This is a genomic window from Subtercola sp. YIM 133946, assembly GCF_036553535.1.
In the GTDB taxonomy this organism is placed as follows: domain Bacteria; phylum Actinomycetota; class Actinomycetes; order Actinomycetales; family Microbacteriaceae; genus Subtercola.
Genome location: NZ_JAZHPE010000008.1, coordinates 56,709 through 152,845, shown reverse-complemented (window position 1 = coordinate 152,845; position 96,137 = coordinate 56,709). Strand labels below are relative to the sequence as shown.

Sequence of the window (96,137 nt, the reverse complement as noted above, 5' to 3'; positions counted from 1 at the left end):
TGAGGCTCTGATTGAATAGGTCGGCGTGCAGCGCCGATTGAGTAGGGCGCAGCCCGTATCGAACTCGCCCGAGCACCCAGCCCAGCGCCGATTGAGTAGGGCGCAGCCCGTATCGAAATCGCCCGAGCACCCAGCCGTCAGGCGAGGTGTTCGCCGAAGAACGCCTCGATGCGCTGCCAGGCGTCTGCCGCCGCCTCGGGGTTCGGGCCGGCGCCCAGGATGACCGCGGTGAGCGGCCTGATGGCGCGGGGGCCGGTCGGGGCGTCGTTCAAGAACGAGTGGCCCGCCCGCGCGTACTGCTTCACGTCGTGCGCAACGCCCTGGCGGGTGAGCTCTGCGGCCAGCTTCGCGGCGGCACCCCGCTGCGTGAGGTCGCGGGCGCCGTAGCTCGCCACGATGGGGCACGGATCGCTCAGCACCTTCTGCAGGTCGCGCGGCGGCGGCCCGTAGTTCACGCTCGCGGCATCGAAGCCGCGGCCCGAGGCCGCGACGAGGGCGAATGCCCCGCCCATGCAGAAGCCCAGGATGCCGATCTTTCCGGTGCAGTCGTCGCGCGCAGCGAGGTAGGCCCGGGCCGCCTCCACGTCGTGCCACGCCCGCCCCTCGCCGCTCGTGATGGCCTGGAACGTGGCCCGCACACAGTGCCGCAGGCCCCCATCGACGAAGAGGTCGGGCATCAGAACGAGATAACCCGCGCCGGCCAGCCGGTCGACCTGACGCCGCATGACATCGGTCATGCCGAACGCCTCGAACACCATGACCACCGCGGGCCAGGGGCCCTCGCCCTCGGGCACGGCCAGCACCCCGTAGAGGCCGGGGCTCATGCCGGGCAGGGCGGCGCCGCTCAGATCGACGTCGGTGACGGTGGTGGCGCTCATGCGTTACTCCCTCGTTCTGCTGTCGATCCTAGGCCGCAGCCGGCGTGTGGCGTGGCCGGTGACGGGCGGCGCGGCCGGCGGCGGCCGGTGGGGCGGTGACGGGCGGAGCGGCTGGCGGCGGCCGGCGAGGCGGTCACGGCCGGCGCGGCCGCGGGCGATCAGAGCGCGCGCAGCTTCTCCAGCAGCGGCTCGGCCACCGTGTCGAGAAACTCCTGCTGTCGTGCGTCGCCCACCTGCACGATGGCCACGTCGGTGAATCCCGCCTCGAGAAACGGCTTCACGCTCTCGGCCAGCTCGTCGAGGTCGGGCCCGCAGGCGATCGACTCGGCCACGTCGTCGGGCCGTACGAACTGGCTGGCGCCGGCGAAACCCGCGGGTGTCGGCAGGTCAGCGTTGACCGCCCAGCCGCCGGCGAACCAGCGGAACTGGTCGTGCGCCATCTCGATCGCCGACTGCTTGTCGGGGCCCCAGCAGATCGGAATCTGGCCGATCGACCGCGTCTCGGCCACCGGCTTGCGCACCGCGGCGGTCTCGCCACCGGCCACGCCCGAGTTGGCCACGGCGGCGGTGCGCTCGTCGGCGTCGCCCGAGCCGCTGCCGCCCGCCGAGTCGAGCGCCTCGTCGCGCGCCGCCTGCCAGGCCGACACGAGGTCGCCGTCGGGTTCGGTGGCGATGAGGTGGTCGCCGAGCGGGGCGAACCGGGCGATCGACTTGTCGCCCGAGACGGCGAGCCCGAGCGGCACTCCCTCGTCGGGCAGATCCCAGATGCGGGCCGAGTCGACGCGGAAGTACTCGCCCTCCCAGGTGACCAGCTCGCCGGTGTGCAGCGCCCGGATGATCTGCACCGCTTCTTCGAACATGTCCTGCCGGGCATCCACCATCGGCCAGCCCTCCCCCACAACGTGCTCGTTGAGGTTCTCGCCGGCGCCCAGCCCGAGAATGAAGCGCCCGTCGGCCAGCAGCTGCAGCGTGGCGGCCTTCTGGGCGACGACCGCCGGGTGGTACCGGATGCTCGGGCACGTCACATAGGTTGCGAGCTCCACCCGCGTGGTGGCCTGCGCTACCGCACCCAGTAGGGTCCAGGCATAGGGGGCGTGCCCCTGGCTGGTGAGCCAGGGCGAGTAGTGGTCGCTCGACACCTCGAAGTCGAAGCCGATGTTCTCGGCGGCGACGGCGTACTTCACGAGGTCTGTGGGGCCGCTCTGCTCGGTCATGAGGGTGTAGCCGAATCGAGTCACGAGGTTCTCCTGTGCTGGGGGTGCGGGTCACGCTTCGTACCCGTCAACGATCCCGCCGCCGCCCGATCGTGGTCAACCCGGCCGGGTGGCGGTTGCGCTCGTGCGGGGGCTCGGCTATGGGTGCGGTGGGCGGCGCTGCGAGGCGGTGCCGCACAAGCAGTGCGGCGAGGTCGCGAGGCAATCCGATCGCCGCGTTAATTCCGAATGAAGAGTGCGCGGGCGAAACGGTCGGCGCATCCTGCCCCCAGCCAAGCTCGGTAGACTCGAGGGCGTACAGAGCTGGGCACGACCATTGGGTGGTTTGAACTGAAGATCTTGAGCTACAACCTTCGCCGGCACGCGGCCACGGCCGAACTCGACAGGTTGGTTGAGCGATACCCCGTCGACGCCCTCACTCTGCAGGAGGGCGACGGTGTGCGCATGCCCACCGAGATCGGCGGCCTGAAACTGGCGAGCGCCACGTACAAGAGCGAGCTCGGCCTGGCCATCTACTACAACCCCGAGCGGTTTGCGGCCCACGATTCGCACGCCTTCGAGCTGCGCCGGGCCGTGCACGACCGCATGCTGCTGCCGGGCATCGAGCGCCTGCTCACCACGCACCTCGTCGACGTCGAGACGGGGCAGGATGTTCAGCTCGCCTCCTTCCACGCGTCGCCGCTCTCGGCCACGAACCTGCTGCGCCGCCGCCAGATCAGGGCCGCGCTCACCCACCTCGACACCCTCAGCCCCGATTCGCCCACCCTGATGGCGGGCGACTTCAACTATCCGGTGCTGCGCAACAAGCTCATCCGGCAGGTCGAGAAGGCCGGATATTCGCTGTCGCTCAGCGACGGGCCGACCTACTTCTATACGAAGTCGATCGCGTATCACTTCGACTTCCTCACCTCAAAGGGTCTCGACGTTCAACTCGTCGAGACGCTCCCGCAGGGGCTCAGCGACCACCGCCCCATCATGGTCACGGCCGAGATTCTCAAACGCGCCAAACTCGACACACCCGCGGTCTCGACCGACACGGCCCCGACCGACTCGGTCTTCAACGAGGTCGACTAGAGGCGCGGCCGGCGAGGTCGTACGCGGCGGTTTCGATGCGGCGCTGGGCGCCTACTCAACCAGCGGATTCAGGCGCACACGCGGGTTTCGATACGGCGCTGCGCGCCTACTCAACCAGCAGCCTCAGGCGCACACGCGGGTTTCGATACGGCGCTGCGCGCCTACTCAACCAACGGCCGCAGACGCACACGCGGGTTTCGATACGGCGCTGCGCGCCTACTCAACCAGCGGCCTCAGGCGCACACGCGGGTTTCGATACGGCGCTGGGCGCCTACTCAACCGGCGGAGGAACGTCCGCTGGTCGAGTAGCCGCCGGCGGCGGCGTATCGAGACCTCCGCCGTCAGTCCCGGCGCAGGATCTTGCCGGGGTTGAGGTTCTTGCCGGGGTCGACGGCGGTGAACATGCCCTGGATGAGGTCGGCGCCCGCGACCGAGATGTCTTGCTCTGTCCACTGCGAGTGCTCGACGCCCACGCTGTGGTGGTGCGACAGCGTCGCGCCCGAGTCGATGAACGCCTGCTGGATGGCCGACTTCACCACGTCGTACTGCGCCAGCGGGTCGACCCCGTCGTGCGTGAACGCGAACGTGAAGTAGAGGCACGCGCCGGAGTGCATCGAGTGCGACAGATGGCACATGATCCAGCCGTCGACGCCGATCTCGCCGTAGGCCTTGTTGGCCGCGGCGAAGACGTTGTCGTACAGCGGCTTGAGCTTCGACCACGGCGCGGCGGTCTCAGAGACGTCGGCCGCGGCACCGCGGTCGAGCAGGAAGTCGCGCAGGTAGGGCGTGTCGAACTTCTTCTGGTCGTACAGCGCACCCGGGCCCTTGCCCAGCGTGATCGCGCCGTGCTTCTTCAGGATGTCGCCGACGACCGACTTCTGGTGCGACACGTTCGCCGCTGAACCCTCGTAGCCGATGAACGACAGGCAGACCTCGTCGAGGTTCCAGCCGCGCTTCTGCAGGAACGCGAAGAGGGCCTTCTGCACCTGGCCGCTGATGCCGTGCGATGCCTTCGACGTCGAGAAGGAAAAGGCGGTCTCCCGGGCATCCGACACCCGCGTGATGGAGGGGGCGGCGTCGCTCTTGTTGATGTCGTGCATGGCGGCGAGGCCCGAATCCCAGTCGCGGAACAGGTAGCCGATGACCTCGCGCCGGGCCGGCAGCCTGTGCACCTGAACGGTGGCTTCGGTGATGACGCCGAGTCGCCCCTCGCTGCCGAGGATGGCTTCCCGCACGCTGGGCCCGTTGGCCGACGACGGAATCGGGCGCACGACGAGCACTTTGCCCGGCTGCACGACCCGCAGGCCCTTCGTGATCTCGGCGATGTCGCCGTACTTGTCGCTCTGCATGCCCGACGAGCGGGTGGCGATCCAGCCACCGAGCGTCGAGTAGGTGAAGCTGTCGGGCTGGTGACCCATGGTCCAGCCGCGCGCGTTCAGCTGCTCTTCCATGTCGGGGCCGAGCACGCCGGCCTGGATGACCGCGAGGCCCGAGTACTCGTCGATGTCGAGCACCCGCGACATGCGCCCCATGTCGAGCGAGATGACCGGGCGCGTCTCGGTGGGCATCGGCTCGAGCGAGCCGACGATGTTGCTGCCGCCGCCGAACGGGATGATCACGGCGTCGCTCGCGACCGCGAGGTCGACGATGCGCTGCACTGCGCTCTCATCGGCCGGATAGACCACCACGTCGGGAATGCGGGGCAGGATGCTCGCCCGCAACCTGATCAGGTCGCGGATGCTCTTGCCGTACGTGTGCACCACACGCTCTTCGTCGTCTTTTGTGGCGTACTCCGGCCCGACGATCGTCGTCAGGCCGTCGAACAGCTCATCGGGAGCCTGGCTGGCGGGCACGTCGAGCTCGTCGAACGAGATCGGCGGTACCGGCTCCTTCCACACATCGATGCCGACGGCATTCACAACGAACGGCGCGAACCCCGGCTTGTCTTCGTGGTGAAAACCCACACCCTCGACGCCCCAGCCCCACCATTTCATGTGCTTGACGTCGGTCATGCGGCTCCTTTTTCATTTGTGTCTGTGTCGGCGCCGGCACTGCCGACGCTCGGGTGATCGTGCACGTTGGTGCCGGCATCCGCCGCCTGCAGCGCCTTCTGCGTCAGGTGCAGTTCACGCACGGTCTTCTCGATGCGCTGGTTGAACTGCTCGACGGTCTCGCCTTCGCCGGCGACCAGGGGTTCGCCGAACGCCACGTAGACCGGCGGCCGGCCGGGAACGGGCCAGTTGCGGCCCCGCGGCATGGCCTCGGTGGCACCCACGAGCGCCATCGGGATGCACGGGATGCCCGCCTTGATGCAGAGCGCCGCGGCGCCGGCCTTGAACGGCGCGATGGTGCCGTCTTTCGAACGGGTGCCCTCGGGGAAGACCAGCAGCGGAACGCCGCGCTTCAGCAGCTTGCCGGTGAAGCCGTTCGACTTCGCATTAGCACTGCGGTCGACGGGGAAGGCGTTGAAAAACAGGGCGGTGAGGCCCTTGCGCCACCACACGTCGAAGAAGTAGTCGGCGGCGGCGGCCGCGGCGAGGTAGCGCGACAGGCGGCTGGGCATCGAGCCGAGGATGAGCGGGGCGTCGAGGTGACTGGAGTGGTTGGCCACCACGATGTAGGCCCCGCGAACCGGCTTCACCTTCTCGCGGCCGGTGATGTTCACATGCACCAGAGACCAGATGACGGGCTTCAGAATCAGGCGTTGTGCAACGAACCGGGCACCAGCCTGTGCCTTCGAGGTGTAACGATTGCCGAACTCCACCTGCCCAGCGTACTCAATCGACGCTGGGAACCGAAACGGCGCCGAAAAGCGCGCCCGCGGCGGTGACGGTACTATTTACGTCAGTGGGCCCGGCTCGATGAAATGCGCCCGGAGATGGCGCGGATGGTGCTGCGGGGCAGGTGCCGCGCGAACAGCATCAAGAACTTGAAACGAGCAGAAGGGATCGAGATGACCTTGCCCTTGGCGACGTCGGAGAGGCACTCGGCGACGAGTTCGTCGACGTCGATCCACAGGAATCCGGGAATCGACGACTCACGTATGCCTGCACGTTCATGGAACTCGGTGTGCACCCAGCCCGGGCAGAGGGCCGTGACCTGCACGCCGCTGCCCGCCAATTCGACCGCGAGGCCCTCGGTGTACGACGTCACCCACGCCTTGATTGCGGAGTAGCTGCCCATCGTGATGTACCCGGCAGTGCTCGAGATGTTGATGATCGTGCCCGTACCCCGAGACCGCATGCTGCGCCCGGCCGCGGCACCGAGCATGAGCACCGCGCGACCCATCACGTTCAGCGCCAGCTCGTGCGGTGTGGTGTCTTCGGCGAGCAGTGGCGTATGTATGCCGAAACCGGCATTGTTCACCAGAACGTCGATGGGGGCGTCGGCTCGGCCCAGGATGTCGGCGACCCGAACCACGTCGTCACGGTTCGCCAGGTCGGCCGAGACGGTCTCGACCTCGACGCCGAAGGCGTGGCGCAGGGAGGCGGCCGTCTCGTCGAGCCGGGCCTGGTCGCGGGCCACCAGCACGAGGTTGTCACCCCGCTCAGCGAACGTGCGAGCGAACGCAGCACCGATGCCCGAGGTGCCACCTGTAACAAGAGCCGTAACCATGGCAACCAAGATACGTCACCGCAGCGAACGACTACTGTGCAACAGGAGAAATCCCGGCGCAGACCGCGGTTCCACCGTTTCGACCGGCCTGGGAGGCCCCCGATGACCAACCCGAACAGCATCTCCGGTGTGCAGGGCGCGAGCGCCGCCGCCGACGGCGACTTCGACATCCGCGCCTACACCCGCACGGCTGCCGGCAGCCACGCCGACAGTCTTCCGCTCGAGGCGTTCGCCGAGCATCCACTCGCCGCCACCACGCTGCGGGCCATCGCCTACCTGCGCGACCTCGAGCGGTTCACCATGCACCACATGCGCGACGTGCTCGTCACGCCCTCGCACAAAGACGCCAGGCTCACCGCCTTTCTCGCCACCTGGGCGTACGAGAAGTTCTGGATCGCCGACGCGTTCGACCGCATTCTGGCGGCACACAGTTCGTTCGTGCCGGCGAAGAACCGCGCCCGGCTGAAGGTCGTGCGGTTCGCGCGCGAGTTCGTCGATCGGGTATCGCCGATCTTCACCGCCGTGCGCGCGAACCTCATCGGCGAAGACTTCATCTCGATCCACGTCACCCGCGGCTTCATCGACGAGCTGGTCAGCCGCGCCACGTACAGTCAGATCGTGCAGAAGGATTCGAACGCCGCGCTGGCCGAGATCCTCGGCGGCTTCCAGCAGCTGCGCGACCGTCATCTGCAGTTCTTCGAAGGCGAAACCCTGCGGCGACTGGAAGAATCGAGTTCGGCCCGCAGGCTCACCCGGTCGTCGCTCAGGCGCGCGTGGAGCCCGACCGGAACCACAGAGCAACCGACCCAGGAGACCCGTTTCATGATGACCTACCTGTTCAGCGATGCCGCTGGGCGAGCCGACGTCACGGCCGTAGACCGGGTCGTCGACTCGCTGCCCGGCCAGCGCGGCCTCGCTGTCATGAGCAAGGCCGCCCGGCGCTACGGCGTGAAGGTCACCGCGTGAGCCCGCGCACCGCCTCCAGCGACACGGCCCGCTCGGCCTTCTCGCCCCTCGAGGGCCAGCACATCATGCTCACCGGGGCCACCGGCTTCGTGGGCCAGGCCATTCTCGAGAAGCTGCTCGCCGACTACCCCTCCACCCGCGTCACGCTGCTGATCAGGCCGAAGGGTTCGCTCACCGGCCAGGCCCGGCTGAAGAGCCTGCTGCGCAAACCGGTCTTCTCGAAGTGGCGCGAACGCGTCGGCCAGGAGGAGGTCGACCGGGCCGCCGCCGAACGCATCACGGTGGTCGAGTCGACGATGGGCGACGTAGCGAGCCTGCCGTCAGACCTCGACGTGCTCATCCACAGCGCATCGACCGTCTCCTTCGACCCGCCCATCGACGAGGCCTTCAAGACCAACGTCGGCGGTGCCGTCGGCCTCTACGAGGCGCTGCTGCGTACCGGCTCAGACCCGCACGTGGTGCACGTGTCGACCGCGTACGTCGGCGGAATCCGCAAGGGCACCACGGTCGAGGCGTCGCTGAAGCACAGCGTCGACTGGCGGGTCGAGATGGCCGCGGCGGTCGCGGCACGCGCCCAGGTCGAGGCCTCCTCGCGGCGACCAGAGATCCTGCGCAAACTCATTGCCGAGGCGCGCACGCTGGTCGGCAAGGTCGGCCCGCAGGCCGTCGCGGCCGCGGCAGAAGAACGGCGCAACGAATGGGTGACCGCCCGCCTCGTCGACTACGGCCGGGTGCGCGCGCAGAGCCTCGGCTGGGCCGACGTCTACGCCCTCACCAAGTCGATGAGCGAACGTGTCGCCGAAGAGCTCTGGGCCGGCAACGGCCACCGCCTCTCTGTGGTGCGACCCGCCATCATCGAAAGCGCCCTGCGGCACCCCTACCCCGGCTGGATCGACGGCTTCAAGGTCGCCGACCCGCTGATCATCGCGTACGGCCGCGGCCTGCTGCCCGAGTTTCCCGGGCTGCCCGACAGCGTTCTCGACATCATCCCCGTCGACATCGTCGTCAACGCCACCCTCGCCGTGGCCGCCAACCCGGCCCCGCGCGACGAGCCCAAGTACTTCCACCTCTCCTCGGGCGGCCGCAACCCACTGACCTTCCGCGACATCTACGAGAACGTGCTCACCTACTTCAGGGCGAACCCGATTCCGGATGACCAGCGGGGCCACATCCGCGCACCGCTCTGGGCCTTCCCGGGCGCCCGCGCCATCGCCCGCAGCCTCAAGTTCGGCGAACGCACCAACGCGTACGCCCAGCGCGCCCTGCTGCGGCTGCCGTCGGGCAAGACGACCCGCAGCTGGCAGCGGCAGGTCTCGGCGCGCCAGACCGACCTCGAGATGCTGCGCGCGTACTCCGACCTGTACCAGAACTACACGCAGACCGAGATCATCTACGACGACAGCAAGACGGCCGAGCTGAACGACTCGCTGCCGACCGAGCAGCTGGAGAAGTTCGGCTTCGATGCCACCGACATCGACTGGGACCACTACCTGCAGCAGGTGCACTTTCCCGCGATCACCACTCTCATGCGCACGTTCAGCTCGCGCCCGCGGGCGAAGGCGCAGAAGGAGAAACCCCTGCCGCAGATCGAGAACGTGGCGGCGTTCTTCGACCTCGAGGGCACCGTTCTCGCCACGAACATCATCGAGCAGTACCTCTGGGTGCGGCTGGCGAGCGTCGACCGGTCGAAGTGGCCCGCCGAGCTGACCAACCTGTTCGGCTCGCTGCCCCGCTACATCGCGGCCGACCGTCGCGACCGCGGCGAATTCCTGCGCACGTTCCTGCGGCGCTACGAGGGTGTCGACGAGGCCGCCCTGCGGTCGCTCATCCACGACTCCATCGGCGACGTGCTGCTGCAGCGCGTTCGCCCCGAGGCCGTGCGCCAGATTCGCAAGCACCGCGAGGCCGGGCACCGCACCGTTCTCGTCACCGGCGCCATCGACGTGTTCACCGAGCCGTTCACCTCGCTCTTCGACGAGGTCGTGGCGAGCACCATGCATTCGAAAGACGGCGTGTGGACGGGCTACCTCTCGAAGCCGCCGCTGGTCGACGAGGCCAGGGCCGCGTGGCTGCGGCTTTACGCCGAGCGTGGGGGCATCGACCTGTCGAAGTCGTACGCCTACGGCGACAGTCACGCCGACCGCGCCTGGCTCGAGCTGGTGGGCAACCCGCAGGCGGTGAACCCCGACGCGGCGCTGTACCAGCACGCCACGGTGAAGCACTGGCGCATCCACCAGTGGAACGACCAGGCGCGCTCCAGGCTCGACACGATCAACGAACTGGTGCGCGGCGACATGGCGAGCACCACCCACGCCCCCGTTCCCGCCTCCGCAGCCCCAGCCGCCCTGCCGGCTCCCGCCGCCCCCGCCGCCCCGCAGGCTCCCGCCGCCCTGCCAGCCACGAAAGAGACAGACCATGAGTAGACCAGGCTTCGTTCTGAGCGTCGACGCGCAGACCCCGCCCCTCGTCGTATTCCAGGGCGAGAAGGTGCTGCTCGAGCGGCTGCCGGGCGGCTCGAGCGTGCTGTATCCGCCTGACGCCCTGCCGGGCATCCACCAGCTCGACGCCGAGATCTCGCACGCGCTGGCCCATCCGGTCGACAGCGAGCCCCTCGCGGCCCTGCTGCACCGTGACAGTCGCGTGACCATCGTCTTCGACGACCTCTCGCAGCCGATCACCTCTCGAACGGCTCCGGATGTTCGGCAGCGCGTCATCGAACGAGTGCTCGAACTGGCGGCAGCCGCCGGGGTCGACGACGTCGAGCTGATCGCCGCGACCGGGCTGCGCCGCCGCCTCACGCCCTACGACCTGCAGCGTGTGCTCGGCGAGCGCGTCTTCGCCTCGTTCTTTCCCGAGAGACTGCACAGCCACGACGCCGAAGACGGCGACCTGGTCTCGGTGGGCACCGCGCCAGACGGCACCCCCATCGAGATCAACGCCCGCGTGGTGTCGAGCGACCTGGTCGTCTCGGTGCGCCTCGCGACCGCCGTCGCCAACGAGGGTGCCGCGGCCGTGGCCACCAAGCTCGCGAGCGCTCGCACCGCCCGCGCCCTCACCTCGCCGCTCGTCACCGCGGCCGGCATGGGGCTCGGCACCGGAGCCGGCACCACGGCGTTCGACGGCCTCGTCGACACGATCGGTGACTCGGCGACCGTCTTCACGATCGACGTCACGCTGACGCCCGAGCCCACCGGGCCGGCCACCGCGTTCCTCAGCAAGCGCGAGCGCGAGTGGAGCATCGGCGACCGCGTGCTGTCGGCCGGAATCCAGGCGGCCACGAAGATCCTGCCCTCCCGCGCCAGGGTGGGCCTGTCGCAGGTGTCGGGCGTCGGCTACGGCGTCACGTCGGTTCTGGCGGGCAAGCCCAGCTCTGTGCATCCGCTCACCGAGACCTTCCTCGCCCAGCAGCAGGTCGGCCAGGTCGACGCGCCAGCCGATGTCGCCATCTTCGGCATTCCGAACCCGGCCGGCGTCGGCACCGCGCTGAACCCCGTGACCGCGGCCAGCCTCGGTCTCGGCCAGATCTTCAACGGGTCGACCGCCGAGCCCGTGGTGCGCGCCGGCGGAACCGCGATCTTCTACCACCCGCTGACACCGTGGTTCCACCCGCTCTACCACCCGGCCTACGTCGACTTCTTCGCCGACGCGCTCAGCGTGACGAGCGACCCGCGGGTGCTGTCGAGCGACTTCGAAGACCGGTTCGCGACCGACCCGTGGTACCGCCACCTCTACCAGACGAGTTACGCGCACCACGCACTGCATCCGTTCCACGCCTGGTATTCGGCGGCGCCGGCCATCGAGCACCTCGGCGAGGTCATCTTCGTCGGCGGCAACCTCGAGTCGACGAGGCGGCTCGGCTTCAAGGCCGCCAGCACGCTCAACGACGCGCTCGAGATGGCCTCCGACACCGTGGGCCTCGACCCCTCGATCACCTATGTGCACGGCGCACCGGTGAGCATCTCCGAGGTCAGCTGATGGCTGCGCCGACGCGGGCGGCCGTTCGACTGCTGGTGAACCCGGTGGTACGCGGGCGGGAGTACCTGGCCGAGCTGCCCGGTCCGTTCGTCTTCGTGGCGAACCATCCGAGCGAGTTGGATGCCCCGCTGGTGTCGCAGGTGCTATCGGGGCTGGTGCCGCGACTGGTCAGCGTGAGCGCGGCGCCTGCCACGGGCATCCGGGAGCGCGCGGAACGTTCGCTCGGGCTGAGGTCGGCGAGCACCCTGCGGGCGTTGCTGGAGCGCGGGGTGAGCGTTCTGCTCTTTCCCGAGAACCGGCGGGCCGACGACGGGTCGCTGCAGCCGTTCAATCTGGGGGCCGCCCAGCTGGGAATCCGGGCCGGCGTGCCGATCGTGCCCGTGACCATCGTCGGCAGCTACCGGGCGCTGCCGCCCTGGCGCCGGCTGCCCGAACCGTCGCGACCGCGGGTCGATGTGATCTTCGGGCGACCAATCCAGGTGACCTCCGGCTCCGAACCACGTGGACTGAACGAACAGATCGTCACCGCGATCACGCTCGGGCTGGCCGAGGCGAGACAGGGCTGGTACGGAGCGCTGAGGGCGGAGGCCGACGGAACGCTCGGCGACGCCGGAGCCACCGTGGCCGATGGCGTCGATGCGGCACGGTGGCGGCGGGTCTGGAAGGCGACGCAGCCCGACACCACTCCGCGGCGAACGGTTTGGGTGAAGTAGACAACGGTTCGGCGGACTGAGCAGGGTTTCGGGCCTGCAAACGTTACATCCCACGCAGATTTACAGAAATACCTAGCAGAATAGCCAGTACACCGGCGATTCACGAGAGAAACAGGAGGATGGGGAGCGACTCGTACGCGAGCCGTACCTCTAGTGCTCATGGCCTTCGACATCGACAGCTACACCAAGACCAGCAAGAACGTGGCGTGGGAAGACCTCGACTTCGAAGACTTCCGCACGAACCCCCTTCCTCCCGACACCCTGCGCGTCATTCGATATATGGCCGATGTGGAATATCACACCGTCTGCTATATGCGCGACATGCTCGTCACCCCCTCGCACCGCGATCAGGACGTCACCGGCTTCATGACGATGTGGAACCGTGAGGAGTTCTGGCACGGCGAGGCCCTCGCCGACGTGCTGCGGATGCACGACATCACCCTCGAATTCGACGAGCTCAAGTCGAAGCGCCTCAAGCTCGGCTGGAAAGACCGGCTCGACCCGGTGAAGCAGTCGGTGCTGTCGAACCTGGTGGGCAAAGACTTCATCGCGGTGCACATGATCTGGGGCGCCGCCAACGAGTGGTCGGCCGTCGCCGCCTACAAGCGCCTCGCCGAGATCGAGGGCAACCCGGTGCTCGCCGAGCTGCTGAAGCGCATCGCGATGCAGGAGGCGCGGCACGTTGCGTTCTACGCCACGCAGGCCCGTGAGCGCCTCGGCCGCAGCGTGGTGGCGCAGAAGTTCGCCCGCTTCGCGCTCGGCAAGTTCTGGGGCCCGGTCGGGTCGACCATCATGGACAAGACCGAGGTCAAGCACGTCATGGGCCACATCTTCGGCGGCCCCGACGGTCGCAAGGCGATCAATGCCATCGACGCCCACATCGCCAAGATGCCCGGTCTGGCCGGGCTGACCATCGTGTCAGACTCGCTCGACGCGAACGGTATCGCGGCGTAGGTTCGGCTCGGGCGGGGGCTGCGGATGGCGTCGGATGAGGCGGCGATGTCGGGTGTGGCCGCGGCGTCGGGAGTGGCTGCGGCGTCGGGAGTGGCGGCGACGTCGGGAGTGGCTGCGGGTCGCTCTGGCGGATTGCGCCGAGCGGCCATCGTCTACAACCCCACCAAGGTCGACCCGGCACGGCTGCGCAGCCTCGTCACGAAGGTCGAGGCCGAGGCGGGCTGGGCGCCGAGCCTCTGGGCCGAGACGACGGTCGACGACCCGGGTGCGGGCGTGGCACTGCGGATGCTCGGGCAGCAGCCCGACGTGGTCATCGCGGCGGGCGGCGACGGAACCGTCAGCGCCGTAGCCCAGGCGCTGTGGCAGCAGGAGGTGCCGCCGGGCATCCTGCCGGTGCCGCTCGGCGTGCTGCCTGTCGGAACCACGAACCTCTTCGCGCGGGCCCTCGGGCTTCCCCTCGGCCGTCGCCGGCGACTGCAGGCGGTGCGGGCAGCCTTCAGCGACGACGTGCACACCGTCGACGTGGGGCTCGTCGAGGCGACGCTCGTACCTGCAGCCGGGCCGGCGTCTCGGGCCGAGGCGGGGCGGCGGTCTGCGTCCGGCGCTCGGTCGGCTCGCGGCGCGTCGGGCGCGCAGCCTGCGCAACCCGCGCCGCTCGCGCAACCCGCGCAGCCGACAGAGCCCACAGAGCCGGCCGAGCGCGCGCAGTCAGTCAGCCGGGCGTTCCTGGTCATGACCGGCATCGGCGTCGACGCACACATGGTCGTCAACACCTCGGCCCGCGGCAAGAACACGTTCGGCTGGACGGGTTACATCTCGGCCATTCTCGGCTCCTTCGCGAGCAACGCCCGGTTCGGCCTCTCGTACATGCTCGACGGGGTGGCCGCAGAGCCGGCACCGGCCCATACGATCGTCGTCGGCAATGCGGGGGTGCTGCCGGCGGGCATCCGCATGATCCCGGGCGCCCGCATCGACGACGGGCTGCTCGACGTGGTCGTGCTTCGCCCCGTGGGGCTGCGCGGCTGGTCGCGCGCCGTCTCGTGGTTCGTGAGCACCAATACGCCCTCGTTGCCGCGGCGATCGGATGCCCGTGCCGCTGCCCGGGGCGAGACCCTCGCCGCCTCGACCGCCGTCACCCACGGCCGCGGCACCACCGTCTCGTTCGCCGCCGCCACCCCCCAGCACTTCGAGATCGACGGCGAATACCTCGGCTTCGTCACCGCCGCCTCGGCCTCCATCGTGCCCGCGGCCCTCCGCGTGCGCGGCGTCGCGGCTCCCTCCCCCAGTGGGGTATCGTCCATCCGCGACGTCGGCGTGGGGGCGCGGTAACGTCGAGGGGTGAGCGAAGACGAGGTGGGACGGGTCGCCCGCGAGGTGTTCGGGTGGGCGGTCGAGCGGCCCGGGCTCGGCGAGGCGATGCGAGCGCTGGTGGCGGGCGGCGACGTGCTCGCGATCATGCCGACGGGGTACGGCAAGTCGTCGATCTACGAGGTGACCGGAACGGTGCTCGGCGGCGTGACGATCGTGGTGTCGCCGCTCATCGCGCTGCAGGAGGACCAGGTTCGCACGCTTGGTGAGGTGACGGATGCTCCGCCGGCGGTCGCCCTCAATTCCAGCCACGGCGCAGCTGCCGAGCGCGCCTCGTGGCGGCGTATCGAGCAGGCGGGCGCCGGCTTCGTCTTTCTCGCGCCCGAACAGCTGGCGAACGAGAGCGTGCGCGGGCGCCTGGCTGCGCTGCAGGTGCGGCTCTTCGTCGTCGACGAGGCGCACTGCGTGTCGTCGTGGGGGCACGACTTCAGGCCCGACTACCTCGGGCTGGGTGACGCGATCGAGGCTCTCGGGCATCCGCCTGTTCTGGCGATGACGGCGACGGGGGCGTCGCCGGTGCGCGACGAGATCGTCGAGCGGCTCGGCATGCGCGACCACCAGCTGATCGCACGCGGGTTCGACCGGCCGAACCTGCACATCGCGGTGGTGCGGCACGAGTCTGACGCCGACAAGCGGCGGGCCGTGCGCGAGCAGGTCGAGCACCTCGAGACGGATGCCCGGCAGACCGGCCTCGTGTACGTGGCCACACGAAAGGACACCCAGCAGTATTCGGCCGAGCTGCAGGCGGCGGGCATCCGTTCGGCGGGCTACAACGGCGGCATGCCGGCGGGCGAACGACAGGCGGTGTACGAGCAGTTCATAGGCGACGAGACCGACGTGGTGGTGGCGACGAGTGCATTCGGCATGGGAATCGACAAACCCGATGTGCGTTTCGTGGTTCATGCGGCCGTCACCGACTCGATCGACAGCTACTACCAAGAGATCGGCCGGGCGGGCCGAGACGGGCAGCCCGCCGCCGTGACGCTGCACTATCGGCCTGAAGACTTCGCGCTGACCAGCTTCTTCGAGGGCGGCGAGCCCGACCGCGAGAAGGTCGAGCGGATGTTCGGAGCCATCGTCGCGGCACCCGGCGTCACCCGGCCAGAGCTCGCCGTCGCTCTCGACGCCCATGAGCGCGCCATCGCCCGCCTGCTGGGGCTGCTCGAAGACGCTGGCGTGGTCGCCGACGAGGCCGGACGTCTGACGGCCATCGACGTCTCGCCCGCGGAGGCCGCCGATCGCGCGTCGCGGCACGCCGAGACCCGCCAGCGCATCGAGCAGTCGCGCGCGGCCCTGATGCGCGAATTCGCCGAGACGCGGTCGTGCCGCCGGCAGGTGCTGCTCGGCTACTTCGGCGAGAACCTGCCCGAACCCTGCGGCAACTGCGACACCTGCGACTCGGGGAGCGCGTACGAGCAGGCGGCGCGCAGCGGCGCGGGCGCGTTCGCGGTTGCGAGCGACGACCACGTCGAGCAGGCGGCGCGCAACGGCGAGGCCGCATTCGCGATCGACGACCACGTCGAGCATGCATCGTGGGGGCCCGGGGTGGTCATGCGCGTCGAGTCCGACCGCATCACGGTGTTCTTCGGGCAGGAGGGCTACCGCGTGCTCTCCCTCACAGACGTCGAACGACACCACTTGCTCACAGTGACCCCGCCGCCCCCACCCGCCGGGTGACCGGCCCGTGTACGCTGCTGCCTGTGCAGCGGCACACGCCGCCCGCCGTGAGCGTCGCTCTGGCGTCGCCCCTGCGGTGCCCCTGCATCGCTCTGGCGGCGTCAGGCCGGCTCTCACCCGTCACTGTCCACCGCAACGAAGGAACCACCATGACCACCGTCAAGAAGCCCGTCGGAATGAGCAACAACCACTACGACACCCTGTCGCAGATCTTCCAGCACCCGACGAGCCACAACATCGAGTGGCGCGCCGTTCTGTCGCTGCTGACCGAGCTCGGGGCCGTCGAAGAGAAGCACGACGGCAAGTACACCGTCACGCTCGGCGACGAGTCTGAGACGCTCGATCGCCCCCGCGAGAAAGACATCGACGTGCAGATGGTCGTCGACCTGCGACGGATGCTCAGCGGAGCCGGCTACGGCCCCGAGCCCACCGACAGCTGAAAGGTGGCGGCTGGCGGCTGGCGGGTGGCGGCTGGCGGGTGGCAGCCGCCGGCTGGCGGGTGGCGGCTGGCGGGTGGCAGCCGCCGGCTTGCGGGTGGCTGCTGGCGGCTGGCGGCTTGCGGGTGGCGGGTGGCGGCTTGCGGCTGGCGGCTTGCGGGTGGCGGGTGGCGGCTGGCTGCTGGAGGCTGGAGGCTGAGGGCAACGGCTCAGGGCTTGAAGCTGGCGGTCGACGGCTGACGTCGACGCGCGCCCGCCCGGCGTAGGCTTGTCCCGATGCGTCTACTACTGATTCGACACGGCCAAACCATCGACAACGTCAATGGGGCGCTCGGCACCGTCATTCCGGGCCCCGGGCTCACCGATCTCGGGCTGACCCAGGCGGCGGCCATCCCGGCGGCCCTCGAGGGCGAACAGATCGACGCGATCTACGTCTCGACGATGAAGCGAACCTGGCTCACCGCGCAGCCACTCGCCGACGCCCGCGGCCTCACCTTCGAGGTCGTCGAGGGTCTGCACGAGATCGAGGCCGGCGACCTCGAGCAGCGCACCGACGAAGACGCGCACCGCACGTACATGGGTACGATCTTCGCGTGGTGGACAGACTTCGCCGCCCGCATTCCCGGCGGCGAAGACGGGGCCGAGTTCTATCACCGCTACGACGGCGCGATCTCGTCGATCGCGGCACGGCACGCAGCCGATCCCGACAGCACGGTCGCCATCGTGAGCCACGGCGCGGCCATTCGCGCCTGGGCCTCGTTCACGTCGCAGAACCTCGACGCGGAGTTCAGCCGCGTGCATCCGCTCGAGAACACGGCGGTCGTGACGCTCGAGGGTTCACCCGAATCGGGCTGGGTCACCACGGCGTGGGCCGACGAGCCGCTCGGCGGCGCGGCCCTCGAAGACCCGACCGCGGTCGACCCGACGGGTGAAGCCGCCCTCTGACGACGCCTCGCGGCCGACCGCGCAGGTGCGCCGAGCCCATATGGGGGTGGGCCGCTGGTGGAGGGCGGCCTACTCGTCGACGCCGACCAGCACGTCGGAGGCTTTGATGACGGCGTAGGCCTCCGAACCGACCGTGAGGGCGAGCTCGTCCACCGCCTCGTTCGTGATCGAGGCGGTGACGATCGAACCACCGCCGATGTCGATGCGTACGTGGGAGGTCGTCGCACCCGTGGTGACCTCGACCACGGTGCCCTTGAGCTGGTTGCGCGCGCTGATCTTCATGGTGTGCCCTTCTGTCTGGTTCGACCCTAGCGCGCTGCTTCGGCCCTGGCGCGCTGGTTCGGCCGTGGCCCACCCGGCCGCCCGGCCCGCCCGCCAGCCTGCCAGCCGGCCAGCGGGAGTAGTCTCGCACTCACACCTCGACCCCACCCACCACTCGTATCCACCACCCCACACCCGACAGGAGCACCCATGGATCTCGACCTCCGCGGCAGACGCGCCATCGTCTCGGGCGGCAGCAAGGGCATCGGCCTCGCGATCGCTGAAGCCCTCGCCGCCGAGGGCGCCCAGGTCGCCATCTCGGCGCGCGGTGACGAGGTCGAGGAGACGGCCGCACGCATCGCCGCCGAGTCCGGCAGCCGCGTGATCGGCGTGCGCGCAGACACCACCGACGACGCCTCGGTGCGAGCCATGGTCGAGACCGTCGTCGAGCGGCTGGGCGGGGTCGACATTCTCGTCAACACGGCCGCGACGCCGTGGTCGGCCTCGAAGAACGTCACCACCCTTGAGACCACCGACGACCTGATGCGCGGCGAGTTCGAGACCAAGGTGCTCGGCTACCTGCGCACCGCCCGCGCCGCCGCGCCGCACATGGTCGAGGCGGGCTGGGGCCGCATCATCAACATCTCGGGGCTGGGTGCCCGCCAGGCGAGCACCGCCGCACAGACGGTGCGCAACGTCAGCGTCTCGGCGATCACCAAGAACCTCGCCGACGAGCTCGGCCCGAAGGGCGTCAATGTGACGGTCGTGCATCCGGGTGTCACCAGAACGGCCCGCCTCACCGACCGGCTCGCGGCCCAGTCGGCCGAGCAGGGGGTCAGCGTGGATGCTCTCGAAGAGGCTCTGGCCACCAACTCCATCAGGCGGCTGATCGACGCATCAGAGGTCGCTGACGTCGTGGTGTTTCTGGCGAGCCCCCGCAGCGTCGCCATCACCGGAGACGCCATCGCCGTCGGCGGCGGAGTGCCGGGCCCGGTCTACTACTGAGATCGCGACGGTGCGGATGCCCGTCAGAGCCAGGGCAGGCTCACCGCCCACGCCGCGGCCCCGGCCGTGACGCCCGTCTCGGGCACCTCGAGCAGGCCGTCGGCCTCGGCCAGTCCCCGCATCATGGCCGACCCGCGACGGGCGCTGGGCACCGCACGCCCATCGACGAGCGCGTAGGGAACGAGCAGGGTCGTCGCGGCCCGCCCCTCGAGGTGCGAGTCGGCGACGACGCTCACGAGCGGATCGACGTCAGCTCCGCCGAGCACCCGAACGATGGGAACGGCGACGGTAAACAGCCCCGCCATCGCAGCCAGCGGGTTGCCCGGCAGGCACGCGATCAGGCTGCGGTTCTTCGCCCGCGCCAGAATGGTCGGGCCGCCGGGGCGCATGGCGATGCCGTCGAACAGCAGCGTCGCGCCGAGCTCGTGCAGGGCATCCCGAACGTGGTCTGCGCTCGAATGCCCGGTGCCGCCGGTGGTGATCACGAGCTGAGCGTCGCGCAGGCTCGACTCGAGGGCGGTGACCGTGCTCGACAGAGTGTCGTGGGCGCGCTGGTGGCCGAGCACGCGGGCTCCCACGTGCGAGAGCAGGCCGGGCAGCTGTGGTGCGAAGATGTCGCGCACCCGCCCGGGCGGCGGGCTGCCGTGCTCGTCGACCTCGTCGCCCGTGAAGACGAAGCGCACCGTGGGCCGCCGCACGACGTCGAGCACGTCGTGCCCACTCAGGGCGGCGACGGCGATGTGCGCCGGGTTCAGCCGGGCTCCGGCACGGATGATCGTGTCGCCCCGTCGCGCCTCCTCACCCGCGGGCCTGATGTGCTGGTTCTCGAACGGTTCGCCCGCGCGGGCATGCGCACCGAGCCGCAGCATCGGCGGAGCACCCTCGACCTCGGCGGACTCGCTGCGCAGCACCGCGTCGGCGCCCCGCGGAACGAGCGCGCCGGTCACGATCGGCACGGCCAGCCCCGGCTCGAGGCCGGCATCGGCGAGGTGCCAGGGGTCGATGACGCGCCAGGGGGCGGGGCCGCGCACGGCCCAGCCGTCCATCGCGGCCGAGGCGTAGTGCGGCACGTCGATGCGGGCGTGCAGGTCGAGGGCGAGCATGCGGCCGAGGGCGTCAGAGAGGTCGACGGTCTCAGATCCGTTGGGTTTCCCGGCGCCCGCGGCGATCTGCCGCGCCTCCCGCCAGCCGATGGAGCGCTCGGGCAGGCCCGCCCGGGTGCGTGGCGCCTGGCCGAGCGGATGCCGCGCCGCGGTCGGGCTCATCGACCGTCCCCGCTGCCTGCAGTGTCGTCGGATGTCGCGGCATTCGCGGCAGAGGTGTCGGCGGTCGTGGCGGTGGCGGGGGTCGTGGTGCTGCCGGTGTGATCGGCTGAACCGTCGGCGTCACCAGCGGCATCACGCCAGGTCGTCGCGAGGACAGACGCCGCCGCGGCCGCCGCCTCGAGCGCAGCACCGGGGGCCACGCCTTGGGCCGCGGCAAGGCCGGCGGCATAGCCGACGACGTAAGTGGTGAGCGGGGCGGCAGGGCGCACGACGGCGTGCGCGGCGACCCCGGCGAGCCCCAGCACGCGGTCGATGTCGACATCGTCGGGGTCGATGCGGGCTTTGGATGCGCCCGGCGCCGCGAGCTCGTCGGCGAGCGCGGCGACCCACCGCCTCAGCAGGTCGGCCTGGTCGTCGTCGGCGGAGGGAATGTTCATCGGGGTGTTCCTGACGGTGTCGTGGGTGAGGGGAGGGTGATGCCGAAGGCGGAGGCGTCGGAGGGGGTGTCGACGTCGTGCGTCGAGCCTGGTGGCACCGGCACCTGCCGCACGCGGAGCGGGCCGAACAGGCGACGGGCAGAGAGGTTCTCGAGCGGGCCGGCCCGGCGGGCGGCGGCGACCGCTTCGACGAGCGCGCCGGTGCGGTAGACAGCGGTGAGGTACTGGGGACTGCCGTCGTCGTCGACGGCCATGACGCCGTCGGTCTCGCTGCCGTGATCGCCGCCGACTGCGGCGAGGAGGGCAGCGACCGCCGGCGCGGCGTTCGGCATGTCGCAGGCCAGCACGATGACGAGATCGAGGGACTCGGGGGCGGGTGGGGCGAGGAGAACGTCGAGGCCCGCCGCGATGGCGGCCGCGGGGCCCGCGAACGGTGGCTCCTCGCGAGTGACGGTGACCCGCACGGGAGCAGACGCGGGGGCGTACCGCGGCGCGAGCGGCCCGGGCGGCGGGGTGCCGACGATGACGATGCGGCGGGCATCCTGAACCGCGTCGAGGGTGCGCTGCAGCAGGGTCGCCCCGTCGAAGAGCAGGGTCGCCTTCGGCACCCCGCCCAGCCGCGCCGACCGACCGCCGGCGAGCACGATCGCGCCTACGTTCATGTGCGTGAGTCTAGGCGGCAACTCCCGGCATGCCCGCCAGTGTGGGGCAACCGATTGTGCACCCACCACGCGGATGATAAGCCTGAGGGATGGGCCGAATCACCGTACGACGCAGAGTCACCCGCATCACCGTCGGCAGCGAGCCGCGGCGGCGCGAAGACATGCTGGCCGTCGAAGAGCCGCTCGAGATTCGTGTGGGCGGGTCTGCGCTCGCCATCACCATGCGCACCCCCGGGCACGACTTCGACCTCGCGGCGGGCTTTCTCGTCTCTGAGGGCGTCATCTCACGGCAGGAGCACTTCGGTGCGGCCCGCTACTGCGCCGGGGCGAACGCCGACGGCGAGAACACCTACAACGTGCTCGACATCACTCTCGCCTTCGGTGTACCGGCCCCCGATCCGAGCCTCGAGCGCAACTTCTACACGACGAGCTCGTGCGGCCTGTGCGGCAAGGCGAGCATCGACGCCGTGCGCACCCTGTCGGTCTACCCCGTCGCAGACGACCCCCTGCAGGTGTCGGCCGAGCTGTTGGCGAGCCTGCCCGAGAAGCTGCGCGAGGGGCAAGACGTGTTCGAGAAGACCGGCGGCCTGCACGCCGCCGCCCTCTTCGACGGCACCACCGGCGAACTGCTGGTACTGCGCGAAGACGTGGGGCGGCACAACGCGGTCGACAAGGTCATCGGCTGGGCCGTGACGAACGACCGCCTCCCCCTGCGGGGCACCGTGCTGATGGTGTCGGGCCGGGCCAGCTTCGAGCTGGCGCAGAAGGCGTCGATGGCGGGCATCCCCCTGCTCGCGGCCGTCTCGGCGCCGTCGTCGCTCGCCGTCGAACTCGCCACAGAGCTCGGGATGACCGTGGTCGGCTTTCTGCGCGGGCCGTCGATGGTCGTGTACAGCGCCGACCACCGCGTCACCAGCGGGCCAGACGACACCCGGGCCCTCGTCGACACCGCCCCGCTCGCACGTTCCCTTCCCACCGATCTGCACCTCGAGAAAGCAGCCACCCTGTGACCGAACGCGTGAAGCCGCTGTCGAACCGCCTGAAGGGCAAGCCCCTGAACGACGGCACGAGCTACCCAGACCTGAAAGTCAGCCACCCCGAGCACGAAGCGGTCGGCCTGCCTGGCATCTTCCACTCGATGGAGCCCGCCCTTCTCGACCTGGGCCCGGCACGCACGGCCAAACTTCTGACGTCGATCAACCAGAAAGACGGCTTCGACTGCATGAGCTGCGCGTGGCCCGACCCCGACAAACGCAAGGCGCTGGAGTTCTGCGAGAACGGGGCGAAGGCGGTCATCTGGGAGGCGACGCCCGTCACCGTTCCGAGTACATTCTGGGCCGAGTATTCGCTGACCGACCTGCTCAGCAAGTCGGAGTACTGGCTCGGCATGCAGGGGCGGCTCACCGAGCCGGTCTACAAGGCCGCGGGCTCCGACCACTACACGCCGATCTCGTGGAACGACGCCTTCGCGCTCGTCGCCGACCGCCTGAACGCCCTGCCCTCGCCCGACCAGGCGGCGTTCTACACGAGCGGCCGCACCGCCAACGAGACGGCGTTCATCTACCAGCTCTTCGTGCGCGCCTTCGGCACCAACAACCTTCCCGACTGTTCGAACATGTGCCACGAGTCCACCGGCACGGCGCTCGGCGAGACCATCGGCATCGGAAAGTCGACCATCGCGTACGACGACTTCGAGCGCACCCAGCTGATCATCATCATGGGCCAGAACCCGGGCACGAACCATCCGCGCATGCTGACCGCACTCGAAGACGCGAAGAAGCAGGGCGCGACCATCGTCGCGGTGAACCCACTGCCCGAGGCCGGGTTGTTCCGGTACAAGAACCCACAGACCGCACGCGGCCTGATCGGGCACGGCACCGCGATCGCCGACCAGTACCTGCAGATCAGGTCGGGCGGCGACATGGCCCTCCTGCAGGCCGTGGCCAAGCGGGTGCTCGACGCCGAGGCCGCCGCACCGGGCACCGTGCTCGACCACGACTTCCTCGCCGAGTACACCCTCGGCCTCGACGAGCTGAAGGCGCACCTCGCCGACCTCGACGAGGCCGACGTGCTCACCGCGACCGGGCTGAGCTCGGGCGAGATCGACGAACTAGCCGACCGCTACATGCACTCCGACCGCACCATCATCACCTGGGCGATGGGGCTCACCCAGCAGAAGAAGTCGGTCGAGACGCTGCGCGAGCTGATCAACTTGCTGCTGCTGAAGGGCAACATCGGCAAGCCGGGGGCCGGGGCATCCCCGATCCGCGGCCACAGCAACGTTCAGGGCGACCGCACCATGGGAGTGTGGGAGCAGATGAGCGACACCTTTCTCGACTCACTCGCCCGCGAGTTCGATTTCGAGCCGCCGCGCAAGCGCGGTACGGATGCCCTGCAGACCATCGAGGCCATGCAGCGCGGTGACATCTCGATCTTCTTCGCCATGGGCGGCAACTTCGTGGGGGCGATCTCCGACACGGCCGCGGCAGAGGCCGCCATGCGTGGAACGTCGCTCACCGTGCAGGTGTCGACGAAGCTGAACCGTTCGCACGTGGTGACCGGCGCCGAGGCGCTGATTCTGCCGACGCTGGGGCGCACCGAGGTCGACCTGCAGGCCACCGGGCCGCAGTTCGTCTCGGTCGAAGACAGCGTGTGCGCGGTGCACGGGTCGCATGGGCGCATCCCCCCGGTCGCGCCGGGCATCCTGTCGGAGATCGCGATCGTGTCGAGGCTGGCGAGAGCCACCCTCGGGGCGACCTCGAACATCGCGTGGGAATCGTTCGAGCACGACTACGACATCATTCGCGAGCACATCTCGCGCGTCGTGCCCGGCTTCGAGAACTTCAACACCGACGTGCGGCGGAAGGGCGGGTTCGTGCTGCCGAACGGCCCGCGCGACTCGCGCACCTTCAACACCAAGACCGGCAAGGCGATGCTGACGGTGAACACCCTCGAGCCGGTGGTGCGGCCGCCGGGGCGGCTCATTCTGCAGACGCTGCGCTCGCACGACCAGTTCAACACGACGATCTACAGCCTCAACGACCGGTACCGCGGCATCAAGGCCGGGCGCGACGTGATCTTCGTGAACCCTCTCGACATCGAGGAGCTGGGGCTGACCGACGGGCAGCGAGTCGACATCTTCAGCGAATGGCCGGGCGAACCCGACCGCGAGCTGCGCAACTACCGCGTGGTGTCGTACCCGACGGCGAAGGGATGCGCGGCGGCGTACTACCCCGAGGCGAACGTGCTCATCCCGCTGGCCAGCGCGGCCGACCGCAGCAACACGCCCGTGTCGAAGGCCATCCTCGTGCGCCTCGAGCCGGCGACGGCACTCGTCGCCGGCTAGAGCTCCGGCGGGCGCTCGTCGCATGCGCGCCACTTTGGCATAAGCGCGCCTACTCGAGCGGGCGCGCTTATGCCAAACGCGCGCGGATGCTGCGAGGCCTCCGTGCGGCAGCGGGCTGGTCGGCGTCGGCGTGTCAAGGGCTCGGGCGCACGACGGCGGGTGTCGGTGCCGGGTGACAGACTTGGGATCTGTCTCGAGCCGGGGCAGCTCCGGCTTACGCCTACCCGCCCGCAGAAAGCAGCCCCGCATGACGTCGCCCGATGCACGACCTGCCCCCAACGGCTCGGCCGTGCCCGCCGCTGCAGCCCCGCCCGGTACCGCGGCAGCCCCCGGCGCCTCTCCCGCTCAGGCCGCACAGGCGCAGGGGGCGCCACCCGCCGCTGCGTTCCGGTATCGCTGGCTGATTCTGGCCGTGATGCTCACGGCCGAGATCATGGACCTGCTCGACTCGACCGTTGTCAACGTGGCCGGGCCCTCGCTCGAGAAGAGCCTCGGGGCCGACTCGACCGGGCTGCAGTGGGTCATCGGCGGGTACGCGCTGACCCTCGGCGCGGGCCTGATCCTGGGCGGCCGACTCGGCGACCGCTTCGGCCGGCGGCACATGTTCCTGGCCGGGCTCGGCGCGTTCGTCGTGACCTCACTGCTGTGCTCCATCGCTCCCACGATCGGCCTGCTGATCGCGTTCCGCCTGCTGCAGGGCTTCGCCGCCGCCCTGCTTCTTCCGCAGGGGCTGGGACTGCTGCGAGCGGCCTTCCCGCCCCAAGACATGGGTAAGGCGTTCGCCGTCTTCGGCCCGGTGTTCGGCCTCGCCGGCATCTTCGGCCCGATCATCGGCGGTGCCCTCATCCAGGCCGACCTGGCCGGCACCGGCTGGCGCGCGGTGTTCCTGATCAACATCCCGATCGGCATCGCGGCCTTCGTCATCGCGTTGATCGTGCTGCCGAAGACCGTCGGTGACCGGGCGATCGCGATCGACCTGCTCGGCGCCCTCATCGTGATCGTCTCGTCGGCCCTGCTGGTGCTGCCGCTCGTGCAGGGCCAGGCCGCAGGGTGGCCCGCGTGGACCTACGTGAGCATGGTCGCCTCCGTCGCCGGCTTCTACCTCTTCACCGTGCAGCAGCGCTACAGCGCGAAACGGGGCGGAACACCGCTCGTCACGCCCGGCATCTTCCGCAAGCGCTCCTACCTCGTCGGCCTGGCCGGCATCGCCCTGTTCTTCGCCAGCAGCGTCGGAGCGCAGCTCGTCTTCACCCTCTTCCTGCAGCTCGGCCAGGGCTTCGACGCCGGCCAGGCCGGAGCAAGCGGAATCCCCCTGGCCATCGGCAGTCTCATCGGCGGTGCCCTCAGCGGCGCCGTGCTCGCCAACAAGCTGGGGCGTTCCGTTCTGCAGATCGGTGCGGTCATCCAACTCGCGGGGGCTGCCTGGCTCGTCTACTCGCTCGCCGACGTCAGTTCGTTCACGCTCTGGCAGCTGGTTCCGGGCCTGGTGCTCGCGGGCCTCGGCAGCGGTCTGGTCATCGCCGCGCTGTTCAACATCATCCTGGGTTCGGTCGACGACGCCGAGGTCGGGTCGGCCTCCGGCGTGCTCACCGCGGTGCAGTCGATCGCGTCGGCCGCCGGCGTGGCCGTTCTCGGCTCGATCTTCTTCGCCGCCCTGAACGTCGGCGATCCCAGCGCCGGCTACCAGAACGCGCTGATCACCCAGATCGTGCTGCTCGTCGTCTTTCTCGCCCTCACCCCGCTCTTCCCGCGCCGCGCCCGCCCCGAGGGCGACGGGTAGACTGAAGGGGAATCTGGTAACAGGCCTCGATTTGGGCCCGACACTCTGTCGATCATCGAGACGCCTGTGAGGTACATGTGGCCGCCGTTCAACTTCCACCGCTCGTCGGCGTGCGCGCCGCGACACCGCCCATCGAGCAGCGATTCACGCCGACGCCGGGCGAGGTGCAGGATGCCCTCGCCGAGGCTCGGGCGGGGCATCCGCTCGACCCGCGGCAGTACGAGACGCTGCTGCACGCGCGCGGGGCCGCGCTCGACGAGCTGCTCGGGATCGCGAGCGCGCTGCGCGACGAGGGGCTCGCGCACTCTGGGCGTTCGGGAGTCATCACGTACTCGCGCAAGGTGTTCATTCCGCTGACACACCTGTGCCAAGACAGGTGTCACTACTGCATCTTCGTGTCGACCCCGGGCAAGCTCGCGAAGGAGGGCAAGGCGCCATACCTGCCCATCGACGAGGTGCTCGAGGTGGCGCGGCAGGGCGCAGCGCTCGGCTGCAAGGAGGCCCTGTTCACGCTCGGCGACCGGCCCGAGAACCGCTGGCCGGCGGCCCGCGCCTGGCTCGACGAGCACGGCCACGAGTCGACGCTCGACTACGTTCGGCACGCCGCCCAGCGTGTGCTCGACGAGACCGGCCTGCTGCCCCACCTCAACCCGGGCGTCATGACGTGGGCCGAGATGCAGCGGCTGAAGCCGGTGGGGCCCTCGATGGGAATGATGCTCGAGACGACCTCGACCCGGTTGTGGGCCGAGAAGGGGCAGGCGCACTTCGGGTCGCCCGACAAAGATCCGGCCGTGCGGCTGCGGGTGCTCGACGACGCGGGGCGGTCGAAGATCCCCTTCACGACGGGGGTGCTGTTCGGCATCGGCGAGAACTACGCAGAGCGCGTCGATTCGATGCTGGCCATTCGGGCATCCGCTCGCCTGTGGGGGCACGTGCAGGAGACCATCGTGCAGAACTTCCGTGCCAAAGATGCGACGGCGATGATGCACGAGGTCGACCTCGAGACCGAGGAGTACGTGGCGGCGGTCGCCGTGACGCGGCTGGTGCTGGGGGCGGATGCTCGGCTGCAGGCCCCACCGAACCTGACCGACGCGGCTGAGCTCGCGCTGCTCATCCGAGCGGGCATCGACGACTGGGGCGGCGTCAGCCCGCTCACTCCCGACCACGTGAACCCCGAGCGGCCGTGGCCGCAGATCGACGAACTGGCGCGCCTGACGGCCGCGAGCGGATTCGAACTGCGTGAGCGGCTCACGGCGCACCCGCACTTCGTGCGTTCGCCCGAGGGGTGGATCGACGACGCGGTGCTGCCGGCGGTGCTGGCGCTGGCCGACGAGGGTGGGCTGGCGCGCGTGAGTGCGGGCGGCAGGGGTGGTGTTGGTGCAGCGGCTGATGTTGGTGCAGGTGCCGCAGTTGATGCTGGTGAAGCGGCTGGTGTTGGTGAAGCGGCTGGTGTTGGTGAAGCGGCTGGTGTTGGTGCGGTTGCGGAGGCTGTTGGCAAAGCGGACGCTGGTACGGCGGCTGGTGGTAGTGCGCGCGTGGGTGGCGGTGGTGCAGGTGCCGGGGCCTTTGCTGGTGCAGGTGCGGGCGGCGCCGGGGCAGGGGGCGCCGGCATCGCCGGCGCACTGCGCCGCGCCTGGGCCGACCCCGCAGGGTTGAGCGACGAGGAGTACGTCACGCTGCTGAGCGCCGACGGTGCCGAGCTCGAGGAGCTGGCCGCCGTGGCCGACGAGGTTCGGCGAGCGGCGGTGGGCGACACGCTGACCTACGCCGTCAACCGCAACCTCGACTCGTCACTCGTGCGGTCGTTCGAGGCGGATCGGCCGGGCATCCATTCTGCAGCCGGCGACGCCGTCGGGCTCGACGCGGATCAGACCCGAACGGGCGAAGCCGGTGTCGCCCGAGCGCTCACCCTGTCGCTCGACGACGTGAGCGCGCTCGCCGCGGAGGCGTGGGCCCTCGGCGCGACGGAGGTCTGCATGCAGGGCGTCGCCCACCCCAGCCTCGGCTCCGACGCCTACGCCGAACTCGCGCGGGCCGTGAAGCGGGGGGCGCCCGGGCTGCACCTGCATGCGTTCCGTCCGGCCGAGCTCGCCGACGGCGCGGCGCGGGCTGGGCTGGCGCTCGACGACTTCCTCGCGGCGCTTCGCGCGGCGGGTGTCGACTCGGTGCCGGGAACGGGCGCGCGCATCCTCGACGACGGGGTGCGGGCGCGGCTGAGCGGGGGCGCAGACGGCTCGGTGGCCGAATGGATGCGCGTGGTGACGGCGGCGCACCGCGCCGGCCTGCCCTCGACCGCCACGATGGTCTACGGGCACATTGAGACGCAGGCGCAGCAGGTGGCGCACCTGCGCACGCTGGCGCGCCTCCAGGATGAGACGGGCGGCTTCACCGAGTTCATCCCGATGCCCTTCGTTGCGGCGGATGCCCCGCCGGTCGTGGCCCCACCCGGCAGCACCGCGACCGCGGGCGGGCGGGCGACGACCGGGCCCGACCGCCGTGAGACGCGGGCCGTGCACGCGGTAGCCCGGCTCATGCTCGCCGGCCGCATCGACCACGTGCAGGCCGCCTGGACGAAGCTCGGCATCGCCGACGCACGCGCGGTGCTGCGGGGCGGCGCCGACGACCTCGGCGGGATCCTGCTCGACGGCGCGCTGAACCCCGCCGCGGGCGCCGAGGCGGGGCGCTCGCTCGAGCGTTCCGACGTGCTGGCGACGGCCGAGGCCCTCGGCCGCGAGCCCCGCCAGCGCACCACCCTCTACGCCGCGGTGGACCCGGCGGAGGTGCCGGCCGTGGCCGCGATCTCAACCGACACCGCCGCTGCGACCGCGACCGCGACCGTGACAGCCGCACCTGCCCTCTCCCATGACCGCTGACAACGGGGGCCATGCCGGCGTCAGCGGCCGGGGTGACTACGCCGAGCACCCAGAACACACCGAGCGCCCCGAACACCCAGAACACACCAGCCACCCCGACACCGAGGGCCCCGAGGGCCCCGAATACCCCGGGCGCACGGAGCGCCCCAGCCACACCGAGCGCCGCGAACACCCCCAACACGCCGCGCACACCGACGTCGTCATCGTCGGCGCCGGATTCGCGGGCATCGGACTGGGCATCCGACTACGGCGGGCCGGGCATCGCGACTTCGTCATCATCGAGCGGGCGGCCGCCGTCGGCGGCACCTGGCGCGACAACACCTACCCCGGCGTCGCGTGCGACATTCCCGCGCAGCTGTACTCGTTCTCGTTCCGGCAGAAGCCCGACTGGTCGCGCGTGTTCGCGCCCGGGGCCGAGATCGCCGAGTACCTGCGCGAGGCGGCGCGCGACGAGGGTCTTGAGCCGAACATCCGGCTCTCCACCCAGCTGCAGAGCGCCACCTGGGATGCCCGGCACGGCCTCTGGCGCATCACGACGTCGCGCGGCGACCTCACCGCGCGGGTGCTGGTGACGGCGGCCGGGCGCCTCTCAGAGCCGAGGCTGCCCGACGTCGAGGGCATCGCTTCGTTCGCCGGGCCGCGCTTCCACACCGCCGCCTGGCGTCACGACGTCGATCTGGCCGGCAAGCGGGTCGGCGTTGTCGGAACGGGCGCTTCGGCCGTGCAGCTGGTGCCCGAACTGGCGCGCACGGCGGGCGAGGTGGTGGTGTTCCAGCGCAGTGCGCCGTACGTGGTGCCGCGCGACGACCGCGCCTTCACGGCGTCGGAGCGGGCCTTCTTCGCCGAGCATCCCGAGGCCCTCGGCGCCGCCCGCGACGCCCTCTTCGCAGCGGCCGAGGCTGGCTTCGCCCAGAAGTCGCACGGCAGCACGGCCGCCGCCGAGCACCGCGCGCTGGCGCTCGGCCACCTCGAACGTCAGGTCGCCGACCCCGAGCTGAGGCGTCTGCTCACCCCCGACTACGAGATCGGATGCAAACGCGTGCTCATCTCGAACACCTACTTCGCGGCCGTCGCCTCGCCGACCGTCACCCTCGAACCCTCCGCCCTGCAGAGCGTCACCGCGACCAGGGCCACAGCGGCCAGCGGCGCCTCGTACGACCTCGACGCGCTCGTCTTCGCCACCGGGTTCGAGACCACCGAACTGCCCTTCAGCCGCCGCATCACCGGCCGCGACGGCCGCACCCTCGCCGACCAGTGGATGCTCGGCATGAGCGCCTACGCCTCGACGACGGTGCACGGCTTTCCGAACCTGTACGTCGTTGACGGCCCGCTCGCGAGCCTCGGCCACAACTCGGCCGTCGAGATGATCGAGACGCAGATCTCGTACATCCTGGGCGCCCTCGCCCACCCCGCGGCCGTGCTCGAAGTCACCGCCGGGGCCGAGCGCGACTACACGGCCGAGCTCGACAGAGCAAGCGCCGACACCGTGTGGCTGCGGGGCGGATGCTCGAGCTGGTACCTCGACGCCCGAAGTGGCCGCCAGACCCTTCTCTGGCCGGGTACCGCGGCCGCCTTCCGGGCTCGCAACGGCACCTTCGACCCGGCCCCCTACGTTGCGTCGCGCGCCTCGACCGCACACTCGTCGGCCACGCGCTCCTCAGTGCTACCCTCCTCAGCCCCACCCTTTTCGGCCACGCACTCCTCGGCCGCACCCTCCTCAGCCCCACACTCCTCGCCCACGCACTCCCCAGCTCCGCAGGCTGCGGCCGAGGCCGCAACGCCGCCGCCGTCGACGCCCCACCAAGCCGACGGGGCGCCCGTGCTAGCGTGAACGGTGTGACGAGACGACGCCATGCCTGAGCCGCTGGTCATCGTCGCGGGCGTCACGGGCGCCGGCAAGTCGACCATCGGCACCGCCCTCGCCGTGAAGCTGGGCGTGCCGTTCATCGACGCCGACGCACTGCACCCGCCCGCGAACATCTCCAAGATGGCATCGGGGCATCCGCTCACCGATGACGACCGACTGCCCTGGCTCGAGACGATCGGGCGCACGCTCGGCGAACACTCAGACACCGGGCTGGTCGTGGCGTGCTCGTCGTTGAAGCGAACGTACCGCGACCTCATCCGGTCGCTGGCTCCGCGCACGTTCTTCGTGGTGCTGACCGGGCCCCGCGAGCTGATCGCGGCGCGCCTCGCCGCCCGCACCGACCACTTCATGCCGCCCGCGCTGCTCGATTCGCAGCTGGCGGCGTTCGAACCGCTGACTCCGGATGAACGGGGCACCGACCTCGACATCGACATCGACATCAACACCATCGTCGACACCGGTGTGGCAGCCGTGACGGCCGACACGACGCACTGACCCGAGTCTCCGCCCCTCCCCACCCGGACGACTTCGCGCAAAGGGGGCAGCTCCCGCGGCTCAGGCCGCAGGGGCGACCAGGGCGTCGATGCGGGCCAGGTCGAGCGGGGTGAGCGGGGGCGCAGTGAGGGCGTGCACGTTCTGCTCGAGCTGCTGCACCGAGCTCGCCCCGATGATGGCCGACGTGACGGCGGGAGTGCGCAGCACCCACGAGAGGGCGAGCTGGGCGAGCGACTGCCCCCGGGCATCCGCCAGTTCGTTCAGGCTGCGCGCCATGGCGAGGTAGTCGTGCACCTTGTCGGGTTTCAGAAAGTGCCCGACGGCGGCGCGAGATGTGGGCGGGATCGTTCCGTCGAGGTAGCGGTCGGTGAGCAGCCCCTGCTCGAGCGGCGAGTACACGATCGCGCCGATGCCTGCCGTCGAGGTGGTGTCGAGCAGGCCCGACTGCTCGGGCCGCCGGTCGAGCATCGAGTAGCGGGGCTGATGGATGACCAGCGGCACGTTGTTCGACGCCAGCGCGGCCTGCGCTTCGAGCGTCTGCTCGGGCGAGTAGTTCGACACCCCCACGTAGAGCGCGCGCCCACTGTGCACGGCCGTCGCCAGCGCCCCCATTGTCTCGTCGATCGGCGTCAGCGGATCGAACCGGTGCGAGTAGAAGATGTCGACGTAGTCGAGGCCGAGCCGGCCGAGGCTGGCGTCGAGCGAGGCGAGCAGGTATTTGCGGGACCCGCCGTCGCCGTAGGGGCCCGGCCACATGTCGTAGCCCGCCTTCGACGACACGATGATCTCGTCGCGGTAGGGCTTCAGGTCTGCGGCGAAGATGCGGCCGAACGTGGTCTCGGCCGAGCCGTACGGCGGGCCGTAGTTGTTGGCCAGGTCGAAGTGGGTGACGCCGAGGTCGAAGGCGCGCCTGACGGTGGCCTGCTGCGTCTCGAAGGGTTTACTGAAACCGAAGTTGTGCCAGAGACCGAGCGAGAGGGCCGGCAGTTGCAGGCCGCTGCGACCTGCGCGGCGGTAGGGCATCGCGTCGTAGCGGCTGCTGTCGGCGAGGTAGGTCATGATGATCCGTTCGTGTCGTGAGACGATTGCAGTTGACGAGAGTGAAGTGGAAAACCGTGAGCTACACCCCAGCGCCCGACGAACCGACAGAGCCTGCCGATTCTGGCGACCCGGCCGGCGACCGCGCCGGCGACCGCAAGCCGAAACGCCCGTCGAACGGCCGCATCGCCATCTGGGTGGCCGTGGCGGCGGTCGGGCTGTACTTTCTGGGCAGCGGAATCTACGGCATCATCACCGGCGGCAACTGACCTCACCGGCGGCCACCGACCATCGCTGCCAGCAGACTCTGCGGGGTGGCCTCACGGGTCGACTGCTCGGAGGTAACTCGGCCTTCGGCCATCGTGTAGACCCGGGTCGTCATGGCGAGCAGTTCTTCGAGTTGCTCTGAGGCGAGCAGAACGCCGGTTCCGCTCGCGGCCAGCTGCACGATCAGGTCGCGGATCTCCTGCGCATCTTCGACGCCGGCGAGGCGAGTCGGATGATCGAGCATGACCACGCTCGGCCGCGACCCGGCCGGCAGGTCGAGCCACAGCCGCAGGGCATCCCGGTGCCGGTGCGTGCTCGCCGCACCGCCGCCCCGGCCAGCCCCACTGCCCCCGCCGTTCCCGCCGGCAGCTCCAGCGCCGCCGGCCGCGCCTGCCGCGCCACCCTCACCGCCGCCGACCAGGGCCGAGATGCCGCCGAGCCCGAACGCCGGTGCGGCCGTGCGGTACTGCCGGTTGCGGTCGATGAGGCCGAGTTTCGCCAGCCGCGCGAGCGCCGACGGTGTGACGCGCGACGGAATGCCCCCGATCAGCCCGAGGTCGTACTTGGTGTCGGCCTCGGTCGACAGGCTGAGCCCGGCGGCGATCGACTCCGCCGGCGACTTCGGCTGCACCAGCTGCCCGCGCAGGCGCAGCTCGCCCGACATCAGCGACCCGTACGACTTCCCGTAGAGGCTCAGCGCCAGCTCTGAGACGCCCGACCCGTCGAGACCGGCGAGGCCGACGATCTCGCCCTGGCGCACCGTGAGCGAGGCGTCGACGACCACGACCGACCCCGTGACCACCGGATGCAGCACCGTCCAGCCGCGCACGTCGAGCACGACCGGCCCGGGTTCGATCGCCTCGTGCCTGACCCGCCGCACGACCTCGATGTTCTGCGTCATGTACCCGATCAGCCGCGCCGCACCGCCGTCGAGACCGCCCCGGTCGTGCCCGTCGTGCGCGTCGTGCGCGCCGAGCCCGTCGTAGTCCCCGGTCCCGCCACCCGACCACGCGCCGCCGCCCCCGAGCGGCAGCGTCTCGACCGCGCTGCCCCGCGACAGCACCGTGACGCTCGAGGCCACCCGCCGCAGCATGTCGATGCGGTACGTGGCCACCACCACCGTGACGCCCGCCGCGCCGAGCCCCGAGATGCCGTCGGCTACGACCGACAGCTCCCGGGCATCCAACCCGCTGAACGGCTCGTCGATGAGCAGCACCGTGCGACCGGCCACCAGCGCGCGGGCGAACTCGACCACGCGGCGTTCGCCCGGCGACAGCTCGCTCGCGGGCCGGGCGACCTTGACGGTGGTCAGGCCGAGCGACGCGAGGAGCTTCTTCGTCGAGGCATAGAGGCGGTCGAAGTTGATGAAGCCGCCGATCGACGTCTCGTGCCCCAGGTACACGTTCTCGGCCACCGTCAGGTGCGGAACGATGTTCGGCTCGCCCCGGTCGACCGCGATGCCGGCAGCCTCGGCCTGCTCGTGACCGGCGAACCGGGCGACGACACCGTTCACCTCGAGCGTGCCGGCCCGAACGGGCAGGTACCCGCCGATGACTGCGAGCACCTCTGACGCACCTGACAGGTTCTCGCCGAGAACTCCGTGCACAGCCGCCGCCGGCACTTCGAACGACACAGAATGGATGCCCGTGCCCGCGCCCGACCGGGCCGAGACACCGCTCAGCTTCAGTCTCACGCGTGGCACGGGCATCCGTTCAGCCTAACCAGAACCGGTTACGGTGCGGGTGCAGATCGAGCGTGCCTACCGCCCACCCGACCGGCGCTTGTTGTACACGTCGAACGCCACCGCGAGCAGCAGAACGAGGCCCTTCACGGCCTGCTGCCACTCGATGCCGATGCCCATGATCGACATTCCGTTGTTCAGCACGCCGATGATGAGGCCACCGACGATCGCCCCGCCGATGGTGCCGACGCCGCCGGTCACCGCCGCGCCGCCGATGAAGGCCGCCGAGATGGCCTCGAGCTCGAAGCCGTCGCCGGCCTTCGGGCCGGCCAGGTTGAGGCGGGCGGTGAACACCAGGCCGGCGAGACCGGCGAGGAAGCCCATATTGACGAACAGCCAGAACGTCACCACGCGGGTCTTGATGCCCGACAGTTCGGCGGCGTGCAGGTTGCCGCCGATGGCGTAGATGTGCCGGCCGAACACCGAGCGGTTCATCACGATGCCGTAGATCAGAATGAGAACGGCCAGCACGATGAGGGTGACCGGGATGCCCTTGAAGGTGGCCAGCGCGTAGGCGAACAGCAGCACAGCGGCGGTCACCAGCACGAGCTTGGCGATGAACCAGCCGAGCGGCTCGACGTCTTGACCGTAGCTCTGCCGGCCCCGGCGGGTGCGGATCGACTGCACGACGAGCACGACGATCGCGATCACGGCGACGCCGATGGTCAGCGGGTCGACCTCGAGCTTGCCGAACACGTCGGTGATGAAGCCGTTGCCGAGGGCACGGTAGAAGTCGGGAAACGAACCGATGTTCTGGTTGCCGAGCACCACGAGGGTGAGCCCGCGGAAGATGAGCATGCCGGCCAGCGTCACGATGAACGCGGGTATGCCCACGTAGGCGATCCAGAAGCCCTGCCAGGCTCCGACCGCGGCGCCGATCAGCAGCGACAGCACGACGGCCAGCCACGCCGGCAGCCCCATGTTCACTGCGAACACGCCCGACACAGCCCCCACGAACGCCGCCACCGAGCCGACCGACAGGTCGATGTGGCCGGCCACGATGACCATGACCATACCGATGGCCAGAATCAGGATGTAGCCGTTCTGAACGATCAGGTTCGACACGTTCTGCGGCCGCAGCAGCACCCCGTTGGTGAGGATCTCGAAGACCACCACGACCAGAATCAGGGCGATGAAGATGCCGTTCTTACCCAGGTCGCTGAGCACGTGGCTGAGCGAGCGGGTGAACTTGTTGTCGACCGGGTTGACCCGGCCGCCGGCGGCGGTGTCGTCTGCCGGCTTCGTCTCGAGATCAGACATCAGATGCGTTCCTTCTCCATGGTCATGTATTTGATGAGCGTTTCGGGAGTGGCCTCGTCGATCGGCACTTCTCCGGTGATGCGGCCTTCGGCGATGGCGTAGATGCGGTCGCAGATGCCGATGAGTTCGGGCAGTTCGCTCGAGATCACGATCACGCCTTTGCCTTCGGCGGCGAGGCGGTTGATGATCGTGTAGATCTCGTACTTCGCACCGACGTCGATGCCGCGCGTCGGCTCATCGAGAATCAGCACGTCGGGGTCGGAGTAGATCCACTTGCTCAGCACGACCTTCTGCTGGTTGCCGCCGCTGAGCTTTCCGACCTTCGCGAGCACCGAGGGCGCCTTGATGTTCATCGATCTGCGATAGCCGTCGGCGACCTTGTACTCTTCGTTGTCGTCGACCAGCCCACCGTGCTCGAGCTTCTTGAGCGAGGCCATCGAGATGTTGCGCTTGATGTCTTCGATCAGGTTCAGCCCGTAGAACTTGCGGTCTTCGGTGGCGTAGGCCAGGCCGTTGTCGATGGCTTCCGACACGGTTCTGGTCTTGATCTCGACGCCGTTCTTGAACACCCGGCCCGAGATCTTGGTGCCGTACGAGCGGCCGAAGAGGCTCATCGCGAACTCGGTGCGGCCGGCGCCCATGAGACCCGCGATGCCCACGATCTCGCCGCGCTTGACGTTCAGGTTGACGTTGTCGACCATCACGCGGGTGGGGTCTTGCGGGTGGTACGCCGTCCAGTTCTCGACCCGCAGAATCTCGTCGCCGATGTGGGGGGTGTGGTCGGGGTAGCGGTGTTCGAGGTCGCGGCCCACCATGTCTTTGATGATGCGCTCTTCGGTGACGTCGAGTTTCGGAATCGTCTCGATGGCCTTGCCGTCGCGAATCACCGTGACCGTGTCAGAGATCTTCTTGATCTCGTTCAGCTTGTGGCTGATGATGATCGACGTGATGCCCTGGCCCTTCAGCGAGAGAATCAGGTCGAGCAGATGGTCACTGTCTTCGTCGTTCAGGGCGGCGGTCGGTTCATCCAGAATCAGCAGTTTCACCCGCTTCGACAGCGCCTTCGCGATCTCGACGAGCTGCTGCTTGCCCACGCCGATGTCGCGCACCTTCGTGGTGGGGTTCTCGCGCAGGCCGACCCGGGCGAGCAGCTTGGATGCCTCGATGTTGGTCTTGTTCCAGTCGATCAGGCCGAACGGGCCCTTGATCTCGTTGTTCAGAAAGATGTTCTCGGCGATCGACATGTAGGGGCTGAGCGCCAGCTCCTGATGGATGATGACGATGCCCTTGGCTTCGCTGTCTCGAATGTCGCGAAACTCCATCGTCTCGTTCTCGAAGACGATGTCGCCGTCGTAGGTGCCGAACGGGTAGACGCCGCTGAGCACCTTCATCAGCGTCGATTTGCCCGCGCCGTTCTCGCCGCAGATGGCGTGCACTTCACCGCGGGCAACGTCGAGGGTGACGGCCTGCAGCGCTTTGACGCCCGGGAAGGTCTTGGTGATGTTGCGCATTTCCAGGATATTGGTGGTCACAATATGTCTCCTCGGATGGGGTGTGGATGTGCGTGGGCGAGGTTGGGTGGGGGCTTCGATACGGCCCTACGGGCCTACTCGACCGGCGGGTGGCTGGTTGAGTAGGCCCGCGAAGCGAGCCGTATCGAAACCCGGGCGGCTGACTAGCCGTTCACCTGCGCCGCGGTGTAGTAGCCACCGTCGACCAGCACGCTCTGGATGTTGTCTTTCGTCACGACGACCGGCTGCAGCAGGTACGACGGAACGACCTTCTTGCCGTTGTCGTAGGTCTTGGTGTCGTTGACCTCGGGCGTGCCGCCGGTGAGCAGCGCGGTGGCCATCGAGACGGCGACCTTTGCCAGCTCGCGGGTGTCTTTGTAGACGGTCGAGTACTGCTCGCCCGCGTTGATCGCCTTCACCGAGTCGAGCTCGGCATCCTGGCCGGTGATGACCGGGATGTCGGCCGTCGTGTAGCCGGCCGAGGTGAGGGCCGAGATGATGCCTCGCGAGAGACCGTCGTAGGGCGACAAAACGCCGTTGACCTTCGAGCCGTCGGAGTACGTCGAGGTGAGGATGTTCTCCATGCGGGCCTGGGCAGTTGCCGGGTCCCAGCGCAGCGTGGCGACCGTGTTGAAGTCGGTCTGGCCGCTCTTGACGACGAGGGTGCCGTCGGCGATGTAGGGCTTCAGGGTGTCCATCGCGCCGTTGAAGAAGAACGTGGCGTTGTTGTCGTCGGGGCTGCCGGCGAACAGCTCGATGTTGAACGGACCCTTGGTGCCGGTGGGCTGGCCGTTCGCGTCGAGCACCTTCAGGCCGGTGAGCAGCGAGGTGGCCTGCTCGACGCCGACCTTGTAGTTGTCGAACGTGGCGTAGTAGTCGACATTCTCAGAGTCGCGGATGAGGCGGTCGTACGCGATGACGGGAATGTCGTTGTCTTTCGCGTTCTGCAGCGTGTTGGTCAGCGTCGTGCCGTCGATCGAGGCGACGATCAGGGCCTTCGCACCCTTGGTGATCATGTTCTCGAGCTGGCTGACCTGGGTGGGGATGTCGTCTTCGGCGTACTCGAGGTCGACGGTGTAGCCGGCCGCCTCGAGCTGCTTCTTGATGTTGTCGCCGTCGGCGATCCACCGCTCGGACGACTTCGTGGGCATGGCCACGCCGATCAGGCTGCCGTCTCCGGCGGCTGCCGCGCCGCCGGTCGAGGAGGTCGACGATGCGCCGCTCGAGCAGGCAGCGAGCGAGACGACCATGGCCCCGGCTGCGAGCAGCGAAAGTACTACTTTTTTCTTCACAGTGTTTCCTTTTCTGTTTCGTGAATGACTTCGTTGTCAGCGCAGTGCTGTGTGAAGGTGATTCGGTGGTGCTGTTTTCTTTTGTGATCACAGGCCGTGATGGTCTGTGTTCCCGCCTGGGCGGGAAGTTCTGTGTTCAGCGGGCGAAGAGCGCGTCGATCTCGCCCTGCGGTATGGCCCGCGGATCGCCGAGCTGGCGGCTGATGTGCACCGTGCGGGCGGAGTCTTCGGCGAGCACCGCAGACCTCACCGCGTCTCGGGCCGTGGCGCCGATGGTCATGACACCGTGGTTCTGCAGCAGAACGGCGGGCGATCGGTGGCCGGTCAGCGCCCCGACGACTCCCTCGCCGATGGCGCCGGCGCCGGCCACCGGGGTGACCGGGATGTCTCCGCCGAACTCGCCCGCCATCGACGCGGTCACGCACGGAATCGACTCGCCGCGGGCCGACCACGCCGTCGCGTAGGTGGAGTGGGTGTGCACCACCCCGCCGACGTGCGACATGTGCCGGTACACGTAGGCGTGTGCGGCGGTGTCGATCGACGGGGTGCGGTCACTGCCCGGCGTGTGCTCGATCTGCGCACCCTCGAGGTCGCACAGCACCATGTTCTCGGGGCTCAGGTCGCTGTAGCTCACGCCGCGCGGCTTGATGACGAAGAGGTCGGCCTTCGGTACGCGGGCCGAGATGTTGCCGCCCGTCCACACCGACAGGCCGTACCGCGTGAGTTCGTCGTGCAGGCGTGCGACGTCGGCCCGGGTGCGGGCGATCGCGACTTCGACTTCTGCGCCGTAGTTCATCGAGCAGCCCTGCCGAGACCGGCCGGCCCGTGGCCACCAACAGGCCGACCGGCGGTGGTGGAGTGCGTCGCGACGAGCGTCTCGCTCGTGTGGCTGCATGCACTCACGTCTCTCGACTCCTTCGTCAGGCCCGGCTCGATTCGGTGCGAGTCGCCCAGCGCTGCGGGCGTCGCGACCCGATGTCTCGGTTCATGTGAACGGTCACATCTGGGCTGCCCTTACGGTGCCACAGTTCGTGAGGGCATGTCAACCCAGCCTGATCACGTTTGGGTAACCGACCCCCGTGCACGCCCCCGGAGGTCAGAACGAGGGCGTCGCGGTGCTGGCACGCACGATGAGATCGGGCACCAGATCGGTCGGTGTCGACACCTGGTCGGCGATGTCGCCGAGCAGCAGGGCGATGGCCCGGCGCCCGAGTTCGGGAAAGTCCTGGCGCACCGTGGTGAGCGGCGGCCAGAAGTGGGCCGCTTCGGGAATGTCGTCGAAACCGACGATGCTGACGTCGCGCGGCACGTCGAGCCCGGCGTCGCGGATGGCGTGGATGAGCCCCAGCGCCATCTGGTCGTTCGACGAGAAGATGGCCGTGAAGTCGCGAACCCGCAGCAGCTCGCGACCGGCGTGGTAGCCGAAGTCGGCCGACCAGTCACCCAGGATTGGCGCGGTCACCGGCACATCGTTCGCCGACATCTCCGTGAGAAACCCGTGCATACGGGCCTCGGCCTCGATCCAGTCCTGCGGGCCGGCCAGGTGGTAGATGTTGCGGTGGCCGAGTTCGATCAGGTGCCTCGTAGCGAGCCGTGCGCCGGTGATCTGGTCGACCGAGAGCGCCCGGCCCGCGTCGCCCGTGCTCTGCAGCGACACGAACGGCAGCGAGATGTTCATGTCGTGCAGCGTGTCGAAGATGCGCACCTGCGGAGCGATCACGATGAGGCCCTCGACGGCCTGGTCGAGCAGGTGGTTCAGGCCGCGCTCGATGGTCGAGCGGTCTGTACCCTCGAGGTTCACGGTGTTCACGAAGTAGCCCTCGGCACGGGCCGCCTGCTCCAGCGCCTGGATGCTCGAGGCGGGCCCGTAGTGCGAGGCCGACGAGGCCAGAACGCCGATGGTGCGCGAGCGGCTCGTGACCAGCACGCGGGCTGCGCGGTTGGGGCGGTACTGCAGATCATCCATCACCCGCTGCACCCGGGCCCTGGTCTCGTCACGGATGCTCGGGTGGTTGTTCAGCACGCGTGACACGGTCTGGTGCGAGACCCCTGCGAGCCGCGCGACATCGCGGATGCTCGGGGCCCTGCCGGCGTGCGGATCAGCGGTCACGAGACTGATGTTACTGTCACATTCACCATCGGGCATGTGACAGTCGCGTGAGAATCGTCACATACGGCCCGGGCCGGGCGCGCCAGCACGGGGTGCCCGGCCCGGGCCGGCCTGTCGGTGCGGCACCCTACGAACGGTTGCCCGACCCCTCGGTCACCTCGCTGAACGGGCGCGGGATGATCGTGGCCCTGATCTTCGTCTGGGTGTGCCGCTCGACCGCCGGGTTGTCAGAACCGCCGTTCGGCTCGCCCCAGACCAGCTCGACTTCGTCGCCGAAGTGGTGCTCGTCTTCGTCGATCATGCCGAGCGAGATCCAGCCGCGCACGTTCGACGAGTAGTTGGGCAGCATCGAGATTCCGACGAGCCTGCCGTCTTTCTCGATGCGGTCCCAGCCCGAGGCCGTGTAGAAGGCGGCGGGCATCTCGATGTACTTGAAACGCTTGTCGCCCTCGTTGTACATGCTCGCGAACACACTCGCGACGTCGTCGCGATTCCACGTGATCCAGGCCTTCACCCGGTGCTTCTCGCCCGCTCGACGCTCGAGCGCCTCGCGGCCGACGAACTCGTGGTCGAACTTCGTGATGTGCGTGTAGCCGAGATCCCACGGTGTGACGTAATAGTCTTCGATGGTGTCGGAGACGAAACTGCCGCCGAGGGCGAGGTTCGCCTCGAACGACTTCGCCGGCAGCCACTCGCGAAACGGCTTCATCTCGTCGCTGCTGTAGATGGCGGGAACCGTGTTGGCGATCCAGCCCGACTCGCCCGCGACCGAGGCGTACGCGCGGCCGCCGATGCGGGTGATGCCGAACTCCTTGCCGGCCTCCATCAGCGTGGCGACGATGCCCTCGTAGTCAGCGTAGGGGCCGAAGAACTCGAGACCGGGAAAGCCCGACATGCGGTGGTTGAGCGCGGTGGTCTGGTACTCGCCGATCCGGAAGGTGCCCATGTGGAAGAACTTGATCTCGGGCAGCGGGCCGCCGTTGACCTTCTCGAAGATCTTCGTGGCGTTCGGGCCCTGCAGCTGCAGCCGGTAGAACTCGCGCGCTCCGTTCGGGTTCTGCACGCTGCGTTCGTCGCGGCTGAGTTCGACGTCGTAGTCGCCCGTCTCGGCGTTGAACTGCACCCAGTTCGACACCGGTGGTCGGCCGACGATGCGCACGTGGTTCTCGGCCAGGCAGAACAGAATAGCGTCGCCGATCATGTTGCCGTCGTGGCCCACCGCGATCAGCTGCTTCGCCTTCATCGGGCCGAACCCCCTGAAGCTGTTCGCTCCGAGGTCGGCGAGCAGCCGGTAGGTGTCGGGCCCCTTCACGGTCAGGTCGTTCATGTGCAGCGACAGGTCCATCAGGGCCGCAGACCTGCGCCACGACTCCTGCTCGTCTCGCCAGTTGGTGAACTCGGGCTTGACCGGAAACTGGTACGCCCCCGACCGGCCGCTCTGCAGCAGCTGCAGTGGGCCGCCGACTTTCTGAATCTCGTCTTCGAGACTTGCCATTGGGATTCCTCTCGGCATGAAGGCCCGCGACGATGCGGGATCGAGATCAATATATCAGACTTCTGTCAACATGTCAGCTACCGTAAACATTACAGCCGTCTGATCACCGTCCGAGGGAGACCGAGCGGTACTTCTCCCGCGCGTGGGCATCGTAGGGCGCGGGCCGAACCGTCGCCCTGATGCGGGTGTAGCCGAGGTGGGCGTCGCTCGCCGTACCGTGGCCGGGATGCTCACCCCAGACGAACTCGATGTCGGTGCCGGGCGTGGCGACCTCGTGGTCTCGTCCCGAGCCTTCTCGAGGGCATCCCGGCCCACGAAGTCGTGATTGAACGACAGCGACCTGCCGTACCCCAGCTCCTAGGGCGAGGTGTAGTAGTCGCGAACGTCGTCGGAGTAGAACGACCCGTACAACGGGTTCTGCCCCTCATACGAGAGGAGGCTGAGCGACTCGCGGTAGGGTCGCAGGCTCGGGTCGTCGTAGATCGCCGGGGGTGGGGGTGGGAATTCAGCCGCTCTCGATGCCGCTCGTGGCGTACGACATGCCTCCGAGGTGCACGACGCCGAGCGGCGCGCCCGCCGCCAGCAACGCCTCCGTGACGGCATCGTGGTCGGCATAGTCGCCGATGAACTCATACCCGGCCTGGCCGGCCATGCCGTGCCGGAGTGCGCGAACCGGATGCCCGTGGCGTGGGGATGGATATGGAATGTACTCAGCCACCTGATATGGTTACATATGACTGAGACCCTCCGGATCCGAAGGACATTCAATGGCGAACACCACTTCTCCCGCTCTGCTGCTCGAGGACTACTCGATCGAGATGACGGGCAAAGACATTCCCGGCCTGCAGGAGGCGGCCCCGTTTCTGCCGCCGGGCACCCGGGTGAACGTGACCTTCCTCGGCAACGAGAACCTCGAGCTGCGACTCGCTGCGGCGAAGGCGGTCAGAGACGGCGGTTTTGTGCCGGTTCCGCACATCTCGGCCCGGCGTATTGCCGACCAGGCGATGCTCGAGGAGTTCCTCGCCGCCCTGCAGGGGCAGGGCACCGTCGACAGCGTGTTTACGGTGGGCGGCGACCCGCACACGCCCGAGGGTCCGTACGCCGACTCGCTGCAGATCATCCAGACCGGCCTGCTGCAGAAGTACGGCGTGACCGAGGTCAACATCTCGGGTTACCCCGAGGGCCACCCCGACATCGCGGAGGATGTGCTGTGGGCAGCACTCACCGACAAGGCGGCCGCCCTCACGCAGCAGGGCCTCAGCGGCTCGATCATCACCCAGTTCTCGTTCGACGAAGATCCCGTGCTCGCGTGGATCGAGAAGGTGCGGGCCCGGGGCATCGATCTGCCGGTGCGCATCGGCGTTCCGGGACCGGCGGGAATCAAGCGCCTGGTGACCTTCGCCTCACGCTTCGGCGTCGCCTCGAGTGCGGGCATCGCGAAGAAGTACGGCTTCTCGATCACCAACCTGCTCGGCACGGCCGGCCCCGACCGATTCATCACCAACCTCGCAGCGAAGTACGACGAGACGCTGCACGGCGAACTGCACCTGCACTTCTACACGTTCGGCGGGCTCAAGGCCACCAGCGAGTGGATTCGCGACTTCAGCGAGAAGCAACGGCTCGGGCGCCGATGACCGCCAGAACACTCGACGGCACCGCCGCCGCGATCAAGAGCGAGCTCGCCGAGCGGGTGGCGCGCCTGCGCCGACGCGGTGTGGTGCCGGGCCTGGCCACGGTTCTGGTCGGCGACGACCCGGGATCGCAGTGGTACGTGGCGGGCAAGCACCGCGACTGCGCCGAGGTTGGCATCGCCTCATTGCGCCGCGACCTGCCCGGCGACACGACACAGGCCGAGCTCGAGGCGGTCATCGGTCAGTTGAACGCCGACCCCACCTGCACCGGCTACATCGTGCAGCTGCCGTTGCCGCTGCATCTCGACACCGACCGGGTGCTCGAACTGATCGACCCGGCGAAGGATGCCGACGGCCTGCACCCGACGAACCTCGGGAGGCTGGTGCTGAACGTGAGTGGCCCCCTCGATTCGCCGCTGCCGTGCACGCCGCGCGGTATCATCGAGCTCGTCGAACGCCACGGGCTGTCGTGGCAGGGCCTCGACGTCGTGGTTGTCGGCCGCGGCGTGACGGTCGGCAGGTCGATCGGCCTGCTGCTGACCCGCCGCGCCTGCAACGCCACCGTCACGCTGACGCACACCGGCACGCGCGACCTCAGCGAGCTGCTGCGCAGAGCCGACGTCATCGGCGACCCTCGCCGAATGAGCCTCAGGGGCCGGGGTGCGCTGCGCGTTCGGCGCGGCGGGCCACAACCCAGGCGACGATGGCGACTGAGGAGGCGATCGTCATGACCAGGCCGAGATTCTCGGCGGTCACACCGAGCAGACCGGTCAGGGGCGACCCGAGCACGCCGCCGAGAAACTGCGCCGAACCGGTGAGCGCCGACGCGACTCCGCTCGCCACCACCGTCAGCTGCCCCCAGCTGTGCGCGCTCGGCAGCACGAGCCCCGTGCCGCCGGCGAACACGATCGACGCCGCCCAGAGCACACCCTCGGGCCCCCGTACGGCTGCGGTCGCGAACAGCACGGCGCCACTCACGGCGCACGCGACGAGGCCGATGCCGAGCGGCAGCGACGGATGCCGGCGACGCACCAGCCGCCGGAAGACCAGATTGGCCGACAGCATCGCCGCCGCGTTCGTGCCGAACACCAGGGCGAACACGATGGGTGGATGCCCGAACTGCCGTTCGACGATGAACGACGCACTCGTGATGTACGCATAGAACCCGAACGCATGCGCCCCGAGCGCGATCGCCACCGCGGCCAGCTCCCGGTTTCGCAGACCCCCAGCCAGTGAGGAGGCGATCGTGCGGGCGCCGCCGCCGGTGCGCCGGTCGGCGGGCAGCGTCTCGGGCACCGTCAGCGCAAAGGCCAGCCCGACCGCGGCGCCGAAGGCCGCGAGCGCCACGAAGTCGGCCCGCCAGCCCCAGGCGATCGCGATCACCGCGCCGATGACGGGGGCGACGACCGGGGCGACGGCGTTCACCATCGAGAGGATTCCGACGCGGGAGGCGACCGCCCTGCGATCTGACGAGATGTCGCGCACGACGCTGCGCGCGACCACGATTCCGGCGGCGCCGCAGAGCCCGGCGAGGCCGCGCAGCGACAGCAGCATGACGGGCGTCACGGCGAGCGCGCTCAACAGCGAGGTGATGGTCCAGCCGAGGACCCCGAAGAAGATGACCGGTCGCCGGCCGGTGCGGTCGCTGAGCGGGCCCCACAGCAGCTGGCCGATTCCGACGCCCAGCAGGCAGGCCGTGATGCTCGACTGGGTCAGCCACTCGTCGCCTCCCAGGTCGCGCTGGATGAGGGGCAGCGACGGGGTGTAGATGTCGACCGACAGGGGCGCGGCCGCCGTGAGCAGGGCGAGAATGGCGAGCACCCACCCCGTCGACCCTTCGAGCCGCGTGGCCCGCGTCTCGCCCACCGGGCTCATGGCGCGATGGTTCCCTCGAGCACGGCGACGAGGTCGCACTGAACGAGCGAGCCACCGTCGAGCACCGCCGCCACGACCTGCCGCGCGGGTCTGCTCGCTGCGTCGGGAAACATTGCGAGCCACTCGCGGTTGAGCGCGTCGCGGTCGCGGTAGTCAGCCAGCCAGAAGGTCATCTTCACGATGTCGTCGGTCGACCCGCCCGCGGCGGCAAGCAGTTCGCGCACGTGTACGAAGACGTTGGCGCACTGCTCGTCGAGGGTCGGCGCCATCTGCCGTGTCTCGGGGTCACGGCCCGTCAGCACGCCCGAGAACACGAACGGCCCGATTCTCGACGCAGCCGGAATCGGGTTGGCGTGCCCGAATCCCGGCAGATCGATGCTGACGCGCCGCGGCACAGGTCAGGCCCCGACCCCGGTGCTGCCCTCTGCGACGACCCGGTTCTCGATGGCGCCGAGCCCGTCGATCTCGGCCCGCACCACGTCGCCCACCTTCAGGAAGTCACCGGTCGGCGCGCCGATGCCTGCCGGCGTGCCGGTGGCCAGAATGTCTCCGGGCATCAGGGTCATCACCTGCGTGAGGTAGGCGATCTGCTCGTAGATCGTGTAGATCATGTCGTCGGTCGGCCACTGCTGCCGCACCTCGCCGTTGACCGTGAGCGTCATCTGCAGCGCCAGCGGGTCGACGATCTCGTCGTCGGTGGTCAGCCACGGCCCGATCGGCCCGTGGGTGTCGAACGACTTGCCGAGCGTGAAGGTGGGCGAGCGCTTCTGCAGCCAGTCGCGAACCGACACGTCGTTGGCGACGAGATAGCCTGCGATCACCTGTCGCGCATTCTCGACCGGCACGTTCTTGCACTTCTGGCCGATCACCACTCCGAGTTCTATCTCGTAGTCGAGGGCATCCGAGATGTCGGGCTTCACGATTCCATCGTACGGCCCGACGATGCACGACACCTGCTTGTTGAACCACAACTGGCTGGTGGGGGTCGGGATGCCCGCCGCCCGGGCCTCCTCGGCATGCTCCCGGTAGTTCATTCCGATGCCGAGGTACTTCTGCGGGTCGTCGATGGGCGCCTCGAGCACCACCTCGCCGAGGTCGTAGCTCTGCCCCGAGGCCGCTAGGATCGCCGGAGTGAGGCCGGCGAGGCCGGGGAGGATCGCCCGCAGCGACGTTCCGACCCCCGGCACGTCGGAGATGTCGGTGAGGCGGTCGCCGTCGATCCGGCCCAGGCGCGAATCGCCTTCGGCGACGTGGTAGCGGGCGATCTTCACTGCTGTTCCTTCGGTCGGTTCTCGGCGGCCTGCTCGTGTTCTGACGGTAGCGCGCCCCAGGCCTGTTCGGTGAACGGCGTCATCTGGAAGCTGAGGTACCGCCATGTGCCGTCATCGGCACGCACCAGAACCTGGGTGGCGACGCCCTCGACGGTGCGCTCCCCACCCTCGGCCGTCGCCAGCCGGTTGGTGATGGTGCCCGTCACGACCGCGACATCGCCCGCGACCCGCATGGTCAGTTCGCCGCGCTCGATGCTGCGGTAGGCCCGCCGAACCGCGACGTGCTCGAGCAACTTCGCCTTGTCTTGAACCAGCCCCGGGGCGTGGATGTGCACCAGGCTGTCGTCGAACAGCTCGTCGAGAGTGGCCACGTCGCCGTCGAGCAGGGCCCGGATGCGGCGATTCTCCGTCGCGAGAAGCTGGGTGGCCTCGCCGGCGTCGGCCGGGTGCGCCGTGGTCATGCCGAGGGCTCGCTGGCCAGTACGTCCCACGTGCGGAAACCGGTCGCTTCACCGTCGTCGTGCCCCGGCCGTTCCTGACCCACGAGCTTGTGGTACGTGCTGAAGATGCCGTCGGCCTCGGCCAGCGGCAGCACCTCTTCGATGTCAGCGAAGCGTTCCCCATTCGTGCGCTCTTCGACCATGCGTCGGATGATCTCATAGCCTTCGCCGCGGTGCGCCATGACGATGCCGTTGACGGCCTTCAGCCGAACATCCTGGAACGCCTGCAACGCCTCATCGACGTCGTCGATCGAGTCGAGCTTCTCGGCCAGCACGCCACCGTCGACGATGGCCTGGCAGGCTCCGTTGCCGCCGCGCGGGTACATGGCGTGGGCAGCGTCGCCGATCATGATGACGCGGCCGTCGATCCAGCTGTCGAGCGGGTCGTGTCGAATGAGGGGAAAGAGATAGACCTCGCGGGCATCCCGCAGCATCTGCTGCACGTCGAGAAACGGAATGTCGGTCTCGTCGTAGTAATGCATGATCTCGTCGACGCTGCCGAGCTGGTTCCAGTCTTCGATCGACTTCTCGCGCTCGGCCTCGACCACCCAGTTCACCAGGGTGAGGCCGGTGCCCTCGAAGTCGTCGGCGATGGGGTAGACGATCATGCTCGAGATCTGCGGAGCGCCGATGTGCAGAATGGTGCCGCCCGACTTGAACGGCTTCATCAGCGTCGTTCCCCGATACATGGTGATTCCCGAGTACACCGGGTCGGCACTCTCGGGGTGCATCTGGCGGCGCACCACCGAGTTGATACCGTCAGAGGCGACGACGAGGTCTGCGTGCACCGAGCTCGAGGTGCCGTCGCGGTTCTGCACGTCGAGCATCACCCCGCTGCCGTCGTGGTCGTTGGTGTAGCCGAGCACGCGCTGGCCCTGCACCACCGCGTCGTCACCGAGCCGCTCGAGAACCGTCTTGTACAGCAGCATCTGCAGAGTGCCGCGGTGCACGAAGCGCTGCTCGTAGAGGTACCCCATGTGCACCCCGCAGAGCTCGGCGTAGATCTCCTGACCGTACTTGTTGAAGAAGATCGACTCTTTCGCGTCGACCGACATGGCGCGGAACTCGTCGAGCAGGCCGAGCTCGTCGAGCTCTTTGGTGCCGTAGACCTTGACGTCGATGCCGACACCGAGTGGTTTGAGTTCTTGAACCGACTCGTAGATCTTCGGTCTGAAGCCTCTCTGGTGCAGCCGCAGAGCGGCAACGAGCCCGCCGGGGCCGGCGCCGATGATGGCGATGTCGAGTGTCTTACTCATCTGTCCCTCTTTCTCTGCGTCTCAGCGTCGAGGCGTGGAGCCGATCCTAGGTCGGATCACACACGATCTCAAGTGTGATGACTGGAGCAATTCTGGTGCGGGATCAGACACGAAGCAGTTGCGAAAAACTTCTTATGCGAGTCTCATCAGGCTATTTTATGCGAAATACCTATCGGCTCGTGAAACCCACTGTTCATTTCGTCGGGATACGCATATGCTTTCGCACACGATCTGGTGTCCGCAAAGGCGCGATGCCGGTGCGAACCCGGTGCACGCAGCTGTGCGCGGAACGGTATCGCGCACAGCGAGAATCGGGAGCACGTCTTCAATGACCAAAACGTCGAGCAGCGCGACAGCCGCTACCACCCCAGACCCGTACACCGGTTCTGTCGACATGTATGACGCCACGCGACGGCGCGGCAGTTTCTCGTTCGGCTGGTTCAGCTCGCGCTTCGCGGTCATCGGCGTGTGGCTGCTGATGATCATTCTGTTCAGCGTTCTGAAGCCGCACACGTTTCTGACCGTCGGCGCCTTCCGCACCATCTTCGGCAGCCAGCAGGCGCTCGTCTTCCTCTCGGCAGCCCTGCTGTGCACGATCATCGTCGGCGAGTTCGTCGACCTCTCGGTCGCCTCGAACTTCGGGCTCGGCGCCATTCTCGTCACCGTGCTCACCGTGACACACCACTGGAACGTGTGGGCCGCCGCCATCGCAGCCGTCGTCGCGTGTGCACTCGTGGGTGCGGTGAACGGCTTCCTGGTGGTCAGGCTCGGGGTCAACACCATCGTGGTGACCCTCGGCATGGGAACGTTCCTGCTCGGCATCTCGCTGTTCCTCAGCAACCTGATGCCGGTGAGCGGCCTGCCGACGTACTTCGCCCAGATCTCGACCCTGAACATCCTGGGCCTGCCGATCAGCTTCTACCTCGGCGTGCTGCTCATGCTGGTCTTCGCCTACATCCTCACCTTCACCCCGCTCGGCCGCAACATGCGGTTCGTCGGCGAGAACCGTGAAGTGAGCCGGCTGGCCGGGGTGCGGGTGACGCGCATCCGTCTGGGCGCCTTCATCATGGCGGGCGTCATCGCCGGCGTCGGAGGCGTGATGGCAGCGGCCGCGACCGGCGGCTTCGACCCGTCGGTGTCGCAGAGCTACCTGCTGCCGGTGTTCGCCGCGACCTTCCTGGGCACCGCCATTCTCATGCCCGGCAGATTCAACCCGCTCGGCACGCTCATCGCCGTCTACTTTCTGGCGACCGGCGTGCTCGGCCTGCAACTGCTCGGCGCCACCTCGTGGGTGTCGAGCGTCTTCTACGGCGGTGTGCTCGTGATCGCCGTCACCATCTCGACCGTACTGAACAAGAGAACCCGCTGAACCCGCACTGCACCGCGTCCTGTCCATCCGTTTGCCAACGCTGTCAATAAGGAGAACCGAAATGAGAACACGACCACGCTTCACGAGCCGAAGGGCGGCGACACTCGCCACCCTGAGCGGCCTCGCCATCGGGGCCCTGGCCCTGGCCGGATGCTCGTCTGACACCGGCACGTCGGCATCGACCTCCACGGCGAGTGCCGGTTCGAGCTCTCTGTCGGCGGCCGTCAGCACCGTCGAGAACCCGCTCAGCGCCTACCCCGTGCCGACCGACGCGATCGCCGACGTCAGCTCGATGAAGGGCAAGACGGTCTACTACATTCCGATCACGCTGCAGTCGCCGGCCTTCACCGTCGTCGCCAACGCGATGACCGCCGCGCTCACCAGCGTCGGCGCCACCCTGCAGCAGTGCGACGGCAAGGGCACCCCGACCGACATCAGCGCGTGCATCAACCAGGCCACCCAGGCGGGCGCCGCGGCGATCGTCACCGACGCCATCCCCTACGCCGAGGCGTCGAACGCCTTCGATGCAGCGCAGGCGGCGGGCATCCCCGTCATCATCAACAATCAGCTCGACGATCCGACGCACCCCGACTCGAAGACGCTGCTGACCCTGCAGGGGCCGGGCGGCGACATGGACGTCGCCCTGTTCCAGTGGTTCGCCCAGGACTCGGGCGGATCAGGCTCACTTCTCGTCAACCAGAGCACAGACGGCCCCTCCCCCGCCGGCTATGTCGCGACCGCGAAGTCGCAGCTCGCGACGGACTGCCCCGGGTGCACCGTCGTCGTGAACGGCATCTCGGTCTCGAGCTTCTCGCTCATTCCGTCGTCGACGAGTTCTGCTCTGCTGCAGAACCCTGACGTCGGGTACGTCGAGGCCCAGTTCGACCAGTACCTGCAGCCCACCCAGGCGGGCGTGCAGCAGTCGGGCCGTACCGACATCAAAGGCATGACGGGGGCCGGCGGCCTCGGCAGCCTGCAGGCACTCGCCAGCAACAACTTCTTGTACGCGGTGGCCAGCCCGGCGCTCGCCTTCCAGGGCTGGATCGACGTCGACGCCGCGATCCGCATGGTCAACGGCACCACGGTACCCGCGTACACCATTCCGATCCGCCTGTTCACCCGTGACAACATCAGCAGTGTCGCGCTGACGGATGCCGCACAGCAGTCGGGCGAGTGGTTCGGCCCCACCACCTTCACCGACGAATTCAAGAAGCTGTGGGGTGTCAATTGAGTCGTGACGACTCAGCAGTGTCGGGGGTGCGAGCCACAGTGCTCGCGCCCCTGGTGCCGCGCCTCCAGGTCGAATCGCTCTTCATGACGTTCGGCAACAATCGCGTGCTGCGTGACGTGTCGATCGAGGTTCGGCCCGGCGAGATCCACGGTCTCGTCGGTCAGAACGGCTCGGGCAAGTCGACGCTCGCCAAGGTGCTCACGGGGCTCAACAACCCCGACCCTGGCACCCGCGTGTCGGTCGACGGCGTCGACCTGCGACTGCCGGTACGACCCGACGAGGCCCGTGAGCGGGGCGTCGCGGTCGTGCATCAGAGCCTCGGCCTGGTCGACAGCCAGAGTGTGCTCGAGAACATGCGCGTCGGCCGCCTGAAGGGCAGCCGCTTCATCAGGCGCATCGACTGGAACCGTGAGCGTGAGGCCGCGGTCGAGGTGTTCCGGCGCCTCGGCCGCTCGGTACCGCTCGACGCCCCCGTCGGCAGCCTGCGCGAAGAGGAGCGTGCCACGGTCGCCATCGCCCGCGCACTGCAGGACGCCCAGGCGGGCAGCGGGCTGATCATCTTCGACGAGTCCACCCGCGCGCTCGGCCGTCGCTCGCTCGAGCACTTCTTTCAGATTCTCGATGAGATCGTGTCGAGCGGCACGGCGGTGCTGCTGATCACGCACCGCCTCGAAGAGGTCATCGACGCGGCAGACCGCGTGACCGTTCTGCGCGACGGCCGGGTCGTCGAGGCCGGACGCGAGGTAGCCGGCATGAACGAACGCGACCTCACGGCCATGATGCTCGGCCGCAACCTCATCGATCTCGAGAAACGGCAGCCCGACGGCATCCGCCCCGACCTGCCGCCCGTGCGGGTCGAGGGCCTCACCGGCTCCGGCGTCGCAGGCGTCTCGTTCGACGTCGCACCCGGCGAGGTGCTCGGGCTGACCGGGCTCGCTGGTTCGGGCTACGACGACGTGCCGTACCTGCTCACCGGCGCCACGGCGGCGGCCGCCGGCACGCTCACGCTCGACGGCAGGGCGATCGCGGTGCGCGGGCTCACCCCGGCCGTCGCGATCTCGGCCGGCATCTCGCTCGTTCCGGAGGGGCGGGAGCACACCGGGCTCGCCATGAACATGACGGCCGCCGAGAACGCGACGTTCCCGCAGACCTGCCGCTCCGACCGCGCCCTGCTGCCGATCGGCCGCGCGAAGGAGCGGCAGCAGGTCGCCGGCTGGATGGATCGGCTCGACGTGCGGCCCCGCCAGCCCGGTGCCGTCGTGAAGACGTTCAGCGGCGGCAACCAGCAGAAGGTGCTGCTCGCCAAGTGGCTCGCCACCGCGCCGACGCTGTTCATTCTGCACGAACCGACACAGGCCGTCGATGTCGGCGCCCGCCATACGCTCGTCGCGGCCATCCGCACGGCTGCCAGCGACGGCTGCGCCGTGCTCGTGGCCGGGTCAGACGAGAACGAACTCGCTCTGCTCTGCGACCGCATCCTCGTCTTCGACGAGGGCACGGTGCGGCAGGAGCTGACCGGTGAGCTCACCCCCGACGGCATCGTCGAGGCGATCTACTCCAACGGATCGCGCTCGCGCCTGCGCCGCCAGAACACCGAAACCGAATAACGAGAAGGAACGCCACATGACCGTCGTCGACATCAACATCCATCACCTGCCCGAAGACCTGTTCACGAACGAGAAGATGCTCGACGGCTTTCTGAGCACGGCGCCGCGCGGCTTCGGCGAGATCGCCACGGTCACGACTATGGAGAACGGCAAGAAGCAGCTCATTCTCGAGAAGCCGAAGGGCTATCAGAACCTCAACTACGTCGAGGGCGACTACTCGGTCGAGTCGAAGCTCGCGGCGATGGATGACGCCGGCGTCGACTTCGGCATCATGCGCGTACCCGTCTGGCAGGAGTGGCTCGCGCTCGACACGTGCAAGGCCGTCAACGACAACGCGCACGACATCGTGAAGCGGTCGGGCGGTCGCCTGTTCTCCACCGCCTGCGTTCCACCGTGGGGCGGCAGAGAGAACATCTACGAGCTCGAGCGCTGCGTCGGCGACCTCGGCGCCGTCGGCGTGCAGCTCGCCTGCCACTACGGCCAGCTCTACCTCGACGATGAAGCCTTCGAGCCCTACCTGAAGGTCATCGAGAAGCTCGACATTCCGGTGGTCGTGCACCACACACCGCTGCCGGTGGAGTGGAAGTCGGTCATCGACTACAACAACCTGCGTCGCGAATACGGCCGCATCTCCGACCAGGCGACCGCCGTCGGCCGCGAGCTGTTCAGCGGTATGTTCGACCGGATGCCCGGCCTGCGCTTCATCCACACGATGCTGGGCGGCAACTGGTTCGCCAACACCGCCCTGCTCACGCCGCACGCCTCGAACAAGAAAGAGGCGATGGTGCGCCTCGACCCCACCGGCGGCGACAAGATCAAGAGCTACCTCGAGAACAACATCTACTTCGATCTCACCCACCCGCACTCCTGGGGCAAGATCCAGGTCGAGGCCGCGCTTCAGATCAACGGCCCCGACCACTACCTCTTCGGGTCGTCGTTCCCCGTCGTCTACGGCTGGATGAGCCAGGGCGTCGACTTCGTGAACAACGAGCTCGACATCAGCGACGCCGACCGCGAGGCCGTGATGTACGGCAACGCCAAGCGTCTGTTCAACCTGCCGATCTGACCCGGGCGGCACCACACGATGAGCGAGACCCCGACCGACGACGACATCGACGGCTTCTTCTCGACCGCTCGGGTGAGCGGCAGAGACGGAGCCATCGAGCTGCCGAGCGACGGCTACCAGAACTACCTCTACGACCACGACGACCCGGTGCTGGCCGACAGTCGCGGTATGACCTACGAGCAGTTCGCCCAAGACCGCTACCGGGCCCCGTTTCTGCGCGAGCTGCTCGACTACTGGAACGGTCTCTACCGCGAACCGTTCACCGGCGTCACATCAGACGGCGTGCTGCAGAAGGGCCTGTACCGGCTGCCCCGCGTGCTCGAGCCCGCCGACCCGGCGCTGGTCGCGGCCGCGCGGCGGCTGCTCGCGCTGCTCACCCCGGGCGAACGCGACCAGCTCAGCCACCCACTCGATGCGCCCGAATGGCGCGCGTGGAGCAACCCCGAATTCGTGGTCTACCGGGTCGGCCTGCGGCTCGAGGTGCTGGGCGACGAGAAGACCGAGGCCGTTCTGGCCGTGGTGCGCGCATCGCTCAGCCCCGAGGGATATGAACGGGTGCGCGAGGCGATGGCGCTGAACGGGTTTCTCGGCGAGCTGGTCGACCTGCCAACCGTGATGAACGAGCGCAGCTACTGGTTCTCGCTGTTCGGCGAGCCCTCGGCCACCGAACCATGGGGCTGGCAGCTGTTCGGGCATCACGTCGCGCTGAACTTCGTCACGGTCGGCGGGCGCCAGGTGATCGCCCCGGTGTTCATCGGGGGCGAGCCCGCGCTGTCAGACGAGCATCCGCCCCTCTTCGAGGCCCGCGAACAGCTCGCCGTGCAGCTGGCCGGATCGTTCTCAGAGCGGCAGCACGACCTGGCCGTGGTCTACGATTCGGTTCTCGACCCCGCCATGCCCGAGGGGAGGCTGCACCCGGCCGACGAGCGGCACGTGGCCGGCGCGTTCCGCGACAATCGGGTCGTGCCGTACGAGGGAATCCGCGCCGCCGAGTTCACCCCCGCCCAGCGGCAGCTGCTGCGTGCGATCGTGTCTGACTGCTTCGCGCTGCTCGTCGACGACCAACGCGAAGCGGCGTTGGCCGACTTCGACGACCACCTCGACGAGACCTGGTTCAGCTGGTACGGAGCCACCGACGGCTCGCAGCCGTTCTACTTCCGCATCCAGAGCCCGGTGGTGCTCGCCGAACTCGACCACCATGCCGGGGTATGGCTGAACAATCGGCTGCCGGCCCGCTTCCATGTGCACACGACGCTTCGGCTGCCGAACGGCAACGACTACGGCCGGGCCTACACCGCCGAGTTCGAGGCGCGCCCGGCGACCGATTCAGAGGCCGACAGCTCTGCTTCGTAGTGCGTCACGGCCTCGAGGGTCGTGATGTCGTGGCGCCGGGTCACCGTCTCGATCATCTCGGGGTCGGCGCCGCCCTCGATCAGGTCGAGAATGGCGGTGTGCTCGGCGATGGAGGTGAGAGCCCGGCCGGGGGCGTACCAGTATGCCGAGCGGCGGATGAGCTCCTGGCGGTTCCACTCGGAGACGACGAGGCCGAACAGGCGTTCGTCGTCGCACCGCGAGCAGATCAGTTCGTGGAAGCGCCGGTTCAGAGACCCGAAGCCGCCGGCGTCGAAGTTGGCCAGGGCGTCGCCCATCTGGCGATTGAGGTCGCGGGCCTGAGCGAGGTCGTCGGCCGAGAGCCGCTCGGCCGACAGGGCAGTGGCGAGGCCGCTCAGCCTGGCCAGCAGGCGCATCGACCGCTGCCACGAGTCGGTGTCGAAGGTCTTCACCACGGCGCCCACGTTCGGCGCGATGTCGACCCAGCCCTCGGCCTCGAGCCGGCGCAGCGACTCGCGCCACGGAATCGAGCTGATGCTGTACTCGCGCCCGAGCTGATCGATGACCAGCCGCTTGCCCGGCCCGTCGGTGCCGTCCATGATGCGCTTCTTCAGGATCTGGTACGCCTGCTCGGCCTTGCTGACAGCCACGCGTGAGCCCCTCTCCGGTGAAGGCGAAATTGTACCGACAAGCCTATATGTTATCGCACAGGATCTTGCGGATGCCCGGCGATACGCCGCAGCAGGCGTGCGACCGTCGCGTTCCGGGCCGATCCCGACCGCGACAGCACCAGCGCGCGAAGCGGTTCGGGCGGGGGGTCGAGGGGTCGCACGGTCAGGTCGAACCGCGAAAGGCTGGCGTGATCGGCGTCGGGCAGGATGCCTCGGGCGAGGCCGGCCTCGATCAGCGGCACGCTCGTCTGGATGGTCTCGACGGTGCGAATGGCGGCGGGCACGACGTTGTGGCGACGCAGGGCCTCTTCGACCGCCTCGGGCAGGCTCGGCACCGCGGCCGTGCGGCGGGGCAGCACGATTCTCTGGCCGTCGAACGTGCTCCAGGCCAGCGGGCCGGGTGCGGCATCCTCGTCGGGCGGCAGTGCGGCGACGAGCGGAATGTCTCCCCAGTCGACGATGTCGAGCGAGTCGCGATACCGCTCGGCGAAGCGCGTCGGGTCGGCCACCATGATGGCGGCCACATCGACGGTGTTCTGCTGCACCATGTCGATCGCGACCCACGGCGGCGGGTCGACGAGTTTGATCTCGACCTCGGGCACCTCGCTCGCGTATGCGCGCAGGAGGGTGGGCACGCGGTGCCACATCAGCGCGGGCACGACCGCCATGGTGATCGCCCCGGCTGTGCCGGAGCCGAACCGGCCGAGGGCGGCGACGACGTCGTCGACCTCGCCGAGCAGCCGCGACGAGGCGTCGAGCAGGTAGCGCCCGGCGCTGGTCGGTTCGACACCGCGGGCAGATCGCACGAGCAGTGTCACGCCGAGCTCGGCCTCGAGCTTCGCGAGCGCCACGCTCAGTGGCGGCTGTGAGATGTGAAGCTTCGCCGCGGCCGCCGTGATCGACCCCGCCTCGACGACGGCGGTGAAGTAGCGCAGGTGGCGGAGCTCCATATTCTGAGCATATCGGCGGCCTCGCCATATGCCCAGACTATGGCTCGGCGTGCAGATCGGTATTTCCTGCCGGCCAACCCGCGCTGCGAAGCTGGGCATCTCACCCCCTTCCACGCTTGGAGTCACCGATGCTGCCGACCACCAACCCCGCACCCCCGTTCGCGCTCACGCGAGCCAGCCACGTCTCACTCGGCGTCACCGACCTCGAGGCCAGCCGCGACTTCTACCGCGACGTCATCGGCCTCGTCGTGACCGAGGAGACGAACGACACGGTGTACTTCAGGGGCCTCGAGGAGGCCGCGCACCACAGCCTCGTGTTGCAGCGCAGCGACGAGGCGAGGGCGCACCGCGTAGGGTTCCGCGTGCGCACCGACGACGACATCGTGGCCGCAGAGCGGTACTTCAGCGACGCCGGAATCGAACACGAACGTGTGGAGAAGCCATACCAGGGGCCGACGCTGCAGTTCACCGATGCGGTGGGCACCCACGTCGAACTCACCTCGTCGATGCAGCTGGTCGAGCGCAGGATGCAGAACTTCGACGAGTTCGTCGCCGGCGCGCCGCAGCGCATCGACCACTTCCAGGTGGTCACCCACGACGTGCAGACCGCCACCGACTTCTGGGCGGGTCTCGGCATGCGTATGGCCGAGTTCACCGCAAAAGACGGCACTGACGAGCTCTGGGGCACGTGGCTCGAGGTGAAGGGCAACACGCACGATCTGGTCTTCACGAACGGCCGGGGCCCTCGGCTGCACCACTTCGCGTTCACGGTGCCCGACGCGACCGCCCTGCTGCACGCGGCCGACGTCGCGGGTGCCCTCGGCTTCGGCGGCGAGATCGACCGCGGGCCCGGCCGGCACGGCATCAGCAACGCGCTCTTCCTCTACCTGCGCGACCCCGACCAGCACCGCATCGAGCTGTTCACCACGCACTACCAGTTCATCGACCTCGAAGACCAGCCGATTCGCTGGGAGATCAGCAATCCGCGGCGCGCGCAGCTCTGGGGGTTGCCGGCGTCACGGCGCTGGTTCTTCGAGGCGAGCGAGTTTCCCGACGAGGCCGTGCGCGACCCGCTGCTGCAGGCCACGCCCGAGACGCTCGAGGAGTTTCTGAGCATCCACTGACCGGCATCGCGGCCGAACGCAGCGGTCAGAGCCGGGCGATGGAGTCGATGTCGTCGAGAAACTCGCTGGCGACCTCGTCGGAGACCGTCGCGCGGGTGGCGTCGAGGGCGGCGAGGTAGTCGCCCGTCGACAGCTCGTTCTCGATGCCGGGGCCCCGAGGCTCGCGCAGTGCCCTCGTCAGCGCCTCCTGCGAGGCCCGCCTGGCCGCGTACTCGATGTCGGCGGGCGTCAACCCGTGGCTGCGCTGCACCAGGGCGGCCAGGTCGACGCTCGGCCTGATCTCGGTGGGAATGTACCGCTGCCAGATCGCCCCGCGGGCCTCGGCGTCGGGCAGCCCGATGGGAATGACGTAGTCGAACCGGCCGTGCCGCAGGAACGCCGCGTCGAGCGCACGCACGAAGTTGGTGGCGCAGATCAGCAGCCTGCCCGACTGCTCACGGAACTCAGAGATCAGCTTCAGCAGTTCGTTCGTCACGCCCTGCGTCGGCGAGGGCGGGTCGCCCTTGCGGTGCGCCGCGATCTCTTCGACCTCGTCGATGAAGACGACGGCGTGCTCGAGGGCGGCGATGGCCGTGAAGGTGGCCCGCAGCCCGCCCGCCATGCCCGCGGGCGAGCCCGACAGGCGTGATGGAAAGACCTCGACGAACGGCCAGTCGAGCCGCGAGGCGACGGCTCGGGCGAAGGTGGTCTTGCCCGTGCCGGGTGGGCCGAAGAGCATCACGGCGCGCGGCGGCACCACACCGAACCGCTCGGCCATGTCGGGCCGCGAGAGCGGCGTGACCAGCCGCTCTTCGAGCAGCGCCTTCTCTTTCTGCATTCCGCTCACGCCCTTCCAGAGATTACGCGGCAGAATGCGGCCGCCCACCTCCTTCAGCAGGTCGAGTTCGCGCCGCTGCACGGGCATCTCGCGCTCGAGGTAACGCAGGTGGTGGCGCAGCTCGAAGCCGTTCGCCTCGAGCCCGTCGAGCCGTTCGCCGCCCTCCTGGAACAGCACCGACAGCTTGCTCAGCCCGAGCGGCGCCATGCGGCGTTCGAGCGCGTCGAGCAGCTCGGCGCCGACCTGGTCAGAGGGAAAACCGGCCTCGGTGGCGAAGAACACGATCCAGCCCTGCGCGTGCGCGGCGCGGCCGACGGCGGCGCCGATCAGCCGGTCTTCGCTCATCGCCACCACGGCGTGGTCTTCCTGGCACGAGGCGATCACCTCTGAGAGCGAGTAGACCGGGCGTGACCCGCCATCGGTCACCTCGTTCCAGAGGTGCACGATGGCATCGAGATCGTCGTCGTGGAAGTCGCGGATGTACGTGGTGGCCATACGGAACTGTACCGTGGGGCATCCGTTCGGGCCTGTCGAATCTCGACAGCCACCTGAAACTGTGGCAGTTATCTGATACATTGGGCGAAAGCGAATGTGCTCAACGACGAGAGGATCCTCCATGCCCACACCCAGTCTGCAAGACGGTATCGACACCGCCGGATCGGCGGTCAACCTGCTGTGGAAGCCGGGCGTAGCGCCCTGGGTGCTGCCCGTCGTCGAGCCCGAGTTCGCCGGCTGGGCCGCCGAACAGGAGGCCTGGCGTTCGGGGGTCGCCCTCTCTGACCTCTCGTACCACATGTCAGACACCTTCTTCGAAGGCCCCGACGCCACTCGCCTGCTGCAAGACGTCAGCGCCAACAACTACGAGAACTTCGCGATCGGGCAGGCCAAGCAGTTCGTGCCCGTCGCCTACGACGGCAACATCATCGTCGACGGCATCCTGCTGCGCGAGCGCGAGAACAGGTACACCCTCACCGGGGTGCCTGCCTCGCAGAGCTGGGTGAAGTACTTCGCCGCGAAGGGCGGCTACGACGTGGAGTTCGTGACGAACGCCGACTCGTCGGTGCGCAGAGACGGCGACCCTGCGGTGTTCCGCTACCAGATCCAGGGGCGGCACGCGCTCGAGCTCGTGGCCTCGGCGTTCGGTGGCCCGCTGCCCGAGACGAAGTTCTTCCACTCCACGCCGGCCACCCTTGCCGGAAGGCCGGTTCGGGCCCTGCGTCACGGCATGGCGGGCCAGGCCGGCTACGAGTTCATCGGCGACTACGCCGACCACGAAGCGGTGAAGGATGCCCTGCTGACGGCGGGCGAACAATACGACCTCGTGCAGGTCGGCGGCCTCGCCTACCTGACCAACGGCGTCGAGAGCGGCTGGATTCCGACCCCCACCCCCGCCATCTACACCGACCCCCAGCTGGCCGACTACCGCCAGTCGCTCAGTCTGTTCTCGTACGAGGGGCAGAAGCCGCTGAACGGCAGCTTCTTCTCCGAGAACATCGAGGACTACTACATCTCGCCCTGGGAGCTCGGCTACGGCCGCTCGATCTCGTTCAACCACGACTTCATCGGGCGCGACGCACTGCAGGCGGCCAAGGCCGAGGTGAACCGCACGAAGGTGACCCTCGAGTTCAACCTCGACGACGTGCACGCCGTGTTCGGCGCCGAGCCCGGCCGGGTGCTCAGCTACGGCCGGTACCGCATCGAGACCGACAGCGGGCTGGCGGGCATGACCTTCTACACGGCAAACATCGCGCCCGTCGGCACGGTGCTCGCCCTCTCACTGATCGACACCGAGTTCGCCACCCCCGGCACCGAGGTCACGGTCGTCTGGGGCGAACACCCCGGCGCCGGAACCGACCCGAACGCCGACCTCGGGTTCGCGCGCATCCGGGCCACCGTGCAGCCCTCGCCCTACGACGAGTTCGCCCGCACCCAGTACCGCAAGATCGCGTTCGTGTCGTGACCCTCGTCGAAGCCAGAATGCCGAATGCCGCGCTGAAGCTGCCGCACGACGAGGCCGTGCTGATCGTGCACGGCGACGACCGGCCCGGGCTGGTGGCCGCCGTCTCGAAACTGCTGGCCGACCACGGCGCGAACATCAATGCCCTCGACCAGCACTCCGACAACCCGGTGGGCGGATCGTTCTTCCAGCGCACTGTGTTTCACGTCGACGACCTGGCGGCTGCCCGCCCGGCGCTCGAGGAAGCCCTCGACGCGCGGCTCGGCCACGACCTCGGCCTGTCGTGGAAGCTCAGCGACCGCTCGATTCCGAAACGGGTGGCGATTCTCGCCTCGACCTCCGACCACTGCCTGCTCGACCTGCTGTGGCGGCAGCGCCGGGGTGAGATACCGATGGTCGTGCCGATGGTGATCTCGAACCACACCACGGTGGCCGACGATGTGCGGCAGTTCGGCATCCCGTTCTTCCACGTGCCGTCGGGCGCGGGCGCCGACAAGTCGGCCGCCGAGGCGCAGATCGTGAATCTGATCAGGCAGAACGCCGATGTCGTCGTGCTTGCCCGCTACATGCAGATTCTCTCGCCCGGCTTTCTCTCGGCCGTCGGGGTGCCGGTGATCAATATCCATCACTCGTTTCTGCCGGCCTTCATCGGCGCGAGCCCCTACCGCAAGGCGAAGGAGCGGGGAGTGAAGCTCATCGGTGCCACAGCCCACTACGTCACCGAAGAACTCGACGAGGGGCCGATCATCGAACAGGATGTGGCGCGGGTCTCGCACATCGACAGCGCCGCCGACCTGCAGCGCCGCGGCGCCGACGTCGAGAGACAAGTGCTCTCGCGGGCGGTACTCTGGCACTGCGAAGACCGTGTCGTACGCAACGGAAGAGAGACGATCGTATTCTGACCCAGGCCGCATCGAGCCTCCCCGGCCCGGTCGCCGCCCCCGAGCATCCGACGTTGTCGCTCGGCGGGCTGACGCAGACCGCGCGTCTGCCGAGGCACGTCGAGATTCTCGACTTCTGGGTTGACCCGGCAGTCGCCTTCGACGTGCTCGCCGGTGGGGCACGAGACGCGTTCTGGCTCGACGGTGGCGTCGACGCCACCAGCGGCTGGAGCCACCTCGGCACGCCCGGACCGCTCGGTGCGGTGGCGCTGTGCGACCCTGTCGGCGGCGGCATGACGGTGCGGGCGTCGAACGGTGGTGCGGCATCCGGCGCCGACGCCGTGTCGCTCGACTGCACGGCGTTCGAGCTGCTGGCGGCGACAGAGAGCCACGTGCGGCCGAGGGCTGCCGCAGACCCGGCGGCGAGCGCAGCTGCGGCGTCGGCCGGGTCGGCGGCGGCCGATGCGGCGGCGGCCGGGCGCCCAGCCACGAGGGCGGGCTTCGACCTCGGCTGGGTCGGCTGGCTGGGCTACGAGAACGGGGCGCGCGAGCTCGGTGTCGTGCACGCCGCCGAACAGGCGAGCGACACCGTGCTGCTCTTCGCCGACCGCGTGCTGTCGTTCGACCACGCCCGCCGGCAGCTGCGGTTGGTGACACTCGTGACGCCCGGGTCGGATGCCCACCTCGACTGGTGCGAGACGACCGCGTTGCAACTGCGGCTGCTGGTCGGCCGCGCACCGGTCGCCGCGCCGGCCGCCCCGCAGCTCGCCGACGCCCACGCCCGGCACAGCCCCGACGAGTACCGCGCGCTGATCGCCGCGTGCCAGCGTGAGATCGCGGCCGGCAACGCCTACCAGCTCTGCCTGACCAACCGGTTCGAGGCGCAGACCAGCGAAGACGCGCGCACGGTCTACCGGCGGCTGCGGGTGGCCAACCCGACCGCCCACGGCGGCCTGGTGATGGCGGGCGACACCGCGCTGCTGAGCTCGTCGCCGGAGGTCTTTCTCACCGTCGGACCCGACCGCCGCGTGCAGACTCGGCCGATCAAGGGCACCCGGCCGCGGGGCGCGACGGCCGCCGCCGACGAGGCCCTGCGGCGGGAGCTGCACGACGACGTGAAGGAGCGCGCAGAAAACGTGATGATCGTCGATCTGATGCGCAACGATCTCTCGCGGGTGAGCGAGCTGGGTTCGGTCGAGGTGACCGGGCTGTTCGAGGTCGAGCAGTACGCCAACGTCTTCCAGCTGGTCAGCACCGTCACGGCGCGACTCACCGACGGCACCACCGTCGCCGACCTGCTGCGCAGCACCTTTCCTGCGGGCTCGATGACCGGCGCGCCCAAGAACTCGGCGATGCGCCTGCTGCACGGCCTCGAAGGCGGCCCGCGCGGCGCCTACGCGGGGGCGTTCGGGTATGTGTCACTGAACGGCACGGTCGAGTTGGCCATGACCATCCGGTCGATCGTGCTGTCGAACGGCACGGCCAGCATCGGCTCGGGCGGCGGCATCACGGCGCTGTCGAAGATCGACGACGAGGTCGCCGAGACGTTCGTGAAGATCGTTCCGCTGCTGGCGGCGCTCGGCACCCGCATCGGTGGGGAAGCGTCGTGACCGAGCATCCCGTCTACCGGGCCCTGCTCGCCCGGCTCGGCGAGGCCGCCCCGCAGCCACGACTGCACCCCACCCGCCGGGCGCTCGAGCTGCTCGGGTCGCCCCACCGCGCCATCCCGCTCATCCACATCACCGGAACGAACGGCAAGACCAGCACGAGCCGCATCGCCGCTGCCGTGCTGCGGGCCCACGGCCGCCGCGTCGGGCTGTTCACGAGCCCCCACCTGGTGCGGTTCAACGAACGCATCTCGATCGACGGCGCGCCGATCACCGACGAGCAGCTGCAGACGGTCTGGCCCGAGGTTCAGGATGCCCTGGCCGCCGTCGACGCCGAACTGGCCTCGACCGGCGACGTACCCGTGACGTTCTTCGAGGCGCTGACCGTGCTCGGCTACACCGCGTTCGAACGCACCGGCATGACCGCGGCCGTCATCGAGGTGGGCATGGGCGGACTCTGGGATTCGACGAACGTCGCCGACGGCAGGGTGGCCGTGTTCACGCCGATCTCACTCGACCACACCGCCCGGCTCGGCCTGACCGTGGCCGAGATCGCCACCACGAAGTCGGGCATCATCAAGCCCGGTGCCACCGTGGTGGTCGCCGAGCAGACCGAGGAGGCCGGGCATCCACTCGCCGACCGGGCACGCCGGGCCGGCGCCGACACGCTCTGGCTGGGCCGCGACTTCGGGTTCGAGGTGCGTGGACGGCGCGAGGTGGGCCAGACCATCACAGCCTGGGGGCCGTTCGGGGTGCTCGACGGCCTCGATGTGCCGCTCACCGGCCGTCACCAGGCCATGAACACGACCGTGGCGCTGGCCGCGGTCGACGCGTTTCTCGCCCACGAGGTCTCTGGCCCGGCGGCCCGGTCGACCGGCTCCGGGTCACCCTCAACGGCAGGGTTCTCACCCGACCAGGGGTCGCCGCCGCCCACCGGTTTCTCCGCCGAGGCGGCCCGGCGCGGAGTGGCCGCCGCCACGTCTCCCGGCCGGCTCGAACGGGTCGGTGCCGATCCGCTCGTGCTCGTCGACGCCGCCCACAACCCCGGCGGTGCGGCCGCACTCGCTGCCGCCCTGCGCGACCTGCCCGACGCGTCGCGGTTCGGCGTGGTGCTCGCCGTTCTCGCCGACAAGGATGCCCGGGGCATCGTCGAGGCGCTGGCCCCCGTGACGGCGCGGTTCTTCGTCACCACCTCGAACTCCGACCGGTCGCGCACGCCGGCCGACCTGCTCGCCGTCGTGCGCGAGGTCGCCCCCGCCCACGAGTCGTCGGCCTACGACGACCAGGCCGAGGCGCTCGATGCGGCGCGCGGCTGGGCCGCGGGCATCCCGTCGGCCGGGGTGGTGGTGACCGGGTCGATCACCCTCATCGGCGAAGCCGCGGCCCGGGCGGTCGTGAGCCAGGCGTGAGCCAGCCGGGCCGGGCACGCTCGTAAGACAGCCGCGCCACAACCGGGCCGGCCGCAGTCGTGAGACAGCTGCGCCCCGGCCGGGCTCACCGGGCGCGCGCGGCGCCGTACGACTCGGGCCACAGCGCCTCGGCCGGGCGCGATTCGCCTTCGAGGGCCACCACGATGCCGACGAGAGCCTTCAGCACGACGTCGACGTCGCGCTTCGAGATCGCCGCCGTGACCTCACGGTTCTCCTCGGTGATCATGCGCCGCCCCTCCGCCACGCCGGCCGCCCCGGCCTCGGTGAGGTCGAACAGAATCACGCGTCTGTGCACCGGGTGCGGCGCGCGACCCACCCAGCCGATCTTCTCGAGGTGCGACAGCGCCGTGCCCACACTCTGCGGCGTGATGTGGTGGGCCCGAGAAAGATCGGATGCAGACAACCTGCCCTGCTCCTGCAGGTGCACCGCGAGCCCGAGCTGGGTCACTGTCACGCCGAGGGCGTCGAGCGAATCCTGAGCCCGCTTGTGCACGGCCTGCTGCGCGCGCCAGAGGATGTAGGTGAACTCGTCCTCCCACGACTTCTCGTCGGCCGCAACACCCGGCTGCACCCCGCTCTCGCCCGTCGACTCTGCCACGTGGCCCCACCATCTCTCGCGCCGATTACCAGTCACCTGATGATATTCCAGTTTCCTGCCGAGTTATCGCAGGCCCTCACCGATGTCGCTGGTCAGATCGCGTTGCGCCGCCGCGCCTCCCGACACCGACAGCGCGTAGCCACGCACTACCGGCACTGCCCAGCCACCGAAATCTGCTCGTCGGTCGGTCGGCCGTAGGCCTCGATGCCCGACCCCGGCACGTCGAAGCCCTGGCTGATCGACCAGGCGGTCGCCCACATCTCCTGGTCGCGGTTGAAGGCCGGGCTCGCGAACAGCGTCGAGCAGCGGTAGACCTGCGTGTGCCCCACCTCGTGCGTGACCAGCGCGCGTGCGTCGCGGCCCTCGCTCCACGCGTCTTCGATCGTGTAGTTCAGGCTGATGATGGCGTAGCCGCCGTCGGTGTCGTACGTCTCGGCGGTGCCCGAGAGCCAATTAGAGCCGAGGCCCGAGACCTCGGGCGCCCACACGAACTCGAGCGCGACGCCATGCGAGATCGAGCGCGCATAGCTCTCGATCTCGTTGCGCACGGCCCATGACGGGTCATTCAGCTGGGCCTGGTTCGAGGCCTGCGAGGCGACGACCTGTGATTCCGCGTCGGTCAGGCTGGCCAGGAAGCCCCCGTCACGCGCGGCGCTCTGCATGGGGTTGCGCGCCTCGGCCACCAGGTTCTCGAGGGCCACCTGCCGCGACTTGTTGGCCAGCGTGTTCGCGGCGAGGGTCTGGTCGGCGGTCACCGCGACGCCCTCGAAGTAGGCCGCCTCGGCGGCGTCGAGGCTGTCTTCGGCGGTCTTGGCCGCATCGGTCGCCTGGGCCAGGCCGTCGCTGGTCTGCTGCGAGGCGCGGGTCGCTCCCTCGAGCTGCTCGGCGTCGCCCGTGAGTTGCCACGGCGGGCGGTATCCGCTGTCATCGGCGGCCTCGAGCGCGCTGCTGTCGGGAGCGACGGCCGCGGGGGCCTGGGCGAGGGCGTCGACGGTCGCGAGCGACTGCCGCAGGGCATCCGCCTGGGCGATCGGCAGGCTCGCGAAGGCGGGGCTGTCGACGACAGAGTGGATGCGCGTGGCGAGCCCCTGCACCGCGAGCAGCCGGGCGTCGAAGGCGTGCGCGGCGCTCGTCTCAGTGTCGAGCTGCGACTGCAGTGTGCTGCCGGCGCTCTCGTAGCGGTTCTGCGTCGCGGCGCTCCAGCCCCAGAAGCCTCCGGCGATGAGAGCGACCGCGACCACGAGGGCGGCGATAGGCACGATCCGACGGCGCAGGAGAGGCCGCCGCGCGGCGGGCGGTGGCGCGTCAGAGGGCGCGGCGGGGTCGGCCGATGAAGGCGGCATCAGCGCGGCGGGGTCGGGGTCGACTGCCGACACGGGCTCCATCGCCTCTGCGGGCGGCACTGCTGCGGCCGCGGGCGCGGCGGGGCCGGCGGGCTCCTCACTCATCAGGCGGTGTCCTCTCGGGCGATGTCGGCGATGGGCGCCGACGTACCGAGCGGTGACGATGGGCGACCGCGAGCATACCACCCGATCAGCCCCGCGCCCACGGCGAGCGCCGCGCCGCCGACTGCGACCGCCGGCACCACGCCGATTGCGGTGCCGAGCACGGCGAGCGTGATGCCGTTGCCGGTTCTGAACCCCTGGCCGACCATGTTGAACACGCCGACCGTTCGGCCGCGCTGTTCGGCCGGTGCCCGCAGCTGCACGATCGTCTGCGCGACCGACAGGCTCGCGAGGCTGGCCACACCGCCGATCACCAGCGCGATGACGGCGATGGCGAACACTCCGCTCACCGTGACCGCCACCGTGGTGAGCCCGATCACCAGCGTGCTGATCACGGCGACGCGCACCGTCGGCCGCAACGAGTTCGTCGCCTCGAGCAGAAAACCGCCCAGCACACCGCCGACCCCGTTGGCGAACAGCAGCAGCCCGTAACCCACCCCCGTGTCGGCGCCGAGAGCCGCGGCGATCGAGGGCATCGCGACCTGCAATGACCCGCCGCCGCACAGCGCGACCAGGGCAGTGAGCACGATCGCGGTGGCCATGGCCCGGTCGCCGCGTACCGTGCGCAGCACCACCCCCACGTCGCGGAATGACGTCTTGCGCGCGACAGCGCCGCTGCGGGTGTGCCCGGTATACGGCGCCCGCAGCATCAGCACGGTCATCGGCAAGTAGAACAGCACGTTGGCGAAGATGCCCCACACCGGGCCGAGGCCGAACAGCAGCAGGGTGCCGACGACCGGCCCGCACAGCACGCCCAGGTTGCGGAACGTCGCGTTCAGACGCACGATGTTCGGCAGCTCGCCCTCGGGCGCGTAGTCGTGCAGCAGCATCTGCTCGGCCGGGCCCCACAGCGCGCCGGCGCAGCCGTGCAGCACGAGCAGCACGCACGCCTCCCACACCTGCAGGGTTCCGGTCAGGAAGAGCACGCCCCAGCAGATCGAGACCAGCATGAACAGCCCCTGCGCGGCCTGGATGAGTCGCCGGCAGTCGTACCGCTCGGCGAGCGTGCCGAACGGAACCGACAGCAGCAGGAACGGCAGCCAGTGGCTGACGACCTCGAAACCGACCAGCGCAGGCGAGTGGAACTGCTGCCACAGCACCCAGTAGGTGAGCACGTGCTCGTTGTTGTCGCCGAGCATCGACAGCCCCGCGCTCAGCAGGTAGAACCGCGAGGGCCGGTCGCGCAGGGCCCCGAACCGGCGAGGGGCAGCCAGGCTCACGCGCCGAACGCCGGGGCCAAGGGGTACATGGCCGTGATCACCTTCAGCGCCTCGACCGACTGCGGGGTCAGAATCGACGTGACCTGAACGCCCGAGGGCACCATCTCGCGGGCCCAGGCCAGGCCCGGCCTGATGCTGTCGGCGATCGCCGAGGCGGCCGCGGCGGCGTCGCGGTCGAGCACGGCCTCCATCACCCGGCCGTGCACCTCGATGCGCTCGGCGACAGTGAACCACCCGTTGTACCGCAGGCACTGCAGTTTGAGGTTCTGCACGAGCGATCTGAGCGCCGGCAGATGCCCGCCGGCGAAGAGCGCGTCGGAGAACCGCAGGTAGTACCGGCTCATCTCGGGCGAGATCTCGGTCTGCCCGTGCCAGGCGCGCACATATTCGTCGAATCGGGCCGTGATGTTCTGACGCAGGTCGTCGGTGAACTGCTCGACGCTGAGCTGCACCAGCAGCGGTTCGAGAAGGGCGCGCAGTTCGAAGATCTCGAGGGCGCGGGCCGGGGAGACCGCCGAGACCCGAGCCCCCTGCTGCGCCTGAACGTCGAGCAGCCCCTCGCTGCCCAGACGCTGGATGGCCTCGCGGATCGGGGTGGGGCTGACGTGCCAGGCCTGGGCGAGCTGAACTGTTCGCACCCGTTCGCCGGGCTGCAGTTCACCCAGCAGGATGCTGTCGCGCAGCCTGTCCACGACCCAGTCGACACGGCCCTTCGGCGGCGCACTGGCCGGGTACTGTGCCTCGGTGTCGGAGCTCATGAACCACCCATCGATCTCGTGTTCAACCATATCTCGACTCCGACCCCGCCCCGATGCTGGCCCGGGCGACCGACCCCAGGCCCGCGTCGGGCTCGTCTCCGCGCCACACGATGTGCAGATCGGGCCGAACGACCACATAGTCTGCGCCCCACACGCGCCGTGCGGCATCCGAGGGCACGTGCAGCTGCTCGACAGGGATGCCGGCCGCCACGAACGGGGCCCCGATCGCGGCTGCGGCGTCATCGTCACCGCCAACGCTGACGACGGTGAAGACCCCCTGAGAAATGATGTCCTGGAAGGCTGTGCCGCCCTCGGCCCAGACGTGGGGCAGCCGCGCTCCCACCGAGGCCACAGCGGTGTAGGGACGATGGATGCCCGCCTGCTGCGCCGACGCCGCGTACGTGTAGCCCAGCTCGACCCCCTCCATCGAACCCGCCTGCGCCTCGTTCTCGTCGGCGAGTTCGGCGATGTGTGCCCGCCCCGCCGCCGAGCGCACCGTCGCTGTCGAGACGGCCGAGCGCCACACCATCCGGGCGTCGAACCGGGCGCGGGAGTAGGCGGTGTTGGCGATGGCGACGGGCCGACGCTCGCTCTCGTAGGTGGTGAGCAGACGAGGTGGAGCCCATCCCGCGAGCACGGCGTTCAGCTTCCAGCCGATGTCGATCGCGTCGCCGATACCGGTGTTCATGCCGAGGCCGGCCGCCGGGTTCATGAGATGGGCCGCGTCGCCAGCCAGAAAGACTCTGCCTCGCCCGTACGACTCGGCCACCATCGACCTCATCGTCCACGGTGCCGCGTGTTCGACGACGTAGTCGACCGGAAATCCGACGAGAGCTTCGAATCGCGCAGTGACGTCGTCGGGTTCGTCGACGACCGTGTGCAGCGTGAAGTGCTTCGTGTCATCCTGCACGATGAGAAACGAGTGGTGCTCGTCGGCGAAGTGGTAGTGCCGCCCGCGACCGGTTCGGATGCGCTCGTACAGGTCGGGGGCGTGGATGAGCGCCTGGGTGAGACTCATCAGGTGCGCCTCGCCACGCAGGTGCACCCCCAGGGCCTTCCGCACCGGGCTGCTCCCCCCGTCGCAGCCCACCAGGTAGGCCGCCTCGACGACCCGGGTCGAGCCATCGGGGCCCGTGAGCTCGGCCGTGACCCGGTCGCCGTGGTCGGTGAAGCCCGCAAGCTGCCAGCCGAACAGAGTGGTCACGGCGCCCTGCAGTTGAACCTGCGCTCGAAGCAGTGGCTCGAGCGTGTACTGCGAGATCAGCTGGTACGGCTCGGCCGGCATCGACCCGTCATTGCGACCCGCCCCCCGCTCGACGAGGGTCTGCACCGACGGTTGGGGGTGGTGCACGAGCGGCGGGTCGGCCAGTGTCGTCGTCACGAACACGTCCATCGGCAGCCGGGCCGGAAAGCCGGCCGACCGGATGCTCGCGGCGATGCCGAGCCGCCGAAAGTGCTCCATGGTGCGCGGGTTCACCCGTTCCATCTTGGGCAGGTGGCTCGGCTCTGCGAGACGATCGACGAGAAGCGTGTTCACACCGCGCTGGCCGAGATCGAGGGCCAGCGCCAGGCCGACCGGGCCCGCTCCGACGACGATGACTTGAAATGTCTGCATTCTGTACCGATTCTCTCGATCGGGGTTCCTAAATCCATATTCTATAGATTATTGTTCCCATCATGGAATCAATGACGATGAGACAGACCCGACAGACGGGCGACCCGCTGCTGGTCGCTCTGGGAGTGCCGCGGCCCGAACGGGTCGCCGACGAGCTCGCCATCCGCGAGCTCGTCAGACTCGAACGCCTCTGGCGTGACGTCGGCGAGTGGGACAACGTCGCCGAGTGCTTCACCGACGAGGCCGTCATCCGTACCACCTGGTTCGAGGGCAACGCGAAAGAGTTCGCCCTGCAGTCGAAGGTGATGGCCGAGCACGGCCGGCACAGCAAACACCCGATCGACCCCATCTATGTGCTGATCGACGGCGAGCGGGCGCTGGTCGAGAGCCGGGCCCAGATTCAGAACAGAAGCGAGCTCGACGGTGTGTGGTTCGACATGACCCAGTACGTGCGGTTCTTCAGCCGGGTGCGCCGCACCGAGGCCGGCTGGCGCCTGGCGAGCTTCGAGGGCATCTACGAGAAGGGCACCATCGCACCGGTGAATCCCGATGACTCGCTGCCCTTCGACTGGGCAGAGGTGGAGTCGTCGACGACGCGCACGTCGTATCGCCTGTGGGCCTGGTCGATGAGCCGCCGCGGGTACACCGTTCCCGACGACCGTCTGGGTGACGACGATCCAGACGGAGTTCAGCGCTTCTACGCGGCTGAGCGTGCGTGGCTCGGAGGGCGATCATGATCGACATCGCCATTGCCGGCGGCGGCATCGGCGGCCTCGCTTCGGCGTTGTTCCTGCACGAACAGGGCGAGCAGCCGACCGTCTACGAGGCCGCGCGCAGCATTCGCGAGCTCGGCGTGGGAATCAATCTGCAGCCACACGCACTGCGTGAGCTCTCGACGATCGGGCTGCAGGATGCCGTGCTGCAGGCCGGCGTCTCATGCGACCACTGGGGCCTCTACAACGAATACGGCCAGGAGGTGTGGTCTGAGCCGCGTGGCCTTGCCGCGGGCGAGCACTGGCCGCAGGTGTCGATCCACCGCGGCACGCTGCAGGGCATCCTGCTCGCTGCAGTGCGAGAGCGCCTCGGCGCAGACCGGGTGCAGACCGACCGCCGCCTCGGCGCGTTCAGCCAAGACCGATCGATGGTGCAAACCTCCTTCACCTCCGTCGACGGCGCACGCACCGAGGTCGAGAGCGATGTGCTCCTGGGGGCCGACGGCATCCACTCGCAGGTGCGCCGCCAGCTCTTCCCCGACGAAGGCCAGGTGTGTTTCAGCGGCCAGAACATGTGGCGCGGGCTTGTGAAGGCGCGCGCCTACCTCGGTGGACACACGATGGCGATCATCGGTCACGACGCACAGAAGTTCATCGCGTACCCGATCACGCCGCCCGACGACGAGGGATTCGCGCTGATCAACTGGATCGTCGAACTGCCCACCGATCGTCCCCTCGGGCGCGAGGACTGGAACCGTACGGCCGAGGTGGGCGATCTCGCCGCCCGATTCACGCACTGGCGTGTTCCGTGGCTCGACGTCGCCTCGCTCATCGCCCAGACGGGAGTGGCCTACGAGTTTCCGATGGTCGATCGCGATCCGCTGCCGAGGTGGACTCATAACCGGGTGACCCTGCTCGGTGACGCAGCGCATCCGATGTATCCGATCGGGGCCAACGGCGCCTCGCAGGCGATCCGCGACGGGGCCGCGCTGTCTCGGGCCATCGCGGCGTCGGGCGTCGCCGGGCTCGCGTCGTACGATGACGAGCGCCGGCCGCTCACCCGCGACATCGTGCTCAGCAATCGCAAGCTGGGCCCTGAAGCCGTTCTCGAACTGGCGCACGTGCGCGCCCCGCACGGCTTCGATCGCATCGACGACGTCATCCCGCGGCACGAACTCGAAGCCGTGGCCCGCGACTATCGAACTCTGACCTGGGCCTCTGCCCCGGCCTCGCATGACGCCGAGAACTCCCCCGTGTGAAGCACCCGCTCACTCTCACCATCACATCGAAACCCAATGGAGGGTATTGAATGCCATGAGTACTGACACCATCGCAACCACCGTCGGTGAATTCATCGACACCCTGCCGGTTCGCAGATTCCAGATCCAGATCGCCGTGCTCGCCGGCATCGTGGTTCTGCTCGACGGCCTCGACAACATCGTCATCGGCCTCGTTGGGCCGGCGATGGCAGCCAGCGCGGGCGTGAAGGTCGCTGCGCTCTCCCCCGTGTTCTCCGCGGGCCAGTTCGGCTTCATGGCCGGCGCACTGCTCATCGCACCCCTCGGCGACCGGCTCGGCCGCAAGCCCGTCATGATCGGCGCCATCGCCCTGTTCGGCATCATGACCGTTCTGACCGCGACCGCCGACTCGGTGACCGGCCTGCTCGTGCTGCGCTTTCTGACCGGCGTCGGCATGGGTGGGGCGGCGCCAGTCGCGCTCGCCCTCGTCGCCGAATACATGCCGAGCCGGCGGCGGGCCTCGACGGTCGCGATGGTGTGGGCCGGATTCCCGCTCGGCGGTGTCGTCGCCGGCCTGGTCGCACCGCTGTTCCTGCCTGACTGGCAGCTGCTGTTCGTGCTGATCGGTGGCGTAGTGGTCGTCGTCGCGCTCATCCTGCTGTGGGGCATCCCCGAGTCTCTGGGCTTTCTCGCGGCACGCGCGGTTCGGCGCGATCGCATTCCGGGGCTCGTGCATCGCCTCGCGCCCGAGCGAACCGATTACCAGAGCATCCAGTTCCGCGCCAGTGAAGAACGCAGCCACGTTCCCGTGCGCCAGCTGTTCGCCGACCGGCGGGCGGTGGTCACGATCGTGCTGTGGGCGGTGTTCTTCTGCTCGTTCCTGCCCATGGTGCTGATCTCGAACTGGTCACCCACCATTCTCGAGAACAGCGGACTGACCGTGGCAGAAGCCGGTCTGGCCATCACCTTCAACAGCCTCGGCAGCTGGATCGGATCAGGCATCGTCGGAGTGCTCATGGATCACCTCGGCAAGTTCCGCGTCATCCTGATCGGTCTCGTCATCACCGCGGCGAACTTCGTCGTGCTCGGTGCAGTGGCCGGCAACTTCGCAGGAGCGGCGATCGCGATCGCGGCCCTCGGGTTCTTTGCCGGTGGGGCACAGTCGGGCATCATCACGCTCGGGTCGCTGTTCTATCCGACGGTGATCCGATCGACCGGCCTCGGCTGGGCGGTCGCGCTGGGCCGGTTCGGCTCGGCGATCGGGCCGCTCGTGGGAGGTGCCATGATCGCAGCCGGATGGTCGGCCTTCACATCGTTCGCCGTCGTCGCCGCCTTTCCGATCGCCACCCTCATCATGCTGGTGATCGTGCGCCTGCTGGTGCGGCAGCGCCCGGAGAGCTTTCCCGCCATCATCACCTCAGACCAGCCCGCTGCGCAGAAAGAGGCGGTGAGCATCCATGGCTGACGAGACACTCCAGCACGCCATCGACCGCGCCGGCGGGCCTGTCGCGCTGCTGCGCGATCTGCCGAACGCACCTGACACCATCGCCCGGGTTCCCGTCGCCGCGGAGTACACCGACTGGCGGTCTGAGCAGCACGCCTGGCGAGACGCCTGCGCGTTTCTCGACCAGTCGCACCACATGGTCGACCTGTTCGTGTCGGGCCCCGACGCGGTACGGCTGCTCAGCTCGGTCGGAGTCAACAGCTTCGTCACCTTCGCACCGAACACCGCCAAACAGCTTGTGGTCTGCAACCCCGACGGCCAGTACATCGGCGACGTCATCGTGTTTCACCTGCCCGACGGCACGCTCGACCTGGTCGGTCGCGAGATCATCATGGACTGGGTGCAGTTCAACGCAGAAGCCGGCAGCTACGACGTGACGATAGTGCGAGACGAGAATACCCGTCGCCGCAAGAGCGGTCCCCCGATGTTCTATCGCTACGAGGTGCAGGGACCACTCGCGCAGGAGGTCATGGCCCGCCTGCTCGGCCGCGCGCCCGATCTGCGCTTCTTCCAGATGGGGCAGATCGAGCTGGCCGGCCACACCGTCAACGTGCTGCGCCACGGAATGGCCGGCCAGCCCGGCTATGAACTCTTCGGGCCGTGGGTCGACGGCGACGAAGTGCGCGACCTCATCCTGTCGCTAGCCGATGAGTTCAGCATCCATCGAGTCGGGGCCCGGGCGTACTCGACGGCGAACCTCGAGTCGGGCTGGGTGCCGTCGCCCCTGCCCGCAGTGTTCGACGGCGACGACCTGCGCGCGTTTCGCGAGTGGCTCGGCACGAAGACGATCGGCGTCGACGCCCTGGGCTCCATCGGAGGCAGCTTCTTTTCGCCGAATATCGCCGACTACTACCTGACGCCCTTCGACCTGGGTTACGAGAAGATCATCGCCTTCGACCATGAGTTCGTCGGTCGAGAAGCGCTCGAACGCCTGGCCGAGCAGCCGAAGCGCACCAAGGTGACGCTCGTCTGGCACCCCGACGATGTGCTCGCGGCCGTCGGGCTCGACTTCGGGGAGGGCCTGCCGGCTCGCACGATCTCGATGCCGAAGGCGCGGTACGCCCTCTACCAGCAAGATGTCGTGCTGGCGGCGGGCCGGCCGGTCGGCATCTCGATGGACTGCGGCTACATCGCCAATGGGCACGCGCTGGTGTCGCTGGCCACGCTCGACGCCGAGTGTTCAGAGATCGGCCGCGAGGTCACCATCGTGTGGGGTGAGAGCCCGATCTCGGCCAAACCGCACATCGAGCAGCATCGACAGGTCTCGATTCGCGCCACGGTCGCACCGGCTCCCTACGGTGCCTTCGCCCGTGGCGAATACCGGGCGCGCTGAGCCGATGCAGACGGCAATCAGCCCGAAGAGGCAGCCCGCACCGTGAGCAGACTGCGCGTGACCCTCGCCTGCGAGGCCTACGATCGCACGATCCCGCTGCTCACCGGCGCCGTGCGGGCCGCGGGAATCGACATCAACTACCTCCCGATGCAGGTGGAGGAGACGTTCCACCGCATGGTGAAGTTCGGCGAGTTCGACGTATCTGAACTGTCGCTGTCGAGCTACGTGCTGACGCTGCAGAGAGACGATCCTCCGTTCATCGCGATTCCGGTCTTTCCCTCGCGGTCGTTCCGTCACGGCGGAATCTACGTCAACACCGCGGCGGGGATCGCCGGGCCGGGTGACCTGGTCGGCAGGCGGGTCGGCATTCCCGAGTACCAGGTGACGGCCGCGGTCTGGATCAGGGGCATGCTCGCCGATCGGTACGGTGTGCCGGTAGCATCGGTGACCTACAAGACGGGCGGCCTGCACGCGCCCGGCCGCGTGGAGAAAGAGCCGATTCGGCTCCCACCCGACGTCGACGTCACGCCCATCGCCGACGACCAGACCCTCGTCGAAATGCTCGTGTCAGGCGAGATCGATGCGCTCTACTCGCCGCGCACCCCGCAGCCCTTTCGAGACGGAGACCCCCGCGTCGGGCGGCTCTTCGAAGACCTGCCCGCGACAGAGGCCGAGTACTTCAGGCAGACGAGGATCTTTCCCGTCATGCACGTCGTGGCGTTGCGGCGAGATGTCTACGACCGAAACCGCTGGATGGCCCGGTCGCTGTTCGATGCCTTCGAAGAGGCCCGCCGGCTGACCATGAACGCCATCGACGAGACGGCCGCGCTGCGGTACATGCTGCCCTGGCTGCAGAGCGAGGTCGAACGCACGAGAACGGTGATGGGGGCCGACTACTGGCGCTACGGGGTCTCGCCCGACGATCCGACCCTTGCGACATTTCTGCGATACTCGCACGACCAGGGCCTCGCGCATCGGCTCTGGAGCCCTGACGAGATCTTCGCGAAAGAGACCCTCGACGCGGTGATCGTCTGACCTGCGCCTGCCGGCTCAGCGGGTGCGGGTGCGACGGATGTCGGGCACCAGCGCCCTCGCCGAACGCCCCCGCAGGGCGCTGAACCAGACGCCGCCGCCGTAGGCGAGGTCGTCGAGCCGCCGGGCGAGCGCGAAGCGCACCGGATCGAGCCGCGACCCCGTGGCGCGCGATGTCGCCTCCGCTCGATGCGTATCCACCCCGTCGGCGGCCACGGGCCCGGTGCGCTCGGGATTCGGGCCTGCCGCGCCGGCCTCGAGCGCCCCCGCGCGAAAGGCCCCGGTGCGCACGTACTCGATCGCGGCATCCACCGCCCCCGCCACCAGCGCGGCCCGGCGCACCCGCCCCGAGAAGAGGCACCCGACGAGGGTGAGCGGCCACCAGTGCCGCAGCAGCAGTGCGGTGCCCTGCGACAGTGCCGCCGCGGCGCCCTGAGCAGTCAGCGTGACGCTCAACCTGGTCGGTTGTGCGCTGCTGCCGAGCTTCGATCGTATTCCGATCGCCGCATACACGAACAGCGCTGCCGCGACGGGCAGCGACCACCGCCGCTGGGCCAGCACGGCCGCGAGCAGGGCCGCACTCCACGGGGCGAGGATGACTGGAGCGATGTCGTGCGGATGCCGACGGCCGAGTTCGAGCGAGCCCGTGCCGTACACGGCCTTGCGCCGGAGCCAGTCGACCAGCTCTGTGCGATGCTCGTGCCGAACCGTGGCGGCCGGCTCGTAGCGCACGCGCCAGCCCGCCTCGGCCAGCCGCCAGACGAGGTCGACGTCTTCGCCCACCCGCAGGTCGGCGCTGAAGCCGGCCACCGTGGGGCCGGGTGCGGCGGGGTCGGGATCCACCGGGTCGGGTGCCGCCGGGCCGGCCGTCGTGAGGGCGGCGACCCGGCCCACCAGGCACGCGCTCGGCACCCACGACACCTCTGAGCGGGGCCGCACCGTCGCAGGACGACGGCCGAGGTCGAGTGAGGAGCGCGCCTCTTCGTAGCGCCCGATCCAGCCCGCCCCGTCGCCGTCGGGCAGGGCGCGCACCCGCGGGCAGGCGAGGGCGACGTGGTCGTCTGCGAAGTGCCGCAGCAGCATCCCGAGCGCATCGGGTTCGACGACGATGTCAGAGTCGACGAAGGCCACGAACGGCGTCTCGACCACGGCGAGTCCGGCGTTGCGGGCGCCGCCGGGCCCCACGTTCACGTCGAGGTGCAGGTACCGGGCGCCGAAACGGGCGGCGACCCGTTCGACGGCGACGGGGTCGATCGAGCAGTCGTCGACCACGACGATCGGATGCCCGTGGCCGAGGCTCAGCAGCAACCGCTCGAGCGCGGCGGGGCGGTCACGAACCGGCACCACCCACGTGACGGCTGCGGAACCGTCGCCCTGCGGGTAGTCGGGCAGGTCGGCGACCACGGGCTCGGCCATGGCCGCGTCGAGCAGGCGGTTCGCGAAGGCCCTCGACCGGGCATCCGTCACCGTCAGCCGCCGGCCATCGAAGAGCGCCTGGGCCGTCGGCGTGAGGTACAGCACGCGGGTGGGTGACCCGCCGATCAGCACACGCCCGCTCTCTCGCACCCGAACCCGGTGATTGAGCGCGATGACGAACCCGGTCGGCAGCGCCGCCGGCGCTGCGGGTGGAGCAGGGGTCGCGCGCGCCGCGGGTGGAGCGGGTGGGGGCGATGCGGGTGACGGTGGCGCCGGCGACGACGATGCGGGTGACCCCGACGATGCAGCGGGGGTCGCGCTCATGCGGGCACCAGGCGGCCGCGCTCGTCGGGGTGACCCGACGACACGAGGTCGGCAACCGCGCCCACCATCGACGCGAAGAGGGCGGCGCCCTCGGCGGCCGAGGCGCCGGTGGGGTCACCCAGAACGCCCGTCTGCGACACGGCGGCGACACCGCCCGCGCGCAGCCGGGGCAGCAGCTCGCCGAGCGGCGCGACCGTTCCCGGGGTGGCGCGGGCCAGGTCGACGGTACCGGCGGCCAGGTGCAGCAGCAGAGAAGTCTCGATGCGCCCGGCGTGCGAGTCGCGCTGCGCCTCGACGATCGCCGCCGCCGCGGGCGACGCGCAGGCCACCCAGGCGACGTCGTGACCCTCGCTGATCATCCTCGTGACCGTGTCGGCCAGAGTCGCGACGTTGCCGCCGTGCCCGTTCACGAACACGATGCGGCCCGCCCAGGTGGTGGCCGACCGCACCAGCTCGACCAGCACCGTCGTCAGCGCATCATGGCCGATCGAGAGGGTTCCGGCGAAGTGCTGATGCTCACCGCTGGCCCCATACGGCAGCGCCGGCGCGACGACGACCGGCCGCGCAGGCGCACCGGCCGGACGGGAGGCGCCGAGGCGCTCGGCCACCGCGGCCGCGACGGCCGCCGCGATCACGGTGTCGGTGCCGAACGGCAGGTGGGGGCCGTGCTGTTCGGTCGACCCGGTCGGCACGAGCAGGGTGGGCCGGGCATCCGGTGCCGACGCTGCCGGAGCCTCAGCGCCCTCGGGCTGGCCGAGCAGTGCACCAAGCGTAGCCGTCGACCCCGGCGCCAGCTCGAACGCGACCGCGACCTCCGCTGGGTCTAACGCGCCGGCCAGGTCGACCGCACCCGCCCGGCCGAACCCGGCCACCGGAACAGCCCCGGCGGCCGCCCCGCCCGCGGCCGTCACTTCGCCGGGATGAGCGGGTGCGCCGCGCCGAGCGTCTTCTCGAAGTCGAACGGAATCACGAGGTCTTCGCGATTCAGCTCGTGGATGTTCGAGTGCCCGAGCCCGAGCACCGCCGAGTCGAGCCCGCCGCGCAGAATGTCGAAGACGTTCTCGACACCGGCCTGGCCGTTGGCGGCGAGACCCCAGAGGTAGGCACGGCCGATCATCACCGCGCGTGCACCGAGGGCCAGCGCCTTGGCCACGTCGCTGCCGCGGCGGATTCCACCGTCGAGCAGCACCTCGATCTCGTCGCCGACCGCCGCCGCCACCGAGGGCAGCACCCGGATGGTCGCGGGTGTGGCGTCGAGGTTGTTGCCGCCGTGGTTCGACACCGAGATCGCCGTCACGCCGGCGTCGACCGCGCGGTGTGCGTCGTCGACGCGGGAGACGCCTTTGAGCATGAACGGGCCACCCCAGGTCTCGCGCAGCCACGCCACGTCTTCCCACGAGGGCGGCGGGGTCTGCATCCACTCGTAGTAGGCACCGAAGAAGGTCGGCGCCTCGCCCCCGGGCGGGGTGAGGTTCGGCGCGGTGAGGTCGGGCACCTTGCCGGTCTTCGCGAAAGCCAGCAGCCACTTCGGGTGCGGCAGAACGTTCGGCGCGAACGAGATCATCGTCTTCAGGTTCATGCGCTCGGGAATCGACGGGCTGCCCCAGTCGCGCCCGTTCGAGAACGACCAGTCGAGCGTCGAGATCAGGCCCTTCGCGCCGGCCGCCTTCGCGCGCTCCATGCGCTGCACCATCGCGTCGCGGGTGCCGCTCCAGTACATCTGGAAGAACGTGTTCGGGTTCGCCTCGGCGACGGCCTCGACGGGCTTCGACGCGAACGAGCTCAGCCCCATGATGGTGCCGCGGTTGGCGGATGCCCGGGCCACCGCCACCTCGCCGTCAGGATGCACGGCCTGCACACCCGTGGGCGACACGATCGCGGGCAGCGACACCGGAATGCCCATCACCGTGGTCGACAAATCGCGCTCGGCCTTGTGCCCGGCGACGTGCGGGGCGAGGCCGATCTCAGAGAACGCCTTCAAGTTGTCGTTGTACGTGATGCCCTTCTCGCTGCCGGCGACCAGCGCGCCGTAGACCGAGCTCGGCAGTCTCTTCTTTGCTCTCCGCTGCGCTTCGGCAACGGTTTCGAACCAGGGGTTCTGGGCCATGGGGGTGTCTCCTCGTCGTGTGCTGTGCTGTGTGGTGTTCGGGTAGGGGTGGGTCAGGAGTGGAAGATGGCGGTGAGCGCCGGCGCCACGTCGCGGTAGGTGCGGATCTGCCGGGCGGTGCCGTGCCCGGCGGCCGCCAGCTCGCGGCCGAGCTCGACGTCTTTCTCGGTGCTGACGTCGATGAGCACATCGAGCCGGGGCAGCCGCGAGGCCGCGATGCGCGGGTCTGGCCCCGCATTGTGCACGCAGTCTGACAGCAGAATCACCCGGGCATCCCGCACCGGCACCCGGGCGAGCTGGCGTGCCGCGAGTTCGAGCGGAAACGACACGTTCGTCAGCCCCCGCGCAGGCATGCGCAGGATGGTGTCGAGCAGCTGCATCGGCTTCACCGGCTGCCCGAGGTTCAGCAGCACCGCGGCATCTGACCAGAACGCGATCACCGCCAGCGCGTCGTGCTGCAGCTCGGCCGCGACGGCGCCCACGGTGGCGGCGGCCGACTGCAGCCGGTCGCCCTTCATCGAGCCCGAGACGTCGACCGCGAGCACGACCGACCGTCTGGTGCGCACACGCTCGCGAACGATGATGTCGTCGTCGTCGGGCACCGGATGCTCCGCCAGCAGCTCGAGCGTCTTGTCGAGGTCGATCTCGTCAGACCCTCCGCGGTAGGGCAGGCTCGCCAGCGTGCCACTGCCGCGCCGCGCCCCGCCGTTCTGCCGGGGCCTGGGTATGGCCAGCCGCGCGGTGATCTGCCGCGCGAGCGCGCGCGCCGCCGAGTCGGCGGGCAGCTCGCCTGCCGTCGCCAGCTCGAGTTCGCCTTCATCGTCGGTCGCCGTGGGGTCGGCCGACCCCCGGGTCGTCGCCTTCGGCCCGGCAGCGCCGGGTTTGGCCGCCCGAAAGACCGGGCCGCCCGAGCCGGCCTTCGCCTCGAAGACCGTCGGGTCGGCGTCGAGCTTCTTCGGCCGCCGGGCCAGCGGCCTGAGGGTACGTCTGCGCGCCATACTCGACCGGCGCGTGAGGGGAGAATCTGCAGCCACGTCTCTTCAACCCGGATCGGCCGCGGCGGGCAGCAGAATGAAGTGGTCTTCCCAGATCTCCCGCAGCACCACCTCGGGCGTGGAGTCGACCGACTCGTCGAGATGGATGCGCCCCGACAGCGCCAGGATCATCGCGTCGTAGACGAGTTCGGTGTAGCCGTCGTCGAGCGGGTCGGTGATGCCGCGCAGCTCGGCCAGGCGACCGGCGACGAGCACGCAGTCGATCGCTCCGCGCACGCTCGAGCCCTGCCGAACATCCGGATGCTCGCGGGTGGCCCGCGTCACGGCCACCGCATCGCTCACCAGCCTGTCGCCGAGCGGCCCGGCCGCGCCGGTGCGCAGCCGCACGATACCCTCTTCGGCCTCGGCGTCTTGGTAGTCGACGGCGAGCCGGTTGAGCCTGTCGTGCACGCTCGTCGACAACCGGGTGGTGCCCACGTTGTCGTAGGGGTTCATCGACGCGATGACGCGAAAGGTGGGCTTCGCCACGATGGTGCCCACCCGCGGCACGGCGATCTGCCGGTCGGCCATGGCCGTGAGCAGCGTGTTCAGCGTGTCTTCCGGAGCCCGGTTGAACTCCTCGATATAGAGGAACCCGCCCTGCTGCATGGCCTCGACCAGCGGCCCGGCCACGAAGTTCTCGGCGCTGTAGTCTTCGCGCAGCACTCTGGCCGGGTTGTGGTGGCCGACCAGCTTGGCCGGCGTCAGGTCGGCGTTGCCCTCGACGAACAGCAGCGGAATGCCCCACTCTTCGGTGATCGCCTTCAGCATGGTGGTCTTGCTCGTGCCCGGAGGGCCCTCGAGAACGATGTCGCGCCCGGCCGCGACGGCCGCGAGCGTGAGTTCGAGCTCACGTTCGCGGCCGACGAGGTGGGTGGCGATCCGCGCCCGCGTGGCAGCGACGTCGACCGCGGATTCGGATGTCACTTGACAGCAGCTCCAGCGTCGACGGCGAGCCGAACGCCCGTGATGTACCGCGACTCGTCTGAGGCGAAGAACAGCACCGCGTTCGAGATGTCGATCGCCTCGACCCACGGAATGGGCAGGGCGTTCATCAGCGTCGCAGCCTGGGCGAAGTCGTCGACCGTCGGATTCTCGAGATCGGGCCGGAACAACTTGTACGTGGCGTCGTTCATGACCATCGGCGTGTTCACCGTCGTCGGGTGAATGGAGTTCACCCTGATCATGTCGGGTGCCAGCTCGAGTGCCAGTGTACGCATTAACCCGACCACACCGTGCTTGGCCGAGACGTAGTGCGAGATGTTCTCGTACGCGAACAACCCGGCGTCTGAGCTGGTGAGGATGATCGAACCGCCGCGACCGCCCGCCTTGAGGTGGGGAATGGCCGCTTTGGTGGTGCGCCACACACCAGACAGATTGACGTTCAGCATGTCGGTCCAGGCGTCTTCAGACAGTTCTTCTGAGTGCGCCATCGCCGTCGAGATGCCGGCGTTCGCCGAGACGATGTCGAGCCGGCCGAGCTGCGCGACTCCGTCGTCGACGGCGGCCTTCAGAGCATCGAAGTCACGAACATCCGCCTTGGTGGCGATGATGCGGCGGTCGAGTGCTTCGACCTGCCGAACCGTCTCGGCGAGATCGTCGGCCGTCGCCCCGGCGTAGGGAGCGTACGGCGTGTCTTCGAGCACGTCGATGGCGATGATGTCGGCGCCCTCCTGCGCCAGTCGAATTGCGTGGCTGCGCCCCTGGCCTCGGGCCGCACCGGTGATGAACGCTACTTTTCCTTCTACACGCCCCATTGCATGTACCTTCTTATCTGTTCTCTCTACGACGGGCCGACGTCTGCAGCCCGAAGTTCTCGAAGTGCTACGGCCGAAAACCGGCGAGGGGGTCGATCTCGCAGGCGCTGACCGGCGGGGCGTCGGGGCGGCGCAGCGAAAGGGTCAGGCTCACCGGCCGGGCCTTCGTCACGGGCTTTCCGTCGCGGCGCGAGCCACGCACGGTGCTGTGCGAGTGGTCGCCGTCGGGTTTCGGGATGCTGTCGGCCTCCTTGCGCTTGGTGAGCGCCTCTTCGCCGAACCCGCGCACGCACTCGGGGTCGGGGCCGTCGAGCGGCAGGCCGGTGAAGAACTTGGCGGCCATGCAGCCGCCACGGCAGGAGTCGAAGAACTGGCACGAGGTGCAGGCTCCGCCGGTCTGCGGGTTGCGCAGCCGGCCGAACAGCTCGGAGTGCCGCCACACCTCCTGAAAACCGCCCTCAGAACGCACGTTGCCGGCCAGGAACTCTTCGTGAATGGCGAACGGGCAGGCGTACACGTCGCCGACGGGATCGATGAGGCACACCACGCGCCCCGCGCCGCAGAGGTTCAGGCCCGGCAGGGCGTCGCCGTAGGCGGAGAGGTGGAAGAACGAGTCGCCGGTGAGAACGTTGTCGCCGTGCGCGACGAGCCAGTCGTACAACTGCTTCTGCTGCTCGGGCAGCGGGTGCAGGTCGTCCCACACGTCGGCGCCGCGGCCCGAGGGGCGAAGGCGGGTGAGGCGCAGCTGCGCCTTGTACCTGTCGGCGATGGCCTTGAACTCGTCGAGCTGGGGAATGTTCTGCCGAGTGCACACCACCGAGATCTTGAAGTTCTCGAAGCCCGCGTCGAAGAGGTTCTGCATCGCGCGCATCGCGGTGTCGAATGAGCCGGGGCCCCGCACGTGGTCGTTCACGTCGGCGGTCGCGCCGTCGAGCGAGATCTGCACGTCGACGTAGTCGCTCTTCACCAGGCGCTGGGCGATCTCGGGGCTAATCTTCACACCGTTCGTCGAGAACTTCACGCCCACGTGGTGCTCAGAGGCATAGTCGACGAGCTCCCAGAAGTCGGGGCGCACGGTCGGCTCGCCGCCGCCGATGTTCACGTAGAACACCTGCATGCGCTCGAGCTCGTCGATGACTCCTTTAGCCTCGGCCGTGGTCAGCTCGTTCGGGTCGCGCCGGCCCGAACTCGAGAGGCAGTGAACGCACGACAGGTTGCAGGCGTAGGTCAGCTCCCAGGTCAGGCAGATCGGCGAGTCGAGGCCGAGCTCGAACAGGTCGACCAGGCGGCCGGGCTTGGTGGGGCCGGTCGTCGCCGGCGGGGCGGAACGGCCGAACGACTGCTTCGTGCCGGTGAGAGAATCGGGTCGTGCATCCAGCAGTGTCATGATGCCCTTTCGATGACCATCGACGAACTCGCGAGAGTCGTCAGGGCCCGTTGGTATTGCGGCAGGTCAGCCTCGGGCACACCGGCCGTGAGGCACGCGGCCCGCACGGTCGGGGCGGCGGCAAGCGACTGCACGACAGAGAGCAGCGTGCGGTCTTTCAGGAACGACAGCTTGCGCGTTCCGAAGTGGTAGAGCAGCGCGCCGAACGGCTCAGGCCGAACAGACACCTGCGGATGCAGGTCCCACGCACTGTCGAGATCGAGGGCCGGCATGGCCGCGACTCAGTAGACGCCGCACATTCCGTCGATCGAGACCTCTTCGACGAGCGAGTCGTCTTCGATCATCTCGTCGACGCCGACCGGGGCGGCGGCAGCGTGGTCGGTGGTGGTGGGTTCGGCGTCATTCATGGGTCTACTCCTGATCAACGGGCTTCATCGGCGTCAACAAGCGGTAACAGTCCCAATGTAGTGACACCGAGTGCCGAATGGAAGTGGGCATAATGAATCAGGAGAAGACGACGTGCTGCCGGGAGGCGGAATGCCAACGACGGAGCAGGGCGTGCAAGCGGCGAAGCCGCGCGCGGGCCGACAGCCCTCGACGACGCACGCCGAGATCAGCCACATCGCGCTCACCCTGTTCATCGAGCGCGGCTTCGACGCCGTGACGGTCGACGACATCGCCTCGGCCGCCTCGATCGGGCGGCGCACGTTCTTTCGCTACTTCGCGTCGAAGAACGACCTGCCCTGGGGCGACTTCGAAGCGCAGCTCGACGAGATGCGGCTGTATCTCGACGCCCTGCCCCGCGAGCTGCCGGTCATCGACGCGCTGCAGCAGGCGGTCATCCACTTCAACCACCTGCCGCCGAACGAGATCGGCTACCACCGCCAGCGCATGACCCTGCTGCTGACTGTGCCGTCGCTGATCGCCCACGCCTCGCTGCGCTACGCGGCCTGGCGCCAGGTCATCGCCGAGTACGCGGCGTCGCGCCTCGGCCTCGCCGCTGACGATCTGAAGCCGCAGGCCATCGGGTGGGCGCTGCTCGGCGCGTCGCTGGCGGCCTACGAAGAGTGGCTGAGAGACGACTCGTCAGGGCTCGACGAGCTCATAGCGCGGTCGTACCAGGCCATCGGCGACGCCTTCGGCCCGAGCGGCGACCGGTGAGCGACCCGACCATCGAGACATTCGACGTCATTGTCGTGGGAGCGGGGGCGGCGGGCGCGCCGCTGGCCACCCGGCTGAGCGAAGACGCAGGTCGCTCGGTGCTGCTGCTCGAGGCGGGGCCCGTGCCCGCCGCAACGGGAGCGTTCCCGGCCGAACTGCTCGACGGCGGCACGGTCGAGGGTGCCATGCCGGGGCACGCGAACAACTGGTCGTTCACCGGCTTTCTCACCCCCGAGCTGCCCTACTCCATCGCCCGGGGCCGCATTCTGGGAGGTTCGTCGACCATCAACGGCGGGTATTTCGTGCGGGCCCGGCGGGAAGACTTCGAGCGGTGGTCGGCTGGGGGCAACGACGAGTGGACGTTCGAGAAGGCGCTGCCCTTCTACCGGCGCCTCGAGAACGATCTCGACTACGGTCGGTCGGCCGTGCACGGGGCGGAGGGCCCGATGCGGGTGCGCCGTCCCGACCAGGGCAACGCGGCCACCCGGGCGTTCGCCGAGGCCGCCGCCGCGCTCGGCTTCGCCCACGAACCCGACAAGAACGACCAGTCGGCGCCTGGCTACGGTCCGCTGCCCATGAACGTGATCGACGGCGTTCGGCAGAACACCGGCATCGCCTACCTGAACCCGGCGCGTGACCGGCCGAACCTCACCGTCACCGGCGGCGCCACCGTGCGGCGGGTGCTGTTCGACGGGCTGGCCGCGACGGGCGTCGAGGTCGAGCGCGGCGGTGTCGTCGAGGTCATCCGTGGCCGCGAGGTCGTGCTCTGCGCGGGCGGCGTGAAGTCGCCGCACCTGCTGATGCTGTCGGGCATCGGCCCACGCGAGCAGCTGGAGCGGGCGGGAATACCCGTGCTCGTCGAACGCCCCGGGGTCGGGGCCGGCTTCTACGATCATCCGGAGGTCTCGGTGGGCTGGCAGCCGAAGCGCGGGGTGGTCGACTACCGAACCAGCCAGTCGCTCGCCGGCTGCCTCAACTTTCGGGCCGAGGGGTCGGCTGAGACCGGCGGCGACATCGAGATTCTGCCGATGCTGAAGCCCACGGGATACCTGCTCACCGGGAGTTCGCAGGCCGTCGCGGCCGGGGTGCGCGGGGTTCTGCGGCACCCGCTGCGGTCGCTGCGGGCCCTGCGCCCAGTGTCGCTGCGGCGATTCGCCCAACAGCTCGCCCACCGCGACGACCTCACCCTGCTGGTCGCTGTGCAGAGCGAGAGCTCGACCGGAACCATCTCGCTGGTGTCGGCCGACCCGGCCGTCTCGCCCCGCATCGACTACCACTATCTGTCGACCGAGAGCGACCTGCGGCGCATGCGGCAGGGCGTGCGCACCGCCGTCGCCCTGCTAGAGACGCCGTCGTTCGGACCGGTGCTGCGGGCGGTGACCGAGCCGGCGCGCGCCGTTCTCGCCGACGACGCGCGCCTCGACGCCTGGCTGCGCACGCACCTCGGCACGGCCATCCACCTCTGCAGCAGCGCCAGAATGGGTGCGGCCGACGACGAGGGTGCCGTCGTCGACCAGTACGGCCGCGTGCACGGCTTCACCGGGCTGCGGGTCGCCGACACGTCGATTCTGCCGACCGCCCCGCTGCGCGGCCCTGCGGCAACCGCCGTGCTGATCGGCGAGATGGTCGCCGCCTTCATGCGCCGCGGCGACTGACCCGACTGCCTCCCGCGACGCCGTCAGGGCTGGCCGGCTGCCATGCCCAGAAGCGCCTCGGTCGCCGTGCTCACGTTGGCCGCCACCAGCAGCGCCCGCTCTGCGGGCAGGCCGTTCTCGACAAGGGCGTCGACCAGCAGCATGCGGGCCGCCGCGCGCGCCAGGTCGACAGACGCCGGCCCCGACGCGTGCACCGAAGCCCGTGCCTCGGCTGTCGCCTTCTCGGCGTCGCTCTCGTCGAGGTCGGGCTTGCCTGCGAAGAGCGCCGAGAGCGACCGGCGAATCGCCGAACCAGTCTTCTCGCCAGCCTGCTCGGCACCCCCACCGAGGCTCGATGCCAGGCCCTTGCAGTACCGCACGATCAGCAGAACGGCGAATGCCGCCGTGGCCGAGAACGGATCGAAGTGCCGCTCGTCGGGTGGGGAGAGAAGAATGAGGTCGTCGCCCGAGGCGCGGGCGACGTCGAAGATGGCGTCGTCGAGTTGGTCTGGCACGGTGAGATCTCCTTCAGTTCGGAGGGTCGGCTGGTTGCCGGAAGCGCGCAAGCGGATCGCGGTCGCGGTGTGCTTCGAGCCAGAGCGAGCGATCGTCGCGGTCTGACTCGGCGAGCTTCTCGGCGAAGGCTCGTGGGTAGGTGAGAGAGTGCTCCGAGAGCTCGGCGACGGCTCGTCGCACTGCCGAGGTGCCGCCCGCCGCCTTCGCCTCGCGCAGCCGGTTTCGCACGTCTCCGATGATGGGCCGGTAGAGGCCTTCGGCGTCGTTGTAGATCGATGTCGTCACCCTGACCCTCTTCTCTTCGATCAGGTTGACGTAGCGGGCCGCGCCCGGCGGCGGCGATTGCTGCCGGGCGAACACCCGCCAGATGAGCTCGGCGGTCATCAGGGGCACCGTGGCGTCGAACAACAGCCAGAAGAAGGCGTCGAGGTCTGCCGCTGAGACCGCCTGCTCGATGAGCTCGTCGGCCGAACGCAGCTCGTCGTTCGCGATGGTGAGAATCCACTGCGCATCGCTCGATTCGGCGAGCAGCTCGGTCAGCGCGGCGACGACCAAGTGGATGCTCGACTCCTCGGTCTGCGGCCCGCGCGCCAGCATACGGCTGAACTGGTGGGAGAACCACCGCTGCCGCGCGTCGACCAGCTCGGGCCCCTCGAGCGAGCAGAACCCTCGGGCGAGACGATCGACGAGACGGTAGCTCGCGGCGGCGGTGGCGTCGAGCATGAGTGCGGCGCGCGCGTCTGCGGCCGACCCTGCGAGGTGTGACAGCGCCTGGCGGGTGGCCTCGGCGGGGATACGCGCACCGCCGACACCCTCGACGTCGTCGGTGAATGCGCGTGCCGTCGCCAGCAGATCGCGCCAGAGGGTGTCGGCGAGGCGCTTCGACCCGAGGGCGTTCTGGAGCACTGCCGTGGCGAGGTCGGTCTGCATCGACATCGCGGAGTCGCTCTGGGCGAGGAGGTCTCTGACCATCTCGAGGCGAACGGCCGCACGGCCCCGGTAGGGCGCGGGGTCGAGCTCCAGCAGTGACGCGGCAGCCACCCCGGCCGGAGGAGCGAACACCGTGCGACCGCCTGACGGCGTCAGCTGCATGTAGCTGACGGCACCCTCGTCGCGAACGACCAGCCACTGGTCGCCGTCGTAGCGGCCCATAAGGTCGCTGAATGCCTCGGCCACCGCCAGCGAGCCATCGGCAGCGCGGCCGTCGTTCACCACGAACGCGCGAGCCAAACAGCCGGCCTGAACGGCCAGCGGCGGCCCATCGGCGATGCGCCGCGCCCACGGCACACTCCATCGACCCATCCCCGTCGAGAGCATCTGGGCGCGGCGCGCCTCGGGTGGCCAGTCGGGGCTCGGGCCGGGCGCCGCCGACCCGAGCGAGCGAGACGCCTCCGTCGGAGAGATGCTGCCGAGCGTCGTAGCGATCACGGCTCCTTCAGTGGAGTACTCGACGATCGTCAGCTGGTTCGCGTAGCGTCGGGCGACGGGATCGTCGTCGAGCGAGAAGTAGGCGATCGAGTATGCGCCGCCGGCCGGAGTGGGCCCTTCGGCGCGCTGCCAGGTCTGATCATCCATGGGCCGCCACACATGCCTCGGGGTGAGGCGCTTCTCGAGACAGAATAATCCGCCTCGCGCCGGGTCACCAGAGTCGATTCGGCCCCGTGGCCGGCGGTGTGAGCCACGCTCGGTACGACCGACCGAGCGGTCGGTCGACACGGCTCGGAAAAACGGCTAGGCTCGCCAACCAGCAGGTCGTCGACACAGCGCCGGCCGGTGACTCGGTTCAAGGAGGAACCCTCTCGTGCCAGACACCCCGCCCACTCCCCACCGCCTCGACGGCAAGGTCGCCCTGGTGACCGCGGCCAGCCGTGGCATCGGGCTCGCCATCGCCGAACGGCTCGCCGCCGAAGGTGCGAAGGTGTGCATCACGGCGCGCAACGCCGGGCCGCTGGCCGAGGCCGCAGCGTCACTGCCCGGTGGCGGGGGCATCTGGGTTGCCGGCAAGGCCGACGACGCCGAGCACCGCCGCGAGGTACTCGACCTCATCGCGAACACGCACGGGCGCCTCGACGTGCTCGTCAACAACGCCGGCATCAACCCGGCCTACGGCACGCTGATGGAGCTCGACCTCGGCGCCGCCCGCAAGATCACCGAGCTGAACATCATCGGCACGCTCGCCTGGGTGCAAGACGTGGTGAAGGATGCCCGGCTGGGCTTCGCCGAGCACGGCGGGTCGATCGTGAACATCTCGTCGGTCACGGGCCAGACTCCCTCCCCCGGCATCGGCTTCTACGGCGTGACAAAGGCGGCCATCTCGCACCTCACGCGTACTCTGGGCGTCGAGCTCGGGCCGAGCATCCGGGTCAATGCCGTGGCCCCCGGGCTCGTCAAGACCCGGTTCGCAGAGGCGCTCTACGACGGCCGCGAGGCCGAGGTCACCGCGCAGTATCCGCTCGGCCGGCTGGGTGCACCCGTCGACATCGCCGGCGCCGTCGCGTTTCTCGCCTCTGACGATGCGGCGTGGATCACCGCCCAGACGCTGACCGTCGACGGTGGCCTGCTGGCGGCCGGAGGGGTGGCCTGATGACCGACGACTCCCTCGCGCTGAGCTCTGCCGACGACGTGGCGACGATGCTCGACCTGTTCAGGAGGGTCTGCGAGGTGCGGGCGTTCGAGAGCCTGGTTTCGACGCTCTACCGCGACGGCGACATTCCCGGTTTCGTGCACGTCTCACTCGGCCAGGAGGCCTCGGCGGTCGGCGCCTGCAGCCCGCTGCGCCTCACCGACATGATCACCTCGAACCACCGCGGGCACGGCCACTGCCTGGCGAAGGGCATGGCGCCGCAGCCTATGTTCGCCGAGCTCTTCGGCCACGCCGACGGCACGGTGGCCGGGCGGGGTGGGTCGATGCACATCGCCGACCCGGGCCTCGGCATTCTCGGCGCGAACGGCATCGTCGCCGCCGGGGTTCCGATCGCGGTGGGCGCCAGCGTGGCGGCCCGCCTGCGGGGCGCGGGCGACGTCGTCGTGTCGTTCTTCGGCGACGGCGCCGTGGCGCAGGGCCTCTTCCACGAGGCGATCAACCTCGCCGCACTCTGGAAGCTGCCCGTGGTGTTCTTCTGCGAGAACAACGGCTACGCCGAATTCACCCCCGCAGAGAACGGCCACCCGGCCACACTCGAGCAGCGTGCCGCGGGCTACGGCGTGCCCTACGTGCGCGTCGACGGAACCGACGTGTGGCAGGTGCATACGACCATGCAGCGCACCGTCGAGCGGGTGCGCACCGACGGGCCGGTCGTCGTCGAGGCCATGACGGCCCGCTGGCACGGGCACTACGAGGGCGACCAGCAGAAGTACCGCGACCCGCTGCACCTCGAACACGGCCGCTCGATGGATCCGGTGGCCGTGGGCCGGCAGCGCCTGCTCGCCTCGGGTGTCGACTCCGCCGAGATCGACGCCGTGCAGGCCGCCGCCGACGGGCTGATGAGCGACGCGGCGGCAACCGCGGCGACCGGCGTGCAGCCCGCGGTGACGGATGCCGGTGAGTACGTCATCGCCCCTCGACCACGGGTGGTCGAGGGTGATCTCGACCCGGCCGCACCCCCCATCAAGTACATGGCGGCCATTCGCGACGCCATCGAGTCGGAGCTGGCCGACGACCCCGCGGTGATCTTCACCGGCATCGACGTCGGTGCCGGGGGCGGCGTCTTCGCCGTCTCGCGCGGAATCCACGAGCGGTTCGCCGATCGTGTGCTAGACACCCCCATCTCGGAGTCGGCCATTCTGGGCGTCGCCGTCGGCGGCGCCATGGCCGGCCTCAAGCCGCTCGCCGAGATCATGTACATCGACTTCATCGGTGTGGCGTTCGACCAGCTGCTGAACCAGGCAGCGAAGCTGCACTTCATGACCGCAGGCCGGGCATCCATGCAGCTCACGGTGCGCACGCAGTTCGGCGCGGGCCGCTCGGCCGGCAGCCAGCACTCGCAGAGCCTCGAGGCCCTGCTCGCGCACATCCCCGGCCTGACCGTGGTCATGCCCGCCACGGCTGCCGACGCCTACGGGCTGCTCAGAACGGCCATCCAAGACCCGAACCCGGTGGTCTTCATCGAGAACCGCCTGCTGTATGGGCGAAAGTCGCCCTCGTACCCGCCCGAGCACCGCGTGCCCATCGGCAAGGCGCGCGTGGCCCGCGAGGGCACCGACGTCACCATCGTCTCGTACTCGCGCATGATGCTCGAGAGCCTGGTGGTCGCAGAGGCCCTCGCCGACGAGGGCATCAGCGTCGAGGTGATCGACCTGCGCACCATCCAGCCCTGGGATCGTGACACGGTGCTGGCCTCGGTCGAGAAGACCAGCCGGCTCGTCGTGGTGCACGAGGCCGTCACCGACTTCGGCGTCGGTGCCGAGATCGTGGCGACGGTCGCACGCGACGGATTCTGGTTTCTCGACGCCCCCGTCGAACGCGTCGGCGCCGCCTTCACCCCCGCCCCCTACGCACCCGACCTCGAGGCCGAGTGGCTGCCGAGCCATGACGACATCGCAGCCGCCGTGCGCCGAACCGTGAGCATCTGACATCATGACGCAGACCACCACCAAGCCCTCGACGAGCCAGCGATGATCCAGCCATGATCCACGCCACCTACCCGCACCCGAGGTCGTACGACTCGTCGGCCACCTTCAGCGAGACCGTCGGCCACGCCTTCCTGCGAGCCGTCGCCGCGGCACCCGATGCCCCCTACGTCGATTCGCCCGAGGGCGCCTTCAGCTTCGCCGAGATCTACCGCCGCGCCGCCCGGCTGCAGCTGCGTCTGCAGGCCGCGGGGGTCGAGCGCGGCGATGTGGTCGCTGTGCAGCTGCCCAACTGGTGGGAGACCATCGTGGCCTTCTACGCCGCCTGGGGGCTCGGCGCGATCGTCAACCCGATCACGCCGATCTACCGCACCTCAGAGCTCAGCCAGATCTTCGCCACGTCGAGGCCGCGGGCCGTGCTGGCGCCGAAGGTCTTCAGAGGCACGGCCTACGCCCCGATCATCCATTCGGCCCTCGTGAGCGCGGGGGCGGATGCCGCACTGCTGCTCGTGCGCGACGACTCCGGCGAGCCACCGGCCCATGCCCCCAGCGCGCCCGAGTTCATCGTCGTCGACGCCGACCCCGATGACGTCGCGATGCTGATGTACACCTCGGGCACCACCGGCCGGGCGAAGGGCGTGCTGCACAGCCACCGCACGCTGCTCTACGAGGCCGACTCGATCGGCCAGGTCTTCGGCCCCGACGCCACCACCGTTTTCATGCCCTCGCCTCTCAGCCACATCACCGGAATGCTCTACGGCGTGCTCACTCCGATGCTCACCCGCGGCCGGGTCGTGCTGCAAGACCAGTGGTCGCCCGAGGTGGCCGTCGACCTGATCGAGGCCGCCTCGGCCGCGGCGATCGTCGCCGCGACACCGTTTCTGCGCGGCCTGATCGATGCGTACCGCGACCGCGGCACCACCTCGAGCCTGCAGACCTTCATCTGCGGCGGAGCCGACATTCCCGCCGACCTCATCTCGCAGGGCATGCAGGTGATGGGCACACGTGTACTGCGAACGTACGGCTCGACCGAGATGCCGACGCTCTCGATCGTTCGGCCGAGCGACGGCGACGACGTGCGGTTCGACAGTGAGGGTGCCGTCATCGGCGAGGCGGCGGCCCGCACGGTCGACGCCGACGAGCAGCAGGGCATCGGCTCGCTCGAGGTGCACGGCCCCGAACTCTTCGTCGGCTACCTCGACCCGGCCGACAACGAGCGCGCCTTCACCACCGACGGCTGGTTCGTGACGGGCGACCTCGCGTCGATCTCCGACGGGGGCACCGTGCGCATCCGGGGCCGGCTGAAAGACCTGATCGTGCGTGGCGGTGAGAACATCAGCGCCAAAGAGGTCGAAGACTTCCTGCTCGGTCATCCCGACATCGACGACGTGGCGGTGGTCGGCTTCGCCGACGAGATCCTCGGCGAGCGCGCGTGCGCCGTGGTGGTCACGCGACGGCCAGATCTCGGCCTCGCCGACCTGGTCGCCCACCTGAAGGCGGTCGGCATCGCACAGCAGAAGTACCCCGAGGCGCTGCTCGTGGTCGAGCAGCTCACCCGAACGGTGTCGGGCAAGGTGCAGAAGTTCGAGCTGCGCAAGCAGGTCGCCGACGCCCTCAGCGCGGGCCGCCTCGCGGTTCGGCAGCCGGCGACCCGGCAGCCCGGCGAGCCCCGACAGCACGGCTGAACGTTCAGCGCACGTTGACATTCCCAGCGTGCGGCCATAGCGTGGAGAGGCAACCGACCGAGCGGTCGGTCGCTGAGTGATCGAAGGGGATCCCGTGAGACAGGACATCGAATTCCGAAGCGGTGGCGACACCATCCGGGGGTGGCTCTACACGCCAGACGAGGGCGACGGCCCCTTCCCCACCATCGTCATGGCCGGTGGCTGGTGCTACGTCAAAGAGATCGTGCAGCCGCACTACGCCCAGATGTTCGCCGACAACGGGTTCGCCGCCATCCTCTTCGACTACCGCAACTTCGGCGACTCGGGCGGCGAGCGCCGCCAGCACATCGACCCGACCTGGCAGATCGAGGATTATCGCAACGCGATCTCGTACGCAGAGACCCTCGATGTCGTCGACTCCGAGCGCATCGGCACCTGGGGCCTGTCGTACAGCGGCGGCCACTCGCTGGTGCTGGCCGCCATCGACCACCGCGTGAAGGTCGCCGTCTCGCAGATTCCCGTTGTGTCGGGCTACCTCAACATGCGCCTGAACAACGGCACCGTGAACTTCCGCCGGCTCGAGCAGGCGATTCTGGATGCCCGCCGCCTGCGCTTCACCACCGGCGAAGACGTCATGGTTCCGCACTTCACCCTCGACACCCAGAACGAGATCTCGGCCTGGCCGTTCCCCGAGGGCTACGACGTCTTCGGCACCTTCCAGAAGACGGTCGCCCCGAACTACAGCTACGACGCCACGCTCGAGTCGGTCGACCTGCTGATGTCATACGACGTGAGGCCGTTTCTGCACCGCATCGTGAACACCCCGACCCTGGTGATCGTGGCAGAGAATGACGACATCACACTGTGGGAAGAGGAGATCGCCGCCTACAACGCGATTCCGACCGCCAAGAAGAAGCTGGTCGTGATCGACAAGTCCGACCACCTGGCGCTGTACAGCAAGCAGACGCTGCTCATCCAGTGCGCCACCGCGGCCACCGAATGGTTTCTCGAACGGCTCATGCCGCTCGGGCAGAACGACTGACGAAGGAGAGAACAGATGGGCCGCCTAGAGGGCAAAGTCGCATTCATCACGGGAGCAGCTCGTGGCCAGGGGCGGAGTCACGCGCTGCGTCTCGCCGAGGAGGGTGCCGACATCATCGCCGTCGACATCGTCGAGCAGATCGGCTCGGTCCCGTACGACCTGGCCACCGAAGACGACCTCGCCGAGACCGTTCGCCAGGTCGAGGCGCTCGACCGTCGCATCATCGCCAGCAAAGCAGACGTGCGCGACTTCGACCAGGTCAAGGCAGCGGTCGATGCCGGGGTCGCCGAACTCGGGCGCCTCGATATCGTCTGCGCGAATGCCGGCATCCTGAGCTTCGGCACCGTGACCGAGCTGAGCGAAGACTCCTGGCGCGACATGCTCGACGTGCACGTCACGGGCGGCTGGCACACCGCGAAGGCCGCGATTCCGCACATCAGGGCGGGCGGCCGGGGCGGCTCGATCGTGCTCACCAGCTCGACCGCGGCCATCAGGCCGTATGAGAACATGGCCCACTACGTCACCGCAAAGCACGGAGTGGTCGGGCTGATGAAGGCGCTGGCGATCGAGCTCGCCAAAGACAACATCCGCGTCAACGCGGTGCACCCGACGAACGTCGACACCCCGATGATCCAGAACCAGGCGACCTACGGCCTGTTCTCGCCCGACATGAAGCCCGAAGACCGCACACGCGAAGTGATGGAGCCGAGCTTCGCCACGATCAACGCTCTGCCCATCGGCTGGGTCGACCCCGTCGACATCTCGAACGCCATCATGTACCTGGTGTCAGACGACGGCCGGTACGTCACGGGCATCTCGCTGCCGGTCGACGCCGGGTTCGGCATCCACTGACCAGCAGGGGCCGCGCCGCCGGCGACACGGGCTAGATGCCCGCCACGTCGGCGGCGGCCTCG

General features: G+C 69.1%; 85 protein-coding genes (1 of these 85 only partly in view). 42 read left to right on the top strand and 43 right to left on the bottom strand.

Going from position 1 to position 96,137, the window contains the following annotated elements; translation table 11 throughout:
- Nucleotides 1-137 precede the first annotated feature (137 nt).
- The gene (locus V3W46_RS02165; RefSeq protein ID WP_331781441.1) at nucleotides 138-878 is read right to left on the bottom strand and encodes a dienelactone hydrolase family protein; all 741 of its coding nucleotides are present in this window, start codon (nucleotides 876-878) and stop codon (nucleotides 138-140) included.
- Between the two features lie 158 nt (nucleotides 879-1,036).
- Nucleotides 1,037-2,116: a TIGR03557 family F420-dependent LLM class oxidoreductase gene (locus V3W46_RS02160; RefSeq protein WP_331781440.1), complete on the bottom strand. Its 1,080-nt coding sequence runs from the start codon at nucleotides 2,114-2,116 to the stop codon at nucleotides 1,037-1,039.
- Nucleotides 2,117-2,431: 315 nt separating this feature from the next.
- On the opposite strand from V3W46_RS02160, the gene V3W46_RS02155 reads away from it, so the two are divergent.
- Nucleotides 2,432-3,166: an endonuclease/exonuclease/phosphatase family protein gene (locus V3W46_RS02155; protein ID WP_331781439.1), complete on the top strand. Its 735-nt coding sequence runs from the start codon at nucleotides 2,432-2,434 to the stop codon at nucleotides 3,164-3,166.
- 341 nt (nucleotides 3,167-3,507) lie between these two features.
- Here the strand turns inward: V3W46_RS02155 and V3W46_RS02150 are convergent, their stop codons facing one another.
- From V3W46_RS02150 to V3W46_RS02140, 3 genes are all read right to left on the bottom strand, one after another.
- Nucleotides 3,508-5,178 (bottom strand): FAD-binding oxidoreductase, encoded by a 1,671-nt coding sequence (locus V3W46_RS02150; RefSeq protein WP_331781438.1) that lies wholly within the window; start codon nucleotides 5,176-5,178, stop codon nucleotides 3,508-3,510.
- Complete coding sequence (locus V3W46_RS02145; protein ID WP_331781437.1) at nucleotides 5,175-5,930, bottom strand: lysophospholipid acyltransferase family protein; 756 nt, start codon at nucleotides 5,928-5,930, stop codon at nucleotides 5,175-5,177. Before V3W46_RS02145 ends, V3W46_RS02150 begins: the two co-directional genes overlap by 4 nt.
- An 80-nt stretch (nucleotides 5,931-6,010) precedes the next feature.
- The gene (locus V3W46_RS02140) at nucleotides 6,011-6,781 is read right to left on the bottom strand and encodes an SDR family NAD(P)-dependent oxidoreductase (protein WP_331781436.1); all 771 of its coding nucleotides are present in this window, start codon (nucleotides 6,779-6,781) and stop codon (nucleotides 6,011-6,013) included.
- A gap of 102 nt (nucleotides 6,782-6,883) precedes the next feature.
- Here V3W46_RS02140 and V3W46_RS02135 point away from each other — a divergent pair, with 102 nt between their 5' ends.
- From V3W46_RS02135 to V3W46_RS02095, 9 genes are all read left to right on the top strand, one after another.
- Nucleotides 6,884-7,747 (top strand): hypothetical protein, encoded by an 864-nt coding sequence (locus V3W46_RS02135; RefSeq protein ID WP_331781435.1) that lies wholly within the window; start codon nucleotides 6,884-6,886, stop codon nucleotides 7,745-7,747.
- A complete protein-coding gene (locus tag V3W46_RS02130; protein ID WP_331781434.1) occupies nucleotides 7,744-10,170 on the top strand; it encodes an HAD-IB family phosphatase in 2,427 nt (808 codons plus the stop codon). Before V3W46_RS02135 ends, V3W46_RS02130 begins: the two co-directional genes overlap by 4 nt.
- Entirely contained in the window at nucleotides 10,163-11,722 is a 1,560-nt protein-coding gene (locus V3W46_RS02125; RefSeq protein ID WP_331781433.1) for a lactate racemase domain-containing protein, read from the top strand. Before V3W46_RS02130 ends, V3W46_RS02125 begins: the two co-directional genes overlap by 8 nt.
- On the top strand, nucleotides 11,722-12,435 hold the full coding sequence (locus V3W46_RS02120) for a lysophospholipid acyltransferase family protein (protein WP_331781432.1): 714 nt from the start codon (nucleotides 11,722-11,724) through the stop codon (nucleotides 12,433-12,435). The genes V3W46_RS02125 and V3W46_RS02120 overlap by 1 nt, the downstream gene beginning before the upstream one ends.
- Before the next feature lie 159 nt (nucleotides 12,436-12,594).
- Entirely contained in the window at nucleotides 12,595-13,389 is a 795-nt protein-coding gene (locus V3W46_RS02115; protein ID WP_331781431.1) for a ferritin-like domain-containing protein, read from the top strand.
- Nucleotides 13,390-13,413: 24 nt separating this feature from the next.
- Nucleotides 13,414-14,718: a diacylglycerol/lipid kinase family protein gene (locus tag V3W46_RS02110; RefSeq protein WP_331781430.1), complete on the top strand. Its 1,305-nt coding sequence runs from the start codon at nucleotides 13,414-13,416 to the stop codon at nucleotides 14,716-14,718.
- 9 nt (nucleotides 14,719-14,727) lie between these two features.
- Nucleotides 14,728-16,434: a RecQ family ATP-dependent DNA helicase gene (locus V3W46_RS02105; protein WP_331781429.1), complete on the top strand. Its 1,707-nt coding sequence runs from the start codon at nucleotides 14,728-14,730 to the stop codon at nucleotides 16,432-16,434.
- Nucleotides 16,435-16,583: 149 nt separating this feature from the next.
- Nucleotides 16,584-16,874: a hypothetical protein gene (locus V3W46_RS02100; protein ID WP_331781428.1), complete on the top strand. Its 291-nt coding sequence runs from the start codon at nucleotides 16,584-16,586 to the stop codon at nucleotides 16,872-16,874.
- 273 nt (nucleotides 16,875-17,147) lie between these two features.
- Nucleotides 17,148-17,816 carry a histidine phosphatase family protein gene (locus V3W46_RS02095; protein WP_331781427.1) on the top strand — a complete coding sequence of 223 codons (669 nt, stop codon included), beginning with the start codon at nucleotides 17,148-17,150 and terminating at the stop codon, nucleotides 17,814-17,816.
- A 69-nt stretch (nucleotides 17,817-17,885) separates the two neighbouring features.
- Here V3W46_RS02095 and V3W46_RS02090 read toward each other — a convergent pair whose 3' ends face one another.
- On the bottom strand, nucleotides 17,886-18,098 hold the full coding sequence (locus tag V3W46_RS02090) for a TOBE domain-containing protein (RefSeq protein ID WP_331781426.1): 213 nt from the start codon (nucleotides 18,096-18,098) through the stop codon (nucleotides 17,886-17,888).
- Between the two features lie 189 nt (nucleotides 18,099-18,287).
- On the opposite strand from V3W46_RS02090, the gene V3W46_RS02085 reads away from it, so the two are divergent.
- Complete coding sequence (locus V3W46_RS02085) at nucleotides 18,288-19,082, top strand: SDR family NAD(P)-dependent oxidoreductase (protein WP_331781425.1); 795 nt, start codon at nucleotides 18,288-18,290, stop codon at nucleotides 19,080-19,082.
- Between the two features lie 23 nt (nucleotides 19,083-19,105).
- Here the strand turns inward: V3W46_RS02085 and V3W46_RS02080 are convergent, their stop codons facing one another.
- The 3 genes from V3W46_RS02080 to mobA are packed head-to-tail and all read right to left on the bottom strand — an operon-like array spanning nucleotide 19,106 to nucleotide 21,446.
- On the bottom strand, nucleotides 19,106-20,347 hold the full coding sequence (locus V3W46_RS02080) for a molybdopterin molybdotransferase MoeA (protein WP_331781424.1): 1,242 nt from the start codon (nucleotides 20,345-20,347) through the stop codon (nucleotides 19,106-19,108).
- On the bottom strand, nucleotides 20,344-20,784 hold the full coding sequence (locus V3W46_RS02075) for a DUF6457 domain-containing protein (RefSeq protein ID WP_331781423.1): 441 nt from the start codon (nucleotides 20,782-20,784) through the stop codon (nucleotides 20,344-20,346). Before V3W46_RS02075 ends, V3W46_RS02080 begins: the two co-directional genes overlap by 4 nt.
- Nucleotides 20,781-21,446, bottom strand: a complete 666-nt coding sequence (mobA, locus tag V3W46_RS02070; protein WP_331781422.1) for a molybdenum cofactor guanylyltransferase — start codon at nucleotides 21,444-21,446, stop codon at nucleotides 20,781-20,783. Before mobA ends, V3W46_RS02075 begins: the two co-directional genes overlap by 4 nt.
- Before the next feature lie 89 nt (nucleotides 21,447-21,535).
- Between mobA and fdhD the strand changes: the two genes are divergently transcribed.
- The 6 genes from fdhD to V3W46_RS02040 all read left to right on the top strand — a co-directional run bounded on the left by fdhD (nucleotide 21,536) and on the right by V3W46_RS02040 (nucleotide 31,807).
- Complete coding sequence (gene fdhD, locus V3W46_RS02065) at nucleotides 21,536-22,456, top strand: formate dehydrogenase accessory sulfurtransferase FdhD (RefSeq protein WP_331781421.1); 921 nt, start codon at nucleotides 21,536-21,538, stop codon at nucleotides 22,454-22,456.
- A gap of 29 nt (nucleotides 22,457-22,485) precedes the next feature.
- Nucleotides 22,486-24,792, top strand: coding sequence for an FdhF/YdeP family oxidoreductase (locus V3W46_RS02060; protein ID WP_331781447.1), 2,307 nt, complete (start codon nucleotides 22,486-22,488; stop codon nucleotides 24,790-24,792).
- A gap of 247 nt (nucleotides 24,793-25,039) precedes the next feature.
- Nucleotides 25,040-26,572, top strand: a complete 1,533-nt coding sequence (locus V3W46_RS02055) for an MFS transporter (protein WP_331781420.1) — start codon at nucleotides 25,040-25,042, stop codon at nucleotides 26,570-26,572.
- 77 nt (nucleotides 26,573-26,649) lie between these two features.
- Nucleotides 26,650-29,445 carry a bifunctional FO biosynthesis protein CofGH gene (locus tag V3W46_RS02050; RefSeq protein ID WP_331781419.1) on the top strand — a complete coding sequence of 932 codons (2,796 nt, stop codon included), beginning with the start codon at nucleotides 26,650-26,652 and terminating at the stop codon, nucleotides 29,443-29,445.
- Nucleotides 29,435-31,276 (top strand): flavin-containing monooxygenase, encoded by a 1,842-nt coding sequence (locus tag V3W46_RS02045; RefSeq protein WP_331781418.1) that lies wholly within the window; start codon nucleotides 29,435-29,437, stop codon nucleotides 31,274-31,276. The genes V3W46_RS02050 and V3W46_RS02045 overlap by 11 nt, the downstream gene beginning before the upstream one ends.
- Nucleotides 31,277-31,297: 21 nt before the next feature.
- Entirely contained in the window at nucleotides 31,298-31,807 is a 510-nt protein-coding gene (locus V3W46_RS02040; RefSeq protein ID WP_331781417.1) for a gluconokinase, read from the top strand.
- 60 nt (nucleotides 31,808-31,867) lie between these two features.
- Here the strand turns inward: V3W46_RS02040 and V3W46_RS02035 are convergent, their stop codons facing one another.
- A complete protein-coding gene (locus V3W46_RS02035) occupies nucleotides 31,868-32,866 on the bottom strand; it encodes an aldo/keto reductase (protein WP_331781416.1) in 999 nt (332 codons plus the stop codon).
- A 56-nt stretch (nucleotides 32,867-32,922) separates the two neighbouring features.
- Between V3W46_RS02035 and V3W46_RS02030 the strand changes: the two genes are divergently transcribed.
- Nucleotides 32,923-33,114: a hypothetical protein gene (locus V3W46_RS02030; RefSeq protein ID WP_331781415.1), complete on the top strand. Its 192-nt coding sequence runs from the start codon at nucleotides 32,923-32,925 to the stop codon at nucleotides 33,112-33,114.
- Nucleotides 33,115-33,116: 2 nt separating this feature from the next.
- Here the strand turns inward: V3W46_RS02030 and V3W46_RS02025 are convergent, their stop codons facing one another.
- The 8 genes from V3W46_RS02025 to V3W46_RS01990 form a co-directional block, all read right to left on the bottom strand.
- Entirely contained in the window at nucleotides 33,117-34,820 is a 1,704-nt protein-coding gene (locus V3W46_RS02025; protein ID WP_331781414.1) for an ATP-binding cassette domain-containing protein, read from the bottom strand.
- Nucleotides 34,821-34,871: 51 nt separating this feature from the next.
- Nucleotides 34,872-36,113 (bottom strand): multiple monosaccharide ABC transporter permease, encoded by a 1,242-nt coding sequence (mmsB, locus tag V3W46_RS02020; RefSeq protein WP_331781413.1) that lies wholly within the window; start codon nucleotides 36,111-36,113, stop codon nucleotides 34,872-34,874.
- On the bottom strand, nucleotides 36,113-37,645 hold the full coding sequence (mmsA, locus tag V3W46_RS02015; RefSeq protein ID WP_331781412.1) for a multiple monosaccharide ABC transporter ATP-binding protein: 1,533 nt from the start codon (nucleotides 37,643-37,645) through the stop codon (nucleotides 36,113-36,115). Before mmsA ends, mmsB begins: the two co-directional genes overlap by 1 nt.
- A gap of 143 nt (nucleotides 37,646-37,788) precedes the next feature.
- Nucleotides 37,789-38,874: a multiple monosaccharide ABC transporter substrate-binding protein gene (chvE, locus tag V3W46_RS02010; protein WP_331781446.1), complete on the bottom strand. Its 1,086-nt coding sequence runs from the start codon at nucleotides 38,872-38,874 to the stop codon at nucleotides 37,789-37,791.
- Nucleotides 38,875-39,052: 178 nt separating this feature from the next.
- A complete protein-coding gene (locus V3W46_RS02005; protein WP_331781411.1) occupies nucleotides 39,053-39,712 on the bottom strand; it encodes an L-ribulose-5-phosphate 4-epimerase in 660 nt (219 codons plus the stop codon).
- Nucleotides 39,713-40,012: 300 nt separating this feature from the next.
- The gene (locus V3W46_RS02000; protein WP_331781410.1) at nucleotides 40,013-41,062 is read right to left on the bottom strand and encodes a LacI family DNA-binding transcriptional regulator; all 1,050 of its coding nucleotides are present in this window, start codon (nucleotides 41,060-41,062) and stop codon (nucleotides 40,013-40,015) included.
- 91 nt (nucleotides 41,063-41,153) lie between these two features.
- Nucleotides 41,154-42,521 carry an aminomethyl transferase family protein gene (locus tag V3W46_RS01995; protein WP_331781409.1) on the bottom strand — a complete coding sequence of 456 codons (1,368 nt, stop codon included), beginning with the start codon at nucleotides 42,519-42,521 and terminating at the stop codon, nucleotides 41,154-41,156.
- A 505-nt stretch (nucleotides 42,522-43,026) separates the two neighbouring features.
- Nucleotides 43,027-43,239 (bottom strand): hypothetical protein, encoded by a 213-nt coding sequence (locus V3W46_RS01990; RefSeq protein ID WP_331781408.1) that lies wholly within the window; start codon nucleotides 43,237-43,239, stop codon nucleotides 43,027-43,029.
- A 49-nt stretch (nucleotides 43,240-43,288) separates the two neighbouring features.
- On the opposite strand from V3W46_RS01990, the gene V3W46_RS01985 reads away from it, so the two are divergent.
- On the top strand, nucleotides 43,289-44,155 hold the full coding sequence (locus V3W46_RS01985; RefSeq protein WP_331781407.1) for a methylenetetrahydrofolate reductase: 867 nt from the start codon (nucleotides 43,289-43,291) through the stop codon (nucleotides 44,153-44,155).
- Nucleotides 44,152-44,883 (top strand): tetrahydrofolate dehydrogenase/cyclohydrolase catalytic domain-containing protein, encoded by a 732-nt coding sequence (locus V3W46_RS01980; protein WP_331781406.1) that lies wholly within the window; start codon nucleotides 44,152-44,154, stop codon nucleotides 44,881-44,883. The genes V3W46_RS01985 and V3W46_RS01980 overlap by 4 nt, the downstream gene beginning before the upstream one ends.
- On the opposite strand, the gene V3W46_RS01975 is transcribed toward V3W46_RS01980, so the two are convergent.
- The 5 genes from V3W46_RS01975 to V3W46_RS01955 are packed head-to-tail and all read right to left on the bottom strand — an operon-like array spanning nucleotide 44,801 to nucleotide 49,054.
- Entirely contained in the window at nucleotides 44,801-46,027 is a 1,227-nt protein-coding gene (locus V3W46_RS01975; protein ID WP_331781405.1) for a Bcr/CflA family efflux MFS transporter, read from the bottom strand. The two genes, V3W46_RS01980 and V3W46_RS01975, sit on opposite strands and share 83 nt — an antisense overlap.
- The gene (locus V3W46_RS01970; protein WP_331781404.1) at nucleotides 46,024-46,422 is read right to left on the bottom strand and encodes a RidA family protein; all 399 of its coding nucleotides are present in this window, start codon (nucleotides 46,420-46,422) and stop codon (nucleotides 46,024-46,026) included. The genes V3W46_RS01975 and V3W46_RS01970 overlap by 4 nt, the downstream gene beginning before the upstream one ends.
- 3 nt (nucleotides 46,423-46,425) lie before the next feature.
- The gene (locus V3W46_RS01965; protein ID WP_331781403.1) at nucleotides 46,426-47,298 is read right to left on the bottom strand and encodes a fumarylacetoacetate hydrolase family protein; all 873 of its coding nucleotides are present in this window, start codon (nucleotides 47,296-47,298) and stop codon (nucleotides 46,426-46,428) included.
- Nucleotides 47,295-47,759, bottom strand: a complete 465-nt coding sequence (locus V3W46_RS01960; protein WP_331781402.1) for a nuclear transport factor 2 family protein — start codon at nucleotides 47,757-47,759, stop codon at nucleotides 47,295-47,297. Before V3W46_RS01960 ends, V3W46_RS01965 begins: the two co-directional genes overlap by 4 nt.
- Nucleotides 47,756-49,054, bottom strand: coding sequence for an FAD-dependent monooxygenase (locus tag V3W46_RS01955; protein WP_331781401.1), 1,299 nt, complete (start codon nucleotides 49,052-49,054; stop codon nucleotides 47,756-47,758). The genes V3W46_RS01960 and V3W46_RS01955 overlap by 4 nt, the downstream gene beginning before the upstream one ends.
- A 328-nt stretch (nucleotides 49,055-49,382) precedes the next feature.
- Between V3W46_RS01955 and V3W46_RS01950 the strand changes: the two genes are divergently transcribed.
- The 5 genes from V3W46_RS01950 (at nucleotide 49,383) to V3W46_RS01930 (ending at nucleotide 55,680) form a co-directional block, all read left to right on the top strand.
- Entirely contained in the window at nucleotides 49,383-50,423 is a 1,041-nt protein-coding gene (locus V3W46_RS01950) for an ABC transporter permease (protein WP_331781400.1), read from the top strand.
- Nucleotides 50,424-50,484: 61 nt separating this feature from the next.
- Entirely contained in the window at nucleotides 50,485-51,654 is a 1,170-nt protein-coding gene (locus V3W46_RS01945) for a sugar ABC transporter substrate-binding protein (RefSeq protein ID WP_331781399.1), read from the top strand.
- A complete protein-coding gene (locus tag V3W46_RS01940) occupies nucleotides 51,651-53,261 on the top strand; it encodes a sugar ABC transporter ATP-binding protein (protein ID WP_331781398.1) in 1,611 nt (536 codons plus the stop codon). Before V3W46_RS01945 ends, V3W46_RS01940 begins: the two co-directional genes overlap by 4 nt.
- A 16-nt stretch (nucleotides 53,262-53,277) precedes the next feature.
- Nucleotides 53,278-54,327, top strand: coding sequence for an amidohydrolase family protein (locus tag V3W46_RS01935; RefSeq protein WP_331781397.1), 1,050 nt, complete (start codon nucleotides 53,278-53,280; stop codon nucleotides 54,325-54,327).
- Between the two features lie 18 nt (nucleotides 54,328-54,345).
- On the top strand, nucleotides 54,346-55,680 hold the full coding sequence (locus V3W46_RS01930; RefSeq protein ID WP_331781396.1) for a DUF3500 domain-containing protein: 1,335 nt from the start codon (nucleotides 54,346-54,348) through the stop codon (nucleotides 55,678-55,680).
- Here the strand turns inward: V3W46_RS01930 and V3W46_RS01925 are convergent.
- A complete protein-coding gene (locus tag V3W46_RS01925; protein WP_331781395.1) occupies nucleotides 55,617-56,309 on the bottom strand; it encodes a GntR family transcriptional regulator in 693 nt (230 codons plus the stop codon). The genes V3W46_RS01930 and V3W46_RS01925 overlap by 64 nt on opposite strands.
- A gap of 50 nt (nucleotides 56,310-56,359) precedes the next feature.
- Nucleotides 56,360-57,280, bottom strand: a complete 921-nt coding sequence (locus tag V3W46_RS01920; protein WP_331781394.1) for a LysR family transcriptional regulator — start codon at nucleotides 57,278-57,280, stop codon at nucleotides 56,360-56,362.
- Nucleotides 57,281-57,408: 128 nt separating this feature from the next.
- Between V3W46_RS01920 and hpaD the strand changes: the two genes are divergently transcribed.
- Nucleotides 57,409-58,404, top strand: coding sequence for a 3,4-dihydroxyphenylacetate 2,3-dioxygenase (gene hpaD, locus V3W46_RS01915; protein ID WP_331781393.1), 996 nt, complete (start codon nucleotides 57,409-57,411; stop codon nucleotides 58,402-58,404).
- Between the two features lie 25 nt (nucleotides 58,405-58,429).
- On the opposite strand, the gene V3W46_RS01910 is transcribed toward hpaD, so the two are convergent.
- Nucleotides 58,430-59,716, bottom strand: coding sequence for an ATP-binding protein (locus V3W46_RS01910; protein WP_331781392.1), 1,287 nt, complete (start codon nucleotides 59,714-59,716; stop codon nucleotides 58,430-58,432).
- A 121-nt stretch (nucleotides 59,717-59,837) separates the two neighbouring features.
- Between V3W46_RS01910 and V3W46_RS01905 the strand changes: the two genes are divergently transcribed.
- Genes V3W46_RS01905 through V3W46_RS01890 form a run of 4 tightly spaced genes read left to right on the top strand, consistent with a single transcriptional unit; the run spans nucleotide 59,838 to nucleotide 65,075 of the window.
- Nucleotides 59,838-61,181: an aminomethyl transferase family protein gene (locus tag V3W46_RS01905; RefSeq protein WP_331781391.1), complete on the top strand. Its 1,344-nt coding sequence runs from the start codon at nucleotides 59,838-59,840 to the stop codon at nucleotides 61,179-61,181.
- A gap of 17 nt (nucleotides 61,182-61,198) precedes the next feature.
- A complete protein-coding gene (gene purU / locus V3W46_RS01900; RefSeq protein WP_331781445.1) occupies nucleotides 61,199-62,080 on the top strand; it encodes a formyltetrahydrofolate deformylase in 882 nt (293 codons plus the stop codon).
- Between the two features lie 53 nt (nucleotides 62,081-62,133).
- Entirely contained in the window at nucleotides 62,134-63,669 is a 1,536-nt protein-coding gene (gene pabB, locus V3W46_RS01895; RefSeq protein ID WP_331781390.1) for an aminodeoxychorismate synthase component I, read from the top strand.
- Entirely contained in the window at nucleotides 63,666-65,075 is a 1,410-nt protein-coding gene (locus V3W46_RS01890) for a bifunctional folylpolyglutamate synthase/dihydrofolate synthase (protein WP_331781389.1), read from the top strand. Before pabB ends, V3W46_RS01890 begins: the two co-directional genes overlap by 4 nt.
- An 85-nt stretch (nucleotides 65,076-65,160) precedes the next feature.
- Here the strand turns inward: V3W46_RS01890 and V3W46_RS01885 are convergent, their stop codons facing one another.
- The 5 genes from V3W46_RS01885 to V3W46_RS01865 all read right to left on the bottom strand — a co-directional run bounded on the left by V3W46_RS01885 (nucleotide 65,161) and on the right by V3W46_RS01865 (nucleotide 70,792).
- Entirely contained in the window at nucleotides 65,161-65,694 is a 534-nt protein-coding gene (locus tag V3W46_RS01885) for a MarR family winged helix-turn-helix transcriptional regulator (RefSeq protein ID WP_331781388.1), read from the bottom strand.
- Nucleotides 65,695-65,840: 146 nt separating this feature from the next.
- On the bottom strand, nucleotides 65,841-67,142 hold the full coding sequence (locus V3W46_RS01880) for a hypothetical protein (RefSeq protein ID WP_331781387.1): 1,302 nt from the start codon (nucleotides 67,140-67,142) through the stop codon (nucleotides 65,841-65,843).
- Entirely contained in the window at nucleotides 67,142-68,419 is a 1,278-nt protein-coding gene (locus tag V3W46_RS01875; protein ID WP_331781386.1) for an MFS transporter, read from the bottom strand. The genes V3W46_RS01880 and V3W46_RS01875 overlap by 1 nt, the downstream gene beginning before the upstream one ends.
- A complete protein-coding gene (locus V3W46_RS01870; RefSeq protein WP_331781385.1) occupies nucleotides 68,416-69,177 on the bottom strand; it encodes a GntR family transcriptional regulator in 762 nt (253 codons plus the stop codon). Before V3W46_RS01870 ends, V3W46_RS01875 begins: the two co-directional genes overlap by 4 nt.
- Nucleotides 69,178-69,199: 22 nt before the next feature.
- The gene (locus V3W46_RS01865) at nucleotides 69,200-70,792 is read right to left on the bottom strand and encodes an FAD-dependent monooxygenase (RefSeq protein ID WP_331781384.1); all 1,593 of its coding nucleotides are present in this window, start codon (nucleotides 70,790-70,792) and stop codon (nucleotides 69,200-69,202) included.
- A gap of 77 nt (nucleotides 70,793-70,869) precedes the next feature.
- Between V3W46_RS01865 and V3W46_RS01860 the strand changes: the two genes are divergently transcribed.
- Genes V3W46_RS01860 through V3W46_RS01840 form a run of 5 tightly spaced genes read left to right on the top strand, consistent with a single transcriptional unit; the run spans nucleotide 70,870 to nucleotide 76,615 of the window.
- The gene (locus V3W46_RS01860) at nucleotides 70,870-71,529 is read left to right on the top strand and encodes a nuclear transport factor 2 family protein (protein ID WP_331781383.1); all 660 of its coding nucleotides are present in this window, start codon (nucleotides 70,870-70,872) and stop codon (nucleotides 71,527-71,529) included.
- On the top strand, nucleotides 71,526-72,764 hold the full coding sequence (locus V3W46_RS01855) for a flavin-dependent oxidoreductase (protein ID WP_331781382.1): 1,239 nt from the start codon (nucleotides 71,526-71,528) through the stop codon (nucleotides 72,762-72,764). The genes V3W46_RS01860 and V3W46_RS01855 overlap by 4 nt, the downstream gene beginning before the upstream one ends.
- A 55-nt stretch (nucleotides 72,765-72,819) precedes the next feature.
- A complete protein-coding gene (locus V3W46_RS01850) occupies nucleotides 72,820-74,208 on the top strand; it encodes an MFS transporter (RefSeq protein WP_331781381.1) in 1,389 nt (462 codons plus the stop codon).
- Complete coding sequence (locus tag V3W46_RS01845; RefSeq protein WP_331781380.1) at nucleotides 74,201-75,580, top strand: aminomethyl transferase family protein; 1,380 nt, start codon at nucleotides 74,201-74,203, stop codon at nucleotides 75,578-75,580. Before V3W46_RS01850 ends, V3W46_RS01845 begins: the two co-directional genes overlap by 8 nt.
- 42 nt (nucleotides 75,581-75,622) lie before the next feature.
- On the top strand, nucleotides 75,623-76,615 hold the full coding sequence (locus V3W46_RS01840; RefSeq protein WP_331781379.1) for a hypothetical protein: 993 nt from the start codon (nucleotides 75,623-75,625) through the stop codon (nucleotides 76,613-76,615).
- 15 nt (nucleotides 76,616-76,630) lie between these two features.
- Here V3W46_RS01840 and V3W46_RS01835 read toward each other — a convergent pair whose 3' ends face one another.
- The 9 genes from V3W46_RS01835 to mftA form a co-directional block, all read right to left on the bottom strand.
- Nucleotides 76,631-78,160 carry a glycosyltransferase gene (locus V3W46_RS01835; protein WP_331781378.1) on the bottom strand — a complete coding sequence of 510 codons (1,530 nt, stop codon included), beginning with the start codon at nucleotides 78,158-78,160 and terminating at the stop codon, nucleotides 76,631-76,633.
- A gap of 188 nt (nucleotides 78,161-78,348) precedes the next feature.
- A complete protein-coding gene (gene mftE, locus V3W46_RS01830; RefSeq protein WP_331781377.1) occupies nucleotides 78,349-79,263 on the bottom strand; it encodes a mycofactocin biosynthesis peptidyl-dipeptidase MftE in 915 nt (304 codons plus the stop codon).
- Nucleotides 79,260-80,459 (bottom strand): pre-mycofactocin synthase MftD, encoded by a 1,200-nt coding sequence (gene mftD, locus V3W46_RS01825; RefSeq protein ID WP_331781376.1) that lies wholly within the window; start codon nucleotides 80,457-80,459, stop codon nucleotides 79,260-79,262. The genes mftE and mftD overlap by 4 nt, the downstream gene beginning before the upstream one ends.
- A 53-nt stretch (nucleotides 80,460-80,512) precedes the next feature.
- Complete coding sequence (locus V3W46_RS01820; protein WP_331781375.1) at nucleotides 80,513-81,457, bottom strand: vWA domain-containing protein; 945 nt, start codon at nucleotides 81,455-81,457, stop codon at nucleotides 80,513-80,515.
- Between the two features lie 42 nt (nucleotides 81,458-81,499).
- A complete protein-coding gene (locus tag V3W46_RS01815) occupies nucleotides 81,500-82,420 on the bottom strand; it encodes an AAA family ATPase (protein WP_331781374.1) in 921 nt (306 codons plus the stop codon).
- The gene (locus tag V3W46_RS01810) at nucleotides 82,417-83,250 is read right to left on the bottom strand and encodes a mycofactocin-coupled SDR family oxidoreductase (RefSeq protein ID WP_331781373.1); all 834 of its coding nucleotides are present in this window, start codon (nucleotides 83,248-83,250) and stop codon (nucleotides 82,417-82,419) included. Before V3W46_RS01810 ends, V3W46_RS01815 begins: the two co-directional genes overlap by 4 nt.
- Before the next feature lie 67 nt (nucleotides 83,251-83,317).
- A complete protein-coding gene (mftC, locus tag V3W46_RS01805) occupies nucleotides 83,318-84,637 on the bottom strand; it encodes a mycofactocin radical SAM maturase (RefSeq protein ID WP_331781372.1) in 1,320 nt (439 codons plus the stop codon).
- Nucleotides 84,634-84,909, bottom strand: a complete 276-nt coding sequence (gene mftB, locus V3W46_RS01800) for a mycofactocin biosynthesis chaperone MftB (RefSeq protein WP_331781371.1) — start codon at nucleotides 84,907-84,909, stop codon at nucleotides 84,634-84,636. Before mftB ends, mftC begins: the two co-directional genes overlap by 4 nt.
- Nucleotides 84,910-84,918: 9 nt before the next feature.
- Nucleotides 84,919-85,044, bottom strand: a complete 126-nt coding sequence (mftA, locus tag V3W46_RS01795) for a mycofactocin precursor MftA (protein ID WP_331781370.1) — start codon at nucleotides 85,042-85,044, stop codon at nucleotides 84,919-84,921.
- A gap of 130 nt (nucleotides 85,045-85,174) precedes the next feature.
- On the opposite strand from mftA, the gene mftR reads away from it, so the two are divergent.
- Together mftR and V3W46_RS01785 are read left to right on the top strand one after the other, a co-directional pair.
- Nucleotides 85,175-85,798 (top strand): mycofactocin system transcriptional regulator, encoded by a 624-nt coding sequence (mftR, locus tag V3W46_RS01790; RefSeq protein ID WP_331781369.1) that lies wholly within the window; start codon nucleotides 85,175-85,177, stop codon nucleotides 85,796-85,798.
- Nucleotides 85,795-87,453 (top strand): GMC family oxidoreductase N-terminal domain-containing protein, encoded by a 1,659-nt coding sequence (locus V3W46_RS01785; RefSeq protein ID WP_331781368.1) that lies wholly within the window; start codon nucleotides 85,795-85,797, stop codon nucleotides 87,451-87,453. Before mftR ends, V3W46_RS01785 begins: the two co-directional genes overlap by 4 nt.
- Before the next feature lie 23 nt (nucleotides 87,454-87,476).
- Here the strand turns inward: V3W46_RS01785 and V3W46_RS01780 are convergent, their stop codons facing one another.
- Together V3W46_RS01780 and V3W46_RS01775 are read right to left on the bottom strand one after the other, a co-directional pair.
- Complete coding sequence (locus V3W46_RS01780; protein WP_331781367.1) at nucleotides 87,477-87,947, bottom strand: hypothetical protein; 471 nt, start codon at nucleotides 87,945-87,947, stop codon at nucleotides 87,477-87,479.
- Nucleotides 87,948-87,960: 13 nt separating this feature from the next.
- Complete coding sequence (locus V3W46_RS01775; RefSeq protein ID WP_331781366.1) at nucleotides 87,961-89,523, bottom strand: hypothetical protein; 1,563 nt, start codon at nucleotides 89,521-89,523, stop codon at nucleotides 87,961-87,963.
- A 226-nt stretch (nucleotides 89,524-89,749) separates the two neighbouring features.
- On the opposite strand from V3W46_RS01775, the gene V3W46_RS01770 reads away from it, so the two are divergent.
- From V3W46_RS01770 to V3W46_RS01750, 5 genes are all read left to right on the top strand, one after another.
- On the top strand, nucleotides 89,750-90,532 hold the full coding sequence (locus tag V3W46_RS01770; RefSeq protein WP_331781365.1) for an SDR family oxidoreductase: 783 nt from the start codon (nucleotides 89,750-89,752) through the stop codon (nucleotides 90,530-90,532).
- Entirely contained in the window at nucleotides 90,532-92,520 is a 1,989-nt protein-coding gene (locus tag V3W46_RS01765) for an alpha-ketoacid dehydrogenase subunit alpha/beta (RefSeq protein WP_331781364.1), read from the top strand. The genes V3W46_RS01770 and V3W46_RS01765 overlap by 1 nt, the downstream gene beginning before the upstream one ends.
- Nucleotides 92,521-92,573: 53 nt before the next feature.
- The gene (locus V3W46_RS01760; RefSeq protein ID WP_331781363.1) at nucleotides 92,574-94,202 is read left to right on the top strand and encodes an AMP-binding protein; all 1,629 of its coding nucleotides are present in this window, start codon (nucleotides 92,574-92,576) and stop codon (nucleotides 94,200-94,202) included.
- A gap of 94 nt (nucleotides 94,203-94,296) precedes the next feature.
- Nucleotides 94,297-95,223: an alpha/beta hydrolase gene (locus V3W46_RS01755; RefSeq protein WP_331781362.1), complete on the top strand. Its 927-nt coding sequence runs from the start codon at nucleotides 94,297-94,299 to the stop codon at nucleotides 95,221-95,223.
- 15 nt (nucleotides 95,224-95,238) lie between these two features.
- Nucleotides 95,239-96,075: a mycofactocin-coupled SDR family oxidoreductase gene (locus V3W46_RS01750; RefSeq protein WP_331781361.1), complete on the top strand. Its 837-nt coding sequence runs from the start codon at nucleotides 95,239-95,241 to the stop codon at nucleotides 96,073-96,075.
- 31 nt (nucleotides 96,076-96,106) lie between these two features.
- On the opposite strand, the gene V3W46_RS01745 is transcribed toward V3W46_RS01750, so the two are convergent.
- On the bottom strand, nucleotides 96,107-96,137 hold the 3' end of the coding sequence (locus V3W46_RS01745; protein ID WP_331781360.1) for a phosphotransferase family protein. 1,052 nt of this gene lie beyond the right edge of the window; the window shows 31 of its 1,083 coding nt (coding positions 1,053-1,083); the start codon falls outside the window, past its right edge; it ends in the stop codon at nucleotides 96,107-96,109.

What these genes read in the sequence shown, in the direction of transcription:
- V3W46_RS01865 (WP_331781384.1), bottom strand. Translation starts at nt 70,792, where the DNA reads ATGCAGACATTTCAAGTCATCGTCGTCGGAGCGGGCCCGGTCGGCCTG.
- V3W46_RS01985 (WP_331781407.1), top strand. Translation starts at nt 43,289, where the DNA reads ATGGCGAACACCACTTCTCCCGCTCTGCTGCTCGAGGACTACTCGATC.
- V3W46_RS01980 (WP_331781406.1), top strand. Translation starts at nt 44,152, where the DNA reads ATGACCGCCAGAACACTCGACGGCACCGCCGCCGCGATCAAGAGCGAG.
- V3W46_RS02045 (WP_331781418.1), top strand. Translation starts at nt 29,435, where the DNA reads ATGACCGCTGACAACGGGGGCCATGCCGGCGTCAGCGGCCGGGGTGAC.
- V3W46_RS02135 (WP_331781435.1), top strand. Translation starts at nt 6,884, where the DNA reads ATGACCAACCCGAACAGCATCTCCGGTGTGCAGGGCGCGAGCGCCGCC.
- V3W46_RS01855 (WP_331781382.1), top strand. Translation starts at nt 71,526, where the DNA reads ATGATCGACATCGCCATTGCCGGCGGCGGCATCGGCGGCCTCGCTTCG.
- V3W46_RS02110 (WP_331781430.1), top strand. Translation starts at nt 13,414, where the DNA reads ATGGCGTCGGATGAGGCGGCGATGTCGGGTGTGGCCGCGGCGTCGGGA.
- mmsB (WP_331781413.1), bottom strand. Translation starts at nt 36,113, where the DNA reads ATGTCTGATCTCGAGACGAAGCCGGCAGACGACACCGCCGCCGGCGGC.
- V3W46_RS02125 (WP_331781433.1), top strand. Translation starts at nt 10,163, where the DNA reads ATGAGTAGACCAGGCTTCGTTCTGAGCGTCGACGCGCAGACCCCGCCC.
- V3W46_RS01975 (WP_331781405.1), bottom strand. Translation starts at nt 46,027, where the DNA reads ATGAGCCCGGTGGGCGAGACGCGGGCCACGCGGCTCGAAGGGTCGACG.
- chvE (WP_331781446.1), bottom strand. Translation starts at nt 38,874, where the DNA reads ATGGTCGTCTCGCTCGCTGCCTGCTCGAGCGGCGCATCGTCGACCTCC.
- V3W46_RS01750 (WP_331781361.1), top strand. Translation starts at nt 95,239, where the DNA reads ATGGGCCGCCTAGAGGGCAAAGTCGCATTCATCACGGGAGCAGCTCGT.
- V3W46_RS02120 (WP_331781432.1), top strand. Translation starts at nt 11,722, where the DNA reads ATGGCTGCGCCGACGCGGGCGGCCGTTCGACTGCTGGTGAACCCGGTG.
- V3W46_RS02090 (WP_331781426.1), bottom strand. Translation starts at nt 18,098, where the DNA reads ATGAAGATCAGCGCGCGCAACCAGCTCAAGGGCACCGTGGTCGAGGTC.
- V3W46_RS02075 (WP_331781423.1), bottom strand. Translation starts at nt 20,784, where the DNA reads ATGAACATTCCCTCCGCCGACGACGACCAGGCCGACCTGCTGAGGCGG.
- V3W46_RS01920 (WP_331781394.1), bottom strand. Translation starts at nt 57,280, where the DNA reads ATGGAGCTCCGCCACCTGCGCTACTTCACCGCCGTCGTCGAGGCGGGG.
- V3W46_RS02005 (WP_331781411.1), bottom strand. Translation starts at nt 39,712, where the DNA reads ATGAACTACGGCGCAGAAGTCGAAGTCGCGATCGCCCGCACCCGGGCC.
- V3W46_RS01860 (WP_331781383.1), top strand. Translation starts at nt 70,870, where the DNA reads ATGAGACAGACCCGACAGACGGGCGACCCGCTGCTGGTCGCTCTGGGA.
- mftR (WP_331781369.1), top strand. Translation starts at nt 85,175, where the DNA reads ATGCCAACGACGGAGCAGGGCGTGCAAGCGGCGAAGCCGCGCGCGGGC.
- V3W46_RS01955 (WP_331781401.1), bottom strand. Translation starts at nt 49,054, where the DNA reads ATGAGTAAGACACTCGACATCGCCATCATCGGCGCCGGCCCCGGCGGG.
- V3W46_RS02115 (WP_331781431.1), top strand. Translation starts at nt 12,595, where the DNA reads ATGGCCTTCGACATCGACAGCTACACCAAGACCAGCAAGAACGTGGCG.
- V3W46_RS01850 (WP_331781381.1), top strand. Translation starts at nt 72,820, where the DNA reads ATGAGTACTGACACCATCGCAACCACCGTCGGTGAATTCATCGACACC.
- V3W46_RS01845 (WP_331781380.1), top strand. Translation starts at nt 74,201, where the DNA reads ATGGCTGACGAGACACTCCAGCACGCCATCGACCGCGCCGGCGGGCCT.
- V3W46_RS02085 (WP_331781425.1), top strand. Translation starts at nt 18,288, where the DNA reads ATGGATCTCGACCTCCGCGGCAGACGCGCCATCGTCTCGGGCGGCAGC.
- V3W46_RS01870 (WP_331781385.1), bottom strand. Translation starts at nt 69,177, where the DNA reads ATGAGCTCCGACACCGAGGCACAGTACCCGGCCAGTGCGCCGCCGAAG.
- V3W46_RS02000 (WP_331781410.1), bottom strand. Translation starts at nt 41,062, where the DNA reads ATGCCCGATGGTGAATGTGACAGTAACATCAGTCTCGTGACCGCTGAT.
- V3W46_RS01775 (WP_331781366.1), bottom strand. Translation starts at nt 89,523, where the DNA reads ATGGATGATCAGACCTGGCAGCGCGCCGAAGGGCCCACTCCGGCCGGC.
- V3W46_RS01930 (WP_331781396.1), top strand. Translation starts at nt 54,346, where the DNA reads ATGAGCGAGACCCCGACCGACGACGACATCGACGGCTTCTTCTCGACC.
- V3W46_RS01935 (WP_331781397.1), top strand. Translation starts at nt 53,278, where the DNA reads ATGACCGTCGTCGACATCAACATCCATCACCTGCCCGAAGACCTGTTC.
- V3W46_RS01760 (WP_331781363.1), top strand. Translation starts at nt 92,574, where the DNA reads ATGATCCACGCCACCTACCCGCACCCGAGGTCGTACGACTCGTCGGCC.
- hpaD (WP_331781393.1), top strand. Translation starts at nt 57,409, where the DNA reads ATGCTGCCGACCACCAACCCCGCACCCCCGTTCGCGCTCACGCGAGCC.
- V3W46_RS01960 (WP_331781402.1), bottom strand. Translation starts at nt 47,759, where the DNA reads ATGACCACGGCGCACCCGGCCGACGCCGGCGAGGCCACCCAGCTTCTC.
- V3W46_RS01765 (WP_331781364.1), top strand. Translation starts at nt 90,532, where the DNA reads ATGACCGACGACTCCCTCGCGCTGAGCTCTGCCGACGACGTGGCGACG.
- V3W46_RS02150 (WP_331781438.1), bottom strand. Translation starts at nt 5,178, where the DNA reads ATGACCGACGTCAAGCACATGAAATGGTGGGGCTGGGGCGTCGAGGGT.
- V3W46_RS01880 (WP_331781387.1), bottom strand. Translation starts at nt 67,142, where the DNA reads ATGAGTGAGGAGCCCGCCGGCCCCGCCGCGCCCGCGGCCGCAGCAGTG.
- mftC (WP_331781372.1), bottom strand. Translation starts at nt 84,637, where the DNA reads ATGACACTGCTGGATGCACGACCCGATTCTCTCACCGGCACGAAGCAG.
- fdhD (WP_331781421.1), top strand. Translation starts at nt 21,536, where the DNA reads ATGGGCCGAATCACCGTACGACGCAGAGTCACCCGCATCACCGTCGGC.
- mftB (WP_331781371.1), bottom strand. Translation starts at nt 84,909, where the DNA reads ATGCCGGCCCTCGATCTCGACAGTGCGTGGGACCTGCATCCGCAGGTG.
- V3W46_RS01905 (WP_331781391.1), top strand. Translation starts at nt 59,838, where the DNA reads ATGCCCACACCCAGTCTGCAAGACGGTATCGACACCGCCGGATCGGCG.
- mftA (WP_331781370.1), bottom strand. Translation starts at nt 85,044, where the DNA reads ATGAATGACGCCGAACCCACCACCACCGACCACGCTGCCGCCGCCCCG.
- V3W46_RS02025 (WP_331781414.1), bottom strand. Translation starts at nt 34,820, where the DNA reads ATGCCCGTGCCACGCGTGAGACTGAAGCTGAGCGGTGTCTCGGCCCGG.
- V3W46_RS02035 (WP_331781416.1), bottom strand. Translation starts at nt 32,866, where the DNA reads ATGACCTACCTCGCCGACAGCAGCCGCTACGACGCGATGCCCTACCGC.
- V3W46_RS02095 (WP_331781427.1), top strand. Translation starts at nt 17,148, where the DNA reads ATGCGTCTACTACTGATTCGACACGGCCAAACCATCGACAACGTCAAT.
- V3W46_RS01995 (WP_331781409.1), bottom strand. Translation starts at nt 42,521, where the DNA reads ATGGCAAGTCTCGAAGACGAGATTCAGAAAGTCGGCGGCCCACTGCAG.
- V3W46_RS01820 (WP_331781375.1), bottom strand. Translation starts at nt 81,457, where the DNA reads ATGGCGCGCAGACGTACCCTCAGGCCGCTGGCCCGGCGGCCGAAGAAG.
- V3W46_RS01810 (WP_331781373.1), bottom strand. Translation starts at nt 83,250, where the DNA reads ATGGGGCGTGTAGAAGGAAAAGTAGCGTTCATCACCGGTGCGGCCCGA.
- V3W46_RS02055 (WP_331781420.1), top strand. Translation starts at nt 25,040, where the DNA reads ATGACGTCGCCCGATGCACGACCTGCCCCCAACGGCTCGGCCGTGCCC.
- V3W46_RS02040 (WP_331781417.1), top strand. Translation starts at nt 31,298, where the DNA reads ATGCCTGAGCCGCTGGTCATCGTCGCGGGCGTCACGGGCGCCGGCAAG.
- V3W46_RS01910 (WP_331781392.1), bottom strand. Translation starts at nt 59,716, where the DNA reads ATGGCCACCACGTACATCCGCGACTTCCACGACGACGATCTCGATGCC.
- mobA (WP_331781422.1), bottom strand. Translation starts at nt 21,446, where the DNA reads ATGAACGTAGGCGCGATCGTGCTCGCCGGCGGTCGGTCGGCGCGGCTG.
- V3W46_RS02140 (WP_331781436.1), bottom strand. Translation starts at nt 6,781, where the DNA reads ATGGTTACGGCTCTTGTTACAGGTGGCACCTCGGGCATCGGTGCTGCG.
- V3W46_RS02080 (WP_331781424.1), bottom strand. Translation starts at nt 20,347, where the DNA reads ATGAGCCCGACCGCGGCGCGGCATCCGCTCGGCCAGGCGCCACGCACC.
- V3W46_RS02100 (WP_331781428.1), top strand. Translation starts at nt 16,584, where the DNA reads ATGACCACCGTCAAGAAGCCCGTCGGAATGAGCAACAACCACTACGAC.
- V3W46_RS02165 (WP_331781441.1), bottom strand. Translation starts at nt 878, where the DNA reads ATGAGCGCCACCACCGTCACCGACGTCGATCTGAGCGGCGCCGCCCTG.
- V3W46_RS01950 (WP_331781400.1), top strand. Translation starts at nt 49,383, where the DNA reads ATGACCAAAACGTCGAGCAGCGCGACAGCCGCTACCACCCCAGACCCG.
- purU (WP_331781445.1), top strand. Translation starts at nt 61,199, where the DNA reads ATGCCGAATGCCGCGCTGAAGCTGCCGCACGACGAGGCCGTGCTGATC.
- V3W46_RS01945 (WP_331781399.1), top strand. Translation starts at nt 50,485, where the DNA reads ATGAGAACACGACCACGCTTCACGAGCCGAAGGGCGGCGACACTCGCC.
- mftD (WP_331781376.1), bottom strand. Translation starts at nt 80,459, where the DNA reads ATGGCCCAGAACCCCTGGTTCGAAACCGTTGCCGAAGCGCAGCGGAGA.